General features: G+C 72.4%; 39 protein-coding genes (1 of these 39 running past the window's edge). 34 read left to right on the forward strand and 5 right to left on the reverse strand.

The genetic code is table 11. The features are described 5' to 3' along the window. The 10 genes from ACZ5XS_RS13735 to ACZ5XS_RS13780 all read left to right on the forward strand — a co-directional run. Window positions 1–769, forward strand: partial view of a lysine N(6)-hydroxylase/L-ornithine N(5)-oxygenase family protein gene (locus ACZ5XS_RS13735; RefSeq protein ID WP_468650851.1) — the 3' portion only. 587 nt of this gene lie to the left of the window's left edge; the window shows 769 of its 1,356 coding nt (coding positions 588–1,356); the start codon falls outside the window, past its left edge; its stop codon occupies window positions 767–769. Window positions 770–874: 105 nt separating this feature from the next. After that, window positions 875–1,933, forward strand: a complete 1,059-nt coding sequence (locus ACZ5XS_RS13740; RefSeq protein WP_468650853.1) for a FecCD family ABC transporter permease — start codon at window positions 875–877, stop codon at window positions 1,931–1,933. Then, the gene (locus ACZ5XS_RS13745; RefSeq protein WP_468650855.1) at window positions 1,930–3,033 is read left to right on the forward strand and encodes a FecCD family ABC transporter permease; all 1,104 of its coding nucleotides are present in this window, start codon (window positions 1,930–1,932) and stop codon (window positions 3,031–3,033) included. Before ACZ5XS_RS13740 ends, ACZ5XS_RS13745 begins: the two co-directional genes overlap by 4 nt. 38 nt (window positions 3,034–3,071) lie before the next feature. Further along, on the forward strand, window positions 3,072–3,923 hold the full coding sequence (locus tag ACZ5XS_RS13750) for an ABC transporter ATP-binding protein (RefSeq protein WP_468650857.1): 852 nt from the start codon (window positions 3,072–3,074) through the stop codon (window positions 3,921–3,923). A gap of 111 nt (window positions 3,924–4,034) precedes the next feature. Further along, window positions 4,035–5,108, forward strand: coding sequence for an iron-siderophore ABC transporter substrate-binding protein (locus tag ACZ5XS_RS13755; protein ID WP_468650859.1), 1,074 nt, complete (start codon window positions 4,035–4,037; stop codon window positions 5,106–5,108). Window positions 5,109–5,110: 2 nt separating this feature from the next. Continuing rightward, entirely contained in the window at window positions 5,111–6,898 is a 1,788-nt protein-coding gene (locus tag ACZ5XS_RS13760; RefSeq protein ID WP_468650861.1) for an ABC transporter ATP-binding protein, read from the forward strand. Between the two features lie 68 nt (window positions 6,899–6,966). Continuing rightward, complete coding sequence (locus tag ACZ5XS_RS13765) at window positions 6,967–17,898, forward strand: non-ribosomal peptide synthetase (protein WP_468650863.1); 10,932 nt, start codon at window positions 6,967–6,969, stop codon at window positions 17,896–17,898. After that, window positions 17,885–19,588, forward strand: coding sequence for an ABC transporter ATP-binding protein (locus ACZ5XS_RS13770; RefSeq protein ID WP_468650865.1), 1,704 nt, complete (start codon window positions 17,885–17,887; stop codon window positions 19,586–19,588). The genes ACZ5XS_RS13765 and ACZ5XS_RS13770 overlap by 14 nt, the downstream gene beginning before the upstream one ends. Window positions 19,589–19,946: 358 nt before the next feature. Beyond that, window positions 19,947–20,762: an MHYT domain-containing protein gene (locus tag ACZ5XS_RS13775; RefSeq protein WP_468650867.1), complete on the forward strand. Its 816-nt coding sequence runs from the start codon at window positions 19,947–19,949 to the stop codon at window positions 20,760–20,762. Window positions 20,763–20,809: 47 nt separating this feature from the next. Next, window positions 20,810–22,825: a sensor histidine kinase gene (locus tag ACZ5XS_RS13780; RefSeq protein WP_468650869.1), complete on the forward strand. Its 2,016-nt coding sequence runs from the start codon at window positions 20,810–20,812 to the stop codon at window positions 22,823–22,825. A gap of 209 nt (window positions 22,826–23,034) precedes the next feature. On the opposite strand, the gene ACZ5XS_RS13785 is transcribed toward ACZ5XS_RS13780, so the two are convergent. Next, the gene (locus tag ACZ5XS_RS13785) at window positions 23,035–24,126 is read right to left on the reverse strand and encodes an alpha/beta hydrolase-fold protein (RefSeq protein ID WP_468650871.1); all 1,092 of its coding nucleotides are present in this window, start codon (window positions 24,124–24,126) and stop codon (window positions 23,035–23,037) included. Between the two features lie 88 nt (window positions 24,127–24,214). On the opposite strand from ACZ5XS_RS13785, the gene ACZ5XS_RS13790 reads away from it, so the two are divergent. From ACZ5XS_RS13790 to ACZ5XS_RS13820, 7 genes are all read left to right on the forward strand, one after another. Continuing rightward, on the forward strand, window positions 24,215–24,427 hold the full coding sequence (locus ACZ5XS_RS13790; protein ID WP_468650873.1) for an MbtH family protein: 213 nt from the start codon (window positions 24,215–24,217) through the stop codon (window positions 24,425–24,427). An 8-nt stretch (window positions 24,428–24,435) separates the two neighbouring features. Next, window positions 24,436–26,013 (forward strand): amidohydrolase, encoded by a 1,578-nt coding sequence (locus ACZ5XS_RS13795; RefSeq protein ID WP_468650928.1) that lies wholly within the window; start codon window positions 24,436–24,438, stop codon window positions 26,011–26,013. After that, window positions 26,010–26,240 (forward strand): hypothetical protein, encoded by a 231-nt coding sequence (locus tag ACZ5XS_RS13800; RefSeq protein WP_468650875.1) that lies wholly within the window; start codon window positions 26,010–26,012, stop codon window positions 26,238–26,240. Before ACZ5XS_RS13795 ends, ACZ5XS_RS13800 begins: the two co-directional genes overlap by 4 nt. Window positions 26,241–27,050: 810 nt before the next feature. After that, window positions 27,051–28,088 (forward strand): sugar-binding transcriptional regulator, encoded by a 1,038-nt coding sequence (locus tag ACZ5XS_RS13805; RefSeq protein ID WP_468650877.1) that lies wholly within the window; start codon window positions 27,051–27,053, stop codon window positions 28,086–28,088. Window positions 28,089–28,096: 8 nt separating this feature from the next. Continuing rightward, the gene (locus ACZ5XS_RS13810; protein ID WP_468650879.1) at window positions 28,097–28,756 is read left to right on the forward strand and encodes a type VII secretion system-associated protein; all 660 of its coding nucleotides are present in this window, start codon (window positions 28,097–28,099) and stop codon (window positions 28,754–28,756) included. Next, complete coding sequence (locus ACZ5XS_RS13815) at window positions 28,753–32,292, forward strand: hypothetical protein (RefSeq protein ID WP_468650881.1); 3,540 nt, start codon at window positions 28,753–28,755, stop codon at window positions 32,290–32,292. Before ACZ5XS_RS13810 ends, ACZ5XS_RS13815 begins: the two co-directional genes overlap by 4 nt. A 61-nt stretch (window positions 32,293–32,353) precedes the next feature. After that, window positions 32,354–33,631, forward strand: a complete 1,278-nt coding sequence (locus ACZ5XS_RS13820; protein ID WP_468650883.1) for a hypothetical protein — start codon at window positions 32,354–32,356, stop codon at window positions 33,629–33,631. Window positions 33,632–33,722: 91 nt separating this feature from the next. Here the strand turns inward: ACZ5XS_RS13820 and ACZ5XS_RS13825 are convergent, their stop codons facing one another. Further along, window positions 33,723–37,046, reverse strand: a complete 3,324-nt coding sequence (locus ACZ5XS_RS13825) for a right-handed parallel beta-helix repeat-containing protein (protein ID WP_468650885.1) — start codon at window positions 37,044–37,046, stop codon at window positions 33,723–33,725. Window positions 37,047–37,120: 74 nt separating this feature from the next. On the opposite strand from ACZ5XS_RS13825, the gene ACZ5XS_RS13830 reads away from it, so the two are divergent. Further along, window positions 37,121–38,350 carry a S8 family serine peptidase gene (locus tag ACZ5XS_RS13830; RefSeq protein WP_468650887.1) on the forward strand — a complete coding sequence of 410 codons (1,230 nt, stop codon included), beginning with the start codon at window positions 37,121–37,123 and terminating at the stop codon, window positions 38,348–38,350. Between the two features lie 185 nt (window positions 38,351–38,535). Here the strand turns inward: ACZ5XS_RS13830 and eccCa are convergent, their stop codons facing one another. Then, window positions 38,536–42,474, reverse strand: a complete 3,939-nt coding sequence (gene eccCa / locus ACZ5XS_RS13835) for a type VII secretion protein EccCa (RefSeq protein ID WP_468650889.1) — start codon at window positions 42,472–42,474, stop codon at window positions 38,536–38,538. 341 nt (window positions 42,475–42,815) lie between these two features. Between eccCa and eccD the strand changes: the two genes are divergently transcribed. The 13 genes from eccD to ACZ5XS_RS13900 all read left to right on the forward strand — a co-directional run bounded on the left by eccD (window position 42,816) and on the right by ACZ5XS_RS13900 (window position 77,645). Continuing rightward, window positions 42,816–44,213: a type VII secretion integral membrane protein EccD gene (eccD, locus tag ACZ5XS_RS13840; RefSeq protein ID WP_468650891.1), complete on the forward strand. Its 1,398-nt coding sequence runs from the start codon at window positions 42,816–42,818 to the stop codon at window positions 44,211–44,213. Between the two features lie 18 nt (window positions 44,214–44,231). Further along, a complete protein-coding gene (gene eccB / locus ACZ5XS_RS13845) occupies window positions 44,232–45,704 on the forward strand; it encodes a type VII secretion protein EccB (RefSeq protein WP_468650893.1) in 1,473 nt (490 codons plus the stop codon). A 426-nt stretch (window positions 45,705–46,130) separates the two neighbouring features. Further along, entirely contained in the window at window positions 46,131–46,481 is a 351-nt protein-coding gene (locus tag ACZ5XS_RS13850; RefSeq protein ID WP_468650894.1) for a hypothetical protein, read from the forward strand. A 67-nt stretch (window positions 46,482–46,548) separates the two neighbouring features. After that, window positions 46,549–46,869: a WXG100 family type VII secretion target gene (locus tag ACZ5XS_RS13855; RefSeq protein WP_468650896.1), complete on the forward strand. Its 321-nt coding sequence runs from the start codon at window positions 46,549–46,551 to the stop codon at window positions 46,867–46,869. A gap of 28 nt (window positions 46,870–46,897) precedes the next feature. Further along, window positions 46,898–47,344 carry a type VII secretion system-associated protein gene (locus ACZ5XS_RS13860; protein ID WP_454314741.1) on the forward strand — a complete coding sequence of 149 codons (447 nt, stop codon included), beginning with the start codon at window positions 46,898–46,900 and terminating at the stop codon, window positions 47,342–47,344. Between the two features lie 12 nt (window positions 47,345–47,356). Continuing rightward, window positions 47,357–50,887, forward strand: coding sequence for an AAWKG family protein (locus ACZ5XS_RS13865; RefSeq protein WP_468650898.1), 3,531 nt, complete (start codon window positions 47,357–47,359; stop codon window positions 50,885–50,887). 16 nt (window positions 50,888–50,903) lie between these two features. Continuing rightward, window positions 50,904–51,410: a YbaB/EbfC family nucleoid-associated protein gene (locus ACZ5XS_RS13870; RefSeq protein WP_468650900.1), complete on the forward strand. Its 507-nt coding sequence runs from the start codon at window positions 50,904–50,906 to the stop codon at window positions 51,408–51,410. Continuing rightward, window positions 51,407–51,760: a hypothetical protein gene (locus tag ACZ5XS_RS13875; protein WP_468650902.1), complete on the forward strand. Its 354-nt coding sequence runs from the start codon at window positions 51,407–51,409 to the stop codon at window positions 51,758–51,760. The genes ACZ5XS_RS13870 and ACZ5XS_RS13875 overlap by 4 nt, the downstream gene beginning before the upstream one ends. After that, window positions 51,761–72,325 (forward strand): lonely Cys domain-containing protein, encoded by a 20,565-nt coding sequence (locus tag ACZ5XS_RS13880; protein ID WP_468650904.1) that lies wholly within the window; start codon window positions 51,761–51,763, stop codon window positions 72,323–72,325. A 452-nt stretch (window positions 72,326–72,777) separates the two neighbouring features. Beyond that, on the forward strand, window positions 72,778–74,604 hold the full coding sequence (locus tag ACZ5XS_RS13885; protein WP_468650906.1) for a gamma-glutamyltransferase family protein: 1,827 nt from the start codon (window positions 72,778–72,780) through the stop codon (window positions 74,602–74,604). A 166-nt stretch (window positions 74,605–74,770) separates the two neighbouring features. After that, entirely contained in the window at window positions 74,771–75,613 is an 843-nt protein-coding gene (locus ACZ5XS_RS13890) for an inositol monophosphatase family protein (protein ID WP_468650908.1), read from the forward strand. A 116-nt stretch (window positions 75,614–75,729) separates the two neighbouring features. Further along, window positions 75,730–77,139, forward strand: coding sequence for a phytoene desaturase family protein (locus ACZ5XS_RS13895; protein ID WP_468650910.1), 1,410 nt, complete (start codon window positions 75,730–75,732; stop codon window positions 77,137–77,139). Continuing rightward, window positions 77,136–77,645 carry an O-acetyl-ADP-ribose deacetylase gene (locus tag ACZ5XS_RS13900; RefSeq protein ID WP_468650912.1) on the forward strand — a complete coding sequence of 170 codons (510 nt, stop codon included), beginning with the start codon at window positions 77,136–77,138 and terminating at the stop codon, window positions 77,643–77,645. Before ACZ5XS_RS13895 ends, ACZ5XS_RS13900 begins: the two co-directional genes overlap by 4 nt. A 63-nt stretch (window positions 77,646–77,708) precedes the next feature. On the opposite strand, the gene ACZ5XS_RS13905 is transcribed toward ACZ5XS_RS13900, so the two are convergent. Further along, window positions 77,709–78,218 carry a MarR family winged helix-turn-helix transcriptional regulator gene (locus tag ACZ5XS_RS13905; protein ID WP_468650914.1) on the reverse strand — a complete coding sequence of 170 codons (510 nt, stop codon included), beginning with the start codon at window positions 78,216–78,218 and terminating at the stop codon, window positions 77,709–77,711. Between the two features lie 395 nt (window positions 78,219–78,613). Here ACZ5XS_RS13905 and ACZ5XS_RS13910 point away from each other — a divergent pair, with 395 nt between their 5' ends. Further along, window positions 78,614–82,522: a glycoside hydrolase family 2 TIM barrel-domain containing protein gene (locus ACZ5XS_RS13910; protein ID WP_468650915.1), complete on the forward strand. Its 3,909-nt coding sequence runs from the start codon at window positions 78,614–78,616 to the stop codon at window positions 82,520–82,522. An 87-nt stretch (window positions 82,523–82,609) separates the two neighbouring features. Here the strand turns inward: ACZ5XS_RS13910 and ACZ5XS_RS13915 are convergent, their stop codons facing one another. Continuing rightward, window positions 82,610–82,975, reverse strand: coding sequence for an ArsR/SmtB family transcription factor (locus ACZ5XS_RS13915; RefSeq protein WP_468650917.1), 366 nt, complete (start codon window positions 82,973–82,975; stop codon window positions 82,610–82,612). Between the two features lie 159 nt (window positions 82,976–83,134). On the opposite strand from ACZ5XS_RS13915, the gene ACZ5XS_RS13920 reads away from it, so the two are divergent. Continuing rightward, complete coding sequence (locus tag ACZ5XS_RS13920; protein ID WP_468650930.1) at window positions 83,135–84,625, forward strand: AlkA N-terminal domain-containing protein; 1,491 nt, start codon at window positions 83,135–83,137, stop codon at window positions 84,623–84,625. Between the two features lie 55 nt (window positions 84,626–84,680). Continuing rightward, window positions 84,681–85,166: a methylated-DNA--[protein]-cysteine S-methyltransferase gene (locus ACZ5XS_RS13925; protein ID WP_468650919.1), complete on the forward strand. Its 486-nt coding sequence runs from the start codon at window positions 84,681–84,683 to the stop codon at window positions 85,164–85,166. Window positions 85,167–85,256 lie beyond the last annotated feature (90 nt).

Consider the following 85,256-nt stretch of genomic DNA (forward strand, 5'->3'; position numbering starts at 1 on the left):
GAAGGTCGACGCTTTGGAGGGCACCTCGCCCTCCCGGTTCGTCGTCGTGGGTGCCGGGCAGAGCGCCGCCGAGAACGTCGCCTACCTGCACCGCCGCTTCCCCGAGGCCGAGGTCTGCGCGGTCTTCTCCCGCTACGGCTACAGCCCGGCCGACGACAGCAGCTTCGCCAACCGGATCTTCGACCCCGAGGCGGTCGACCAGTACTTCGCCGCACCCGAGGACGTCAAGCGCCGGCTGATGGACTATCACGGCAACACCAACTACTCCGTGGTGGACATCGACCTGATCGACGACCTGTACGGGCAGATGTACCGGGAGAAGGTCCTCGGCACCGAGCGGCTGCGCTTCCTCAACGTGTCCCGGCTCACCGACGTCAAGGAGACACCCGACAAGGTCCGTGCCACCGTGACCTCCCTCGTCACCGGCGAGGAGACCGCCCTGGACGCGGACGTCGTGGTCTTCGCCACCGGCTACAGCCCCGCCGACCCCATCGGCCTCCTCGGCGAGGTCGCGGACAGCTGCCTGCGCGACGACGAGGGCCGCGTCCGCGTCGAGCGCGACTACCGCATCGCGACGGAACCCGACCTGCGCTGCGGCATCTACCTCCAGGGCGGCACGGAGCACACGCACGGCATCACGTCCTCGCTGCTGTCCAACACCGCGATCAGGGTCGGCGAGATCCTGGACTCGGTCCTCGGCCAGGGCGCCGAGTCCGCGCCCGGCCAGGCCCGGCCGGTCGCCGACGGAATCGGCAGCACCGCCCGCTAGCCCGCCACCGGTCCCGCCCCCCGCCGAGCCCCGCCGGTGGCACCGGACCCGGCAGGCGCGGCACTGTGCAACCCCCGTGCAAGCAAAGGGATAACGTACATCGACATGGGCACGACTGCAGTGGAGCGCCCCGCGCCCACGAGTACGACACAGGCCCGTCGGCGGCGGGTTGTGGGTCTGGGCATGCTGGCGGTGATCCTCGTGACCGTGGGGACGGTGTCGTTGGCCGTCGGTGCGCGCGCGCTCAGTCCCGCCGAGGTGTGGCAGGGACTGTTCGCGGCGCCGGACGCCGACCAGCGGCTCACCGAGATCAGGCTCATCGTGCAGACCGTACGGGTGCCCCGGACGGTGCTGGCGATCGTGGCCGGCGTCGCCCTGGGGGTCGCCGGCGCGTTGATCCAGGGCTACACGCGCAACCCGATCGCCGACACCGGCCTGCTGGGGGTGAACACCGGCGCCTCGTTCGCCGTGGTGTCGGTGATCGCCGTGTTCGGGTTCTCCAACCCGTTCCAGTACGTCTGGTTCGCCTTCCTGGGTGCGGCGGTCGCCGGTGTCGTCGTGTTCGGTCTGGCGAGCATCGGCCGGGGGGCCGGCAACCCGTTGACCCTGGCACTGGCCGGGCAGGGGATCACGGTGTTCCTCATGGCGATGACCACGGCGGTCGCGCTGTCCAACCAGGCGTCGCTGAACGCGCTGCGGTTCTGGAACGCGGGCTCGGTGGCCGGTGTCGGATTCGACGTCATCTGGCCGGTGACCGCGTTCATCGCGGTGGGGCTGGTGCTGGCGCTGACCACGCTGCCCACCATCAACCTGCTCAACCTGGGCGATGACGTGGCGCGGGGGCTCGGAGCGAACATCGCGCTGAGCCGGACCGTCGGCATCGTCGCCATCACCCTGCTGGCGGGCGCGGCGACGGCCGCGTGCGGCCCCATCGCGTTCATCGGGCTCATGGTGGCCCACGTGGCCCGCTATCTGACCGGGCCGGACTATCGCTGGCTCGTGCCGTACGCGGGGCTGCTCGGAGCCATCGTCCTGCTGGTCTGCGACATCGTGGGGCGCCTGGTGGTGCGGCCGGGCGAGCTGGACGCCGGTGTCGTCGTGGCCCTCCTCGGCGCCCCGTTCTTCGCGGTTCTGGTGTGGCGCGGAAAGTTCAAGAACGCATGAGCGGGACAGAGTTGAGGCCGGACGGGAAAGAAGTGAAGCCGGACGGGACAGACGTGAAGCCATCGGTGGCGCCGGGCGTGCGGCTCGGCCAGGTGTCGTTCGTATGGCGCCCCTGGCTCGTGCTCGTCACGCTGCTGCTGGCGGCGGCGACCTTCCTGGTGTTCTGCCTGTCCATCGGCGTCGGGGACTTCCCCATCGGCCTGTCCCGGGTGATCCCCACGATCTTCGGCGGCGGTGAGCGGGTCGACGAGTTCGTGATCATGGACCTGCGGATGCCGCGTGCCCTGGCCGGGCTCGTCGTGGGCATCGCGCTGGGGGTGTCCGGGGCGATCACGCAGTCCATCGCGCGCAATCCGCTGGCCAGCCCGGACATTCTGGGGATCACCGGGGGCGCCAGTGCGGTCTCGGTGTTCCTGGTGACGGTGTCGGGCGGCACCTCCGCGGCGATCGTCAACGCCGTGGGCCTGTCCTCGGCGGCGCTCGCGGGCGGTCTCGGCACCGGACTGCTCGTGTACTTCCTGGCATGGCGGCGGGGCGTCGACGGCTTCCGGCTCATCCTCATCGGCATCTCGGTGAGCGCCGTGATGGAGGCGATCACGACCTGGCTGCTGGTCACGGCCGACATCAGGGACGTGGCCCGGGCCCAGGCGTGGCTGGTCGGCTCGCTGGACAACCGGTCGTGGGACGAGGTGTGGGTGGCACTGTGGTGCTCGCTCGCCCTCCTGGTCGTCGTGTCGTGTGCCGCGTTCCAGTTCAAGCCGATGCACTTCGGCGACGAGGTCGCCGCGGGCCTCGGCGTCCGGTACGCGATGGTGCGGGCCGTGCTGCTGCTGTGCGCCGTCCTGCTGGCCGCCGTGGCGGTGAGCGCGGCGGGCCCGGTCCCGTTCGTCGCGCTGGTGGCGCCGCAGGTGGCGATGCGTCTGGCGCGGTGCCCGACACCGCCGATGGTGGCCTCCGGCCTGGTGGGAGCGCTGCTGCTGATCGGCGCGGACCTGGTCGCGCGCACGGCGCTGCCGATCGGTCTCCCGGTCGGCGTGGTCACGGCCGCGATCGGCGGCCCCTTCCTCGTCTATCTGCTGGTGCGGGCGAACCTCAGATAGCTGATACAAAGTAAGGCAAGCCTAAACAAGGGGGCCTTGTGGTCGCTCAGCCCATCACCGGGATCGAGTCCGGGGTCGAGTCCGCGGTCGATGACGCCTCCCGCCTGGCGGCCAGGGGCGTCACGGTCGGGTACGGCGGCCGGATGGTCATCGACGGTCTTGACGTGGCGATACCGCCCGGGGTGATCACCACGATCATCGGACCCAACGGCTGCGGGAAGTCGACCCTGTTGCGGACCCTGTCACGGCTGCTCAAGCCGACCAGGGGGACGGTCGTGCTGGACGGCGACGACATCGTCAAGCTCAGGACCCGGGACGTGGCGAAGAAGCTCGGCCTGCTGCCGCAGGCACCGGTGGCGCCGGAGGGGCTGACGGTGTCGGACCTGGTGGCCAGGGGCCGCCATCCGCACCAGAGTTGGCTGCGGCAGTGGTCGTCGGACGACGCCGCCGTCGTGGAGCGGGCGCTGGCCATGACCGGGGTGTCCGACCTGGCCGACCGTCCGGTCGACTCGCTGTCCGGCGGCCAGCGCCAGCGCGTGTGGATCTCGATGACCCTGGCCCAGGGAACCGATTTGCTGCTCCTCGACGAGCCGACCACCTACCTGGACCTGGCCCACGCGATCGACGTGCTCGACCTGGTGGACGACCTGCACGAGTCGGGGTGCACCGTGGTCATGGTGCTGCACGACCTCAACCTGGCCACGCGCTACAGCGACAACCTCGTCGTGATGCGGGAGGGGGCGATCCTGGCCCAGGGGCACCCGCGTGACGTGATCACCGCCGAGTTGCTGCACGAGGCGTTCGGACTGCGGGCCAGGGTGATCGACGATCCGGTGGGCGACCGGCCGCTCATCGTGCCGATCGGTCGCACACACGTCCAACTCGGCTGAGTTCTCAGAAAGTTACAAAAGTTAGGCTAGGCTAACCTCACCTGCGCACGATAAGGTTTGCCTGCCCTTAGACGGGGGCGCAGCGGACAGCGCGACAGCAAGGGACTTCGAATGCTCCTCCATCGAACGACGCTCAAGAGATCCCGGCGGCGGCTGGCGGCGGTCGTGTCCGCCGCGACCCTCGGCGTCGGCCTCCTCGCGGGATGCGGTTCCGACTCGTCCGACTCGTCCGACTCGTCCGACTCGGACAAAGCGGGCGACAGCACCACGACCGCCCCCGCCGGCGCGTTCCCGGTCACCGTGGAGCACGCGTTCGGAACCACGAAGGTCACCGAAGCTCCGAAGCGGGTCGTCTCCGTCGGCTACACGGACGACCAGACCATCCTGGCGTTCGGCATCAAGCCGGTCGGCATGGTCGACCAGTACCCGAATCCGCCGGGCAAGACCCCCGACATCAACACCCAGTGGCCCTGGGTGAAGGACAAGTGGGGCGACACGAAGCCCGAGGTCATCATGAAGAACGGTGACTCCGGCCCCAACTACGAGAAGATCGCCGCCCTGCGGCCGGACCTGATCATCGCCGTGTACTCCGAGGTCGACCAGGCGGCCTACGACAAGCTGTCCAAGATCGCTCCGACGGTGGGCCGTACCAAGGCCGAGAAGGAGCCGTTCAGCGCGCCCTGGCAGGACAACGCGCTGCACATCGCCAAGGCACTCGGCAAGGCCGAGGAGGGCGAGAAGATGGTGGAGGGCATCCAGGGCCGGCTCGACGCCGCCAAGGAGGCGCACCCCGCGTTCGCGGACCAGACCGCCGTCGCGCTGTCCTGGTACGAGGACTCCGTGGCGCCGTTCACCTCCACCGACGTGCGCGGACGACTGGTGTCGGGCATCGGCTTCAAGTACCAGACCGAGATCGACAAGGTCGCGGACGGCAGCTTCTACACCAAGCTCTCTCCTGAGCGCATCGACCTGATCGACGTCGACCACATCTTCGTCATCAACGACAAGGCGGACACGGACGCCCTGAAGAAGTTCAAGCTGTTCACCAACCTGGACGCTGTGAAGAAGGGCAACGTGTCGTACCTGCTGGACAGCGAGGGCCCGGCGGTCGGCGCGGCCATCTCCCAGGGCACCCTGCTCTCCATGCCGTACGCGATCGACGAACTCGTCAAGTCGGCCGAGTAGGTGTGAGCACCACCGACACGCGCGTCGCCCCGGCCACCCTGCGCACGGCGACCGGACGCGAGGCCGGCCGATGGGTCGCGGCGCACTGCCGCGAGGTGCCGTGGCTGACCGCGGCCACCGTGCTCACCACGGTGGCCGGGGCGGCGCTCCAGGTGCTCCCGGTGCTCCTGCTCGGCCGGGTGGTCGACGGGGTCGTCGAGGGCGAGTCGCGCTCCGTCCTGGTCACGGTCGGCGTGTGGATGGTGGCCGCGGCGCTGCTCGGCGCGGCGGCCACCGCTGTGTCGACCTACCTGATCGGGAGGCTGGGCGCGGATCTGCTCGCGCGGCTGCGGGAAGGCGCCGTACGGGCGGTGCTCGGGATGCCGAGCGCACGCATCGAGCAGGTCGGCCGCGGGGACGTGCTGTCCAGGGTCGGCGACGACGTGGCCGTGATCTCCAAGGGCATCCGGACGGCCGTGCCCACGGTGTTCTCGGCGGGCGTGCTGGTCGTCATCGCCACGGGCGGCATGTTCGGCCTCGACTGGCGGCTCGGCCTGGCGGGCGCCGGCGCGCTGCCCGCGTACGCGCTGGCCCTGCGCTGGTACCTCCCCCGGTCCGCCCCGCTCTACCGGAAGCAGCGGGTGGCCCAGGCCGACCGCGCGCAGGCGTTGATGAGCGGTCTGAACGGTATCGACACGGTCCGGGCCTACCGTCTTGAGGGCGCCTTCCGCGAGAAAGTCACCAGTGAGTCGTGGCGGGTGCGCGAACTGGGTATCGAGGTGTTCCGGTTCTTCGGCCGGTTCGTCGGCAGGGAGAACCGCGCCGAGTTCATCGGCCTGGTCCTGATCATCGTGGTGGGGTACGCCCTGCTGGAGGCCGATGCCGCCAGCCTGGGCGAGGTGTCGGCGGCGCCGTTGATGTTCCACCGGCTGTTCACCCCGCTGGGCTCCATCATGTTCACCTTCGACGAGGCGCAGAAGTCGGGGGCGAGCCTGACCCGGCTGGTCGGGGTGCTGGGGGAGGCCGCGGAGGACCGGCTGGTGGGCGACGCCACCGTCACGGCGGCGGACGCCGCGGCCTACCCGGTGACCGTGCGGGGGCTGACGTTCAGCTATCCCGGCAGCGAGGAACCGGTCCTGCGGGACGTCGACCTGACGATCCCGGCCGGCGGTTCGCTCGCGCTGGTGGGGGCGACGGGCGCGGGCAAGACGACCCTGGCCGCGCTGATCGCGGGCATCGGAACACCGCAGGCCGGCTCGGTGCGCGTCGGGCCGACCGACCTCGCCGGTCTGGACGAGGCCGGGGCGCGGGCCCTGGTGAGCATCCTGACGCAGGAGACGCACGTGTTCTCCGGTCCGCTCGCCGACGACCTGCGGCTGGCCGCGCCGGAGGCGACCGACGCCGAGCTGACGGACGCGTTGCGCACGGTCGGCGCCGACGCCTGGGTCGACGCGCTGCCCGACGGGCTCAGCACCCTGGTCGGCGAGGGCGGCGAGCGCCTGGACGTCACCAAGGTCGCCCAGATCGCCCTGGCCCGGCTGGTGCTGGGCCGGGCGCCGGTGGTCGTGCTCGACGAGTCGACCGCGGAGGCCGGCAGCGAGGGCGCCGCCGCACTGGAGCGGGCCGTCGTGGCCGCGTGCGCGGGCCGGACCACGCTGTTCGTGGCGCACCGGCTGACCCAGGCGATGGCGGCGGACCGGATCGCCGTGCTGGACGCGGGACGCGTCGTGGAGCAGGGAACGCACGAGGAGTTGGTGGCGCTGGGCGACCGCTATGCGCGGCTGTGGCGGGCCTGGCGAGAAGGTAGTTAGTCACCCCGAGTACATCCCTGAGCAGGTTGGGCCAACTTTCATGCCTTGGAAGGGGCGCTGAGTCTTCGATGGTGGAACCGAGCGCTCGTCTCGTACTGCTTTCTCCCGCGCGACTGGCCGACGTGCGCCGGCGAACCGGCGACTTCTCCGACCGGACCATCGCCGGAGCGTGCGCGATCGGGCTGTCGTACTGGGCGACCGGCCGGAGCCCCGCGGGCATCGACCTCACCCCCGGCACGCTCTTCGCCGACGTCCTCGGGTGGGTCGACAACGGCGGGGACGGGCCCGGCGGCTGGGCGGTCGGCACGGACGGCGGGAGCGGCTGGAGCATCGCCGTCCCGCAGGACGTGGTGCCGGCCGAGGCGCAGCTCGCGCTGGACGACCTGGCCGACTTCCCGGACCGGCCCATCGGCACCATCGGCCCGTCCGGACCGGCGGCCAGGCTCTCGGCCCTGGCCGAGTGGAACGACACCCGGGCCGACCGGGTCCGCCCGACCATCGTGGAGATGTTCCGCGAGCAGGCGCGGACCAGGCCGGACGCCGTCGCCGTCGTCGACGAGCACCGGTTGCTGACTTACCGTCAGGCAGCCGACCTGTCGGCCCAGTTGGCCCACCATCTGATCGAACGCGGACTCACCGCCGAACAGGTCGTCGGCATCTCCCTGGGCCGCTCCGCCGACATGGTGATCGGGCTGCTCGGCGTGCTCCAGGCGGGATGCGCGTTCGTCCCCCTCGATCCGCAGTGGCCCGCCGCGCGCCGGGCCGTCGTCATCGACGACGCCCGGGTCGTGCTGCAGCTCAACGACTCGGGCGAGCACGACCCGAGTGAACCGGAGGCCGTGGCCGTCGACCTCGGCGACTGGCGGTTCGGTTCCTGCCCCACCGAGGGGACCGGGGTCACCGTCCCCGGCGCGGCCCTGGCCTACGTCATCTTCACGTCCGGTTCGACCGGGCGGCCCAAGGGCGCGATGATCCGGCACGAAGCGATCAGCGAGCGCCTGCTGTGGCAGGTCGACGAGATCCTGCGCTTCGGCCACGACGACGCGTCGCTGTTCAAGGCGCCGCTGTCCTTCGACATCTCCATCAACGAGATCTTCCTGCCGCTGGTGTCCGGCGGCAGGCTGGTGGTCCTGCGGCCCGGCGGCGAACGCGACCCGCACCACCTGCTGAGCGTGATCGCCCAACACCGCGTCACCTTCACCTACCTGGTGTCGTCCATGCTGGACGTGCTGCTGGAGATCGCGGGCGACTCCGGGCAGCTGGACAGCCTGCGGCACGTGTGGTGCGGCGGCGAGGTGCTGACCCCGGAGCTGTACGAGCGGTTCCGCACCCGGCTCGACATCCCCATGTACCACGGCTACGGCCCCGCCGAGACGACGATCGGCGTCTCACACGTCATCTACCGGGGTGCGGCGGAACGCCTGTCGACGTCGATCGGCAAGGCCAACCCCAACACCCAGTTGTACGTCCTGGACGACGAGTTGCGCCCGGTCCCGGTCGGGGTCGGCGGCGAGCTGTACGTGGGCGGCTTCCTCCTGGGACGCGGGTACGTGGGCGCGCCCGGCCTGACGGCCTCCCGGTTCGTGGCCAACCCCTTCGCCGACGACGGGTCCCGGCTGTACCGCACCGGTGACCTCGCGCGCTTCGCCCCGGACGGCTCGCTGGACTTCCTCGGCCGGGCCGACAACCAGATCAAGATCCGCGGAATGCGGCTGGAGATCGAGGACGTCGAGGTCGGTCTCGGCGAGCACCCCGGGGTACGGCACACCTGCGTCGTCGCGAAGAAGAACACGGCCGGCGGCACCTATCTGGTGGGATACGTGATCCCGGCCGCCGGGAGCGAGGACCTGCGGGCGGACGAGGTCAAGGCGTGGGCCGCCGAGCACATGGTGGAGTACATGGTGCCCGCCCACATCGTCGTGATGCGGGAGTTCCCGCTCACCGCGAACGGCAAGCTCGACCGGAACGCGTTGCCGGAGCCCACGATCGGGACGGGCTCCCTCATACCGCCCGGCACCGAGAACGAGCGCGCGGTGTGCGCGGCGGTCGCGTCCGTTCTGCGGCTGGACGAGGTCGGTGTCGACCAGGACTTCTTCCAGCTCGGCGGGGACAGCATCCTCGCGATCTCGCTGCTGAGCGCGCTGCGCGAGGCGGGTCTCCACGTCACGGCACGGCAGATCTTCACCCACAGCACGGCGGGAGCGCTGGCGGCGGTGGCCGGCCGTGAGGACGTCTCCACCGTGGACCACGCCGACGTCGCGACCGGGTCCGTCGTCGGATCGCCCATCGTGCAGTGGCTCGGCGAGACCACGGACGCGATCGACGGCTTCGTCCAGTCCGTGGTGCTGAACACCCCGGCCGACCTGACCGCCGGCGCCCTCGACCGGATCCTCGCCGCCGTGGTCGGCCGGCACGACATGCTGCGCGCCAAGCTGGTGCGCGGCGACCGCTGGAGCTTCGCCATCCCGGAGGCGGGCCAGGCCGCGGCCGGGTGGCAGGAGAGCGACCGGCCGCTCGACGAGTGCGTCGCGCTCGCCACCGGGGAACTGGACCCTGCGGGCGGCGTGATGCTGCGTGCCGTCTGGCGCCGCGAGGCACGGCAACTGGTCGTGGTCGCCCATCACGTGGTGATCGACGGCGTGTCCTGGCGGGTCCTGATGGAGGACCTGGCCACGGCGTGGCGGCAGTTCGCCTCGGGCGCGCCGATCGAACTGCCCCCGGTGGGCACGTCGTTCCGGCGCTGGACGCAGTTGCTGGAGCGCGCGGCCTTCGACGCGGACAGTTCCTACTTCCGGGGTTCCCTGCCGGGAGTGGACCAACCGGTGGGCAGGCGCCCGCTGTCCGAAGCCGACACGGTCGCCAGGGAGCGGGTGCGGACCGTCTCGGTCGGACCCGAGGTCACGGCCGCGCTGCTGGGCGGGATTCCCGCGAGGTTCCACGCCGGCGTCAACGACGTCCTGCTGACCGCGCTCGCCGTCACCCTCGCCCGGTGGCGCCGCGACCTCGGACAGGACCAGACGTTCGCGCACATCGAACTCGAAGGCCACGGCCGTGAAGGGCAGTTCGTGGCGGGCACCGCCGGCTTCGAGCCGGAACTGTCGCGGACCGTGGGCTGGTTCACCACCCTGTTCCCGGTGACCGTGGACTGCGGCGCGGCGGCCGACCTCACCGCACCCGAGTACCTGGCCGCCGCACTCAAGGCGGTCAAGGAAGACCTCGCCCGGGTGCCCGACAACGGCGTCTCCTACGGCGCCCTGCGTTACCTGACCCACACCGAGTTCGACGCGCCCGCACCGCAGGTGCTGTTCAACTACCTGGGCCGCTTCGACGCGGGCGCCTCGGGCGACTGGCAACTCGCCAGGACCACCGGACAGCTGGGCGAGAAGCGCGACCCGAGGATGCGCCTGCCACGTGCCCTGGAGTTCAACGCGATCGCCGAACCCGCCCCGGACGGCGGCGACTACGAGCTGGTCACCACCATCTCCTGGCCCGACGGGATGTTCACCGACCAGGACATCACGACCCTCGGCGCCTACTTCCGGACGGCCCTCGCCCAACTGGCCGCGCTCGACCAGGGCGGCCACTCTCCCAGTGACTTCGCCCTGGTGCGGCTGACGCAGGCCGACGTCGACGCCCTGGACGGACCGGCGCTGCGGGACATCCTGCCGCTGACCCCGTTGCAGGAGGGCCTGTACTTCCACTCGGTCTTCGACGACGACTCGGCGGGTGCCTACGTCGAGCAGCAACTGCTCACCCTGGACGGCGACGTGGACGCCGGCCGGCTCGCGGCGGCGGCCACCCGGCTGCTCACCCTGTACCCGAACCTGGCCGCCCGGTTCGTATCCCTCGCCGACGGCCGTGTGGTCTCCGTGCTGGAGAGCGGCGTGGAGGCGCCCTTCACCACGCTGGACCGTCCCGGCATCACCGACGACGAGATACGCGACCTGGCCGAGCGGGACCGCCGCGCCGGGTTCGACCTGGCCACCGGCCCGCTCATGCGGTACACGCTCATCCGCGCGGGCTCCGGCCGGAACGTGCTGGTGCAGACCGTGCACCACATCATCGCCGACGGCTGGTCGGTGCCGCCGATGCTCCGCGCGCTGCTGGCCGAGTACCACGCGCCGGGCACCCGTCACCCGCTCGGCGGCTTCCCCGACTACGTGCACTGGCTCGCCGGGCGCGACGAGGACGAGAGCGACCGCGTATGGCGCGAGGAGCTCGCCGAGCTGCCCGGCCCGTCGCTGGTCGCCGAGGGGCACACCCCCTCCGACCGGTTCGCCGACACCGCCGTGGAGCCGGGGGACGACCTCGACGCGGCCGTCCGGTCGGCCGGTGTGCCGCTGAGCGTGGCCGTGCACAGCGCCTGGGCGGTGACGCTGGGCGGCCTCCTGCACGGCACGGACGTGGTGTTCGGCTCCACGGTGTCCGGACGCGACGCCGACGTGAGCGGCATCGAGGACATGGTGGGTCTGTTCATCAACACGATCCCCGTACGCGCCCGGTGGGCCGGCACGACCACCTCCCGCGAGCTGCTGGCCTCCGTGCGGGCGCACCAGGGCGCGGTGCTGCCGCACCAGCACGTCTCACTGGCGAGGATCGGCCGCCAGGCCGGCGCCGGCTCACTGTTCGACACCCTCGTGGTGTTCGACGTGGCGACCGATGTGAACGCCCTGCGGGGACCCGACGACACGCTGGTCATCACCGGCATCGCGAACGAGGGAGCCCCGCACTACCCGTTGACGCTGGTGGTGGAGCGCACGCTCGACGGCCGTCCGCGCTTCCAGCTGATCTACGACGGTGAGCTGCTGCGGGAGGCGAGCGCCCGGACGATCCTGCGCACGTTCACCTCGACCCTCACCGGCCTGCTCACCCGGCCGGACGCCCTGGTCGACGACCTGGCGCCCGTGAGCGACCGGCGTCCCGCGCGGATCACTCCGACGACCCTGGGCGGCCTGTTCGACGCCGCCGCGCGCCGCGACCCGGCCGCCACCGCCGTCACCCAGTGCGGCCTCGACGGCGGCACCCGGTCGCTGACCTACGGCGAACTGACGGACGCGAGGAACGAGTTGGCGGCCGTCCTGCGCGGGGCCGGTGTCGGGCCGGGCCAGCGGGTCGCCGTCGCCGTCCCGCGCTCCGTCGAACAGGTCGTCGCCCTGGTCGCGATCGTCACCGCGGGCGGCGCGTACGTACCGCTGGACCTGGCCTACCCGGACGAACGGCTGGAGTACATCCTCGCCGACGCCGCTCCGCAGGTCGTCCTCGTGGAGCGTGAGCAGCGGGACCGCTTCACGCAACTGCTGGCCCGGGCGGGCGTCCCGGCCCGCGTGCTCGTACAGGGGGACGAGCTGCCGGTGGGGGACACCACCGCGGCCGAGGCCGGCCGGCACGACCCCGCGTACGTGATCTACACCTCCGGATCGACCGGCCGTCCCAAGGGTGTCGTCGTCCCGCACTCCAGCGTGGTGACCCTGCTCGCGAACACCCGGCCCGACATGGAGTTCGGCCCGCACGACGTGTGGGTCCAGTTCCACTCCTTCTCCTTCGACTTCGCGGTCTGGGAACTGTGGGGCGCGCTGGCGCACGGCGGTGAGCTGCTGGTCCCGGACTACGCGCTGACCCGCTCCCCGGTCGACTTCCACCGGCTGGTCCGCGAGCGCTCGGTGACCGTGCTCAACCAGACGCCGTCGGCGTTCTACCAGTTCATCGAGGCCGACCGGCATGCCGACGAGCCGGTCACCGCCCTGCGCCGGATCATCTTCGGAGGCGAGGCGCTGGACCTCGGGCGGCTGCGCGGCTGGGTCGAGCGGCACGGCACCGGTGCGCCCGAGCTGGTCAACATGTACGGCATCACCGAGACCACCGTCCACGTCACCCACCGGGTGCTGACGGACGAGGACTTCGACGGGGACGACGTCAGTCCGATCGGCGGTCCGATCCCCGGCCTGGTCACCTACCTGCTCGACGACCGGCTCCGGCCGGTGCCGCCGGGCCGGGTGGGAGCCATCTACGTCGCCGGCGACCAGGTGTCGCTCGGCTACCTGGGCAGGCCGGGGCTCACCGCGGGCCGGTTCGTGGCGAACCCGTTCGCCGGCGACGGCTCCCGGATGTACCACACGGGCGACCTCGCCCGCCGCACCCTCGACGGCGAGCTGGAGTTCGCCGGCCGCGCCGACGACCAGGTCCAGCTCAAGGGCTTCCGGATCGAGTTGGGCGAGGTGGAGGCCGCGGTCAGGGAACTCGACGGCGTGGTCGACGTGGCCGTCACCGTGGCGGACAGCGGCGACCACCTGGTCGCACACGTCGTGGGCCGGGTGCCCGGTGACCTCGTCGAGTCGCTGTCCGCGAAGCTGCCCGTGCACATGGTGCCGGGCCGGGTGCTGCCGGTCGACGCGCTGCCGTTGACGGTCAACGGCAAGCTGGACCGCAAGGCGCTGACCGAGCGGGCCGCACGGACACCGGACGACATTCCGGCGGCCGCGAACGACTCCGCACTCGGCGCATTGGTCGGCATCTTCGCCGACACCCTGCCCGGCACCGCCGTGGACGCCGACACCGACTTCTTCCGCGCCGGAGGCGACAGCATCGTCGCCATCACCGTGATCAACCGGGCCAGGGCGCTCGGCCTGCCGATCGCGCCACGGGACGTGTTCCTGTACAAGACCCCGCGCGCTCTCGCCGAACTTCTGGCGACCAGCGCACCGCGCACACCGCGGGCCGCCGCGACCGCGCCCGCCCGCCGTGCGGACGGCCCACTGCCCCCCACGCCGATCATCCTGCGCCAGCGGGAACTCGGCGGATCCCTCGCCCGGTTCGCCCAGGCCAGGGCGCTGACGGCGCCCGAGGGCACCGGGTTCGCGGACGCCGGGCGCGCCGCGAACGCCGTCGTGGCCGCGCACCCGGCCCTCCGGCTCCGGCTGCGCGTCGAGCACGGGGTGTGGGCGCTGCGCACCGAACCCGCCCGCGAGGTCACCGTCGTACGACCGGACACGACCGACGCGGCGACGGCGGCGAACGAGGCCGCCGGACGGCTCGACCCCGAGTCCGGGGACGTCATCGCGTTCTCGTGGCTGGAGGTGAGCCGGACCCTGGTGGTCACCGTGCACCACCTGGCCGTCGACTCGGTGTCCTGGCTGGTCCTGCTGGACGACCTGGCCACCGCCCTGCGCGGGGAGACCCTGGCACCGCCGACCACCTCCTACGCCGAATACGCCGAAGCACTGAACTCCCGGTCCACCGAGGTCATCGACGGCCTCGGCCACTGGGCGACGACGCTCGGGGCCCCCGCGCTGCTGCCCGAGGTCGAGGGCCTGCGCGAGACCACGGTCGTGCTCGCGCCCGAAGCGAGCGACCGCCTGACCCGCACCGCCCCCGCCGCATTCGGTGTCGGTCTCACCGAGTTGCTGTGCGGCGCCCTGCGCACGGCGCTGACCCGTGTCCAGCCGTCGCCCACCGATCTCGCGATCGAGCTGGAACGGCACGGCCGGGTGCCCGCGCTGGAACACCACGACTACACCCGTACGGTCGGCTGGTTCACCTCCATCGCCCCCGTACGGCTCACCGCGCACACCGATCCCGTCGCGGCGGCACGCGAGGTCGCCGAACGCCAGCCGGACGAGTGCGCGCACGTCGCCTACGGCCAACTCCGGTACCTCAACCCGCAGACGGCCCCGCTGCTGACAGTCCGCCCGCAGGTGCTGTTCAACTACCTCGGCCGGGGCAGCGAGTCCCAGGCGCCGCACATCACCGGCGGCGACCAGGGCAGCCCGTACGCCGTCGAGGTCAACGCGTGGACCGACGCGGCCACCGGAAGCCTGCACGCGGCGTTCACCCTCGCCGAGGGCATCCCCGACGAGATCACCGGACACTGGCTGAGCGCACTGGAACACCTCGCGGACGCCTCCGCGACGGCCGAGCGCACGGCACCGGTCACCCCGCTCCAGCGCGGTCTGTTCTTCCAGGCCCAGATGGCCGGCACGGCCGGACACTACGTCGCCCAGAGCTGGTTCACCTTCGACCGGCGCCTGGACACCGACGCGCTGGCCGAGGCGATGGCGTACGTGATCGCCCGGCACCCCGTCGTGGGCGCCGGCTTCACGACGGACGACGACGGGAACCCGGTCCAGGTCCTCAGCGCCGGGCGGCAAGTCACCGTCCGTACGGTCCAGTTGGGGACGGAGGCGGAGGTCGAGGCCCTGCGTGCCCGGGACCGTGACACCGGCTTCGACCCGGGGGAGCCGCCGCTGATCCGGGTGACCGTGGTGCGCCTGCCCGAGGGCCGCGACGGCCTGCTGCTGAGCTACCACCTGCTGCTGTGGGACGGCTGGTCCCGCGAGATCGTGCTGCGGGACCTCTTCGACGCCTACCGGGCCGTCGTCGCGGGCGAGACACCGGCCCCGGCCCCGGCCACGCCGAGCTTCGAGGACTACGCCCGGGCGCTCGACGCCAAGGACCCCGCCGTATCGGAACGCTTCTGGGCGGAGCACCTGGCCGGCCTCCCCGGCCCGACGCTCCTCGCCGGACCGGCGCCGTCCCTCTCGGACGAGCTGCCGCGCGCGCTCGTGCACACCCTGTCCGCCGAACAGTCGGACCTGCTGCGGGAAGCGGCCAGGGCACACGGCGTCACCCTGAACTCGGTGCTGACCGGCGCGTTCGGCCTGCTGCTCGGCGCGCACACGGGCCGCGCTGACGCCGTGTTCGGCGTGACCGTCTCCGGCCGGGAGGGCGAGGGCCTGGACGAGGTCGTCGGCGTGCTGCTCAACACCGTGCCCATGTGGACGCGAGCACGGCCGGACGACACCGTCCGGGAGTACCTGACGGCCGTACAGGCGGCCAGGGTCGAGGCGATGGAGCACGAGCACCTGGGCCTCGGCGAGATCCAGCGGGCCAGCGGGCACGACACCCTGTTCGACAACCTGTTCGTGCTCCAGAACTTCCTGGACCTGGACGCGTTCGCCGAGATGAACGCCCGGCACGGCGTCACCTCGGTCAAGGCCGACGACTCCACCCACTATCCGTTCACGTGGGTCGTCACGCCCGGCGAACGGCTCACGGTCAAGCTGGAGCACCGCGACGGCGACACCGGGAGCGCTCGTCGTCTCCTCGACGACTACCTGCGCGTACTCGAGGACCTGGCCCGGACGACCGGTCCGGTCGGTGCGTTGCCGGGACCGGGGCCGGGGCCCTCGCGGGAAGCGCGCACGGACGTCGGCACGGACACCGTCGTCGACCGGTTCGACCGGGCGGCGGACCGCGACCCGCAGCGGGTCGCGCTCGTCGCCCACGGCGAGACCATGACCTTCGCGGGCCTCCGGGACCGCAGCCGAGCGGTGGCGGGCGTGCTCGCCCGGCGCGGCATCGGCCCCGAGACGACCGTGGGCCTCGCGATCCCGCGCTCGCTCGACTCGATCGTGGCACTGTTCGCCGTACTGCGCGTCGGCGCCGCGTACGTGCCGCTGGAACTGGACCACCCTGACGAGCGGATCGCCGCGATCGTCGCGGACGCCCGCCCGGAGGTCATCCTCACCGTGAGTGCCGTGTCGCCCCGGCTGACCGGGGATCTGGTGGACCTGATCGAGCTGGACCGCCCGCTGCCCGAGGCCGAGCCGTATCCCACGTTCGCGCCGGACGACCCGGACCGCCTGCGGCACCCCGCGTACACGATCTACACCTCCGGATCGACCGGGAAGCCCAAGGGCGTGGTGACCGAGTACGCCGGGCTCACCAACATGCTGATCAACCACCAGCGCCGCATCTTCGAGCCGGTGCTGGCGCAGCACGGCCACCGGGTCTTCCGGATCGCGCACACCGTGTCGTTCGCGTTCGACATGTCGTGGGAGGAGCTGCTGTGGCTCGCCGACGGCCATGAGGTGCACATCTGCGACGAGGAACTGCGCCGCGACGCACCCCGGTTGGTCGAGTACTGCCTCGAACACGGCATCGACGTCATCAACGTGACCCCGACCTACGCACAACAGCTCGTCGCCGAGGGGCTGTTGGACAACCCGGCGCGGAGGCCGGCCCTGGTGCTGCTGGGCGGGGAGGCCGTCACGCCGACGCTCTGGCAGCGGCTCGCCGAGACGGAGGGGACTGTCGGCTACAACCTGTACGGACCCACCGAATACACCATCAACACCCTCGGCGTCGGCACCTTCGAATGCCAGGACCCGGTGGTGGGGGTCGCGATCGACAACACCGACGTGTACGTGCTGGATCCGTGGCTGCGGCCCCTGCCGGACGGGGTCCCCGGCGAGCTGTACGTGTCGGGCATCGGCATCGCGCGCGGCTACCTCGGGCAGCCCGCCCAGACCGCGCACCGCTTCGTCGCGTGCCCCTTCGGCACACCCGGCGAGCGCATGTACCGCACCGGGGACCTGGTGATCCGGCGGCCCGACGGGAACCTGATGTACCTGGGCCGCACCGACCAGCAGGTCAAGATCCGCGGTCACCGGGTCGAACTCGGCGAGGTGGAGGCCTCGTTCGCGGCGCACCCGGCGGTGCGGTTCGTCGCCGCCGTCGCCCAGCCCGACCCTCAGGTCGACGGGGCGTACCGGCTGGCCGCCTACCTCGTGCTCGACGGCGCCGCCGATCTGGCGGCGGTCGCCGCCGAAGTGGGCGCCGGGCTGCCGGACTTCCTGCGCCCGACGCACTACGCCCAGGTCGACAGCATCCCGCTCACCGTGAACGGGAAGGCTGACACCAAGGCGTTGCCGGAGGCCAAGCCGCTGGGCGCGCTGACCACGGCGGCGGAGCGCGGCCCCGAGACCGTGACCGAGACCACGGTGTGCGAGTTCTTCGCCGAGGCACTGGACCTGGACGACGACGAGGTGAGCGCGGTGAGCGACTTCGTGTCCCTCGGAGGACACTCCATGCTGGCGGTGCGGCTGATCGGGCTGCTCCGCCGGGAGTACGGCCCCGTGGTCACGATCCGTGACCTGTTCACCCTGCGAACCCCGGAAGCGATTGCCCGCCACCTCGATGACCACCACGATGACAACTCCTGACACGCAGCGGCCCCACCCGGGGTCCGACATCCTCCGGACCGCACTGCGCCGCAACGTGGGCGCCATGGTCTGGGGCACCGTCCTCATGGGCCTGTACCAGGCGGGGGAGACCGCCTTCCCCATCGCGCTCGGCCTGATCGTCGAACACACGATGAAGGGGGACCGGAACCTCGGCTCGCTCGCCCTGTCCATCGGTGCGCTCGCCGTGATCATCACGACCGTGTCGCTGTCGTGGCGGTTCGGGATGCGCATCCTGCAGAAGGCCAACACCACCGAGGCGCACCACTGGCGGGTGCGGGTCGCGTCCTGCGGACTCCAGCCGGTGGCCAGGGACGTCGACCTCAAGTCCGGTGAGGTGCTGACCATCGCCACCGAGGACGCCGACCAGACCGCCGACATCATCGAGGTGGTGCCGCTGCTGATCAGCTCGCTGGTCGCGGTCGTGATCGCGGCCGTCGCGCTGGGCCTGGCCGACGTCCGGCTCGGCCTGCTGGTGATCGTGGGAACCGTCGCGATCCTGTCGATCCTGAGCGTGATGTCCAAGCGGATCGGCGCCAGTACCCAGGAACAGCAGGCCCGGGTGGCGCGGGCGGGCGCGAAGGTCGCCGACCTGATCATCGGCCTGCGCCCGCTGCACGGCTTCGGCGGCAACCACGCGGCGTTCCGGTCCTACCGGAAGGTGAGTACGGAGGCGAAACACCAGGCGATCACCGTCGCCCGGGTGAACGGCGTGTACGCGGGCACCGCGCTGGCCCTCAACGCGGTCCTCGCCGCCGCCGTGACCCTGACGGCGGGCTGGCTGGCGTTCGAGGGCCGGATCACCATCGGGGAACTCGTCATGGCCGTGGGTCTGGCGCAGTTCATCATGGAACCGCTCAAACTGTTCTCGGAGATGCCGAAGTACGTGATGATGGCCCGCGCCTCGGCCGAACGGATGGCGCTGGTGCTGACCGCGCCGCCGGTGACGACCCCGGGACCGCGGCGCCCGGCCGCGGGCGGGGACCTCGAGATCGACTGCGTCCGGTACGGGTTGCTGCGCAAGCTGAAGTTGCAGGTGACCGCCGGCGAGTTCGTGGCGATCGCCGCCTACCAGCCGCGGGCGGCGGCCGACCTCGCGTCGATCCTCGCCGTGAGCGTGCCGCCGCACGCGTACGGGGGAGTGGTGCGGGTCGGCGGGCAGGAGATCGCGGACCTGTCGGTCGAGGCGGTCCGCGAGCACATGCTGGTGAACCCGTACGACGGGGAGATCTTCGCCGGTACCCTCCGCACGAACATCGACCCGTCGGGCACCAGCCGGATGATCCCCGAAGCCGTCGAGGCGTCCATGCTGACCGACGTCGTGGCCCTGCACCGCGAAGGCCTCGACCACGCCGTCCGCGACCGCGGCGCGAACCTCTCCGGCGGCCAGCGCCAACGGCTCTCTCTGGCCCGCGCCCTCGCCGCCGACACCGACGTCCTCGTCCTGCACAACCCGACCACAGCCGTCGACGCGGTCACCGAACAACTCATCGCGCGCAACGTCGCCAAGCTGCGCCGGGGACGCACCACCATCGTGATCACCAGCAGCCCGGCCCTCCTGGACGCCGCCGACCGTGTCCTCGTCCTGGAGGACGGTGTCATCACCGCCGAGGGCACCCATCGCACCCTCCTGGCCACGGACGAGGACTACTGCCTGGCGGTGGCCCGGTGACCCGCCGCAGCGGACGGTCGTCGCCGTCAACCGCGTCTCGCTGAACGCCTCTTGCACACTTTTCGGCCATGCCCGCGGTGCACGGAGCGCCGCCGTATCGGACGTTCCGCTGCCCGGATCGACGACGGCCCGGGCGGTGTGAGGCGCGGATGAGCCGCGTGGGCGGCGAAAGTACGGGCCCCGTAAGGGGTATGTGAAGCACTTGCGTGCAAACGGGTCCGTAACCCACACCGCAGTACTTTAACCCTCACCGACCTCCGGCAAGCAGTGGCGCGATCTCGTTCCCCCGGGTCCCTGTTACCGGCGGTTCCGACGTGCGCGCTGAGCTCTCCGCCCGGCGGGCGAGAGGGGTTTCGCCGTGGGACACATGGACCATTTCAGCGCCGGATGGGTCACTCCCGTCCTCTCCTACGTGATGGCCTGCGTCGGCTCGGCGCTCGGCCTGCGGTGCACGGTCAGGGCCCAGGAGGCCGACGGCGCCTCGAAACGGAACTGGCTGCTGCTGGCCTCGTTCGCGATCGGCTCCGGCATCTGGACCATGCACTTCGTCGCGATGATGGGCTTCGGCGTCGAGGGCACCCCGATCCGCTACGACGTCCCGCTCACCGTACTCAGCCTCGTCATCGCCATCGCCGTCGTCAGTGCCGGCGTCTTCACCGCCGGGTACGGGCGCTCGCGCGTCACGTCGGTGGCGCTCGGCGGGCTCGGCACCGGACTGGGCGTCGCCGCCATGCACTACACCGGGATGGCCGCGCTCAACCTGCACGGCACCGTCGTGTACGACCCGTTCCTCGTCGTCACCTCCGTCGTGATCGCCGTCGTCGCCGCGACCGCCGCGCTCACCCTCACCCTCATCGTGCGCGGTCCCGTCCTCGCGACCGCCGCCGCGCTCGTCATGGGGCTCGCGGTCAGCAGCATGCACTACACCGCCATGTACGCCGTCGACGTCAGCCTCGCGCCCAGCAGCGCCGAGCTGCCCGGGGCCACGGCCACCGAGTTCCTCTTCCCGCTCGCCGTCGTGCTCGGCTCGTTCCTCTTCCTGACCTCCGCGTACGTCGCGCTCTCCCCGACCGGCAAGCGCGCCGAGTCCGTCGCCGCCGAACTGCTGCGCGAGGTCGAACTCTCCACCGCGACCGCCGCCACGCCCGCTCCCGCCACCAGCGCGACCGCCTGAGCCGTACGTCCGCACAGCCGCACCGCACACTTTCGAAGAGGTATCCCATGTCTGTCGCCCGCGCAACGGAACGGCTGCGTCCCCGATCGGTCCGGGCCAAGATCGTCGCCCTGCTCATGCTGCCCATCGTGTCCCTGATGGCGCTGTGGGGCTTCGCCGCGGTGACCACGGCCTCCAGCATCGGCGACACCGAGCGGGTCAAGGACGTCAACGCCGAACTCCTGGCCCCGGTCGACGAGTTCGTCACCGCGCTGCAGGCCGAGCGGACCGCCGCCGCACGCCGCGCCGCCGCGCCGGACCCGGCCGCCCTCGACGCGGTCGAGCAGGCCCGGAACGTCACCGACAAGGCCGCCACCGCCTTCCGCCACGGCGCCGACGCCGCCACCGCGGACGCCGAGCTCCTCGACGCCCAACTGCCCGCCCGCATCGAACGCCTGGAGGCCGACGCGGGCGGACTCACAGCGCTGCGCGCGCGGACCGACGCGAAGGGCGCCGCCCAGACGGCGTTCACGGGATACTCGACGGTCATCGACCACGCCTTCGCCGTGACCGGCGCGCTCACCGGCGAGAACGGCACCCACGCCGCATCCGAGGCACGGGTCGTCCTCGAACTCGCCCGCGCCCGCGAGGCCGTGGCCCGGGAACAGGCCCTCCTCGCCGCGGGGAGCGGGACCGGGAAACTCACCACGGAGCAGTACGCGCAGTTCGCCGGCGCCGTCGCCACCCAGCGGGAGCTGCTGAAGCCCGCGGTCGCGGATCTGAAAGAGACACACCGGGCGGCGTACGACGCGGTGCTGAAGAGCGGGAGTTACGACACTCTCGCGGCCGGCGAGGACCGGGTGCGCGGTGCCGGACCCGGCACCCCGGTCGTCTCCGCGGGCTTCCTGAGGGACTGGGACAACGCCGCCGACGCCGTGCTGAAGGGCCTCGCCGAGGCCCAGTCGGACGCCGGTACGGGCGCCACGGCCAAGGCGAACCCCTTCGGCTGGGACACGCTGGGCGCCTCCGGCATCGCCGTCATCCTCGGCCTGGTGGGAGTGCTGCTGTCGCTGCTCGTGTCCGTGGGCGTCGGTCGCGGGCTCATCGTCGAACTGCTCGACCTGCGCAACTCCGCCCTGGAGGTCGCCGGACGCCGGCTGCCGCGGGCCATGCGCAGGCTGCACGCCGGGCAGGGCGTGGACATCGACGCCGAGGCCCCGATGCGCCGTCTCGTCGGCGACGAACTCGCCCAGGTGGGCAGCGCACTCACCGCCGTGCAGCGGGCCGCGCTCAAGGCCGCCTCCGAGCGCGCCGACCTGCTCCACGGCATCTCCGGGGTGTACGTCAGCCTCGCCCGCCGCAGCCAGGTGCTGCTGCACCGCCAACTCGACCTGCTCCACCAGCTGGAGCAGCGCCCGCGCGACCCGGCCGAGACGCACGACCTGTACCAGGTCGACCACCTCGCCACCCGGATGCGCCGCCACTCCGAGAGCCTGCTCATCCTGTCCGGTGTCGCGCCCGGACGAGGCTGGCGTGATCCGATCCCGCTGGTGGACGTCCTGCGGGCCGCCGTCGCGGAGATCGAGCAGCCGGGCCGGGTCCAGATCTGGGCCGTCCCTCGCGTCTCCCTCCACGGCGGCGCGGTGGCGGACGTCATCCACCTGCTCGCCGAACTCGTCGAGAACGCGGCCTCCTTCTCGCCGCCCAGCGCCCCCGTCCAGCTGCGGGCCGGCCGGCTGCGCGACGGCCTCCTCATCGAGATCGAGGACAGCGGCTTCGGCATGAACGAGGAGGCGATGGCCGAGGCCAACCGCAAGATCCAGTCCGAGAACGTCGACCTGCTCGACGCCAAGCAGATCGGACTCTTCGTGGTCAACCGCATCGCCGCCCGGCAGGGCCTGCGCGTCGAACTGCGCGCCTCGGCGAGCGGCGGCGCCACGGCGGCCGTCCTCATCGGCGAGAACCTGATACGGGACGACATGCCGGTGCACGACGCGGCACTCCCCGACGGCCAGGACGACGGCCAGGACGCCGGCCGGGCACTGGCCCCCGCGTCGGCGTTGATCCCGCAGCAGCGGGGGTGACGAGGACGCGAGGACGCCGGCCGGCGGGCCGTACCGCCGGGCCAGGCGTGCCGCTCGCCGCTCTGCACCCCTAGGGCCTGTCCGGCGGCCCCACTCTCGGCTTCGCTCGAGCGGGGGCCCCATCACGTCGACGCCCTCGCACCAGGCCCCGCTCACCTGCGTCGATGAGGCGCCCCGGATCTCCTGCGACGTGGTCCGCCGGACAGGCCCTAGGCGAGCGCCCAGGCGACATCCCTGAGCAGGGCGTGACGCCAGCCCGCCCGGTCGTGGCCCGACGGTGACCGGGAGACCCGTACGGTCGCCCCGGCCCGTTCCGTCAGGGTCTCGGTCAGTTCGCAGTGGGGCAGCATCCGCGTCTCGTGTTCTCCCACGTCGAACGCGACCCGCAGACCGGACAGGTCCGGGCGCTCCCGCAGGCGCGCGGCGATGGTGCCGCCGACCGGGCCGCCCAAGAGGTCGGCCAGGTCCGGGGCGTCGGGTGTCCACCAGAACGAGCCCGACTGGCAGGCGACGCGGGACACCAGGTCCGGGAACTCCAGTGCCGCGTACAGGGCGCTGAGCCCGCCGAGGCTCTGCCCGGCGACCACCAGCCGGCCCCGGTCCGCGGGTACGCCGGATTCCGCCACCAGCGGCAGCAGTTCGTCCCGGACCGCCTCCCACAGCTCGGGCGCGCACCCGAACTCGGCCGCCCTGTCCGTGGTCGGCAGGAAGACGAGCGTGACCGGCGGCAGCTCGCCGCCGGCGACGGCCGCGTCGAACGCGGTCATGGCCGGGTGCAGGTACAGCCAGTCGTCCCCGTCGAGCAGCAGGACCACCGGTCCGCCGCCGCCCGCCGGGTGGACCCGCACGGTGCGCCGCCCGCCGAGCCGTGCGCTGTTCCAGCGGATCCGGGCGCGCGGGACGGGCAGCACGCCGTCGGCGCCGAGGTCGGGCCAGTGCGGCTGGGCCGGGGTGTCCGGGGTCGCGGCGATGGACCGGTCACCGCCCGCACCGGCCGGGTTGAGCGGGTCGGCGTATGCCGCGTCGCCGGCGAGGAACTGGTAGGTCACGCGCAGCCGCGGGGGCATGCGCACCTCGGCGTACCAGCAGTCCGTGTCGCCCCACCGGCGCAGCGGCACCGGCTCCGACCAGCTCTCGAAGCCGACGCTCGCCGGTTCGTGGCCGCGCCTCAGAAAGAGGGTCACCCAGCCCTCGCCGTCGGGTATCGACGCGGGTGTCCTCGCGGTCGCCCAGAACGCGTCGGTGCCGGGTGCGCCGGGCAGTCCGAACGCGGCGAAGGTGTCTTCCCCCACCAACCTCATGAACGTCTCCTTGTGGAGCGGAAAGCGAGAAGGCTAAGCTCACATTTGATTAGGCGAGCCTAACCTTATTCCCCAGGAGGCACCGGAGATGAGCACCAATCCCTTCGACGACGCCGACGGCCGTTTCCTCGTCCTCGTGAACGACGAGGGCCAGCACTCGCTCTGGCCGTCCTTCGCCGAGGTGCCCGGCGGGTGGACGGTCGTCTTCGACGAGAACACCCGACAGGCGTGTCTGGACTTCATCGAGGCGAACTGGACCGACCTGCGCCCTCGGTCCCTCGCGACGTCCGTGAACGCCTGACCCCGATGGTGCTCTGCACCAGACTGACGAACGCCCGCTTCCTCACCATGGACCCCGGCCATCCCGTCGCCCACGACCTGGGCATCTGGCAGGGCCGGATCGTCGGCCTGGACGAGGCCGTCACCTCCCTGCCCGCACGCGAGGTGATCGACCTGCAGGGCGCCACCGTGCTGCCCGGGTTCATCGACGCCCACGTGCACCTGGCCTGGACCGGGTTCAAGGAGAACACCCCCAGCATCGCGGGGTGCACGCGGATCGACGACGTGCTCGCCGTCGTGGAGGAGGCCGTCCTCCGCAAGGCCACACCCGGAGCCTGGGTGAGCATCGCCGGATACGACCAGCGGGCCCTGGGACGTCATCTGACCGCCGCCGAACTCGACACGGTCAGCCACGGACACAAACTGTTCATGCTGCACGACTCCGGGCACGGCTGCGTCGTCAACTCCGCCGTGCTCGACCTGCTCCCCGCCGACCTCCCGCACGACGGCGGCTTCCTTGCCGAGGGCGCCATGGGCGCCGCCCGCGCACTGCGCCTGCCGTACTCCCAGCGGGAGTTGGCCGCGGCGATCGGGCGCGCCGCCCGGACCTGCCTGGCCGAGGGCGTCACCGCCTGCGCCGAGGCCGGCATCGGCGGCACCCTCCTGGGCCACAGCCCGGTCGAGCTGGGTGCCTATCAACTCGCCCGCGAGGAAGGCCTGTTACCCCTGCGCGTGCAGCTCATGGTGTCCGCCGACCGGCTGCACGCGGTCGCCGCGCATGAGGCCGACGGCATTCCGCGGTCCCTCGACCTCGGCCTGCGCACCGGGTTCGGCGACGACCGGCTCTCCGTGGGCGCGCTGAAGATCTTCACCGACGGCGGCATGATGGCCCGGACCGCCGCGCTCAGCAGCCCCTACCAAGGGCTGGACAGCACGGGCCAGTTGCAGGACGACCCGGACGTGCTCGCCGACACCATCGTGGACGGCCACCTCGCCGGATGGCAGCTCGCCGTCCACGCCATCGGCGACCGCGCCGCCGACATCGCCCTGGACGCTCTGGAACGCGCCCAGCGCCTGCGTCCGCGCCCCGGCGCCCGGCACCGCATCGAGCACGCCGGCCTGATCCGCCCCGACCAGCTCCCGCGCTTCGCGCGGCTCGGCGTCAGCGCGGTCGTCCAGCCCAACTTCCTGCGCTACTTCGGCGACGACTACGCGGCGATCATGGGGGAGGAGCGGGCCCCGTGGCTCTATCGCGGCCGGGCGTTCCTGGACCAGGGCATCACGCTCGTCGGCAGTTCCGACCGCCCCGTCACGGACGGATCCCCGCTGCGAGCCATCCAGTTCATGGTCGAGCGGGCCTCCGAGTCCGGCCAGGTCATCGGCCCCGACGAGGCCCTCACCGTCGACGAGGCCCTGCGCGCCTACACGGTCGCCGGCGCCTTCGCCTGCCACTGGGACGACCGCCTCGGCAGCCTCACCCCGGGCAAGCTCGCCGACCTCGTCGTGCTCGGCGACGACCCCCGGCGCGTCGATCCGTCACGCATCGCAGACATCGAGGTCGTGGCGACATACGTCGACGGCCGCTGGACAGGAAAGGCGGCGCCGTGAGCCGGAAGACGACGGCTGTGGAGAGCTACGCACACCTCTGGGACGACGGCGGGTCCCGGTACCGCTGGGTCATCTGGCACACCGCCGGTCAGACCCTGGTCTTCGACCGCGAGACCAACTGCCCGGCGGACACGGGCGACGAGTCGCTCCTGCCCGAGGTGCTGCGCAGGATGCGCCAGGCCGGCGTACCCGAGACCGACGACTATCCGGGCCGCCCCTGCGGGTGAGCGGGACGCCGGACGCGCGCCGCCACGCACCGGGTCGACCACGCCGGCAGGGCGGCCGACAGCCTGCCGGCGGAGCATCCATCTCCGGTCGATGCGCGCACACAGCGAGGTGAGAGGCCGTATGTTCACCACCCGCCCCACTCGCCTCGGTGCTGTACCGGCTTATGCCGCCGGAACTCCCCAGAGCCTCCCCCCAGCGACGAAAAACTCCCCAGCCGCTCCCCATGCGGAACAGCGGGGAGCGGCTCGGGAAGGCCACTCACGTGGGGTCTCGGAGTTGGCCGGGGACGGAGGTGAAGCAAAGTCCGTGGGCCGTGACAGAGACCGATGCCGGGCGGACCTGTAGTAAGTGAGCGGAGATGCCGGTGGAGGGCAGTGAGGCGGCCGGCGTCGTCGTATGTGGACCTGGTGGTGAAGTCCGCTGGGTTGGCTCCGGCCGCGTTGAACCGTTCCTCTTCTGAAGCGTCGCAAGCGACCGGGTCGTTCGCGTCGGTGGTGGCAGGCGTACGAACGGCGGCGCCGCCTCCCTGACAAGCCCGGCCCGCGAGCGCGACGATCTGCCTGGTCCGGCCGAGGGCCCGAGGCTCAACGCGACCCTCTGCCGCGTTCGGCCGAGGGCCTGCGGCTGACAGTCCAGGACCGCTCCAGAGTCCACGCTCCCTGCCAACCGACACTTCCGTTTCAGCGGTCACTGGGGACCCTGGTGTCACTTCGGCGTCGTTTTCCCGTCATGTTCTGCTCACCTCGCGCGGATCAACTAGCCGGAGAAGTGGCGCGAGTTGACCAACGATGAGAGCGCGGAGGGACGACATGGCGCAATCGGGTGAGGTGGCGGCGTTACCCGCGCCCATCGACACGCTTCTCGCCGCCGCCGTCGCCCGGCGCTTCTACCTGGAGCAGCGGTCCAAGGTGGAGATCGCCAAGGAGTTCGGCATCAGCCGCTTCAAGGTGGCTCGTCTCCTCGACGCGGCCGTGGCCCACGACATCGTGCGGATCGACATCACCGTCCCCGCCGAGGTCGACGTCCCGCTCGGCCGGGCGCTCACCGAGCGGTTCGGGCTCCGGCACGGCATCGTTGTCAACCTCAGCCGAAACGAGGGCCTTGCGGCGTCCCCCGCCGAACAGCGCCAGAGCGGACGCTGGCTCGGCACGGCGGCGGCCCGGCTGCTCTCCGAGATCGTGGAGGAGGGCGACGTTCTCGGGCTGGACGGCAGCGACGCGGCCCACGCGCTGAGCGAGACGGTCACCCGGCTGCCCCTCTGCGACGTGGTCCAGCTGACCGGTGTGCACGGACGGAACCTCGCCCACGACACGGCGATCACCGCGATCCGCCGTACGGCGGCGGCGGGGGGTGGCAGGGCGTACCCGCTCCACACCCCGTTCCTGCTGCCCGACGCGGCGACGGCCGCCGTCCTGCGCAGCCAGCCCGCCACCGCCGAGACGCTGGACCGGTTCGGCCTGGTCACCAAGGCCGTCGTCGGCATCGGCGCCTGGGACGCCCCTCACTCCCCGGTCTACGGCGCCCTGTCCGAGCCGGAGCGGGAGAAGCTCCGGGTGGCGGGGGCGTGCGCCGAGGTGGCCGGCCACGTCCTGGACGCCGTCGGCCGGGTGATCCCCACCGAGCTGAGCGCCCGCACGATAGCGGTCGGTGCCGCCGAACTCCGTGCCATCACGGACCTGATCGGTGTCACGGCCGGTGGACCCGGCACCGGCGCGGTCCGCGCCGTACTGCGGTCTGGACTGCTCACCGGAGTCGTCACGGACGCCGCGACCGCGCGCCGGCTCCTCCGGCACGACGCCCCGGACGGCACCGCACCGACCGCGGTCTCGTCCCGATCCACCGAATGAGGACAGCGATGAGCCAGCAGGACGAGGTGCTTTCGCCCGTTCCGGACGACATACGTGAGGCGGGCCGCCTCGCCCCGGACCACTGGCTGGGGGCGGTCGACCCGACGTGGTCCGGGGCGGGGAGTCCCCCGGAGTGGGCCCTCACCGGCCGGTGGCGGTCCGGCCTCGACGGCGAGATCGTCGCGTGGGAGGACAACCCCGCGTACCGGCCCTCCCCGCAGGCGCTCGGCTGGCCCGAACCGGAAGACGACGTGGACCGCGCCGTGCAGCTCGCGTCCACCGGGTACGGGCCCGGCGAGGCGGTGCCGGCCGCGCTGGTGGGGCGCGAGGTGGCCGTGCTCACGGCGCCGGGCGGCGGCCTGCTCAGCGCGGTGGCGTCCGACGGGACGCCGGTGGTGCCGGTGTTCACCTCGTCGGTGTTCCTGCACACCGCGGGCCGCTTCGCCTTCGAACTGGTCGGCGTGGAGGACCTTCTGACGCGCGTTCCCGAGGGGCACGTGCTGTATCTGAACCCCTCGGCCACGGTGAGCATGCTGCTGGACCCGGACGCCGTACGCGACGCGGTCCGGGACGGTACGGGGGAGCGGCTGCCCGCCGCCGCGCCCGTGGGCTCCACCGCGCGGGTGCTGACCGAGGCCGTTCGGCCGATCCGGGGGACGGACGCGTGAGCCGCTGGTCCTCCGTGCTGCCGGGCCGGGGACGCAGGTCCGGCTCCGGCTCCGGTACCGGTCGCCGCGAGGAGGTCCCTGCCGGCGGCGCGAACGGCACCGGAAACCCGGGCAGCGGTGGCCCGCCGGTCGAGGACGTCGACGGTGTGCTGCTCGTGCGCTCGGTCGAGGACGACTCCTTCCCCCTGGACGTGGTGGCCGAAGTGGCCGGCGCCGTCGGCAGGGAGGAGGGCGTCGTCACGGTGATCGTGGGCTCCGCCGCCGGGGGCGGAACACCCGACGCCGACCACTGGGCACGGCTGGGCGCACTGCTGGACACGCTGCGCGCGCGAGGTACCGAGCGGGTCCGGCTCGTCATGTCCGGCGCCGGTGACGACCGGCCGGAGCAGCCCTGCGTCGCCCGCCGGATCGCGGACGCCTGGGAACTGGAGGTGACGGCTCCGGACGGGGCCGTCCTGATGACGCCCGGGGGCGCGCTCTTCGTCCACGGCGACTCCCGCCCCGGGTGCGGCTGGTGGCGGTTCGCGCCCGGCGCGCAACCCCGGAAGCTGGGCCGGCGGGCCCCGGCGCCCGACTGGGAAGAGGCGCTGGGTGCGGTGCCCGAGCGCACGGCCGGTGGCTGTGTCGTGGACCGTGTCCCCGCGGGCGTGCTGATCCGCCCGGCGGAGGCACCGCGCCCGGCCCTCGACGACCTGTGCTTCTCCGTGCCCGTCGACTTCGAGCGCCTCACGGTACTGGTCGGCGCCCCACAGGCGGAGGACGTCGCCGCCGAAGAGGTCGCCGCCGTCCTCGCCGGGCTGCCGGAGGCGCAGCGCGCCCGCGCCCGGCTCGCGCCCGGCGGCCGACGTGACCTGCTGCGGCTCGGACAGTCGGTCGCCGACCTGCTGGCCACCGAGGTGGAGGTACTCACCGGCCTGCCCTTGCTCGACGACCACGCACCGCCCGGAACGCCTCCCCGGGCCACGCTGGTCGGGCTGGACGGTCGGCCCAGCTGGCGGCCGTTCGTGTCGTCCGTGGTCTGCGGACCTGTCGACTCCCAGGGGCGCGCTCCCGTCCCGAGGCCGACGGAACTCCACCCGCCCGACTGGATTCTCGGCGGCGGCGAACGGGGGACGGTACGGCTGACGGACCGCTGGCAGGCGACGGTGACCCGGGCCGGTCTCGCTCTGTGGGCACCGGACGGCGGCCCTCGCCCCGGGCCGCTCGGACCGGCCGTCGACCCGGAGGTGTGCGCCATCGAACTGGGCATGCCGGGGCAGCCGTTGGACGACTCCCTGCTGCCCGCGCTGTCCCGCCTCCTGCACGGCCTCGGGAGCGGTGTCCGGTCACGCACCAGCCTGCTGGTCCGCGGCAGACTCCTGGCGGGCGACGGCGCCCTGCGCCGCCTGGCCGCCGAACACGGCGTACCGAACATCCGCTACGTCACCACCGGCCAGCGCCCGCACCCCGGCACGGCGCCCGGCCGGCCCGGCGCGACCGCGCAGCCCGGCCGGATCCCACCCTCCGGCGCGATGCCCCACCGGTTCGGTACGGCGGTCGCCCCGCCCACTGCCGGGCCCGGGCTCCCGGCGCCCGCGCCTGCCGTACGCCCCGATGCCTTCCAGGGCAGCGGGTCCGCCGCAGTGACCGGTGTCGTCGGTGGACCTGGGGCCGCCGAGCCGGTCGCGCCCCCGCGATCCCGGGTGGGGGCGAGTGTTCCCGGCCGGCCCGTCGCCCGTGGCGAGGGACCTGTTCCGCCGGTGGCCCTGCCGCGAACTGGGCTTGTTTCCGCGCCGGAAGTCCCCACGGTCGGCGCGGCCACCGAAGGCGATCTGCATGCCGTCGGCCCCACGGGCGCGGGGAGTGCTTCGCCCGGGTCTCCTTCGCGGCTTGCGGAGCCCGGGCAGGCGGAGGCTGGGGTCAGCCTTGGTGGCGCATCCGCCGCGCCTGTTGAACTCCCTTCGAGGGCTGCGGAGCCGGGGGAAGCGGGGTCCGGAGCTGGCCTTGGCCGCGCGCCGGCCGCGTCGTCTGCTGAGTCTCCTTCGGAAGCTGCCGAGTTGAGGGAAGCGGAGGTTGGGTTTGGCCTTGGCGGCGCGTCCGCTGCGCCCGCTGGGTCTCCTTCGGGGGCAGCCGAGCCTGGGGAAGCGGAATCCGAGGTTGGCCTTGGCCGCGTGCCGGCCGTGCCCGTCAGGTCTCCTTCGGGAGCTGCGGAGCCCGGGCAAACGGAGTCCAGAGTCGGCCTTGGCGGCGTGTCGGCCGCGCCCGTTGCCTCTCCTCCCGAGGCTGCCGAGCCCAGGCAGGCGGAATCCGGGATTGGTCCTGGCGGGACACTCGTAGCGCCCGCCAGCCCCCGTCCGAAAACTGCCCACCCTGGAGAAGCGGAACCCCCCGTCGGCCCTGCCCGTGCCGTGGGCGCCTCGCCGGTGCCCCCTCCGGAGGCTGCCGTGCCAGAGAAAGCGGAGCCCGGGGCGGCCATGCCCACCGCGTCCTCGGAGCCCTCTGCGCACGGGCGGCCCGCCGAGGGGTCCGCGCCCGCCGCGTCGCCGGACGGTGGGTCCGGTGCGGGAGCTGTGAGGGCCCGGTCGGCGCTCGTCTCGTCGGACGGGGCCGGCACCAGGGCGGAGGGCGAACGCGGCGCGGGGAACAAGCGGGAAGAAGGTGGTGCCGGCCGGTCGGGGCACGCTGCTGCTGACGCAGACGCTCCAGGACCGGAGCGCAGCCGGGCCGTGCCTGCCGAGCCGGGCGGGAAGCCGCGCGTGCGAGGCGCCGAGGTGCCTGCACCGCCCCGGGCCACCCTCCCGTTCGTGCCCGGGCACATCAGTGGGGCCGCGGAGCGTGCCGCGTTCCGGGATGCCGCGGCCGGCTCCTGGGAAGGGCACGCTGCCGCGGTGTCCCGGGTGCTCACCCGGATGCCCGCGCTGCGGGGACACGAACTGGACGCGGCACGGACCGACCTCATCGCGGCGCACGCCTACCTCACCGCCGGGGAAGGGCCGCTGCGGCACCGGGAGTTGATCCGGGACCTGCGCGCCGGTGAGGGGCGCCTGCTGCCCTACGCCGGCTGTCTGGCGTCCGCCCTGCGCAGGCTGCCCTCCTACAGGGGCGTGGCGCTGCGCGGCGGGGACGTGGACGGCCCCGAGCCGGCGATCGGTGCCCTGCTTCAGGACCCGGCGCCGGTCAGTGCCCTGGCAGGATCATCGGCGCTTCCGGACGGAGCGCCCGTGCGCTATGCGATCTGGTCCGTCACCGGGCGCAAGGTGCGCCAGCTGCTCGACCGGCGGGGAGGCTCCACGGAGACGTACGAGGAGATCGTCTTCGTGCCGGGGACCGGCTTCCGGGTGGTGGGGGTACGGACTGTGCCGGCCGGCACCTCCGTCGTACTGCTGCGTGAGCTCCCCGGGAACGCGACCGCCTATGTGGACGGGTCCGAGGAACTGACCGGGCTGGACCTCAAGGCCGTCGCGTACCTGGAGGAGGCGCTGGCCAAGGGCTTCCGCGCCGGCGACGACCCGCGATGGCCGGACCGCTGCTCCGGGCCCGTGGGCCAGGACGAATAGCAGGCGGGGACCGCCGTACGACCACCCATCACCCCACAGTCCACACAGTTCGAGGAGAACGATGGCAAGCGAGAAGAAGCCGCCCGTCCCCCAAGGGCCCGACGGCACAGGGGGTTCCACCGTCCGCAGGGCGGTCTCCCTCGGGTCGGCCGCGGCCGACCCCGGCGCGATGCTCGCACCGGCCGCACGGCGTACGCCCGCGCCGGAGCCGGACGAGGGCGGCACCGGGGGAGCGGAGACGGCCCGACCGGCACCGAAGACCCCGGACACCACCGAGAGCGAGGCCGCCCCCGAGCCGTCCGCCACCACGGCCGGCGCCGTGGGGGAACCGCCAGCCGCGACGGCCGCCGCGTCCGCCTCGGAGGAGCGGCCCCAGACGGAGGGCGAGAGCGTCGCCGAGCCGGCCGCCGCCGCCCGGGCCACCCCCGAGGCCGAGGCGCGCGGAGTCGGCGCGACCGCCGCGGCCGGAACCGCCGTGGCCGCGACCGCGGCGGCCGGGGCCGGTGCGGACGAACCGCCGTCCGGGAAACCGAAGAAGCCGCTGCTCGCCGCCGCCGGCATCGCCGGCGTCGTGCTCCTCGCGGTGCCCCTGCTGATCTGGGCCACGGACGACTCGCGGCAGCGGAAGGACGACAACTCGGCGGTGGCCGCCGGGTCCGACACACTGCTGGAGGAGGAGCCGCTGGAGGTGCCGAAGGGCGACTACGCCCCAGCGGAGCCGACACCGGAGCCCTCGAGCGAGAAGCCCTCCGCCAAGCCGAACCCCGTCGTCAAGAAGGCTCCCCCGGTGGTGCCGAGTTCGCCGGCGGCGAGCAAGCGGGCCGAGGAGCCGAAGAAGGCGGAGACCAAGGTGAAGGAGTACGACGCTCCCAGGCTTCCGCCGAACACCGCCGCCTACGCCGTTCAGCGGGTCGCCGCCTCGAACCCCGGCCGGCACATCTGCTACCGGGTCCATGTGAAGGGCGCCGGCTGGACGGCCCCCGTGTGCGACGGGGCCACCGCGGGCCAGGAGGGCAAGGGGCGGCCCATCACGGCCATCAACGTCTCGGTGGCGGACGCGACGAAGGTCAACGGCAACGAGTTCGTCCAGAAGGACGGATGGACGACCGCGTGGTCGAGTGCCGCCGACGGGACCGACCTGGTCCTGGGCAGCGCCGCCTCGAACGCGCCCAACCTCAGCGGCTTCACCATCGGTGTGGCCTCGGGCAACGTCTGCCAGAACCACAAGCTCGGTGACCACGGCTGGGGCGGCCTGGCGTGCGAGAAGCCCGAGGGCTGGATCTTCGGCGGGTCGACGGAGCCCCAGTTGTGGCTGGAGGCCGTCAGGTTCACCGTGTGAGGGGCGGGGGAGCGTCCACCGTATGAGTGGCGCGACAACGCGAGCGGACGCCCGCCGGTGCCGAACCGGCGGGCGTTCCCCTTTCACGAGGTCACAGAGCGGCCTCGGGTCGTCGTGCCGGCGGCAGGTCCTCCGGCAGCAGCGTGGTGAGGTCGGCGAGGCTGGGCGAACTGAGCGTGGCCAGTCGGCGGGCCTGGCTCGTCATCATCGTCTCCAGCAACTGGCGGGCCAGCCGCGCGTTGCCGAAGGACCGGTCGCGCGGGAGAGCGTCCACATGGGCGCGCAGTGCCGCGAGGGTGGCGTCGGCGCACTCGTACCCGGAGGTCGCGGCGTGCCGGGACACGATCGTGACCAGTTCGTCCGTGTCGTAGTCCTCGAAGCGCACGAACTTGGAGAACCGGGACGTCAGACCGGGGTTGGAGGCCAGGAAGCGGTCCATCTCCTCGGTGTACCCGGCGACCACGACCACGATGTCGTCGCGGTGGTCCTCCATCAGTTTCAGCAGGGTGTCGACGGCCTCGCGGCCGAAGTCGTTGGAGGAGCCCTCGGGGGTGAGGGTGTAGGCCTCGTCGATGAACAGCACCCCGCCCAGCGCGCTGGTGAAGACGTCCTTGGTGCGCTGTGCGGTGTGGCCGACGTACTGGCCCACCAGGTCCGCCCGCGCCACCTCCACCAGGGAGTCGCGGGGCAGCACCCCCAGCGAGTGCAGGAGCCTGGCGTACAGCCGGGCGACTGTGGTCTTGCCGGTGCCGGGCGGTCCGCTGAAGACCAGGTGGTTGCTGATCCGGGGGGCGGGCAGCCCCGCGGCGATCCGCTGCCGGGCGTTGGTCAGCAGACTGACCAGGTCGGCGACCTCGCGCTTCACGGCGGCGAGCCCCACCATGGCGGTGAGTTCGGCCATCGGGTCGGACGCGTCGCCGGCGTCCTGGGCCGTGCCGCCGACGGCCGCGGCCTCCGCGTCGCCGACGTCCTGCGGCAGCAGCAGCGTCAGGTCGGACTCCGCCGGGTCGGTCATGGCCGCGAGCCGGAACGCCTGCCGGTCCACCATGTCCTCGAACACGGCACGGGCCGCGCGGCCGTTGCCGAAGGTCGCATCGCGCGTCATCCGCTCGAAGCGTACGGCGATGGCCTCCCGGGTCAGCGGCCCGAGCTCGAACTGGTGCCGGTGGCAGAGGCTTTCGGTGATCGTCACCAGTTCGTCCACCGCGTAGTTGCCGAACTCGATGGTGCGGGTGAAGCGGGAGGCGAGACCCGGGTTGGCCGTCAGGAACGACTCCATCTGCTCGGAGTAGCCGGCCGCCACCACGACGATGTCGTCGCGGTGGTCCTCCATCAGTTTCAGCAGGGTGTCGACGGCCTCGCGGCCGAAGTCGTTGGACGAGCCCTCGGGGGTGAGGGTGTAGGCCTCGTCGATGAACAGCACCCCGCCCAGCGCGCTGGTGAACGCCTCGGTGGTCTTGATGGCCGTACCGCCGATGACCTGCGCGACGAGATCGGCGCGGGCGACCTCGACCAGATGCCCGCTCCTGAGCACACCGAGGTCCGCGAGGATGCTGCCGTAGAGGCGGGCGACGGTGGTCTTGCCGGTGCCGGGCGGCCCGGCGAAGATCAGGTGCCGGCTCATCGACGGCACCGGCATGCCGAGGCGGCGCCGGCGTTCCGCGAGCTGGTTGAGGTTGACCAGGGTGCTCACCTGGTGCTTGACGTTCTCCAGGCCGACGAGCGACTCCAGTTCGGACAGCGGGCCCTCGGGCTCCGGCTCGCTGCCGGACCCGCCCGGAGCGCCGTCCTCGCCGACCGTGTCGGCCGACTCGCCCCAGCTGTCCGCCAGGCCGTTGTCGGCGCTGGTCAGCAGCTCGACGGTGAGCCGCCGGCTCGCGCGGCTCTGGCGCAGTCCGGCGCCCCTGTTGTCGCGTACGACGCACCGGGTGACGTCGACGGGTTCGGCGCTGTCGACCCGTACGCCGTCGCCGGTGCTCCCGCTGATCTCGCAGGCGGTGAGGACGGCCCGGCCGCCGCGCGACACCTGCACGCCGTGGGCCCTGGAACCGTGCACCCGGACGCGTTCCAGCGTGATCTCGGCGCCGTCCCGCACGCCGACTCCTGCGTCGGCGCTGTCGCCGATCTCGCAGTCGCGCAGGGTGCCCCGGCCGCGTTCGCCGACGAGGAGGCCCGAGTGGGCGGCGGAGTTCAGGACGGTGTCGGTGATCTGGGGGTCGGAGTCGTCGTCGATGCTCACCGCGCAGCCGCCGGCGGACGCGACCTCGCAGTGCTCCAGCCGGCCGCGGCCGTCGTCGGTGAACTCGATTCCGTGGCCGCCCGCGCCGGTGATCCGGGCGCGGCGCAGCAGGGGATTGGCGGCGGAGCGCACCGAGACGCCGACGCCGGCCGCGTCCAGGACCTCCAGGCCCTCGAACTCGGCCGTGGAGTCGTCCGCGAGCTGCACCGCCCCCGCGGCGTCGGCGCAGTCGCTGACCACGGTGTCCCGCAGCAGTGGGGCGCTGCCCTCGACGACCCGCACTGCGGCCTCGGTGGAGCCGTGGAACGAGCAGTCCTGAAGGGTTCCGCGGGAGCGGTCCAGGACGAGCAGCCCGCTCTTCTTGGTGCGTCGGGTGACGCACCCGCGCAGCATCGGGTCGGCCCCGCCGGAGATCACGATGCCGCTCTGCGCGATGGACTCGAACGACGTCTCCTCGATCTCCGGGCGGGACATGCTGGTCACGAGCAGGCCGACCGAGGTGTGGTGCACGTGGCAGCGCAGGACCCGGGTGGAGCTGTGGCCCTCCAGGGCGATGGCCGGCTTGTCGGTGCCGGAGATGTCGCAGCCCTCCACGGTGCCCCGGGCCTCGCCGCTGGCCAGGACGCCGTTGGCGCGCGCGCCCCGGATCCGGCAGTCGCGGACGAGGGGCCCGGCGGTCTCGCCGATGACCACCGCGGAGGTGCCGAAGTTCTCGAACACGCAGTCCTCGACGACGCTCGCGCTCTCCGAGGAGTCGACGAGACCGGCACCGCCCGGGTTGCCGATCCGGCAGCCGCGGGCGGCCAGTGAGCCCTTGCCGCGGATCAGCAGCGCCGTCCATCCGGCGCCGGTCACGGTGCATCCGTCGAGCGCGGCCTGACCGGCCGGCACGTCCACGACGGCGGCCTCCTTGTCGCGGCCGCGCAGGGTCAGGGCGCTGAGCATCACGGCGTCGGCCATGAGGGTGACGGCGGTGCCGTCCCGCGGGCAGATCTCGACGGCGCCCGGCTCGCCCTCGCCGACGATCGTCACCCGGTGCCGGATGACGAGGTTCTCGGCGTAGCGGCCGGGACGGACCCGGATGACCGCTCCGGTCCGGGACTGGGCCAGTGCCTCACCGATCGTCCGCAAGCCGTCCGACCGTTCCGGGCCGACCGTGAGTATTTGCCGTGCCACGCCTCGAACCTCCTTGTGCTGCTGCGGTAGTTGGCGTTGTGCGCCGCACATCTTGTGTGCATATCATGCGAGTTATGTGGAATGCCAAGAAAGCCCGGAGTGCGGCTCTCGTGCTGGCGATCGCCGTGGTCCTGCCGGTCACGGGCGGGTCGGCTCTCGCCGCGCCGGGCGCCCCGGCCGCGCCCTCGGAAAGTCCCGGTGCCGGCGATCCGGGGGCCACGCTGCTGCCTCCGCTGCCCGTCCGGCTCGGCGAGGGCAACCCCTGCACCGGGGCTTCGGAGCAGACGGCCACCGGAGCGGCGTGGTCGCAGGCGGCGCTCGGGCTGTCCCGGGCCCAGCGGATCTCCCGGGGCGCCGGGGTGACCGTCGCGGTGGTCGACACCGGTGTCGCCTCGGGCGTTCCCAGCCTGTCGGGGAGGGTGGAGGCCGTCGGCGGGGCGGGCGCGGACTGCGTGGGCCACGGCACGTTCGCCGCCGGCCTGATCGCGGCCGCGCCGGAGAAGGGCAGCGGCATCACCGGGATCGCCCCGCAGGGGCGGATCCTTGCCCTGTCCGGCACCGACGAGCGCGGCGTCCCCTCCGCGCAGAGCGTGGCCGCCGGCATCCGCACGGCGGCGGACCGCGGCGCACAGGTCATCTACGTCGGCCAGGCCCTGCGCACCGGCAAGGCCGACCTCACCGCGGCCGTCGCCCACGCCACCGGACGCGACGCGCTGGTGGTCGCCCCCGCCGCACCGGACGCCGTGCCCCGTGAGGAGCAGGGGCCGGGCGGTGAGATGCCCGAGGGTCCCTACTGGCCGGCCGCCGCGCCCGGCGCGCTCGCCGTCGTGGACTTCGGCCCCGGCGGCGTACGGCAGAAGAACGCGCCGCCCGCCCACGAGCCCGACCTGTCCGCCCCCGGCAGCGCGATGGTCAGCGTCGGCCCCCAGGGCTCCGGCCACTACATCGGGTCCGGCGCCTCGCTGGCCGCGGCGGGCGTCGCCGGCACCGCCGCGCTCGTACGTGCCTATCACCCCGACCTCACGGCGGCGGAGGTCGCCCGCCGGCTGCTGGACACCGCCTACCCCTCGGACATCCCCCGCCTCGACCCGTACGCCGCCCTGTCCCTGCTCCAGGACCGCACGACGGCGCCCGCGCGGACCCCGGCCCCGGCGCAGATGCCGCCTTCCGCCGACGCCACCCCTCACCACCGTTCCCTGACGATCGCGGCGGTGGGCCTGGCGGCCGTCCTCCTGCTCGCGGCCCTGGCCGCGGTCGTCCCCCGGGGCCGCACCAGGAACTGGCGCCCGCCGACGGCCCCGTAGCGACGCACCCCCGGGGGCGGCATCGGTTCTCCCGCTCGGGCGGAACAGGGAGCGGGGGAGGCTGCGCGGTGGGAGGTCTCCTGCTCCAGTGAAGCCGAGGGCGGGGGAGGCACTCCGCGAACGCCGGGCCGCACAGCACTCCCCGCCGACCGGTAGCCCGGAGATCCGGTCCGGACCGGGCCCCGTCACGAGGCGTCCCCCACGAGGCCCGTCTGCACCTGCACGGTCTTGCGGCGGGCGATGCGAACGGCCCGCCCCGGAATCAGCTCCCGCCCCTTCACACTCCCGAACAGGTAGCCCTCACTGGGCGGACACGACATCAGCAGCCCGGGCGTGTTGACCTCCTGCAACCGGCGCAGCAACGCCTCGTTGAGCCCGCGCCCGGCACCCGCCGAGGACCGGGCCACCACCAGGTGCAGACCCACCTCGTGCCCCAGCGCCAGATGGTCCAGCAGCGGGGCGAAGGGCTGCGTCATCGGTCCGCCGCCCACCATGTCGTAGTCGTCGACCAGGATGAACAGCCGCGGTCCCTGCCACCAGTCGCACAGCCGCATCCGTGAGGGAGCGATGTCCTCGCCCGGCACCCGCTGCTTGACCGCCCGCGCCGCCCCGTCCACCAGGTCCCGCAGCATGTCCAGGGACACGGCGTGCCCGAGCCGGTAGGCCTCGGGAACGCTCTCCACCAGCTCCCGCCGGTAGTCGACCGTCATGATCCGCGCCTCGGCCGGCGTGTACCGCTCGGTGACGCCCCGCGCGACCAGCTTCAGCAGGTTCGTCTTGCCGCTCTCCGTGTCGCCCACCACGATCAGGTGCGGGCTCTCCGTGAAGTCGTGCCAGACCGGGGCGAGTTCGTTCTCGTCGAGGCCGATGGCGATCCGCAGACCGTTCTCGCCCTCCGGCTCCGGCAGTTCCTGGACCGGCAGCTTCGCCGGCAGCATCCGCACCCGCGGCGCGGTGGGCCCCGTCCAGCTCTCGGCGATCGCGGCGACCAGCCCCGCGACCCCGTCCGCGAGGTCGTCGGCGTCCTCGACCCCGTCGACCCGCGGCAGCGCGGAGAGATAGTGCAGCTTGTCCGAGGTCAGCCCCCGACCCGCGCTGCGCGGGACCGTCGCCGCCTTGCGGGAGTCGATCTGCGAGTCCATCGGATCACCCATCCTCAGCTCCAGCCGGGTGCCGGTCTGGTCGCGCACCGAGGACGACAGCTCCACCCAGCGGGCCGTGGTGATCAACAGGTGGACGCCGTAGTTGAGTCCGCGGGCGGCCAGCGCGTTGAAGGTGGGGATGTGCCGGTCGAAGTCCTGGCGCACGGTGGCCCAGCCGTCGATCGCGAGGAACACGTCCCCGTGCGGCTCGTCGGGGAACTCGCCCGCCGCGCGCCGCTTGCGGTACGTGGGCATGGAGTCGATGCCGTGTTCCAGGAAGAACCGCTCCCGCCTGCCGAGCAGTGCGGTGACCTCCGCGATCGTACGGCCCACCCGCTCGGTGTCCACCCGCGCCGCGACCCCGCTCATGTGGGGCAGCTCGTCGAGTGCGGCCAGCGTGCCGCCGCCGAAGTCCAGGCAGTAGAACTGCACTTCGCGCGGTGTGTGGGTGAGGGCCAGGGCGGTGATGAGGGTCCGCAGCAGGGTGCTCTTGCCGCTCTGCGGGCCCCCGGCGATGGCCACATGTCCGCCGGCCGCCGACAGGTCCACGGTCAGTAGATCGCGCAACTGGTCGAAGGGACGGTCCACGACGCCCACCGGCACCGTGAGCCGGCCCCGCAGCGGCCAGTCCGCCGTGGTCAGGCCATAGCGCGGATCAGGTGTCAGCGGGGGCAGGATCTGGTCCAGGGTGGCCGGCCGGCCCAGCGGCGGCAGCCACACCTGGTGAGCGGGCGGGCCCGAGTCGCGCAGCCGGTCGAGCGCCACCGACAGCAGGGTCTCCCCGTCGCCGTCCCCCTCACTCTCCGGCTCCGGCTCGTCGGGGTCACCCGCGAGGGCCGGGTCCGCTGGTGCGCGCGGGACCACCCACTCCGCCGTCCACGGCACCACCTGACGCGCCACCTGCGCCTGCACCACCGCCCGGCGCCGCTGATAGGGCCCCGACACGTACGCGGCCCGGAACCGGGTGAGCGCGTCGACGCCGCTCTTGAGGAAGCCGGCACCCGGCTGCGCGGGCAGTTCATAGGCGTCCGGCACGCCCAGCACACCACGGCTCTCCATCGCGGAGAACGTCCGCAGACCGATCCGGTACGACAGATGGCTCTCCAGCTGGTGCATGCGACCCTCGTCCAGCCGCTGCGAGGCCAGCAGCAGATGGACCCCGAGACTGCGCCCGAGCCGGCCGATCATCACGAACAGCTCCATGAAGTCGCGGTGCGAGGCCAGCAGTTCACTGAACTCGTCGACCACCACGAACAGGCTCGGCAGCGGCTGCAACGGTGCCCCGGACTGCCGCGCCTTCTCGTACTCCAGCGCGGAGGTGTAGTTCCCGGCCGCCCGCAACAGCTCCTGACGCCGGATCAGCTCCCCGTGCAGGGCGTCCTGCATCCGGGCGACCAGCGCCACCTCGTCGGCGAGGTTGGTGATGACCGCCGAGGTGTGCGGCAGTTCGTCCAGGCCGAGGAAGGTGGCACCGCCCTTGAAGTCGACGAGGACGAAGTTCAGCGTCTCCGAGGAGTTGGTCAGGGCCAGCGCCAGGACCAGGGTGCGCAGCAGCTCGCTCTTGCCGGAGCCGGTCGCGCCGATGAGCATCCCGTGCGGTCCGGTGCCGCCCTGCGCGGACTCCTTGATGTCCAGCTCCACGGGCCTGCCCTCACCGCTCACCGCGATCGGCACCCGCAGCCGGGCATTGCCGGTCGACCGCGCCCACAGCGTGGCCGGGTCGTGCCGGTGCAGGTCGGGAATGTTCAGCAGTGAGGTCAGCTCGACATCGTTGGCGAGCGGCTTGGAGTCGTCGCCGCCCACACTCATCCGGTACGGCGCCAGCAGCCGGGCGAGCGCCAGCGCCCCGACCGTGCCCAGCCGGTCGGGCCTGCCGAGCACCGTCGACTGCTCCTTGCGGTCGCGGTCGGTGCGCACCAGCGCGACACCGTCGTCGTCCACCTCCAGGCGCAGCGTGGTCCGCCCCGGCTTCCACGCGAGCGCACCGGTGACGTCGAGTACCACGGCGTTGCGGAAGCCGTGCCCGTCGAAGCGGTGCCCCGCCGGCACCGTGCAGCCGTCGATCACGACGACCGTGTACGGCTCCTCACGCCCCGGCACCGCGTCCGGGTCGGCGCCCGGCCGCTCCAGGAACTCCGCGCCGAGCAGGTTCTCCAGCTCGGCGAAGGCCGAGGCGATCATGCGGGCCGGTCCGGCGCCGTCCTCCTCGTGCCGGTGCAGACTGTGCGGCAGCCACTTCGTCCACTCCCACTGCGCACGCCGCTCGTCCGAGACACACAGCGCGATCCACAGGTCGTCGGGGGAGTGGAACACCGCCAACTGCGCGAGCAGCGCCCGCACCTGGGCCCGTATCCGCTCCTCGTCCCCGCGGAACAGCACCTTCGACCAGGCCCGCAGATAGATCGCGATGGGCTGGTCACGGACGGTGGAGTAGGCCCGGGTGAAGCTGCGCAGCGCGTGCGCCGACAGCGGCTCCAGGTCCTCGACGGGCTTGGTCGACAGCGGCGTCAGCTTCATCGCCAGGCGCTGGTCGCCCACGCCCATCCGCACCTCGGCGAAGTCCTCGTCCGCGGCCCGGCGTTCCCACAGGCGGGTGCTGCGCACCAGCGACGACAGCGCGTCCGGCTCGGGATGACGCCAGGCCAGGGCGCGCTGCTGCTCCACGACGGACGCCCGCACCATGCGCCGGGTCTGCCGCAGATACCGCAGGTAGTCGCGGCGCTCCCCCTTCATCCGCTGCTTGCGCTCGCCGTTGCGGCGCATGACCTGGCCGAGCATCATCCCCGCCGAGGCGACGACCATCACACCGAGTGCGAGGTAGATGAATCCGCCACTGCTCTGGCTCATCCCCGGCCGCATGAACATCAGCATCATGGAGACCGACATCAGCGCCATCGGCAGATACGTCCACACCGCGGAACTGTCCGGCACGACTTCGGGAAGCGTGGGCGGCTCCTGAAGACTCAGTTCCCCCGACGGCATTTCCGGTCCTTTACGACGGGCCGGCCGGCGGAACAGGATCACGCTCAACGAACGTCCTCCTCGATGATGTCGGAAAGAATTCCCGGGGAACCCGGCGGGAACGGCGCGGGTCTTCCGGCGAAGAGATCAGAGTCCCGCGCAACGGCGGCGGGAGAATTGCCCCGAGGTTCCCTGACGCTGAACTCCCGGAGCGGTGTTGCGAAAAGGCCCGGCGTACGGTCAAACTCGTCGGCGCATGCCCCGTCCGACTTTTTCGCCGCGTTCGGCGACCGACCGGTGTGCCTGCCACCTTCCAGCCACCGCGCTTTTGTGGCCCGCCAGAAAGTGTGAACCCCGAATCCATGACTGAGATGCAGACGGCAAGCCTGTGCCGCGTCACCGTACGGGCTCCGGCCAGGACCGTCGACCTGGCCGTGCCCTCCGACGTCCCCGTCGCCGATCTGCTGCCCACAGTGATCGGCTACGGAGGGGACGACCTGGAGGAATCCGGCCTGGAACACGGAGGTTGGGTGATCCAACGACTCGGCGGTCCACCGCTCGATCCCGAGAGTACCTTGGACTCCCTCGGTCTGCGGGACGGAGAGGAGCTTTACCTGCGACCGCGCACCGAGGCGCTGCCCGAGGTGCACATCGACGACCTGGTCGACGGCATCGCCGACGGCATGGGCCGCAGGCCGCACGGCTGGAGCGCCGAGGCCGGCCGGCGCCTGCTGCGCGGACTGGCCGCGGCCACCCTGACGTTGGGCATCGTGCTGCTGGCCATGCCGGGAACGGCGGGGTGGATACGGGCCGTCGCCGCCGCGGCCGCGGGACTGCTGCTGATCGCCGGCGCCGGCTCCGCCTCCCGCGCCGTCGGCGACGCCGGAGCCGGCTCGGTGCTCGGCTTGATGGCGGCCCCCTACTTGGCCCTGGCGGGCTGGCTGCTCCCCGGCGGCGACCTGGGCGGCGCCGACGGTGAGGCCGTCCTCGGCGCCCGGCTACTGGCGGCGTCCGCGGCCGGCGGTGCGGGCGCGGTGCTCGCCCTGGCCGCGGTCGGCGTGTACCCCGCGCTGTTCATCGGCGCGGCCTGCGTCGCGGCGGCGGGCGCGCTCGGTGCCGCCCTGATCACGATGGACCTGGCACCGGAACAGGCGGCCGGCGTGGTGGCCGTCGTGGTGGTGCTCTTCGGCGGGTTCGTCCCCACCCTGTCGTTCCGGCTGGCCGGCATGCGGATGCCGCCCCTGCCGACCAACGTCCAGCAACTGCAGCAGGGCATCGACCCGTACTCCTCCTCGGACATCGACGCGCGCTCCGCCCTGGCGGACGGCTGGATGACCGCCCTCTACGGCGCCATCGGCCTGGTCTGTCTGCCCTGTCAGGTGGCGCTCATGGCCGTGCCGGACCTCGCCGAGGTCCTCACCGTCGTGGCGCTCTCGCTCCTGCTGCTCCTGCACAGCCGGGGGCTGGGCAACGTATGGCAGCGGCTGGCGCTGACCACCGCCGGGGCCTGGGGCGTGGTCCTGCTGCTGTTCGTCTCCGCGCGCTCCCTGGCCCCGGTCGACCGGCTGACCCTCACGGCCGGCCTGATGGGGCTGGCCGCCGCGATCACCATCGCCTCATGGACCGTGCCCGGACGGCGACTCGTCCCGTACTGGGGGCGCGCGGCCGAACTGCTGCACTCACTCGCCGCCATCAGCATCCTGCCGCTGACGCTCTGGTCGATGGGTGTCTACGGCCGGCTCCGCGGCATCAACGGCTGACCCGGGAGAACGTCGACCATGCACAGCAAACGCGACCAGGTACAGGCGCACCTCTTCGTCATGGGGCGGCTGGCCTCGGCCATGCTGCGCGCCGAACCGGATGCCCCGGAGAGCCCGCTGGGCCGCACCAACCGCGGCGCCGCGATCGGCGTGATCATCGCCGTGCTGGTGTGCGCCGGCGCCTTCGTCTTCGGGCTCATCAGGCCCGGCGGCAACGACTCATGGCGCTCCGGGGAGAGCCTGATCGTCGACAAGCAGACCGGCGCACGGTACCTCTACCTGGACGGACGGCTGCGCCCGGTGCGCAACTACGCCTCGGCCCGCCTGGTCACCGGCGGCGAGGTCGGCGTCACGACCGTGCGCACGTCCTCGCTGGCCGGCACCCCGCACGGCACGCCCATCGGCATCCCCGACGGACCCGAGGCACTGCCCGCCACCGGCGACCTGGACCGCGCCCCGTGGCTGGTGTGCTCCGGGATCCTCCCGCGGACGACGGGCGTCGTCACGGCGACCACCACGCTCGCCGTCGGCACCGACGCCCCGCAGGACGTCCCGGGCGGCAGGCACCTCGGCCGGAACGAAGGCATGCTGGTCACCGGCCCGGACGACGCCACCTACCTGCTGTGGCAGGGCGGCCGGCTGCGCCTGGACGAGCGCGCGAAGGCGGCCGAGGCCCTCGGATACGGCGACGTCGTCCCGCGACCCGTCTCCGCGGCCTTCCTCGACGCCTTCCCGCTGGGACCCGACCTCGCGCCCACCGACGTACCCGGCAGGGGCGGGAAGGGTCCCGAACTGGCCGGCCGGAGCACCAGGATCGGTCAGCTGTTCAAAGTCGACGTACCCGGCTCCTCCGCCCGCTACCACCTGCTGACGCAGGAGGGTCTCGTCCCTCTCACCGACACCGGCGCCACCCTTCTGCTGGGCGACCCGCGCACACGCGAGAAGGCGTACGGCGGGGACGCCGCGACCGTGGCGACGCTCGGTGCGGACATCCTGGCCGGGCATCTCGCTCCCGACGCGCGCGGCTCGGGCTCGGCGCAGCTGCCCGCACGGCCCCCGAAGCCGGTCACCGTCGGCACCGGCTCCGTGGCCTGCGCCGAGGTCGACTCCGCCGACTCCGGTGTCCGGGTGGGCACCTCGGTGCTGCCCGAGGGCGCCCTGCCCGCGGCCGTGCAGGCCCCGGCCCCCGAGGCCGAACCGGGCTGCCTGAAGGTCGACTCCATCGCGGTGCGGGCCGGGAAGGGTGCGCTGGTCAGGGCGTTGAGCGCGAGCGGCAGCGCACTGGGCGACACCACCTACCTGGTGACGGACGAGGGCGTGAAGTACCGGCTGTTGTCCCAGGAGGCGGTGAAGGCGTTGGGCTACGAGGGCACCGAGGCGCGGACGATGCCGTCCCCGATGCTGGCCATGCTGCCCAGCGGCCCGGACCTGACCCCCGAGGCGGCGTCCGAGGGCGCGGCACGGGTGACACTGCGGTGCCCTGGGCGGTAGCGGCCGGGAGGGAAACGAGAGGCCGGGGCCGGGCCGGGGCAGTCCGAGGCTGGGGCGGTTCGGGGCCGGTGTCCGGGGCCGCCGGTGGTCGTCCGGGAGGGAAATTCTTGGCGTCCACGAAGTCACCTCACGTTAAGCCGGGCAGCCGGTGGCCTGCGGTGGACGGTGTCGGCTGCCCGATCTGTCCACCGCATTCCCCGACGCCGCTCACTTGAGCGGCAGGAATTCCGGGTCAATGCTCAATTGAGCCGCAAATAGCGGGCGTTGAGGTTCCGCGGGCAATTGCCAAACAAGTTGAGGCCTGCATAGCATCTGGCCATCCCATGGCCCCGCGAGTCGGTCCGCTCGCCGGGGGGCGCTCTGTCTGCCCACAGGGTGATATGGGAGCCGCAGCCCGGTGAGTTCCGCCCCAAGGGAGTTTCCTCAATGGCCATGCAGCAGTCCGAAGAAAACGCGACCCGTAACGGAATCATGGCGCTGGAACAGGCATTCACCGGTGTTCAGCGCTGTCAGCAGGACGTCCAGTCCACTTCGCACAATCTCGCCTCGAACTACGGTGGTGTCGACGGCGGCAAGTACAAGAAGTTGCTGGAGCAGTGGGACGAGCACGTCGACACCATCCTGATCAACCTGGACCGGATGGTGGACGAGCTGAACGGCACCCTCAAGGAGCACGGGCTCGTGCAGGGGTCCACCAGTGACGCCATCGACGCGGAGTACTCGCGCTCCACGCAGGTGTTCGACGAGCTCAACGGCACCAACACGTCGTCGAACTGACCCGACGCGCCCAGCGCACCGCACCCCTTCAACTCCCCTGAGTTCTCCCGGTGAATCGAGGAATCCGATGGACTTCTCCGACGGCTACATCTACGTCGACTACAACCACGCCGAAGGCGCCTCGGAAGACATGGTCGGCCAGTCCCAGGCGATCATGAGCATTCTGGCCAATCTGGAGATGGAACTGGCCGAACTCCGGAACAGCTGGATCGGTGACGACCGGGACGTCTACAGCGATGTCCAGGCGAAGTGGGACAACGCTGTCGAGAACATCAAGAACCTGCTCGCCAACCACTCCGGTCTGCTCACCGACATCTCCTCGAACTACCGCTACACGGAGCAGAACCTGTCGCAGCGGTGGGGCGACATCAGGATCGGCGGCCGCTGACGCCGGCCGGTGACGGAAGGGTGATCTCGTGGCCGTCACGGTCCTCGACAGCACGTTCCTGAAGAACTTCATCAACAACCAGATCGACGGCTTCCGTACGACGCTGGAGAACATCCTCAAGGACAGTCCGACCGCCGGACCGGCGATCTCGTTCATCGCGGACAGCATCTCGACCACGACGATCGATTCCGCGAAGCCGCTCGTCATCGGTCTCATGGCCGGTGAGAACAGCGCGGTCGGCGGGGGCGCTCTGAACAAGGTCATCCAGCAGGGCGCGGGAGAGGTCGTACGCATCCTCGAGGATCAGACGATCCTCTTCGAGGACCTCGAACAGGCGTTGTGGGACACCATCGACGAACTGGCCAAGAGCCAGGGGAAGAACCTCGAGAACATCAGCGCGGACGATTTCATGGACATCTTCGAGGATGTCGACAGTGATCTCGACAATCCGGGTGCTACCGAAGAGAAAGAGTGACGGAGTTCGGCGATGGCCAACCCCGAGGACAACAACAACGACAACTGGAAGAAAGCGGTTGACCTGCTCACCGGCTATGTCCTGCCGGAGCGGAAGACGTTGTTCGATGATCTGAAGGGTAACGACGGCATCCCGCTGATGCACGTCCGGCTGGACAAGCGCGGGGGCCCTGACTACTCGCCGGGTTTCCTGTCCTCCAGCGGATGGAAGACGCACAACACCGACTACACCATCCCGTTCTACCGCCCCAGCGACGACTCCCAGGACGTGTCCGCGGGGAAGTACCTCTACCGGTACCGCGCCTACATCACCTTCCTCGCGTCCGGCCAGGCCCTGCCGCCGAGCGGGAACGACGTGATCCCGGACTACACGAAGACGAGCGACCGCCTGAAGGACAAGGGCGGCTGGAACAAAGAGGGCGAGAAGCTCGACTGGAACACCAACGCCCTGGTCCGGTACGTCTACGGCTCCAAGGACGCCCTCTCGCAGCTCACCATGTGGCCCTACTCCACCCACGGGTTCAAGAACCGCGGCTACCCGGTGAACGACGCGGACTACGTCGACCTGCGCACCTTCACAGAAGCGGCCAAGGCCTTCGACCGGGTGGTCAAGTTCTTCGAGGACAGCGCGGGCACCGTCGGCAAGTGGGACACCGAGAACATCGGAGAGGGCAGCGACTCCTGGGACGGCACGTCGGCCGCCATCTTCAAGGAGCTCATCCACAAACTGGCCCGGAACTACGAGGGGTACGCCGACCAGCTCAACGGCAAGGGCGGCGACAACAGCGCCGTCACCGTCGACGGAGTGACCGTGACCTCCGAGCCGGCCCGGGCGCTGGCCGAGGCCCAGGGCGTTCTCCTCGCCCAGGCGCAGAAGCTCTACAACGCCTGGGAGGCGTGGAAGGCCGAGAGCAATCCGCAGCGCTGGCTGTACGACATGCTCCAGAACGCCCGGCTGACCCTCTTCGACACCCAGTACGACAAGACGGACATCGAGACGGTGTCCAGCGGCGGACCGTACGCCACGTGGCACAACTACGTGGTGTCGACCGACGGCTTCCAGAACGACATCGTCATCGAGGGCAAGTCGTACGGCAAGCCGAGCGAGATGACCACGTGGAAGGCGATCGCCGACGAGGCGGTGCGTCGGTGGGAGCAGTCCGTGCAGGACTGGCTCAGTACGGCGGGCGCCGAGGCCATCGTCGACATCCACAACGCCTTCAAGGCCGCGGAGAAGGCCTTCGACACCAGCATCACCGACAAGGACGACCGTCCCCTCTCCGAGATCTCCGCCGACGCGGAGGCCGATGCGGAGAAGAAGAAGGCGGCGGCCGAAGCGGCGGCTGCCAAGGCGGAGGCGGAGAAGGAGAAGGCCGAGGCCAAGGCCGAGCGGGAACGCGAGAAGGCGGAGGCCGAGAAGGAGAAGGCGGAAGCCAAGGCCGAAGCGGAGAAGGAGAAGGCCGAGGCCAAGGCCGAGCGGGAACGCGAGAAGGCGGAGGCCGAGAAGGAGAAGGCCGAGGCCAAGGCCGAAGCGGAGAAGGAAAAGGCCGAGGCCAAGGCCGAAGCGGAGAAGGAAAAGGCCGAGGCCAAGGCCGAGCGGGAGAGCGAGAAGGCGGAGGCCGAGAAGGAGAAGGCCGAAGCCAAGGCGGAGCAGGAACGCGAGAAGACCGAGGCCAAGGCCGAGCAGGCCGCCGCCAAGGAGGAGGCCCAGAAGGAGAAGGCCGAGGCCAAGGCGGAGCAGGAACGCGAGAAGGCCGAAGCCAAGGCTGAACAGGCCGCCGCCAAGGAGGAGGCCCAGAAGGAGAAGGCCGACGCCAAGGCCGAGCAGGCCGCCGCCAAGGAAGAGGCCGAGAAGGAGAAGGCCGAGGCCAAGCAGACGGCCGCCGAGCAGCAGGCGATGGTCCTCGCGCAGAACCAGAAGGCGCAGGACGAGGCGAAGAAGGAACGGGAACGCGCCGCCGCTCAGAACGAGGCCGACCGCGCCGAAGCCAAGGCGGAACAGGAAGCCGCGAAGGCGGAGGCCGCCGCCGAGAAGGAAGCGGCCAAGCAGGAGCAGGACCGCGAGAAGGCCGAGGCGAAGGCCGAGCAGGAGGCCGCGAAGGCGGAGGCCGCCGCTGAGAAGGACGCGGCGAAGCAGGAGCAGGCTCAGGAGAAGGCTGAGGCGGAGCGCGAGCAGGAAGCCGCCAAGGCACAGGCCGAGCAGGAGAAGGCCGAGGCGAAGGCCGAGCAGCAGGCCGCGCAGGCCGAGGCGAAGCAGGAGCAGGAGGCCGCGAAGGCGGAGGCCGCCGCCGAGAAGGACGCGGCCAAGCAGGAGCAGGCTCAGGCGAGGGCCGAGGCGGAGCGCGAGCAGGAGGCGGCCAAGGCGGAGGCCGAGCAGGAGAAGGAAGCCGCCAAGCGGGAGCAGTCCGACGCGCGGTCCCAGGCGGAGGCCCAGCAGGAAGAGGCCCGCCGCGAGGCATTGCAGGAGAAGCAGCAGGCCAGACTGGACGCCCAGAACGCCAAGGCCGACGCGCAGGCCGACTACGAGCAGCAGAAGGCCGAGGCCCGCGCCGAACGCGACGCCGCACTCCAGGACGCCGACCGCCAGGAGACCGCGGCGAGGGCGGAGTACGAGCAGGAGAAGGCCGAGGCCCAGGAACAGCGCGACCAGGCGCGGCAGGACGCCGAGCAGGAACGGGCCGGGGCACGCCAGGAGTACGAGCGGGAGATCGCGGCCGGTACCGACGAGGACGAGGCCCGCGCGGAGTACGACCGGCGGATCGCGGAGATCGACGCCGCGGAACAGACGGCCGTCGAACGGGCCGACGCCGCCGAGGCCGAGGCCAGGAGCGAGTACGACCAGGCCAAGGCCGACGCCCGGGCGGACCGGGACGAGGCGCGCACCGAGGCCGAGCAGGTCCGCAAGGACGCCAAGGCCGACTACGACCGGCGCATGGCCGAGATCCAGGCCGAGTACGACAGGATCGGCTCCGACGGCAAGGACATCGACGAGCAGATCAGGCAGCGCATCGCCGACCTGCCCGAGCCCCCCGACCTCTCCGCCCCCTACCAGGGCGGCTCGGCGGGCTCGTCCGGCTCCGCCTATTCCTCCGCGTTCAGCGACAACCTCTACAACCAGGACGACCTCGCCTCGGCGCTCGGGCGTCCGCAGGGCGGCGACGCCCTGGCGGGCACCTCCGCCGACGGCTCCGGCACCGGCGCGGGCTCGCCGGGGATGTACCCGCCGATGACGCGCGGCGCGGGCGGCGAGGCCGGCGGCGGTACCGGCGAGCGCGCCAGGACCGTCATCGAGCCCGCGGTCGGCCGATCCGGCCGCACGGCCGCCACGCAGACCGTCGGCGACGAGGAGCACCGCGTCGTCCCCAGGTCCACGCAGACCAGCAGCAGCACGCCCTTCATGCCGCCGATGGGCCCCATGGGCGGGGCGGGGGAGGGCAGGCCGCAGACGGAGAGCGGGGACAGGGAACGCACGACATGGCTGGCCGAGGACGAGGACGTCTGGGGCACCGACGAGGGCGGCGCGCCGCAGGCCCTGGGCCGTTGAGGGGAAGGGGACCGGGATGAGTCAGCCGATGGAGGACCGTGTGGCCCAGGCGATGGCCCACCTCAAGGCGGCGGAACAGGCCGCGGCGTCGGCACGCGCCGAGCTGGACGCGGCGTCGGTCACCGCGCGCTCGGCGGACCGGTCGGTGCGGGTCTCCGTCGGCGCGAAGGGGGAGCTGACCAGCCTGGAGTTCCTCGACGGCAAGTACCGGACCATGGCCGCCGCCCAGCTCTCCGCGGCGGTGCTGGAGGCCGCGAACCAGGCGCGGGCCGAGATGGCACGCCGGGTCGTCGCCACCCTCGACCCGCTCACCCGGATGACCGCGCGCGGTGCCGCCCCGCAACGCATGGGCGTCGACTGGGAGTCCCTCTTCGGAACCCTGCTCAAGGAGACCTCCGTGACGGAGGGGTCCACGGCGATGAGCAGGCTCCGCGACGAGATCGTCGAGGACGACGAGGAACCCGCGACCCCGCCCAGGACGGCGGGGCGCGCCGCGGACGACGGACGACAGGAGGGCGCGTGACCATGGCCGGCAACTACTCCGCCGACATCCAGGCGATTCTGCAGGGCTCCCGGCATCTCGCCGACGCGGTGCGCTACGGCGACGAGATGCTGCCCCGGTTCGAGAACGGGAACGCCGCGTACGCGGGCTGGTGGGGCGAGGAGGGCGGCGACGACGACTTCGCCAACGCGGTCGGCGAGCAGGTCCGCAGGGAACAGCAGCAGGTGACGGACACCGTCCTGGCCATCACCAGCGGGTTCATGGCGCTGGTCGACGCCGTCGCCGCGGAGGCCGACCATGTGCAGCGGCCGCAGACCCAGGCAGTGGACGACATCGAGGCGCAGGGCTCGGGAAGCGAGAACAGGCGCTGAATGGCCATCATGTTCCCGCCCGGGCTGCGGGAGTTCATCGAGGTCTGGGTGGGCGCGAACGTCGCCACCGGCAACGAGGACCTGGGCTTCGACAGCCGTAATCCCTACCTGCGGCTGGCCGACGACATCAGGGACCTGTCCGACGCGATGAAGGGAGCGATCTCCACCGCCGGGAACTCGCTCCCGCCGCGGATCGCCGACGAGTTCGTGGCCGCGATGAAGCTGTTCGTCGACGACAACGGCCAGAACCATCTGGAGAAGTTCTCCGACGAACTCAGGGAACTTGGCTCCCGGCAGGGGGACCGCTCCATCAAGCTGTCCGAGGCGAAGTACCAGATCCTCCTCGAGTTCATCCTGATGAACATCGAACTGGCCCTGATCGCGGCGCTGGCCGTCTTCACCGGCGGCACGTCGCTCACCGAGATCGCCATCCAGAAGGCACGCACCGCACTCACCATCCTGCTGCTTCTCCAGCGGCTGGGGCGTGCCATCCCCACGCCGCTGTCGGTGCTGCTGGAGGCGATCCAGGAGGCGTTCGTCTCGTTCGCCGCGCAGCTGATCTCCATGACCGTGCCGGACGACCCGGACCGCCGCCGCAACAGCTTCGACTGGAAGGACATCGGCCAGTCGGCGGTCGCCGGCGCGTTCGCGGGGCTCTTCGGAGGCCTGTTCTCCCAGTTCAGCGGGCCGATCGTACGCAACCTCTTCAAGGACAACCGTACGTGGAAGGAGGTGTTCGACCTTCCGCTCGCCTTCGTCAACGAGGGGCAGGCGGAGACCTTCGCGGAGGCCTTCACCGGACTGATCTTCCGGGGCACGTTCACGCTCAATCCCGGCACGTTCGTGAGCGCCGGCCTCAGCGGCGCCCTCTTCGAGGCGACCTCCACGGGTGCGGAGTACGGCGGGAAGTGGCTGAACGACCAGTTCTTCCGTGACCTGCGCTTCGGCGCCGACGACATCAACGACCTGCCGGGCGGCCGCGACCGGGACGGCGGCAGGAACGGGAGCGAGAACCGGTACACGTACAAGAACACGTACGAGAACCCGTACAAAAACACATACGACGACGGCAGCACTTACCGGGACGTTCACGGCGACCCGTACCGGGACGGCTACGGCGGCACGTACGCGGACGGCAGCGTGTACCGCGACCCTCTGGGCGACACGTACGGAGACGACTCCGACTCCTACCGCGGTGACATCAGCGACAACGCGTCGGTCTTCAGCCACACCAGCGACGTCTCCTCGGTCTCCTCCCCCTCGTCCCTCCCGGACTACGACACGGCCCCCGGCACCGACACCGTCTTCTCCGCCCTCAACCCGGTCCCCACCGCCTTCCCGGGTCAGTCCGCGCCGTACTCCGTCCCGCAGCAACGGCCGCAGACCGCCTCGTCCGACGATCCGGCGGTCATCGCCGGGCCGACTCTCCCGGACCCGGTCACCCCGGACGGCGTCCGCACCCTCTCGCCCGGGGAGTCCGAGGGGTCGGAGCAGTCCCGCCCGTCCTCCGTCGTGCCGAAGCCCGACAGCCGGACCACGTCCGACCTCCCGCAGCCCTACCGGCCCGTGCGCACCGAGTCCGAGGACGACCCGGTCACCTTTGTCGACCCGGCGGAACCGTCCCCGGTCGTCCCCCGGGACGTGCCGCACACCCAGCCCGTCACCGTCGACGAGACGCCGCTCAGCTCCCCGAGGCCGAGCGAAATCCCGACCGGCCCCTCTTCCGGGCCCGGTTCACCCGACTCCGTCGACATGATCATGGATTGGGAGGACGGCCAGGACGCGTCCGAGCCCGACCTCGAGCCCGACTTCGCCTCGGACATCGAGCCGGACTCCGTATCGTCGGATGCGGGGACGGACCCAGCCACCGAGGCGTTGTACGACCGGCTGCTGACGGACGTGTTCGGCCCGGGGATCTCGGCGAACCCCCTCCATCCCGCGCTGCGGGACAGCCTCGCGCACCTCGACCAGCTCCGGCAGGCCGTTCCCGCGCTGCGCGACGGCCCGCTCGACCTGGACGACGTGACCCGCCGGGTGCTGCTCCTGGACACCGCCGCGCCGGTGACCGACGCACAGCGCAGCGAGCTGTTCCGGCTGGCGCTGGACCCGGCGGTGGAGTCCGCGGGCAGTCTGGCCACGCTGTCCGCCTTCCACCTGGAGCTGCGTGGCGCGCTGTCCCTCACCCAGGCGCTGACCGCCGACGACGGCGGCGTCTGGGGCCGCAACTGGACGAACACCTCGATCCCCGACCTGGACCTCACCGAGGTGGGAAAGGTGGTCCGCAACCCCGACGGCACCCTGGGCCGCGGCGACGTCGAGTCCGCGCCCTGGCACCGGCCCGGAGAACCGAAACCGTACGTGGTGATGGCGGAGGGCGACCACGAACGGATCGTCGTACGCGGCTACGACGGCGCCCCGCGCCCGGTGCCCCTCGACGTGTTCGCCGAACTGCTGGCCCGCGACCCCCGGCTCGCCGGGCTGCCCCCGGACACCCCCGTGGTGCTGCTCGTCCCCGACGCCGGCGCCCGTGGCCTGGATCTCCCGCGCCAGGCGGCGGACCGGGTCGGCAGGGACGTCTGGTCGGCCAACGGCACCGTGAAGGTGTCCCCGCAGCAGGACCCGTCGCGGCCGTACGTCGTCTCCCTGCTGTACGGGGAGGGGCTGCCGCGCGCCGACTGGATCCACAGCACCCCCGGTCAGGTGCTCGACCCGGCGGAGTACGAGAACGCCCCGGCCTGGGAGCGCGAGGTGCGTTCGCACAGCGTCGTCACCGACGGGGGCACCACCATCGGCAGAGGCGTGTTCGAGGACTCCGAGGCCCCGCGCCGGATCACGGCGCTGAAGCTCGCGACGGAGTCGTCGGAGCTGTGGCACTACAACCCGGCCAGCGGGGAGTCGGCCAAGGACGACGAGCCCGTCCCGTTCGCCGGCAAGCCGGTGTACGTCTTCGGCGCCCACGCCCGGCCCGGCGCGACCCGCGTGCCCACCATGACGGACCCGGCCCACCACTCCCACCAGCGGGAGACCGGCGGCATGCTCAAGCGGCGCCCGAGCCTGGCGCGGCTCCCGGAGGACCACGCCGTGCTGATGGAGGCATGCTCCAGCGCGAAGCCGCCGGGTGTGGTCCGTACCCGCCGGGGCGTCGACGACACGTTCGTCCCCGACCCGCTGGCGGTCGTCAGCGAGAGCCAGCACGTCGCCAACGAGACCGGCCGCACCACGTACGGCGGCACCCACATGGTCAGCTTCGCGACCCTGCCGGACGGGACGTTCGTCCACCGCCTCTACACGGACTCCCGGGGGCGGCGCGGCCAGTGGGTGGAGCACCGGCCCGAACCCACCGGCGACCTGCTGGACGACCGTGCCCGCGCGGCGGGCCTGCACATCGACCCCGAGCAGCCGGTCACGGACGCCACCCGCGAACGGACGCTGCGGCTGGTCCGCGCGCTGCGGCTGGCCTTCGGCGCGGCGATCGAGGACGACAGCCGGTACGGCGATCTCCTCGCAGGGATCGGGGCGTTGGAGTCGATGCGGGCGGCCGATCCGGCCCTGCGCGACCTCGTCCCGTTCTCCATGGACCTGTTCGAACGCGCCGCCCACGCGGACCGGCAGGATGCCCCCGGCCCCGACGCCTACCGGGACCTGCTCACCCGGGCCACCGACGCCGTGCGCAGGCAACCGGGCACCGTCTTCTCCGACTTCGTCGCCCTGCCCCACGTCACCGCCGCGACGCGGCGGCTGGGCGGTCTCACGGACCAGGACCTGGACACCGAGGCCGCCCACGTCCTGCGGCTGGACGACGGGCCGGCGGGCGTCGGGGACGCCGAGCGGGCCCGGCTGTTCTGGGCGACGGTCAAGGCCCTGGAGTGGGAGAGCCGCACCCCCGACCCGGACGCCCTCACCGGCAGGATCCTGCACCTGGACCGGCCGGACCCGGCCCGGCGGCCCGACCTGCTCCACCTGGTCGCCCAGGCGGCGGCCGTCGGCGTCGATGTGGACAACCCGACCGAACTGGGCGCCTTCCACCTGGAGACGCTCGGCGCCCTCTCGCCCGAGACCCAGCTCCGCGACACCGACGGCGCGCCGGTGGGCCGTCATTGGGCGCAGGCCCCGCCGAACGCGACCATGGCGACCGACCGCGTCGTCGTCGCCGCCCCGAAGGCGGGCGGCGGCTTCCAGCCCGTGAGCCAGGAGCCACCGCCGTGGCGCGCGCCGGGCGGGCCCTCGGCCTACACGGTGTGGGCCGGGGGCGGCCCGGACCACCTGCTGATGAACCTGCCCGGCGGCTTCCGCGGCCGGGTGCCGTACGACGAGGTCGCCGAACTGCTGGTGCGGGACCCGGCGTTGAACACCCGCCCGGCGGACGGCACGGACATCGTCCTGGCGGTCTCGAAGGTGGTCCCGCTCACCGCACCGCCCTCCGGCGCCGCCGCCTCCTCTTCCTCGGACGCCGATCCGCGAGCCGTCATCGGCGCCGGGACCGGCCGGGCCGTGTGGGCCTCGCAGGGCGGTGTGGCCCTGGCCGGGACCGGGCCGTCGCGGCCGTACGTCCCCACCCTGCTCCCCGGGGTGCCGGGCCGTCCGCCCGCCGCCGACTGGTCGGTCCTGCGCCCCGGCGACTCCTCAGCGTCGAGCACGGGTGTGCCGACCGGCGGCGACACCGGAGTGGACGAGGTCACGTTCGCGGACCGGGAGGAGGGCGCCGGGAGCACGGGCCGTCGTGATGCGGTGCTGGGCGAGAGCGGCGGCATGCCGTTGCCGGACGACCTCGACGACGACGTGTTCGGGGACACCACCGAGACCTACCCGCCGCCCGCGGCGTCGCGCCCGCCGACCGTCTCGTCGGACCCGTCCGAGCCGTCCTCGACCGATGAGGAGACCCGGCAGCGAGAACTGCTGACGGACCTCTACGGTCCCGGCGTCGTGTCGGGTCCCCGGTACGCGATCCTTCGTGACGCGCTCGCGCACCTCGACCGGCTCCGCCAGGACGACCCCCTGCTGGACCACGGCCCGTTCGACCTGGAAGCCGTGACCCGCCGGGTGCTGCTCCTGGGCCCCGCCGATCCTGTGACCGACGTACAGCGCGGCCAAGTGCTGCGGCTGGCCACGGCAGAGCCGGCGGAGTCGGCCGGAAGCCTGGCCGCCCTCGCCGCGCTCCACCTGCGGCACCAAGGCGTCCTGGCCCCCACCCGCGCCCTGACCACCGGCCCGGACGGGCGCCCCCGAGGCCGCGACTGGACCACCGCTCACCTCCCCGGCCTGAATCTCTCGCACACCGGGAGAACGGCACTCCGGTCCGACGGCAGCCCGTACCGCACCGACGTGGACACCGCGCCCTGGCACCGACCGGGCGAGCCCGAACCGTACGCCGTGCGGGCGCACGGCGATCACCAGCACATCGTCGTACGCGGCTTCGACGGCGCCCCCCGCGAGGTGCCGCTCGACGTCTTCGCCGAACTGCTGGCCCTCGACCCGGAGCTGGCCGGACTGCCCGCGGACGTTCCCGTGGTGCTGCTCGTCCCCGGCGCCGGTGCCCGCGGCCTGGAACTGCCGCGCCGGGCCGCGGACCGGATCGGAAGGGACGTGTGGTCGGCCGACGGCGGCGTGGACGTCACCCCGCAGCAGGACCCGTCACCGCAGGATGCGTCACAGCCGTACGTCGTCTCCCTGCGCGGTGGCCGGGGCGGGCAACGGGTCGACTGGATCCGCAGCACCCCCGGCCAGGTGCTCGACCCCGCCGAGTCCGCGAACGCCCCCTTCTGGGAGCAGGAGACGCTGTCCCGCACCATCGTCACCGACCGGGGGCCGATCGGCCGGGGCGTATTCGCGGACAACGAACCCCCGCGGACGCTGGCGGACCTGCGGCACGCGACGACGGCGACGGAGCTGCACCACTACAACAAGGCCACCGACGAATGGACCAAGGACGACCAGCCCGTCCCGTTCGCCGGCAAGCCGGTGTACGTCTTCGCCGCCCACGCCCGGCCGGGCGAGACCCGCGTGCCCACCCTGTCCAACCCCGACCACAGCACCCGGCAGGAGCGGACCGGTGGGATGCTCAAGCGCCGTCCGAGCCTGGCGCGGCTCCCGGAGGACCACGCCGTGCTGATGGAGGCGTGCTCCAGCGCGAAGCCGCCGGGTGTGGTCCGCACGCGCCGGGGCGTCGACGACACGTTCGTCCCCGACCCGCTGGCGGTCGTCAGCGAGAGCCAGCACGTCGCCAACGAGACCGGCCGCACCACGTACGGCGGCACCCACGCGGTCGGCATCGTCTGGCGGAACGACAAGCCCGTCCACGCCCTTCACACCGACTCCCGGGGGCGGCGCGGCCAGTGGGTGGAGCACCGGCCCGAACCCACCGGCGACCTGCTCGACGACCGCGCCCGCGCGGCGGGCCTGCACACCGACCCGCTGGGACCGCCATCGCCCCAGACCCGCGAGCGGACGCTGCGGCTGGTGCGCGCGCTGCGGCTGACGTTCGGGGTGAGCGTCGAGGACGACAGCCGCTACGGCGAACTCCTCGCCGGGATCGGCGCTCTGGAGACCATGCGCCACAGCGACCCGCTGCTGCGTGACACCGTGCCGTTCAGCCTGGACCTGTTCGAGCGCGCGGCCCGCGAGATCCGCGCGACGGAACACGGCGTCGTGGACGGCGACCTGGGACCCGACGCCTACCGGGACCTGCTGGCCGGGGCCGCCGACGCCGTGCGCCGGAATCCGGGCGCCGTACTCACGGACTTCGCGACCCTGCCGCACGTGGTCACCGTGGCCGAAGCGCTGGACGGTCTCACCGACCAGGACGTGCACGACGAGGCCGCCCATGTCCTGGGGGTCGACCCGGACACGGCGGCCATCGGGCAGCCCGAGCGGTCCGAGCTGTTCTGGGCGACCGTCAAGGCGCTGGAGTGGGTGAGCCGGACACCCGACGTGGACGCCCTCACGGGCCGACTGCTCCATCTGGACCGGCCGGACCCGGCCCGGCGGCCCGACCTGCTCGAACTGGTCGTGCGGGCGGCGGCCGCCGGCGTCGACGTGGACAACCTGACCGAACTGGGCGCCTTTCACCTGGAGTTGCTGGGGGCCCTCTCCCCGGACACCCTGCTCTCCGACGACCAGGGGGCACCGGCCGGACGCGCCTGGGCACGGGGTTCGTCCCCCGTGACGGTGGACGTCGGCAGCGCCCTCGTCATGGCGGCGACACCGGACGGCGGCCACCGCCCCCTGCGCAGGGCGAAGATGCCGTGGACCACCGACCCCACCACACCCACGCCGTACCTGGTGTGGGGCGAGAGCGGGCCGGACCACCTGACCATGAACCTGCCCGGCGGACTCCGTGTCCGGGCGCCGTACGAGGAGGTCGCCGAACTGCTGGCGCGGGACCCGGGGCTCAACACCCGCCCCAGGGCCGCCGACGTCGTCCTCGCCGCCCCGCACACGACACCCGGCGCACAGCCGACACCGCGGGCCACGAGCGTCGTGAGCGCCGGTACCGGCCGCGGCGTATGGACGTCACCGGGTGCGGTGGACCTGCTCGCGCAGGGCGACCCGTCGAGCCCGCACGTCCTCTCCCTGCTCCCCCTCGCGGACGGCCGGCGTCAGCGGGCCGACGACTGGTCGGCCGTGCGGGCGCGCCCGGAACCCGCGACGGACGCCGGCACCACGTTCGCGGACGGCCCTTCGTCCCAGGCGCGGGACCTGACGCCGGCCCTCGTTCCGGAGCGCCCCGAGCCGGACCCGTCCGTCGGGGACGGCCCTCTCCTCGACCCCGCCATGGCGGCCCCCTCACGCGAACGCCGCTCCCCGGCCAGGTTCGAGGACGGCAGGCGAATGCCCGCGTACGTCGATGACCTCCCGTCGCTGCTGCCCACCGGACTGACCGCCGCCGAGCTGGAACAGCTCCTCGCCAATCCCGGTACCTTCGGCCAGAGCACGGTCGTCCTGCGCGGCTTCGAGCAGGTGGTGGACGCCATCGACCGCGAACTGGGACGCAGGCCGGATGCCCGGCCCGCGGACGGCACGCAGCTGCTGGACGAGGTCCGCCAGACGCTCCGGGACAAGCCGAAGACCCTGGCCGACGGCGAGGGGCGCCCCTTCCCGTACGTCAACGCCGACGGCAAGGTCCGCGTCCTGTGGGTCAGGGCGCGGCACCACGGCAACTGGGCCCCGTTCGACGACGGCATCGGTGACGAGACGAAGATCGACAGCATGCACCGGGCGGCCGCGACCTTCGGACTGACCAAGAACATGCAGGCCAACTCGCAGTACGGGCTCGGCGGGCCGATCGGCCCGGCGGGCACCGCGGCGTTCGGCGGTTTCGGCCGTCTCGCCCTGCGGTTCGGCTTCATCGACAAGGTCGGCTACACGCTGACCGACCAGCGCATGAACCAGATGGAGACGCGGACGCTGGACAAGTCGCGGGCGTTCCTGGACGACGTCCACTACGAGATGCGCGTCACCGATGCCACCGGACGGGTCGTCACCGGCCTCGCCGCAGGGCCTGGCGGCGAGGCCGAGCCCGCCCCCGTCACCGACTTGGCCGCACCCGCCCGGTTCTCCTTCGGCGTCCGCAAGGGACTCCTGGTCCGCCTGCCCGACAGCGTGACCGAGATGCCGAAGCCGGGCCGGATCCCCCGGTCCATCGACCTGGACCGCAACTCCCAGTACCGCTTCGTCCGTATCGAGGGGTTCGGCCCCGTCACGGCGATCCGCGACTGGGCCGCCGGACAGATCGGAGCGCTGCCCGGCAGCTCCGCCTACACGGAGCTGGACATCTTCTTCTCGGGCGACAGCTTCCAGCGGCACGGCGGCACGATGGCGCGTGGCCGCATCACCACCCCGCCGCTGTTCGCCGACGACAAGCAGAAGTCGCCGCTGGGCGTCTTCGTGGTGGAGGAACTCATTCCGCGGGCGGCGGTGCTCGTCGGCGAGACCGACCAGGCCGAGATGCGGGACATCAACACCTCGACGGTCCGCAGCGAGCGGAGTCGGGCGCAGGGCAGGAGCCTGCTGCTGCAAGCCGTCGCCGGACCCGCCTTCAACTTCTTCGATCCCGGCACGGCCCCCTTCGACCTTCGGCTCCAGGCCGGACCGACCGCCCAGTACTCGTACGCGAAGACCTGGTCGGTCGGGCTCGGCGGGGCCGGCACCCTCAAGTCGGCCGGCCAGGTGAAGGGGCCCAGGACCGCGCTGTACCTGGTCGTGAAGTCGGTGCGGGTGCGGCAGGCCGGCGACAACTCACCGCCGAGGAGCTTCCTCACGTGGAGCCTGGACCGGATGACCAGCTCCGAGGCACGGCGGCTGGCCGGATGGGACGACGGGACCACGATCGCCCTGCGCAACGGTGCCGCCCCGCCGTTCGTGCCGGCCTACCTGACCGTGGACCGGCCGCGGACCCTCGGCATGCACCGGGTGAAGGAGTTCACCTTCGACGACGGCCTGCGCACCCGGGTCACCCCGGACGCCGCGGACGGAGTGGGCCGCACCCTGCTGGACGCGTTCGCCGACGGCGTGGTGGACGCCCTCGCGCATCTGCGCCAGGGACTGGTGGTGCCCCTCGACCAGTTGCTGCCGCCCGACCTGCCGAAGGGCTGGCGCGCCCGCCTGGGCGACCTGCTCAGGAACAACCCGGACCAGGTGCTCCAGGCGGCTCAGAGCCTGCCCAGGCCGCCCCGGTGGACCGATCCCGTCAAGTACCGCATCGCGCTCCAGAACACCCTCCAGGTCCTCGGCGTGCTGTCGCAGCAGAACGTCACCGCCAACCTGGAGGCGCTGACCACGATCGGTCTGCCGATCCGACTCACCGACCCCGACGCCGTCGGGCAGACCTACTACACCGTCCGTGTGCACGGGACGCTGACCCGACGCCGCTACGAGGGCAAGGACGTCAACGAGGGCATGCGCTTCAGTGCCCAGGGCATTGACCGGCTCGACGGCCAGACGAGCACGAAACGGGGCGTCGACCTCGGCTTCGAAGGCACCTTCTCGGGCCGCGACAACAACGTCGACGGCGCGGGCCTGCCCCGGAACACGCTCGGGCTGACCCTGGGCGCACGCCAGGGATGGCAGTGGGAGACGGAGACCGGCTTCGGCTCGACGGTCACCAACGAGCCGATGTCGGTGAGCAACCAGCCCACCCACCTGTACCGCTACGACCTGGCCCTCACCGCGGCGATGGGCGGCTACTGGAGGCCCCGTGGCCTGATCCGCGGTCTGGGTCTCGGGCTGCCGGGGCTGCTGGTCCTGGACGAGCCGGTCAACGTGCTCTTCGGCCGCACGCCGCTGGGCCGCCTTTCGGGCGGCGGCCCGGTGACCGGTCAGGTGCTCATCGGTGTCCCCGTCCAGCACACCCCGGACGCGGACCCGTACGCGGACGGGGCCCTCAACCCCTACCTGTCCGACGAGCCCGCCCCCGCGTCCCTGACCACCGAGCGGGCCCTCGCGCTGGCGAAGGGGGATCTCGTACTGCCCGCGGGCCCCGGCACCGGCCAGCCCGCCGGACGGCTCGCCGACCGCGGGACACGGCAGTTCAAGGAGTTCCGGCAGCACCCCTTCGTCATCGTCAACATGGTGCTGTCACCCACGCTGACCGCCGAGGTGGACCGGGTCCTCAAGACGGCGTCGGGCAGCGCCTGGCAACTGGTGAAGGAGGGCGCCCCCACCCGGGACGCGATCGTCCGCACCTTCACCCCCCAGTACCTCGCGTCCAGCTTCGACCAGAGTTCGGGGCCGCTGGGCCTGACGGGCAGCGGCCTGCTGGGCAAGGGGCCCTACGGCGAGCTGTGGGGAACCTTCCGGTACGCGACGGCGGTCGGGAACCTGCACGCCCTCACCCCGCCGATGTCCGTGGACACCGAGATGACCCTGGGCGGCACCCGCCAGGCCGCCGGCAAGATCAGCAACAGCACCAGCTTCGTCTTCGGCGGCCAGCTGGTCTACGCGGTCGCCCAGAGCCCCGGCCACGGCCTCATGGGCGGCTACGGCATCGTCGCCAACCCCCTCTCGGTGTCCCGCGCGCACAGTCTCAGCGTCGTCCGCACGGTCGTCGCGGACATGAACCGCAAGGGCTTCACCCACCAGGTGCTGGTGGCCGGCGATGTGCAGCACTGGTTCGCACTGCTCTCCAGCCGGCTGGGCACGGGCCGGATCGGCACCGCCGCGGCGGCCGGCGCCCTCGTGCCGCGCTCCCTCGCCGGAGCGGCGGGCACGGCCCTGACCAGCCCCGGCGGTCTGCTGGGGCACCTGCCGGAGAAGAGCGCCCACCGGCTGGGCCTGATCGACGACGGGCTGGGCGACGTCCCCCGCTACACCGGTCAGGCCTGGACGCCGCAACCCTGGATGCGCGGCGCCGCCTTCGGCACGTACGCCGTCAACGCGCTGGATCCCACCGACGTGCTGCTCGCGTTCGACCGGCGGATCCGGGAGCTGGGGCTCGACGACGCGAGCCGCGAGCGTGTCCGGCAGCTCGTGACGGCCCGCGCCACCCGGGCGCTGAAGGGGGAGATGACGACCACCGGTCCGTCGACGCTGGTCACCGCCGGCGCCTGGGGCTGGGGCAGTGTGCGGATCGGCAGCAGGCGGGTGCGGGCGCGCGTCGAGCTGATCCCCGGCACACCTGTCTTCGACGGCCTCGACCACAGCGCCGAGCTGGAGGAGAACCGGCGCGCCATCGAGACCGTCCAGCAGAACTCGGAGGCCTCCTCGGGGGCGGACGTGGGCCTGATGACCAGCCAGATGGTGCACGGCGGCAACACCTACGTGCCGGCGGCGGGACCCACGTACACCGAAGGCGGCTCGAATCGGAAGACGGTCTCCTCCAGCCACACGGTCACCACCGTCACCATCTACCGGGCGGCCTCCACCGAACCGCACGCGGAGATCGTCACCCCGTACCGGATGCGCATCACCCTGGAGGCCGACGACACGCCCCACATCGCCGCGCCGGCCGACCCGGAGCCGGCGAAGGGGAGTCCCACGGCCCTCGACCGCTTCCGGGGCCGGCTGCGCATCGTCGAGGAGGACGACGTCGGCGAGCTGCGCGAGCACGTGCCGCTCAGCCTGATGGAGCCGGAACCTCCGCAGACGCAGACGCAGACGCAGACGCAGACGGACGGGACCGGCACCTCCGGGCCCGGCCGACTGCTGCCCGCACCCGACCCGGCGGCCGACCCCGCACTGGCCGGCCCGCCCCGGCCGGTGCCCCTCCCCAAGACCGGAGAGCAACTGACGGTCCGGGACGGCGACGGCGTCACCCGGCCCTTCACCTTCCCCGAGAACGGCATGCACCCGCGCGGGATCATCGGCGTCGAGAACATCCGCATGGCCGGCGACCTCCTCCTCACCAAGGCGTACGACGTCGGCTTCCCCCTGCGCGCCCTGGAGGGTGAGGACGGGCCCGACGCCGCCGCTCTCACCGCACTTCTGCGCAGGACCAGGGAGACCGGACTGACCCGGCTGGGCACCGGTTCGGCGCAGGCGTTGGAGGACGGCACCAGTTCCACGGCACTCACGTCCTTCTTCCCCCGCACCACCGAACCGGACGGCTACCAGGTCGCGGGGCTGACCGAGAAGTCCCTCGTGGGCACCGACACCGGACGGCTCACCCTGCGCTCGGCGCCCGACTTCAGCCGCGCGCTGCTACTGACGGTCGCCGACGGCAAGAAGCTGGAGGTGCTCAGACGGTACGGGGAGAACGCCGGCACCTCGTCGTCCAGTGAGCACAGCCAGTCCGCGAGCTTCGGCGGCGCCTTCCTGTACGACTCGCCCAACAGCGCGGGCCTCAACCAGATCGGACTCTTCGGTCCCGGCCCCAACGACCTCGACGGCGACGGGATGCCGGTCGGGGACGACCACCTGACCTCGCGCAACCTGAAACCCAAGACGGGCCGCTCCTTCCTGTTCGCCGTCCCGGCCACCTGGCTCAGCGTCGGCGACGTGCACCGAAGCATCGTCGACTCCAAGCTCGCCAACCGGATCCGGGGCGGGACCCTCGCCAAGGCCAGGTCGGGCCCGCAGGCGATGGAGTCCGAGGCGTACGTCGTCACCTGGATCCGGGAGGACGTCGCCCGCGAGCTGCGGATCATCACCGACACCAACTTCCCCGAGCAAGTGGGGAAGGCGTGGGACGCGGTCGGCAGCGCGAGCGACGCGTGGGTCGACGCCGACAAGGCCTACTGGAAGAAGCGGCGCGCCTCCAGCGGGCTGCGGTCGGACCTCGACACCGCGCAGGCCGTCCTCGACAAGGCCGCTCGGACCGCCCGCGCGGCCACCCGCCCGGTCGACCTGGCCCGGGCCGACGTCGACGCCGCGGACACCGCCCTGCGCCGGACCGAGGCCGACGCGCGCGACGACCACCGTCTCGCGGCAGCCGCCGTGGCCGCCGCGCAGGCCGAGGTCGACGCCTTCGCCGACGACGAGTACGCCGAACCCGAGCACGACGGCTGGGCGCAACTCCTGCGGGACGAACAGGACGCCGCTCTGACCCGCCTGGCCGACGCCGAAGAGGCCGCCAGGACCCGGCGGCAGGCGGCCGCTCTGCGGCTGGAGACCGCGCGCGGCGAGAAGGCGGCGGCCGACGCGCGCCTCGACGCGGCCCTGCTGTCCGCGCGAGCGCCCGGCCGGGCCCTCGACGAGGCCACCGCGCGCCGGGACACGGCACGCACGGCCTTCGAGACCCGGCGCGCCGAACTGGACGCGCTCCGGGAGACGGCGGAGCAGGCCGCGGCGGAGTACCACCGGGTGCGGGCCGGCGCGGACCAGCTCACCCGCTGGCACCGGCTCGCGGCCACCCCGGAGGGCCGCGAGCAACTGGACGGTGTCCCCGAGCCACCGGCGGTGACCTACCAGGCCCCGCCGAAGGCGCCTCGGCCCAAGTCCCCGGCCCCGCCCCGTTACACCCGGACCGGCACGGGACCGGGCACCGTCCTCACCTCTCCCACGAACGAGACGTACACGCTCCACGACGTGCCCAGGGACGGCGACGCCTTCTTCCGTGCGCTCGCCCTCGGCCTCGAACACGCCGCCCCGGGACTACTGGCCGCGGAAGGCATCGACCCCGCCGATCCAGGAGCGACGACCGCGCTGCGCCGCAAGATGGCCTCCTGGCTCACCGACCACGCCGACGAGGACCTGCTGGCCGCCGTCGCCCCCGACCACACCGACACCTTCAGCGCGGAGGAGATCGCGGCGGCGGGCCTGGACCTCGGGACGGACACACCCGCCCGCCGTGAGTTCGACGGCCTCGGCGGCCTCCTCCCGCACGCCGTCGGCCTGACCCCCGAGGTGCGGGCCGAACTGGCCATCACCCAACTCCTGCGCCAGGGCGCCGCCCCGGCGGAGGCCGGCTGGAACCACGGCGCGGCGGACCTGCTCCCGCTCCTCGCCGCACGCACCTTCGGCGTGCGCGTCACGGTGGTCGGGAGTGACCGCGGCTTCCAGGACTTCACGCCGGGGAACCCGACGGACGACCTTGAGGGACTGGTCGGCACGCCCGCCCACTCCGGCGCACACGTGCTGCTGAGTCTGGACGACCGCCACTATCAACTGGGCGTACCGGCCACGCGGCCCCGGGGGGAGGGTCAGGAAGTTCTGCCCGAGGGCACTGGTCCGCTGCCCGAAGGGACGGAGGTGCTGCCGCCGAAGGGCACGCGGGGCGGGGCGGAGGGTGAGGTGGCCCTGGCCGAGGGCACTGGTCCGCTGCCCGAAGGGACGGAGGTGCTGCCGCCGAAGGACAGAGAAGGGCCGCCGCCGAAGGGCACTCAACCCCAGCCGGGAGACTCGCAGCCCCAGCCGCAGGATGCGCATTCCCAGCCGAAGGGCACGCGCCCTGAGCCAGAGACCTCGCAGCCCCCGGCGCCCAATGCGAAGGCTGGGGACCCGGCGTCGCAGCCGCCGACCGATCCGCCTCAGGGGAAGGCGAAGACCACCTCCGAGCCGGAGAGCGACAGCGGCCGGGCGAGAGGCCGTCGGGTGCCGGTGCCCGGCACGGGCGAGTGCCTGCTGTACTCCTTCATGGCCGGCGACCCCGTGCACATCCGCAGCCGCCTGGGCGGCCTCGCCACCACCGACCGCGCTGCGTACGACCTGCTGGGGAACCCCGACGCCGTACGCGCCGATCTGCGTCGGCAGGCGAGGTCCGGCACCACGACCGGCCCTTCGCGGGTCGTGCTCCGCGCCATGCGGTCGTACGTGGAGAACTACGTGCGCCGCAGTGGGGGACGGCTGCATCCGCAGATCCTCGGACAGTTCCGGCAGACGGTCGCCGACGCGTTCACCGCGCGCGTCCAGGCAATGGACCGGGCCGGGATGCTCGCCCTCCTCGCCCACCACGGCGTGCGGCACGTTCCCGTCCCGGAGGCCCTCGACCCCGCCGAACTGCTGCGGCGGTACGTCGACGCCCGCGTGGCGTCGCAACCTGCCGCACCGGGCGTCTCCCCGCAGGACGCCCGGGCCGTCGTGGCGGCGGAGGCCGAGGACCTGAGCCCGCGCCAGATGTTCGAGCACCTTGAGCGGCACGGCTTGCTGCCGAGGCCCGACGACCTCGACGACAGGGCACTGCGCCGCCTGCTCGGCACCGCCTACACCGAGAGCGCCGCGCCGCTGGACGCCACCGAACTGCCCACGCTCCTGGACGCCGTCGCCAACTGGGAGCGGCGCTGGGGGACGCCCGCGGGGGAGGTCTTCCTGCCCCTCCTCGCCCACGCGTTCGACCTGCGGGTCGATGTGGTGCGGTCCTTGCCCTCGGGGGCCCGACGGGTCAGCGGCGCCGGATCCGAGAACGCCACGCGGCAGACGGAGGTCTACTACAACGGCAGGAACCACTACGACGGCAGCGACGCCGGAGCCCGCGACCGGTTCGGCGAGTCGGTCCTCCCGAAGCGGGTCAAGGACGAGGAACGCGACCGGGACGGCGACGTACGTCTCAACCCTCTGTGGGTGCCGCTGGACGAGGTCGATCCGGACCTGCTGATCACCGGTAACCGCGACGCGGTGTGGCTGTACACGGTCACCGATGACGGGCGGGTGATCCTGGGCACGGAGGACCTGAGCGGCATCATCACGCCGGAGCAGTTCGACGCGCTGCTGTCGGGAATGCGGGAGAAGGACCCCGGTCTGACGGCGGAGTCGCTGCGCAAGGCGCTGGACGGGCTGGGCCATACCGGCATCGCCGCCGGTTTTGTCGACGACGGCGGCCGCGCGGCGGATTCGGCGGTGGGCCGGACGCTGCCGGGGCGCAGCCGGGTGTCCGGCGAGTTCCGCTGGAGCGCGAAGCTGCGTTCGTGGGTGGTGAACGACAAGTCGGGCCGTTACATGAGCGAGTCGGTCCGGCCGGGTCTGGACGCGGCGGAGGCGGCCGACTGGCTGACCAACGTGGCGGCCCTGTTCAGCGACCGACTGGGTGTCGTAGTCAGGACCGACCAGGTGAAGACCGCCGCGGCCGTCCCCCCACCTCCGCCTGTGCCCGAACCCGCTCCCGGGCCGCCGAAGACGCGGACGATGGCACTGAGCCCCGACGGGCACGGCCCGGCACCCCGGCCAGAGCCCGACGCCGAAGACGCCCCGCGCGACGTAGACGTGGTCGTGGACGTCGATGCCGATGAAGAGAGCGCGGCCGATCCCGAGAGCGCCCCGGCGCTTCCCCCGTCCCGGTCAAGGTTCACCTTCGAGCACCGCCACCGGGACATCACCGATCCCGACCAGCGCCGCCAACTCACCGACCTGGCCGAGCAGATCGTGCTGTCCGGCCTGCGGGACCTGAGGGCGGGCCTTCGACTGCCCGAGGTCACGGTCACCGGTTACAGCAACGGCCCGCGCTTCGCGCTGTCCGGTGGTGCCGTAGAGCACGCCGAGACGGTCGGCCGGCAGCGGGCGGAGGCCGTGCGGGACCTCCTCCGGGACGAGATCCGGCGTCAACTCCAGCGCAACGAGGGGGCCGTGCGCAATGTCGCGGAAGTACGCGGCGGCACGGTCCGGGCGGAGGACTTCCCGATCACCGCGGAGAGCGGCGGCCGGGACATCGGCGCCGTCGGCCCGATGGACGGCGCCACCGGGCGGGCGGCACGGCGGCAGGCGGTCATCACGGTCGACCGCTCTCCCCTGTCGGAGGCCGCCGCACGACTGGCGGAACTCAGCCCGAACGATTTCGGCGAGGCGGACTACTTCACCGGCCCGGACCGGCTCGCCGGAAAGCTCCTGCACCTCGACGACAACCCGGAGGACGATCCCGAATCGGAACGCGACTCGGACACCGACTCCGACACCGACTCGGACGGCGAGTCCACGGCCTCCGCGCCCGCGCCGGTGCGCTTCGACGTCGACAACCTGTCGAACCGTGTGCGCCGGCTGTACGAGCTGGTGGACGAGGCGATGGCGGCCGGCCGGGCGACCAGCCGGGCGGCACTGACCGCCTATCACCTGGGCAAGCAGGGCCTGTTGTCCGACGCCACCCGCCTGAGCGCACCGGACGGCACCCCCCTGGGCCGCAACTGGACGGGCCGGTCCGCCGGGGAGGTGGACGTCTCCTCCTACGACGTGGTGGACGGTGACAACCGCGACCCCCGGCCGTCACCATGGACGCGCCGACCCGATGCACCCCTCCCGTACGTGATCGGCGCGAAGGGCGGCGACCACACCTCGGTCAGGCTGACCCTGCCGGACGGCAGCAAGCGGTGGCAGCTGTCGCCGGAGGAGTTCGCCGAACTACTGGCTCAGGACGACGACCTGGCGAGCCGTCAGGATGCCGCCGAGGTGGTGCTTGTCTGGCCGAACGCCGGTGCCATGGGGCTGGACCTGCCGCGCGGGGCCGCGGCCCGGGTCGGCAGGACGCTGTGGTCGCACAGCGGCGACGCCGCGCTGAAGCCGCATCCGGACAGCGGTCGGCACCGCGTCGAGGTGACCGACGACCGGGCTCTCCTTGACGACGACGACTCGATCGAAGGGCTGATCGGTGAGCCGCTCGGCGAGTGGATCGTCAGTGAGCCCGGCGACCTGGGACCGGACGAAGGAGGGCCGGAACCCGCCGAAGCCGTCCTGCACACGATCGACGGCAGGACTCTGCGGGACGCGGACGTCAAGTCGGTCACCCTCACCGACGAGGGCCGGCCCATCGGCCGCGCGGTGGTCAACAGCCCCGACCTGTTCCGCCGCGAGCCGTGGCTCCAAGATCTGACCCGGTCGACCGAGTGGTCCGTCTACGACCCGGTCACCGGTGTACCGATCGGGAATCCCCGGCCGGTGCCGTGGAAGGGCCGCAAGCCCTACTTCTTCGTGGTCCACGGCCTGCCGGGGCAGACGCTCATGGTCGAGCGCATGTTCCAGAACAACGTCGCGGTCCGGGGCGCGGAAACCGGCGGCTACCTCCGGCGGCGCCGCAGCGTGAGCCGCCTCGACCAGGACACCCCCCTCGTGTTCCTGTCGTGCTGGGGGAGCGGACCGGAGGGACACTCCGCCGCCGCCCTGAAGCGGAGCCGCCCCTTCGTGCCCGATCCGCTCGCCGTCTCGTCGGCGGCTCAGGACGTCTCCAACGTGACACGACGTGACCTCTATGCCCCGAACAGGGAACACTGGAGCCGGTACGCGCACGGGAAGCTGTACGACCACGGCATCCCCACCACTCCGGTGAACGACCCGGTGGACATGGTGAAGGTGCGCCCCGAACCGACCCCGGACGAACTCGACACCCTCGCCGCACAGGCCGGCCTGGAGACCTCCCCGGACGTCACGCCGGCCATGGTCCGGGACACGGCACTGCGCCTGGTCCGCGCCCTGCGGACGACGTTCGGCGTCGACGTGGAGGAGGACAGGGACGACCCGGAGGGCACGTACCGCGGGTTGCTGCGCGGCATCGGCGCCCTCGAAGTCATGCGTCGCGGGGACGAGAACCTGCGGGAGTACGGTGAACTGACGCTCGACCTGCTCGACCAGGTCACCCGCGCGCACCACGGCCTGACCACCGCCCCCGGTACGCGGCCCGTGCCGCCGCACCCCGACGACGTACGGACGATGCTCGAAGCCGCGGCGGCGCACCTGGCGACCGACTCCCGGTCCGCGCTGCCCGACTTCGTCGCCCTGCCTTCCGTGGACCGGGCCCGCGAACTGATCGGCCGGCACGATGCCGACGAGTGGGCCCGCCAGGTGCTGGGGCTGCGCGCGGGGGAGCGGATCACCGCGGCGCACCGGCAGAACGCGTTGTGGGCCACGGTCAAGGCAGTGGAGAGCGTGGAGAACCACCCCGACCCGGACGCCCTGACGACGAAGGCGCTTCACCTTCCCACCGGCGTGAACCCGCGGGACGAGGCCGTCCGGGCGGACCTCGTGCGGATGGCGGCCACCGCGGCGGCCCTCGGTCGCGACGCCTACGACCCCACCGCGATCGCCGCGTACGACCTTGAACGCAACGGCGCGCTGAACGACCGCACCCTCATCACCTCCGCGACCGGCATGAGCGGCGGGCGCAGTTGGACGACGAAGCCGGTCCCGAGCCGTCTGTGGGTGGACCGCTACGTGATCTCACCCGACGGCGGACTGAAGGGCACCCGCGCGGCGCTGGCTCCCTGGCACAAGAAGGGCGCGGGGAAGGACACCCACTCCGCCGCCTACGTATTGGACATGAGCGGCACCACCCCGGGACATGTCGACATGCCCTGGCCGGACGGCACCACCCGCCCGGTGCCCTTCGAGGAGATCGCCGCACTGCTCTTCCACGACCCCGTTCTGGCACAACTGGACCGGAACGTCCCGGTCATCGCCGTCGGGACGGGGGAGAAGGACGGCGACCTGGCCGATGCGATCGCCGCCCGGACGGGGGCCGCCCGGACCGTGTGGCTGCCGGAGAAGCCCGTACGCCTCCTCGACCGGCGACCTGCCGTGAACGAGACCCTTCTCGTGGTGACCTCGCCCGAGGACGACACCGGAGCGCACTGGTCGCAGACCCTTCCGCCCGCGTTGGCGGCCCAGCCCTCCGGACCCGCCCCAGCCGTCATCACGACCGGCGACGACACCCCGTCTCAAGCGCCACCGTCTCCCTCGGACGCCCGGCGCCGGTGGGTCGCCGGCGAAGTCAGTGCGGAGGACCTGCCCGGGAACCCGCCGGGACTCACCGCCGACATCGTCACCCTGGCCGAACTGAGGGACGCGGGCGTCGAGATCACTCCAGGGATGGACGTCGAGGCACAACTGGGCGGTGGCGTGCGGGGCAGCGCGCTGGCGCCGCTCGACCAGGTGCGGCTGCTGCTGGCCCGCCCGGGCCCGTGGCCCGACACCCTGGACGCCGTCGCGGCCACCGTCTCGCGCCGCGTCTGGCGCACGGCTTTCACCGACTTCGCGAACACGGCCCCGGACGCGAACACCGCCCGGGCCTGGGACACGGCCCTCGGGCTGCTCCTGCCCGGCGAACGCGACTCCGTGCCCGCGGACTGGCGCTACGCCGGGGAGGCGTTCCGCGACGCGGTACGCCGGCTCGCGGTCGTCCTGGCGGCCGAAGGAACCGACCCCCAGACGGCCGCGAGCCTCGCCGCCCGGCTTCGGGAGAGCCTCGGACCGCCGCCCTCTGGGACAAGTGGTTCCCAGTGACCGTGGACGAAGCAGGCGGACGAAGGGAAAGCCGGACAGTGGAGCCCAAGATGCAGGAACAAAGTGCGGCAGCCATACCCACGCCCCCCGAGGACATCGTCGAGGCCGCACGGCTGGCGCCGGAGCACGGGTTCCGTGGCTGACGAGCTGCTGAAGCACGTGCGGGCCGACCCCGGTAGTGAGATCGAGTTGTCGTGGGGCGGCCCGGAGCCTGACAAGGAGCGGAAAAAGTTCAGTCTCGTGCCGACGACGAAGTACGGTGACGCGATCGCCGCCAACACGTGGAACACCGAGATCCGGAAGCCCGCTTTGGCCAGAGCAGGCGTCATGAAGCCTTCTGGGGGAGCGGGAGGAGGAGGTCCCTGGCGCAAACTCCCCAGATTCTCCCCAGCACCCGTCCTGAGTGCCCATCGTCCGGGCCGGTACACGTAAACAGCGAGGTGAGAGGCTCTATGTTCACCACCCGCCCCACCCTCCAGGGCACCTTCGGCATGGTGTCCTCCACCCACTGGCTGGCCTCGCAGTCGGCGATGGCGGTGCTGGAGGACGGGGGGAACGCGTATGACGCAGCGGTCGCGGGGGCGTTCGTGCTGCACGTCGTCGAGCCGCATCTGAACGGGCCCGCCGGCGAGGTGCCGATTCTGCTCGCCCCGGCGGGCGGCGAGGTGCGCGTGCTGTGCGGGCAGGGCGTCGCGCCGGGCGGGGCGTCCGTCGTGCACTACCGGGGGCTCGGGCTGGACCTCGTCCCCGGTACCGGGCCGCTCGCCGCAGCCGTCCCCGGTGCCTTCGACGCCTGGATGCTCCTGCTGCGGGACTACGGCACCAAGTCCCTGGCGGACGTGCTGAAGTACGCCATCGGGTACGCCGAACACGGGCACGCGCCCGTGGAGAACGTCGGGGCGACGGTCGAGTGCGTCCGGGAGTTGTTCGAGACGGAATGGACGTCGTCCGCGGAGGTCTACCTGCCGGACGGGAAGGCCCCGCGGCCAGGTGAGCTGCTGCGCAATCCCGCCCTTGCCGCCACCTGGAAGCGGCTGCTCGAAGAGGTCGACGGCGCCGGGGACCGGGACGCGCGGATCGAGGCCGCCCGGGAGGTGTGGCGGAGCGGATTCGTCGCCGAGGCACTGGTGCGGCAGGCGCAGCGGCCCACCATGGACACCAGCGGCGAGCGGCACACCGGTACGCTCACGGCCGCCGATCTCGCCGGCTGGTCCGCCACGTACGAGACGCCGGCGACGTACGACTGGAACGGCTGGACCGTGTGCAAGGCCGGCCCCTGGAGCCAGGGACCGGTCCTCGTTCAGCAGCTCGCCCTGCTGCCGCCCGAGCTGCCCCCCTACGGGTCCGCCGACTACGTCCACCTGCTGATCGAGGGCTGCAAGCTTGCCATGGCCGACCGGGAGGCCTGGTACGGCGACGCGGCCGGGGTCCCACTCGCCGCGCTCCTGTCCCCCGAGTACAACGCGGAGCGGCGGCAGCTCGTCGGTGACAAGGCGTCCCACGAGCTGCGGCCCGGCAGTCCGGGCGGGCGCACTCCGCGGCTGTGCGCTCACGCGCGCGTGGTGACCGGCGAGAGTGCCGGGTCCGTCGCGCTCGGCGTCGGTGAGCCCACCGTCGCCAAACACCCCACGTCCCCGGTACCCGGTGAGCCCGAGGTCGGTGCCGACGGGCTCACCCGGGGCGACACCTGCCACCTCGACGTCGTCGACCGCTGGGGCAACATGGTCGCCGCCACGCCCAGCGGTGGCTGGCTGCAGTCCAACCCGGTCGTGCCCGAGCTGGGCTTCCCGCTCGGCACCCGGCTCCAGATGGCCTGGCTGGAGGAGGGGCTGCCCAACTCCCTCACCCCGGGCCGCCGCCCCCGCACCACGCTCACACCCTCGATCGCCCTGCGTGACGGGGTGCCGGTCATGGCGTTCGGGACGCCCGGCGGGGACCAGCAGGACCAGTGGCAGCTGCACTTCTTCCTCGCGGTCGCGCTGCGGGCCCGGGTCCGGGGCGGACTCGACCTCCAGGGCGCGATCGACGCCCCGAACTGGCACAACGACAGCTTCCCCGGCTCGTTCTACCCGCGCGGCATGCGCCCGGGCAGCGTCACCGTGGAGTCCCGCACGCCCGAGGACGTGGTGGCGCAGCTGCGGCGCCGCGGGCACGACGTGACCGTCGGCGAGCCCTGGTCGGAGGGCCGGCTGTGCGCGGTCGCCCGGGACCCGGAGACCGGGATCCTGTCGGCGGCGGCGAACCCCCGGGGCATGCAGGGGTACGCGGTGGGCCGCTGAACCCGCCCCCGTGTGCCGCCGAACCGGTCGTCGCGGGCCGCCGAACCTGGCCGCCGGGCCGACCACGGGCACCCCGGCGCCCGGCACATCCCGGTGTTCACGGTGATTCCACCCGCGGTGCACCGGCCGGGTGGGGATTGTCAGTGACGCGTGCTCTCATGGAGTCATGATCGAAGAGACGGAAACCATCGACGAGTTTCTCACCCGGCACACGGCGGACGTGGAGGAAGCGGTGCGGAAGGCGGCCGCGGCCGAGATCATGCCGCGCTTCCGCCGGCTCGCCGCGCACGAGGTCGACCAGAAGGCCGGTCCGCACGACCTCGTGACGGACGCCGACCGCAAGGCGGAGCAGTACCTCACCGAGACGCTCGGTGCGCTGCTGCCCGGCTCGGTCGTGGTCGGCGAGGAAGCGGTGCACGCCAACCCGGCTTCCTACGAGGCGATCCAGGGCGACACCCCGGTCTGGATCGTCGACCCGGTCGACGGGACACGGCAGTTCGTGCACGGCGACCCCGGGTTCTGCACCCTGGTGGCACTCGCGCAGGGCGGAGTGCTGCGCGCCTCGTGGACGTATGCGCCGGCCCGCGACCAGCTGGCGACGGCCGTGCGCGGACAGGGCGCGTTCCTCGACGGCGAGCGGCTGCACCCCGGCGCCCCACAAGCAGGCCGTGACCTGCGCATAGCCACCTCCCACCCGGACTACACGACCGACGAGGAGAAGCGCGCGCTGCTCGGTCTGTGGACCGAGGGCGTGGCACCGCGCGCGTGCGGCTCGGCCGGCCTGACGTATCTGGCCGTCGCCCGCGGGGAGTTGGACGCCACCGCCTTCTCGTGGGAGGCGGCCTGGGACCACGCCGCCGGCCTGCTCCTGGTCGAGGAGGCGGGCGGCGCGCACCTGACCCTCACGGGGGAGCCGTTCCGCATCACGGGCCACAACACGCTCCCCTTCACCGCGGCCCGGGACGCGGCCACGGCCCGCCGGGTGGTGGAGCTGCTCACGGCGGGGTAGCACCCGAGGACGCCCGTCGGCCCGTGCGGTGCCCCGCGGGCCGGTGCTGTCGGTCCTGCGTCATATCCTGATCCGTACAGGCCATCGGCTGACGAAGGGGTCCGAAGGTGCCGTCGATGCTCGATGTGGTCGTGGTGGGTGCGGGACCGAACGGACTGACCGCCGCCGTTGAGTTGGCCCGCCGGGGCTTTTCCGTGGCCCTCTTCGAGGCCCGGGACACCGTCGGCGGGGGAGCGCGCACCGAGGAGCTCACCCTCCCCGGCTTCCGCCACGACCCGTGCTCCGCGGCCCACCCCCTCGGCATCAACTCACCCGCGTTCCGCGCCCTGCCCCTGGAGCGCTACGGCCTGGAGTGGCTGCACGCCGACCTGCCGATGGCGAACCCGTTCCCCGACGGCACCGCGGCCGTGCTGGCGCGGTCGGTCGGTGAGACGGCCGCCTCGTTCGGGCCGCGGGACGCGGGAACGTACCGACGGCTGGTCGAGCCCTTCCTGCCCACGTGGGACACCCTGGCCCGTGACTTCATGTCGCTGCCGCTCACCGCGCTGCCCCGGGACCCGGTCACCCTCGCCCGCTTCGGCCTGGTCGGACTGCCCCCGTCGACCTGGCTGATGCGCCGCTTCCGCGACGAGCGGGCCAAGACTTTGTTCGCCGGCCTCGTCGCGCATGTGATGGCCCCGCTCGGCGGCTTCGCCACCGGCGCCGTCGGCCTGGTCTTCGCCCTCGCCGCACACGCCCGCGGCTGGCCCGTGGCCCGCGGCGGCTCGCAGGCCATCTCCGACGCCCTGGCCGCGTATCTGAGGGACCTCGGCGGCACCATCCACACCGACTTCGAGGTCAAGCGCCTCGACGACCTGCCGCCCGCGCGGGCGTACGTCTTCGACACCTCGCCCACCGCGCTGGCCAGGATCGCCGGTTTCGGCCGCTTCTACGAGAGCTACCGGTACGGCCCCGGAGTCTTCAAGATCGACTATGCCCTGGACGGCCCCGTGCCGTGGACCGCGCCGCAGGCGCGCCGGGCCACCACCGTGCAGATCGGCGCGGACAGCGCGGAGATCGGTGCCGCCCTGCGCGCGGCGTCGCGGGAGGGCCGCGCACCCGACCGGCCGTTCATGATCACCGTGCAGCCCAGTCTCGTCGACCCCGGCCGGGCCCCGGCCGGCAAGCACGTCTTCTGGGCGTACGGACATGTCCCCAGCGGCTGGACCGGGGACCTCACCGACGCCATGGAACGCCAACTGGAGCGGTTCGCCCCCGGCTTCCGCGACCGCGTCCTCGCCCGCGCGACCGCCGGACCGGCCCAGCTCATGGCCCGCAACGCCAACTACATCGGCGGTGACATCGCCTCCGGCGCGGTCACCGGACTCCAGATCCTGCTGCGGCCCAAGCTGTCCCTGTTCCCGTACGGCACCCCGCACCCGGCCGTCTTCATCTGCTCCTCGGCCACCCCGCCGGGCCCGGGTGTGCACGGCATGTCGGGGCACAACGCGGCCAAGGCCGTGTGGAGGAGGCTGCGCCGGACATGACCACGATCACGCTCGTCCAGGGCGACATCACCCGGCAGAGCGCCGACGCGATCGTCAACGCGGCGAACTCCTCCCTGCTGGGCGGCTCGGGCGTCGACGGGGCCATCCACCGCCGCGGCGGTCCGGCGATCCTCGAGGACTGCCGCAGACTCCGGGCCTCGCACTACGGCAAGGGCCTGCCGACCGGCCGGGCGGTCGCCACGACCGCCGGTGAACTGGACGCGCGGTGGGTGATCCACACGGTGGGCCCGCGCTACTCCCCCGAGGAGGACCGCTCGCAGCTGCTGGCCTCCTGCTACCGGGAGTCGCTGAGAACCGCCGACGAGCTGGGCGCCCGTACGGTCGCGTTCCCGGCCGTCTCCGCGGGCGTCTACGGCTGGCCGATGGACGACGCCGCCCGGATCGCGGTGGAGACGGTACGGGCGACGGCCACGGCGGTCGAGGAGGTCAGGTTCGTCCTCTTCGACCAGCGGGCGTACCAGGCGTTCGCCGGGCACGTGCGATGAGCGGCTGATCGGCGACTGCGCACCGGCCCCGCTTTCTCGCCGCCGCCGTCGACGGCGCCGAGGTCAGGACTCCGGCGCCGGACGCGTGGCGCGGGTGCGCGGCCGTGATGCGGCCAGCCCGGACTCCACGGAGGTGAGCAGGGCGAGGGCCGCGTCGAGGTGGGTGGCGTCGTGGCCGGCGGCCGTGGAGACGGCCGTGGCCCATTCGCGGCGGACCAGGGCGTAGTTGGTGCGGCCGTGGTCGGTGGTGTGGACGGTGACGCCGCGTCCGTCGCCCGGGTCGGCACGTCGCTCGATGAGCCCCTTCTGTTCGAGGCCGCGCAGGACGGTGGAGAGGTTGGTGCGCTGCAGCCCGGTCGCGGTGGCGATCCGGCTCGGCGGAGCGGCGTGGTCGTGCTGCAGGTGGCGCATCACCATGCCCTCCGACGGTGACAGGGGAACGGCCCGCTCGTCGGCGTATCCGCGGAACTGCACCTCCCGGCTGATGATCAGCACCAGGTCGGCCAGTTCGGCCCACCGCTCCTCGTCGTCCGGTTCGGCCGCCGGTCCCGTCTTCTGCACGTGATCCTCCACGGCTCCAGGGTACGGGTCGGTCGCCCGGTGGTTATGAGGACATACTCACCATGCTGCCGCAGTCCGTACCGCGCCTGCCGTCGATGCCCCGCGGCAGGCCCTCCTGTCGTCCATTGCCGCCGCCCAGCCGCGCTTCACCGAGACCGCGCCCGCCTCGGCTCCCGTCGCCGGGGTCCGAACCGCGCCGCAGCCCCGCCGAGCATGCCGGACTGCCGGGTGGCTCAACAGGACCGCACAAAGTCCGACAGGATCATTGCTTCGATTGTGTGCGAGTTTTAGGGTTTCCCTGGCTCACAAGTTGCCCCCGTTGTCAGCAGTCCTGTCCTGACCCACCTGACCCACCTGACGCACCCTCAGTCCGCGCACCCCCAGTCGCACCGAGGAAGGCCACGGTCATGCCGCACCCGCACCCGCACTCGCAACCGCACCCGAACGCGCACGTGTTCAGCCGCCGCCGTCTGCTGGAGGGAGGAGCCGCCGTTCTCGGCGCGCTCGCCCTGTCCGCGGCGCCCGTCACCGCCTCGGCGGCCGGCCGGCCCTCGGCGGCGGCGGACGCCTTACCCGAGTGGAACGGCAACATCGCCGTCTTCCGGCTGGGCACCGAGCCCCCGCACACCACGCTCATGCCGTACGCCGACGTCAGACAGGCCCTGGCCGGTGACCGCACCCGCTCGCCGTACCGGCTGAGCCTCGACGGCACCTGGAAGTTCGCCTACGCCGACCGCCCCGACGACCGGGGTGCCGACTTCCACCGCACCGACCTCGACGACAGCGACTGGGACACCATCCCCGTCCCCTCCGCATGGCAGCTGCACGGCTACGACCGCCCGATCTACGTCAACATCACCTATCCGTGGTGGGGCCCCAACGGCCAGGGCGAGGAGGCGCAGCCACCCGCCGCCCCCACCCGCCACAACCCCGTCGGCCAGTACCGGCGCACCTTCACCGTGCCGCGCGACTGGGACGGCCGGCGAACGTTCCTGCACTTCGAAGGGGTCAAGTCAGCCCACTACGTCTGGATCAACGGGGAGCTGGTCGGCTACCACGAGGACTCCTACGACCCCGCCGAGTACGACATCACCGAGCACCTCAAGCCGGGCCCCAACCAGATCGCCGTCGAGGTCTACCGCTACTCCGACGGAGACTGGCTGGAGGACCAGGACATGATCCGGCTGAGCGGCATCTTCCGCTCGGTCTACCTGTACTCCACGCCCGCCGTGCACCTGCGTGACTTCAAGCTGGACACCCCGCTGAGCGACGACCACCGGGCGGCCGAGCTGTCGGTGACGGCCGGCGTCCGGGACTACGGCGGCAAGGGCGGCGGTCAGTACTCCGTCGAGACCCAGCTGTACGACGCCGACGGGCATCCGGTCTGGCCCCGGCCCTTGAAGCAGGCCGTCGCGCTCGGCTCCGGCGACGAGACGACCGTGCAGGCGGCGAAGGCCGTGCCCGCGCCCCGCCTGTGGTCGGCCGAGCACCCGTACCTCTACACCGCCGTGCTCCGCCTGCGCGACCCGGCCGGCAAGGTGGTCGAAACCCTCTCCCACCGGGTCGGCCTGCGCGAGTTCGCGCTCAAGGACGGTCTGATGCGCATCAACGGCAAGCCGGTCTCCTTCCGGGGCACCAACCGCCACGAGATGCACCCGGTCCACGGCTCCGCCCTCACCCGGGCGGACATGATCGAGGACATCGGCGTCATCAAGCGGCTGAACATCAACACCGTCCGCACCTCGCACTACCCCAACAACCCGCTGTGGCTGGAACTCGCCGACGAGTACGGCCTGTACCTCGTCGACGAGACCAACCTCGAGACCCACGGCATCCGCGACGAGTACCCGGGCAACCATGCGGACTGGACCGAGGCGTGCGTGGCCCGCGCCCAGAACATGGTCCACCGCGACAAGAACCACGCCTCGGTGGTCATCTGGTCGCTCGGCAACGAGGCGGGCGGCGGCACCACCTTCAACGCCATGTACGACTGGATCCGCTCCTACGACCCCACCCGCGTCATCCAGTACGAGGGCGACGACCGCCCCGGCATGAGCGACATCCGCTCCGAGATGTACGACAGCCCCTCCCGCGTCGAGGCACGGGCGAAGGACACCGCCGACACCCGGCCGTACGTGATGATCGAGTACTCCCACGGGATGGGGAACTCCAACGGCAACTTCAAGAAGTACTGGGACATCGTCCGCCGCTACGACGTCCTGCAGGGCGGCTGGATCTGGGACTTCGCCGACCAGGCCCTGAGCTGGCCCACACCGACACGCAAGCTGCTCACCGAGTCCGGGCCCGCCGCGCTGAGCGGCGAGGTCATCGCCCCCAGTGGCACCTTCGCCCGCGGCCAGGGCGTCAGCGGCGGCACCGTCTTCGCCCGCGACGCGAGCCTCGACCTGACCGGCTCGCTGACCCTGGAGGCCTGGGTCACCCCCCGCTTCACCGGCGGCCACCAGCCGCTCCTCGCCAAGGGCGACACCCAGTACGCCCTGAAGCAGACCGACAAAACCCTGGAGTTCTTCATCCACGGCGGCGGCCAGTGGGTCACCGCGAGCTGGGCGCTGCCGGACGGCTGGACCGGCCGCGAGCACCACGTCGCGGGTGTCTTCGACGCCGAGGCCGGCACGCTGACCCTGTACGTCGACGGCCTGGCCCGGGCCACCCGCACCACCACCCGGCGGCCCGCCGTCAACACCGCGCCGCTGGCCCTGGCCACCGACGTCGACAACCCGACCCGCGAGTTCAGCGGCACCATCCGGCGGGCACGCGTCTACGCCCGGGCGCTGAGCGCCGCCGACCTGGCCTCCGACAGCCGTGGCCCCGACGACGACGGCGTGCGGTTCTGGTTCGACGCGGCCACCGTCGGACTCACCGAGAAGCGGCCCCGCGACAAGACGTTCTACGCCTACGGCGGCGACTGGGGCGACAACCCCAACGACGGGGCCTTCGCCGGCGACGGCATCGTCACCGCCGACCGCGCCGGCACCGGCAAGTCCGTCGAGGTCAAGCAGATCTACCAGGCGATCAACGCCACGCCCGCCTCCGGCGACACCGTCACCTCGGGCCGGGTCACCCTCACCAACGAGTACCTGTTCACCAACGTCCGCGAGTTCGACGGCCGTTGGTTGCTCGTCGCCGACGGCAAGGTCGTCCAGCGCGGCAGGCTGAGCCGCGACCAGCTGGACGTCCCGCCACTGACCAGCAAGGACATCACGGTTCCGGTGAGGGTCCCGGCGAAGGCGGCGCCCGGCACGGAGTACTTCCTGCACCTCTCCTTCACCACCAAGGAGCCCACGATGTGGGCGAAGGCCGGCTTCGAGGTGGCCAAGCAGCAACTCGCCGTCGCCGCCGACAGCCCGGCCGTGACGCCCGTGCCCCTTCAGAGCGTGCCGGCACTGCGCCACGAGGTGGGCGAGAAGGCCGTCACCGTCCGGGGCAGGGGATTCTCCGTCACCGTCGACAAGAGCAGCGGCACCATCACCTCGTACGAGGTCCGGGGGGTCCGCCTGATCACCTCGGGACCGGTGCCGAACTTCTGGCGGGCGCCCACCGACAACGACCGGGGCAACGGCCAGCACACCCGCAACCAGACCTGGCGTGACGCGGGCGCGAACCGCGAGGTGACGGACGTGAGCGTGCGCGCCCTGCGGGACCGGGCCGTCGAGATCAAGGTCGCCGGCACCCTGCCGACGACCACCGCATCGACGTACACCACCACGTACACGGTCTTCGGCAACGGTGAGATCAAGGTCGACAACACCCTGCATCCGGGTGCGGCGAGCCTGCCCTACATCCCCGAGGTCGGCACCCTGCTGTTCCTGCCGAGGCGCCTGGACCGCCTGCACTACTACGGCCGCGGTCCCGAGGAGAACCAGTGGGACCGCAACAACGGCACCGACGTCGGCCTGTACTCCGGCACGGTCGCCGGGCAGTGGACGTCCTACCTGCGCCCGCAGGAGAACGGCAACAAGACCGACGTCCGCTGGGCCGCACTGACCGGCCGCGACGGGACCGGACTGCTCGTCTGCGGCGAACCGCTCCTGGAGGTCAACGCCTCGCACCTCACCCCGGAGGACCTGTCGGTCGGGGCCCGCCACGACTACCAGCTCACGCCACGCGACGAGGTCGTACTGCGCCTGAACCACCGGCAGATGGGCGTAGGCGGCGACAACAGCTGGGGCGCGCACACGCACGACGAGTACAAGCTGTTCGCGAACCGCGACTACGCGTACACCTACCGGCTGCGTCCCCTGACCGACGTCGACGAGGCGATGGCTGTGTCGCGGCGGCCGACGGCGACGCAGTAGCGTCGGACGGGTGAGGTCCCAGGGTCACCCCGGACCCCGGGGCCTCCCCGCATCGCCCACGTCACTCACCACCGGCGCCCCGGAGCATCACTCGGCGGCGTCACTGAGGCCGAGGCGCAGATGCTCCACGTGGTAGACGGCTTGGTCGAGCAACTCGGCGACATGGTGGTCGTGCAGCGCGTACACCACCGACCGGCCGCGGCGTTCGCCCACGACCAGGCCCAGGTTGCGCAGCAGCCGCAGCTGGTGCGAGCACGCCGACTGCTCCATGCCCACCGCCGCCGCCAACTCCGTCGCCGGCAGCGGGCCTTCGCGCAGCCGCGCCAGGATCAGCAGCCGGGAGGGCGTCGACAGGGCCTGGAGCGTGGTGGCCACCTTGGCGACGTTGGCCGCGTCCAGGCGTACCCGCTCGGCGGCGTCCTGCGCGGCGGTGACGACGGCTCCATGACCCATGGCCGTATCTTACTCACCGCACGGAAATCAGATGAATGGACCTTCATGTAATGACGTGACCGGGGTGATCCGGCCCGGCCCAGGACAGCCGAGGTCGATGTCGGATTCTCGCCAGCCCTGGTCCCGCCCCTGGACGATGCTGGACCCATGCAGATGGGGATGCACACCGACACCGAGCGCTGCGTACGCGCAGTGCGGTCCAAGGACGCCCGCTTCGACGGCTGGTTCTTCACGGCCGTCCTCACGACCCGGATCTACTGCCGGCCGAGCTGCCCGGTGGTGCCGCCCAAGCCCGAGAACATGACCTTCTATCCGAGCGCGGCGGCCTGTCAGCAGGCGGGCTTCCGGGCCTGCAAGCGCTGCCGGCCCGACACCAGCCCCGGCTCCCCGGAGTGGAACCAGCGTGCCGACCTCGTGGCCCGCGCCATGCGCCTGGTCGCCGACGGCGTCGTGGACCGCGAGGGCGTGCCCGGGCTCGCCGCCCGGCTCGGCTACAGCACCCGGCAGGTCGAACGCCAGCTCTTCGCCGAACTGGGCGCGGGCCCGCTCGCCCTCGCCCGCGCCCAGCGCGCCCAGACGGCCAGGATCCTCATCGAGACGACCCCGCTCCCGATGGCGGAGATCGCCTTCGCCGCCGGTTTCGCGTCCATCCGGACCTTCAACGACACCGTGCGCGAGGTCTTCGCCCTCTCGCCCAGCGAACTGCGCGACCGGCTGCCGAAGAAGAACGCCGGGACGATCACCGGGGGTGCCGGGGGCACCCCCGGTGCCCTCACCCTCCGCCTCCCCTTCCGCACGCCCCTCAACCCGGACAACCTCTTCGGCCACCTCGCCGCGACCGCCGTCCCGGGCGTCGAGGAGTGGCGGGACGGCGCCTACCGGCGCACCCTCCGGCTGCCCTACGGCCACGGCATCGTGGCCCTCACCCCGCGGCCGGACCACATCGCCTGCCGCCTCACCCTCAGCGACCTGCGCGACCTGACCGTCGCCATCAGCCGCTGCCGCCGCCTGCTCGACCTGGACGCCGACCCGGTCGCCGTGGACGGCCAGCTGCGCACGGATCCGCTGCTCGCCCCGCTGATCGACAAGGCCCCCGGCCGTCGCGTGCCGCGCACGGTCGACGAGGCGGAGTTCGCCGTACGCGCGGTCCTGGGCCAGCAGGTCTCCACGGCGGCGGCCCGCACGCACGCGGCCCGCCTGGTGACCGCGCACGGCGACCCGGTGGACGACCCGGAGGGCGGCCTCACGCACCTCTTCCCGGCACCCGAGGCGCTTGCCGCGGTGGACCCCGCGGCGCTGGCGATGCCCCGGACGCGCCGGACCACGTTCACCACGCTGGTGGCCCAACTCGCCCAAGGATCACTGAACCTGGGGGTGGAGACCGACTGGACGGAAACCCGCGCCCGACTGCTGGCCCTGCCCGGCTTCGGCCCCTGGACGGTCGACGTCATCGCGATGCGCGCCCTCGGCGACCCGGACGCCTTCCTCCCCACCGACCTCGGAATCCGGCGCGCCGCCCAGGAGTTGGGGCTGCCCTCGACCCCGGCGGCGCTCACGGCCCGCGCGGCGGTCTGGCGGCCCTGGCGGGCGTACGCGGTCCAGTACCTGTGGGCGACGGACAGCCACCCGATCAACTTCCTGCCCGTATAAGGGTGCACAGCGTGACAAGAGTGACAAGGGATACAAAGGACGAAGGGACACCTCAGTGAAGCGGCACACCGTGATCGACAGCCCGTACGGCCCTCTCACCCTGGTCGCCGACGACGGCGTCCTCTGCGGCCTCTACATGACCGGCCAACGCCACCGCCCACCGGAGGAGACCTTCGGCGACCGCGACGACCTGCCGGCCTTCGCCGAGGCCGCAGACCAGCTGAAGGCGTACTTCGCGGGCGAACTGAAGCAGTTCACCCTCGAACTGCGCCTGCACGGGACCCCGTTCCAGCGCAGCGTCTGGGACCAGCTCCGGAAGATCCCGTACGGCGAGACCCGCTCGTACGGCGACCTGGCCGGCATCCTCGGCAACCCCACCGCCTCCCGCGCGGTCGGCCTCGCCAACGGCAGGAACCCGGTCGGCATCATCGTGCCCTGCCACCGTGTCGTCGGCGCGAACGGCAGCCTCACCGGCTACGGCGGCGGCCTGGACCGCAAGCAGCGCCTCCTGGACTTCGAGAACGGGCCGGCGCTGTTCTAGTGTCCTGCGCCAGTAGTTGATCGTTAGTTGTGGTGTGACTTCTGCTGCTGGTGCGTCAGTTCCTCGTCGGGGCCCGAAGCTGGAGCCGTT

The organism is Streptomyces sp. NPDC033131 (assembly GCF_055578365.1).

Bases quoted from the DNA above. Each gene is read 5' to 3' on its own strand.
- ACZ5XS_RS13740 (WP_468650853.1), top strand. From the start codon at position 875: ATGGGCACGACTGCAGTGGAGCGCCCCGCGCCCACGAGTACGACACAG.
- ACZ5XS_RS13745 (WP_468650855.1), top strand. From the start codon at position 1,930: ATGAGCGGGACAGAGTTGAGGCCGGACGGGAAAGAAGTGAAGCCGGAC.
- ACZ5XS_RS13755 (WP_468650859.1), top strand. From the start codon at position 4,035: ATGCTCCTCCATCGAACGACGCTCAAGAGATCCCGGCGGCGGCTGGCG.
- ACZ5XS_RS13765 (WP_468650863.1), top strand. From the start codon at position 6,967: ATGGTGGAACCGAGCGCTCGTCTCGTACTGCTTTCTCCCGCGCGACTG.
- ACZ5XS_RS13770 (WP_468650865.1), top strand. From the start codon at position 17,885: ATGACAACTCCTGACACGCAGCGGCCCCACCCGGGGTCCGACATCCTC.
- ACZ5XS_RS13780 (WP_468650869.1), top strand. From the start codon at position 20,810: ATGTCTGTCGCCCGCGCAACGGAACGGCTGCGTCCCCGATCGGTCCGG.
- ACZ5XS_RS13785 (WP_468650871.1), bottom strand. From the start codon at position 24,126: ATGAGGTTGGTGGGGGAAGACACCTTCGCCGCGTTCGGACTGCCCGGC.
- ACZ5XS_RS13790 (WP_468650873.1), top strand. From the start codon at position 24,215: ATGAGCACCAATCCCTTCGACGACGCCGACGGCCGTTTCCTCGTCCTC.
- ACZ5XS_RS13805 (WP_468650877.1), top strand. From the start codon at position 27,051: ATGGCGCAATCGGGTGAGGTGGCGGCGTTACCCGCGCCCATCGACACG.
- ACZ5XS_RS13810 (WP_468650879.1), top strand. From the start codon at position 28,097: ATGAGCCAGCAGGACGAGGTGCTTTCGCCCGTTCCGGACGACATACGT.
- ACZ5XS_RS13820 (WP_468650883.1), top strand. From the start codon at position 32,354: ATGGCAAGCGAGAAGAAGCCGCCCGTCCCCCAAGGGCCCGACGGCACA.
- ACZ5XS_RS13830 (WP_468650887.1), top strand. From the start codon at position 37,121: ATGTGGAATGCCAAGAAAGCCCGGAGTGCGGCTCTCGTGCTGGCGATC.
- eccCa (WP_468650889.1), bottom strand. From the start codon at position 42,474: ATGCCGTCGGGGGAACTGAGTCTTCAGGAGCCGCCCACGCTTCCCGAA.
- eccD (WP_468650891.1), top strand. From the start codon at position 42,816: ATGACTGAGATGCAGACGGCAAGCCTGTGCCGCGTCACCGTACGGGCT.
- eccB (WP_468650893.1), top strand. From the start codon at position 44,232: ATGCACAGCAAACGCGACCAGGTACAGGCGCACCTCTTCGTCATGGGG.
- ACZ5XS_RS13850 (WP_468650894.1), top strand. From the start codon at position 46,131: ATGGCCATGCAGCAGTCCGAAGAAAACGCGACCCGTAACGGAATCATG.
- ACZ5XS_RS13855 (WP_468650896.1), top strand. From the start codon at position 46,549: ATGGACTTCTCCGACGGCTACATCTACGTCGACTACAACCACGCCGAA.
- ACZ5XS_RS13865 (WP_468650898.1), top strand. From the start codon at position 47,357: ATGGCCAACCCCGAGGACAACAACAACGACAACTGGAAGAAAGCGGTT.
- ACZ5XS_RS13870 (WP_468650900.1), top strand. From the start codon at position 50,904: ATGAGTCAGCCGATGGAGGACCGTGTGGCCCAGGCGATGGCCCACCTC.
- ACZ5XS_RS13880 (WP_468650904.1), top strand. From the start codon at position 51,761: ATGGCCATCATGTTCCCGCCCGGGCTGCGGGAGTTCATCGAGGTCTGG.
- ACZ5XS_RS13885 (WP_468650906.1), top strand. From the start codon at position 72,778: ATGTTCACCACCCGCCCCACCCTCCAGGGCACCTTCGGCATGGTGTCC.
- ACZ5XS_RS13890 (WP_468650908.1), top strand. From the start codon at position 74,771: ATGATCGAAGAGACGGAAACCATCGACGAGTTTCTCACCCGGCACACG.
- ACZ5XS_RS13895 (WP_468650910.1), top strand. From the start codon at position 75,730: ATGCTCGATGTGGTCGTGGTGGGTGCGGGACCGAACGGACTGACCGCC.
- ACZ5XS_RS13900 (WP_468650912.1), top strand. From the start codon at position 77,136: ATGACCACGATCACGCTCGTCCAGGGCGACATCACCCGGCAGAGCGCC.
- ACZ5XS_RS13910 (WP_468650915.1), top strand. From the start codon at position 78,614: ATGCCGCACCCGCACCCGCACTCGCAACCGCACCCGAACGCGCACGTG.
- ACZ5XS_RS13915 (WP_468650917.1), bottom strand. From the start codon at position 82,975: ATGGGTCATGGAGCCGTCGTCACCGCCGCGCAGGACGCCGCCGAGCGG.
- ACZ5XS_RS13920 (WP_468650930.1), top strand. From the start codon at position 83,135: ATGCACACCGACACCGAGCGCTGCGTACGCGCAGTGCGGTCCAAGGAC.